Origin of the sequence: Amycolatopsis sp. cmx-4-61 (assembly GCF_046548775.1) — a bacterium.
GTDB lineage: Bacteria > Actinomycetota > Actinomycetes > Mycobacteriales > Pseudonocardiaceae > Amycolatopsis.
Genome location: NZ_JAEBEI010000003.1, coordinates 337,399 through 448,050 on the forward strand (window position 1 = coordinate 337,399; position 110,652 = coordinate 448,050).

General features: G+C 72.3%; 113 protein-coding genes (2 of these 113 cut by a window edge). 43 read left to right on the forward strand and 70 right to left on the reverse strand.

The features are described 5' to 3' along the window. Positions 1–425, forward strand: the final stretch of a protein-coding gene (locus ACLJOU_RS13975) for an FAD-dependent monooxygenase (protein ID WP_410567296.1). Its footprint begins 1,120 nt before the window's first position; only the last 425 of its 1,545 coding nucleotides appear in the window; its start codon lies beyond the left edge, outside the window; it ends in the stop codon at positions 423–425. Positions 426–497: 72 nt separating this feature from the next. Here the strand turns inward: ACLJOU_RS13975 and ACLJOU_RS13980 are convergent, their stop codons facing one another. Further along, on the reverse strand, positions 498–1,445 hold the full coding sequence (locus ACLJOU_RS13980) for a GlxA family transcriptional regulator (protein WP_410567297.1): 948 nt from the start codon (positions 1,443–1,445) through the stop codon (positions 498–500). A gap of 85 nt (positions 1,446–1,530) precedes the next feature. Between ACLJOU_RS13980 and ACLJOU_RS13985 the strand changes: the two genes are divergently transcribed. Then, on the forward strand, positions 1,531–1,773 hold the full coding sequence (locus ACLJOU_RS13985; protein ID WP_410567299.1) for a hypothetical protein: 243 nt from the start codon (positions 1,531–1,533) through the stop codon (positions 1,771–1,773). After that, on the forward strand, positions 1,770–2,321 hold the full coding sequence (locus ACLJOU_RS13990; protein ID WP_410567301.1) for a carbon-nitrogen hydrolase family protein: 552 nt from the start codon (positions 1,770–1,772) through the stop codon (positions 2,319–2,321). The genes ACLJOU_RS13985 and ACLJOU_RS13990 overlap by 4 nt, the downstream gene beginning before the upstream one ends. A gap of 63 nt (positions 2,322–2,384) precedes the next feature. Here the strand turns inward: ACLJOU_RS13990 and ACLJOU_RS13995 are convergent, their stop codons facing one another. The 7 genes from ACLJOU_RS13995 to ACLJOU_RS14025 all read right to left on the reverse strand — a co-directional run bounded on the left by ACLJOU_RS13995 (position 2,385) and on the right by ACLJOU_RS14025 (position 10,198). Beyond that, positions 2,385–3,050, reverse strand: a complete 666-nt coding sequence (locus tag ACLJOU_RS13995) for a response regulator (RefSeq protein ID WP_410567302.1) — start codon at positions 3,048–3,050, stop codon at positions 2,385–2,387. After that, positions 3,043–4,269, reverse strand: a complete 1,227-nt coding sequence (locus tag ACLJOU_RS14000) for a sensor histidine kinase (RefSeq protein ID WP_410567303.1) — start codon at positions 4,267–4,269, stop codon at positions 3,043–3,045. The genes ACLJOU_RS13995 and ACLJOU_RS14000 overlap by 8 nt, the downstream gene beginning before the upstream one ends. 82 nt (positions 4,270–4,351) lie before the next feature. Continuing rightward, entirely contained in the window at positions 4,352–5,665 is a 1,314-nt protein-coding gene (locus ACLJOU_RS14005; RefSeq protein WP_410567304.1) for a serine hydrolase domain-containing protein, read from the reverse strand. A gap of 234 nt (positions 5,666–5,899) precedes the next feature. Then, the gene (locus ACLJOU_RS14010; RefSeq protein WP_410567306.1) at positions 5,900–7,030 is read right to left on the reverse strand and encodes an alanine racemase; all 1,131 of its coding nucleotides are present in this window, start codon (positions 7,028–7,030) and stop codon (positions 5,900–5,902) included. Continuing rightward, positions 7,027–7,857 (reverse strand): dienelactone hydrolase family protein, encoded by an 831-nt coding sequence (locus ACLJOU_RS14015; RefSeq protein ID WP_410567308.1) that lies wholly within the window; start codon positions 7,855–7,857, stop codon positions 7,027–7,029. Before ACLJOU_RS14015 ends, ACLJOU_RS14010 begins: the two co-directional genes overlap by 4 nt. 8 nt (positions 7,858–7,865) lie before the next feature. Continuing rightward, a complete protein-coding gene (locus tag ACLJOU_RS14020) occupies positions 7,866–9,443 on the reverse strand; it encodes an N-acyl-D-amino-acid deacylase family protein (protein WP_410567310.1) in 1,578 nt (525 codons plus the stop codon). 2 nt (positions 9,444–9,445) lie between these two features. Then, positions 9,446–10,198 (reverse strand): hypothetical protein, encoded by a 753-nt coding sequence (locus tag ACLJOU_RS14025; protein WP_410567312.1) that lies wholly within the window; start codon positions 10,196–10,198, stop codon positions 9,446–9,448. A 101-nt stretch (positions 10,199–10,299) separates the two neighbouring features. On the opposite strand from ACLJOU_RS14025, the gene ACLJOU_RS14030 reads away from it, so the two are divergent. Then, a complete protein-coding gene (locus ACLJOU_RS14030) occupies positions 10,300–11,304 on the forward strand; it encodes a winged helix-turn-helix transcriptional regulator (protein WP_410567313.1) in 1,005 nt (334 codons plus the stop codon). A gap of 91 nt (positions 11,305–11,395) precedes the next feature. Here ACLJOU_RS14030 and ACLJOU_RS14035 read toward each other — a convergent pair whose 3' ends face one another. Next, positions 11,396–11,752, reverse strand: coding sequence for a hypothetical protein (locus ACLJOU_RS14035; protein ID WP_410567315.1), 357 nt, complete (start codon positions 11,750–11,752; stop codon positions 11,396–11,398). A gap of 116 nt (positions 11,753–11,868) precedes the next feature. Here ACLJOU_RS14035 and ACLJOU_RS14040 point away from each other — a divergent pair, with 116 nt between their 5' ends. Then, positions 11,869–12,435, forward strand: a complete 567-nt coding sequence (locus ACLJOU_RS14040) for a TetR family transcriptional regulator (protein WP_410567317.1) — start codon at positions 11,869–11,871, stop codon at positions 12,433–12,435. Between the two features lie 42 nt (positions 12,436–12,477). On the opposite strand, the gene ACLJOU_RS14045 is transcribed toward ACLJOU_RS14040, so the two are convergent. Continuing rightward, entirely contained in the window at positions 12,478–12,960 is a 483-nt protein-coding gene (locus tag ACLJOU_RS14045) for an SRPBCC family protein (RefSeq protein ID WP_410567319.1), read from the reverse strand. A gap of 133 nt (positions 12,961–13,093) precedes the next feature. Here ACLJOU_RS14045 and ACLJOU_RS14050 point away from each other — a divergent pair, with 133 nt between their 5' ends. Further along, positions 13,094–13,789, forward strand: a complete 696-nt coding sequence (locus ACLJOU_RS14050) for a TetR/AcrR family transcriptional regulator (protein WP_410567321.1) — start codon at positions 13,094–13,096, stop codon at positions 13,787–13,789. A gap of 195 nt (positions 13,790–13,984) precedes the next feature. Here ACLJOU_RS14050 and ACLJOU_RS14055 read toward each other — a convergent pair whose 3' ends face one another. Further along, a complete protein-coding gene (locus ACLJOU_RS14055) occupies positions 13,985–14,533 on the reverse strand; it encodes a copper resistance protein CopC (protein ID WP_410567323.1) in 549 nt (182 codons plus the stop codon). 385 nt (positions 14,534–14,918) lie between these two features. On the opposite strand from ACLJOU_RS14055, the gene ACLJOU_RS14060 reads away from it, so the two are divergent. The 5 genes from ACLJOU_RS14060 (at position 14,919) to ACLJOU_RS14080 (ending at position 18,656) form a co-directional block, all read left to right on the forward strand. Further along, positions 14,919–15,524 carry a hypothetical protein gene (locus ACLJOU_RS14060; protein ID WP_410567324.1) on the forward strand — a complete coding sequence of 202 codons (606 nt, stop codon included), beginning with the start codon at positions 14,919–14,921 and terminating at the stop codon, positions 15,522–15,524. Positions 15,525–15,527: 3 nt separating this feature from the next. Next, entirely contained in the window at positions 15,528–16,436 is a 909-nt protein-coding gene (locus ACLJOU_RS14065; protein WP_410567326.1) for a CopD family protein, read from the forward strand. A 26-nt stretch (positions 16,437–16,462) separates the two neighbouring features. Then, positions 16,463–17,440, forward strand: a complete 978-nt coding sequence (locus ACLJOU_RS14070) for a plastocyanin/azurin family copper-binding protein (protein WP_410567328.1) — start codon at positions 16,463–16,465, stop codon at positions 17,438–17,440. A 65-nt stretch (positions 17,441–17,505) separates the two neighbouring features. Further along, positions 17,506–18,018: a YceI family protein gene (locus tag ACLJOU_RS14075; protein WP_410567330.1), complete on the forward strand. Its 513-nt coding sequence runs from the start codon at positions 17,506–17,508 to the stop codon at positions 18,016–18,018. Then, a complete protein-coding gene (locus ACLJOU_RS14080; RefSeq protein WP_410567332.1) occupies positions 18,015–18,656 on the forward strand; it encodes a cupredoxin family copper-binding protein in 642 nt (213 codons plus the stop codon). Before ACLJOU_RS14075 ends, ACLJOU_RS14080 begins: the two co-directional genes overlap by 4 nt. A gap of 304 nt (positions 18,657–18,960) precedes the next feature. On the opposite strand, the gene ACLJOU_RS14085 is transcribed toward ACLJOU_RS14080, so the two are convergent. Next, positions 18,961–19,107, reverse strand: coding sequence for a nucleotide disphospho-sugar-binding domain-containing protein (locus ACLJOU_RS14085; protein ID WP_410567333.1), 147 nt, complete (start codon positions 19,105–19,107; stop codon positions 18,961–18,963). A 14-nt stretch (positions 19,108–19,121) separates the two neighbouring features. Here ACLJOU_RS14085 and ACLJOU_RS14090 point away from each other — a divergent pair, with 14 nt between their 5' ends. Both ACLJOU_RS14090 and ACLJOU_RS14095 read left to right on the forward strand, forming a co-directional pair. After that, on the forward strand, positions 19,122–19,643 hold the full coding sequence (locus tag ACLJOU_RS14090; RefSeq protein WP_410567335.1) for a hypothetical protein: 522 nt from the start codon (positions 19,122–19,124) through the stop codon (positions 19,641–19,643). Between the two features lie 133 nt (positions 19,644–19,776). Further along, positions 19,777–20,019, forward strand: coding sequence for a hypothetical protein (locus ACLJOU_RS14095; RefSeq protein ID WP_410567337.1), 243 nt, complete (start codon positions 19,777–19,779; stop codon positions 20,017–20,019). Positions 20,020–20,109: 90 nt separating this feature from the next. Here ACLJOU_RS14095 and ACLJOU_RS14100 read toward each other — a convergent pair whose 3' ends face one another. The 13 genes from ACLJOU_RS14100 to ACLJOU_RS14160 form a co-directional block, all read right to left on the reverse strand. Beyond that, a complete protein-coding gene (locus ACLJOU_RS14100; protein WP_410567339.1) occupies positions 20,110–21,378 on the reverse strand; it encodes a glycosyltransferase 87 family protein in 1,269 nt (422 codons plus the stop codon). Next, positions 21,362–22,669, reverse strand: a complete 1,308-nt coding sequence (locus ACLJOU_RS14105) for a glycosyltransferase (RefSeq protein WP_410567341.1) — start codon at positions 22,667–22,669, stop codon at positions 21,362–21,364. The genes ACLJOU_RS14100 and ACLJOU_RS14105 overlap by 17 nt, the downstream gene beginning before the upstream one ends. Then, on the reverse strand, positions 22,666–23,421 hold the full coding sequence (locus ACLJOU_RS14110) for a glycosyltransferase (RefSeq protein ID WP_410567342.1): 756 nt from the start codon (positions 23,419–23,421) through the stop codon (positions 22,666–22,668). The genes ACLJOU_RS14105 and ACLJOU_RS14110 overlap by 4 nt, the downstream gene beginning before the upstream one ends. Further along, positions 23,418–24,122: a transglutaminase-like domain-containing protein gene (locus tag ACLJOU_RS14115; RefSeq protein WP_410567344.1), complete on the reverse strand. Its 705-nt coding sequence runs from the start codon at positions 24,120–24,122 to the stop codon at positions 23,418–23,420. Before ACLJOU_RS14115 ends, ACLJOU_RS14110 begins: the two co-directional genes overlap by 4 nt. Before the next feature lie 13 nt (positions 24,123–24,135). Continuing rightward, complete coding sequence (locus ACLJOU_RS14120) at positions 24,136–25,275, reverse strand: acyl-CoA dehydrogenase family protein (RefSeq protein ID WP_410567346.1); 1,140 nt, start codon at positions 25,273–25,275, stop codon at positions 24,136–24,138. A gap of 4 nt (positions 25,276–25,279) precedes the next feature. Continuing rightward, entirely contained in the window at positions 25,280–26,680 is a 1,401-nt protein-coding gene (locus ACLJOU_RS14125; protein ID WP_410567348.1) for an AMP-binding protein, read from the reverse strand. A gap of 34 nt (positions 26,681–26,714) precedes the next feature. Next, positions 26,715–27,503: a hypothetical protein gene (locus tag ACLJOU_RS14130; RefSeq protein ID WP_410567350.1), complete on the reverse strand. Its 789-nt coding sequence runs from the start codon at positions 27,501–27,503 to the stop codon at positions 26,715–26,717. Continuing rightward, positions 27,500–28,888 (reverse strand): MFS transporter, encoded by a 1,389-nt coding sequence (locus ACLJOU_RS14135; protein WP_410567352.1) that lies wholly within the window; start codon positions 28,886–28,888, stop codon positions 27,500–27,502. The genes ACLJOU_RS14130 and ACLJOU_RS14135 overlap by 4 nt, the downstream gene beginning before the upstream one ends. Before the next feature lie 4 nt (positions 28,889–28,892). Continuing rightward, a complete protein-coding gene (locus ACLJOU_RS14140) occupies positions 28,893–29,579 on the reverse strand; it encodes an HAD family hydrolase (RefSeq protein ID WP_410567354.1) in 687 nt (228 codons plus the stop codon). Continuing rightward, complete coding sequence (locus tag ACLJOU_RS14145) at positions 29,576–30,514, reverse strand: pseudouridine-5'-phosphate glycosidase (RefSeq protein WP_410567356.1); 939 nt, start codon at positions 30,512–30,514, stop codon at positions 29,576–29,578. The genes ACLJOU_RS14140 and ACLJOU_RS14145 overlap by 4 nt, the downstream gene beginning before the upstream one ends. A gap of 68 nt (positions 30,515–30,582) precedes the next feature. After that, positions 30,583–30,957 (reverse strand): ectoine synthase, encoded by a 375-nt coding sequence (locus tag ACLJOU_RS14150; protein WP_410567357.1) that lies wholly within the window; start codon positions 30,955–30,957, stop codon positions 30,583–30,585. 43 nt (positions 30,958–31,000) lie between these two features. After that, positions 31,001–31,252: a phosphopantetheine-binding protein gene (locus ACLJOU_RS14155; RefSeq protein WP_410567359.1), complete on the reverse strand. Its 252-nt coding sequence runs from the start codon at positions 31,250–31,252 to the stop codon at positions 31,001–31,003. After that, positions 31,216–31,938: a hypothetical protein gene (locus tag ACLJOU_RS14160; protein ID WP_410567360.1), complete on the reverse strand. Its 723-nt coding sequence runs from the start codon at positions 31,936–31,938 to the stop codon at positions 31,216–31,218. Before ACLJOU_RS14160 ends, ACLJOU_RS14155 begins: the two co-directional genes overlap by 37 nt. A 190-nt stretch (positions 31,939–32,128) precedes the next feature. On the opposite strand from ACLJOU_RS14160, the gene ACLJOU_RS14165 reads away from it, so the two are divergent. Beyond that, the gene (locus ACLJOU_RS14165; protein WP_410567362.1) at positions 32,129–32,293 is read left to right on the forward strand and encodes a hypothetical protein; all 165 of its coding nucleotides are present in this window, start codon (positions 32,129–32,131) and stop codon (positions 32,291–32,293) included. Between the two features lie 305 nt (positions 32,294–32,598). Here the strand turns inward: ACLJOU_RS14165 and ACLJOU_RS14170 are convergent, their stop codons facing one another. Beyond that, positions 32,599–35,577, reverse strand: coding sequence for a BTAD domain-containing putative transcriptional regulator (locus tag ACLJOU_RS14170; RefSeq protein WP_410567364.1), 2,979 nt, complete (start codon positions 35,575–35,577; stop codon positions 32,599–32,601). 509 nt (positions 35,578–36,086) lie between these two features. Here ACLJOU_RS14170 and ACLJOU_RS14175 point away from each other — a divergent pair. After that, on the forward strand, positions 36,087–37,052 hold the full coding sequence (locus ACLJOU_RS14175) for a LysR family transcriptional regulator (RefSeq protein ID WP_410567366.1): 966 nt from the start codon (positions 36,087–36,089) through the stop codon (positions 37,050–37,052). A gap of 2 nt (positions 37,053–37,054) precedes the next feature. On the opposite strand, the gene ACLJOU_RS14180 is transcribed toward ACLJOU_RS14175, so the two are convergent. The 10 genes from ACLJOU_RS14180 to ACLJOU_RS14225 form a co-directional block, all read right to left on the reverse strand. After that, positions 37,055–37,909: a carbohydrate-binding protein gene (locus ACLJOU_RS14180; protein WP_410567368.1), complete on the reverse strand. Its 855-nt coding sequence runs from the start codon at positions 37,907–37,909 to the stop codon at positions 37,055–37,057. Positions 37,910–38,190: 281 nt separating this feature from the next. Then, the gene (locus ACLJOU_RS14185; RefSeq protein WP_410567370.1) at positions 38,191–39,765 is read right to left on the reverse strand and encodes a class I adenylate-forming enzyme family protein; all 1,575 of its coding nucleotides are present in this window, start codon (positions 39,763–39,765) and stop codon (positions 38,191–38,193) included. Next, positions 39,762–41,339, reverse strand: coding sequence for a CoA transferase (locus tag ACLJOU_RS14190; RefSeq protein ID WP_410567372.1), 1,578 nt, complete (start codon positions 41,337–41,339; stop codon positions 39,762–39,764). The genes ACLJOU_RS14185 and ACLJOU_RS14190 overlap by 4 nt, the downstream gene beginning before the upstream one ends. Continuing rightward, positions 41,324–42,109 (reverse strand): class I SAM-dependent methyltransferase, encoded by a 786-nt coding sequence (locus ACLJOU_RS14195; RefSeq protein ID WP_410567374.1) that lies wholly within the window; start codon positions 42,107–42,109, stop codon positions 41,324–41,326. The genes ACLJOU_RS14190 and ACLJOU_RS14195 overlap by 16 nt, the downstream gene beginning before the upstream one ends. Positions 42,110–42,118: 9 nt before the next feature. Then, positions 42,119–43,675: a class I adenylate-forming enzyme family protein gene (locus ACLJOU_RS14200; RefSeq protein WP_410567596.1), complete on the reverse strand. Its 1,557-nt coding sequence runs from the start codon at positions 43,673–43,675 to the stop codon at positions 42,119–42,121. Positions 43,676–43,686: 11 nt separating this feature from the next. Next, complete coding sequence (locus tag ACLJOU_RS14205) at positions 43,687–45,048, reverse strand: protoporphyrinogen/coproporphyrinogen oxidase (protein ID WP_410567376.1); 1,362 nt, start codon at positions 45,046–45,048, stop codon at positions 43,687–43,689. Next, positions 45,045–46,010 (reverse strand): UbiA family prenyltransferase, encoded by a 966-nt coding sequence (locus tag ACLJOU_RS14210; protein WP_410567378.1) that lies wholly within the window; start codon positions 46,008–46,010, stop codon positions 45,045–45,047. Before ACLJOU_RS14210 ends, ACLJOU_RS14205 begins: the two co-directional genes overlap by 4 nt. Next, positions 46,007–46,678, reverse strand: coding sequence for a class I SAM-dependent methyltransferase (locus tag ACLJOU_RS14215; protein ID WP_410567380.1), 672 nt, complete (start codon positions 46,676–46,678; stop codon positions 46,007–46,009). Before ACLJOU_RS14215 ends, ACLJOU_RS14210 begins: the two co-directional genes overlap by 4 nt. A 5-nt stretch (positions 46,679–46,683) precedes the next feature. Further along, on the reverse strand, positions 46,684–47,823 hold the full coding sequence (locus tag ACLJOU_RS14220) for a DegT/DnrJ/EryC1/StrS family aminotransferase (protein WP_410567382.1): 1,140 nt from the start codon (positions 47,821–47,823) through the stop codon (positions 46,684–46,686). Then, a complete protein-coding gene (locus ACLJOU_RS14225) occupies positions 47,820–48,968 on the reverse strand; it encodes a DegT/DnrJ/EryC1/StrS family aminotransferase (protein WP_410567384.1) in 1,149 nt (382 codons plus the stop codon). The genes ACLJOU_RS14220 and ACLJOU_RS14225 overlap by 4 nt, the downstream gene beginning before the upstream one ends. A gap of 444 nt (positions 48,969–49,412) precedes the next feature. Between ACLJOU_RS14225 and ACLJOU_RS14230 the strand changes: the two genes are divergently transcribed. Genes ACLJOU_RS14230 through ACLJOU_RS14255 form a run of 6 tightly spaced genes read left to right on the forward strand, consistent with a single transcriptional unit; the run spans position 49,413 to position 54,736 of the window. Beyond that, the gene (locus ACLJOU_RS14230) at positions 49,413–50,264 is read left to right on the forward strand and encodes a hypothetical protein (RefSeq protein ID WP_410567386.1); all 852 of its coding nucleotides are present in this window, start codon (positions 49,413–49,415) and stop codon (positions 50,262–50,264) included. Continuing rightward, positions 50,254–51,108 (forward strand): sugar phosphate isomerase/epimerase family protein, encoded by an 855-nt coding sequence (locus ACLJOU_RS14235; RefSeq protein ID WP_410567387.1) that lies wholly within the window; start codon positions 50,254–50,256, stop codon positions 51,106–51,108. The genes ACLJOU_RS14230 and ACLJOU_RS14235 overlap by 11 nt, the downstream gene beginning before the upstream one ends. Beyond that, positions 51,102–52,370: a M20/M25/M40 family metallo-hydrolase gene (locus tag ACLJOU_RS14240; RefSeq protein WP_410567389.1), complete on the forward strand. Its 1,269-nt coding sequence runs from the start codon at positions 51,102–51,104 to the stop codon at positions 52,368–52,370. The genes ACLJOU_RS14235 and ACLJOU_RS14240 overlap by 7 nt, the downstream gene beginning before the upstream one ends. Then, complete coding sequence (locus ACLJOU_RS14245) at positions 52,351–53,442, forward strand: Ldh family oxidoreductase (RefSeq protein ID WP_410567391.1); 1,092 nt, start codon at positions 52,351–52,353, stop codon at positions 53,440–53,442. Before ACLJOU_RS14240 ends, ACLJOU_RS14245 begins: the two co-directional genes overlap by 20 nt. After that, positions 53,439–54,335 carry a Gfo/Idh/MocA family protein gene (locus ACLJOU_RS14250; RefSeq protein ID WP_410567393.1) on the forward strand — a complete coding sequence of 299 codons (897 nt, stop codon included), beginning with the start codon at positions 53,439–53,441 and terminating at the stop codon, positions 54,333–54,335. Before ACLJOU_RS14245 ends, ACLJOU_RS14250 begins: the two co-directional genes overlap by 4 nt. After that, positions 54,332–54,736 (forward strand): DUF6917 domain-containing protein, encoded by a 405-nt coding sequence (locus ACLJOU_RS14255; RefSeq protein ID WP_410567395.1) that lies wholly within the window; start codon positions 54,332–54,334, stop codon positions 54,734–54,736. Before ACLJOU_RS14250 ends, ACLJOU_RS14255 begins: the two co-directional genes overlap by 4 nt. 66 nt (positions 54,737–54,802) lie before the next feature. Here ACLJOU_RS14255 and ACLJOU_RS14260 read toward each other — a convergent pair whose 3' ends face one another. The 4 genes from ACLJOU_RS14260 to ACLJOU_RS14275 form a co-directional block, all read right to left on the reverse strand. Beyond that, the gene (locus tag ACLJOU_RS14260) at positions 54,803–55,336 is read right to left on the reverse strand and encodes an EF-hand domain-containing protein (protein ID WP_410567396.1); all 534 of its coding nucleotides are present in this window, start codon (positions 55,334–55,336) and stop codon (positions 54,803–54,805) included. 61 nt (positions 55,337–55,397) lie between these two features. After that, a complete protein-coding gene (locus ACLJOU_RS14265; RefSeq protein ID WP_410567398.1) occupies positions 55,398–56,651 on the reverse strand; it encodes a nucleotide sugar dehydrogenase in 1,254 nt (417 codons plus the stop codon). Then, entirely contained in the window at positions 56,648–56,965 is a 318-nt protein-coding gene (locus ACLJOU_RS14270; RefSeq protein ID WP_410567400.1) for a hypothetical protein, read from the reverse strand. The genes ACLJOU_RS14265 and ACLJOU_RS14270 overlap by 4 nt, the downstream gene beginning before the upstream one ends. Before the next feature lie 1,215 nt (positions 56,966–58,180). Continuing rightward, a complete protein-coding gene (locus tag ACLJOU_RS14275; protein ID WP_410567402.1) occupies positions 58,181–59,266 on the reverse strand; it encodes a DUF5937 family protein in 1,086 nt (361 codons plus the stop codon). Positions 59,267–59,365: 99 nt separating this feature from the next. On the opposite strand from ACLJOU_RS14275, the gene ACLJOU_RS14280 reads away from it, so the two are divergent. After that, on the forward strand, positions 59,366–60,622 hold the full coding sequence (locus ACLJOU_RS14280; RefSeq protein WP_410567404.1) for an MFS transporter: 1,257 nt from the start codon (positions 59,366–59,368) through the stop codon (positions 60,620–60,622). On the opposite strand, the gene ACLJOU_RS14285 is transcribed toward ACLJOU_RS14280, so the two are convergent. Further along, the gene (locus ACLJOU_RS14285; RefSeq protein WP_410567405.1) at positions 60,615–61,478 is read right to left on the reverse strand and encodes an NAD(P)H-binding protein; all 864 of its coding nucleotides are present in this window, start codon (positions 61,476–61,478) and stop codon (positions 60,615–60,617) included. The two genes, ACLJOU_RS14280 and ACLJOU_RS14285, sit on opposite strands and share 8 nt — an antisense overlap. A gap of 111 nt (positions 61,479–61,589) precedes the next feature. Here ACLJOU_RS14285 and ACLJOU_RS14290 point away from each other — a divergent pair, with 111 nt between their 5' ends. Next, positions 61,590–62,534 (forward strand): AraC family transcriptional regulator, encoded by a 945-nt coding sequence (locus ACLJOU_RS14290; RefSeq protein ID WP_410567407.1) that lies wholly within the window; start codon positions 61,590–61,592, stop codon positions 62,532–62,534. Positions 62,535–62,555: 21 nt separating this feature from the next. Here the strand turns inward: ACLJOU_RS14290 and ACLJOU_RS14295 are convergent, their stop codons facing one another. Both ACLJOU_RS14295 and ACLJOU_RS14300 read right to left on the reverse strand, forming a co-directional pair. Continuing rightward, on the reverse strand, positions 62,556–63,497 hold the full coding sequence (locus ACLJOU_RS14295; RefSeq protein ID WP_410567409.1) for an RNA polymerase subunit sigma-70: 942 nt from the start codon (positions 63,495–63,497) through the stop codon (positions 62,556–62,558). A 5-nt stretch (positions 63,498–63,502) separates the two neighbouring features. Then, positions 63,503–64,063 carry a dihydrofolate reductase family protein gene (locus ACLJOU_RS14300; protein ID WP_410567411.1) on the reverse strand — a complete coding sequence of 187 codons (561 nt, stop codon included), beginning with the start codon at positions 64,061–64,063 and terminating at the stop codon, positions 63,503–63,505. Between the two features lie 81 nt (positions 64,064–64,144). Between ACLJOU_RS14300 and ACLJOU_RS14305 the strand changes: the two genes are divergently transcribed. The 3 genes from ACLJOU_RS14305 (at position 64,145) to ACLJOU_RS14315 (ending at position 66,347) form a co-directional block, all read left to right on the forward strand. Continuing rightward, on the forward strand, positions 64,145–65,089 hold the full coding sequence (locus ACLJOU_RS14305) for an LLM class F420-dependent oxidoreductase (protein ID WP_410567413.1): 945 nt from the start codon (positions 64,145–64,147) through the stop codon (positions 65,087–65,089). A 216-nt stretch (positions 65,090–65,305) separates the two neighbouring features. Beyond that, positions 65,306–65,854: an RNA polymerase sigma factor gene (locus ACLJOU_RS14310; RefSeq protein WP_410567415.1), complete on the forward strand. Its 549-nt coding sequence runs from the start codon at positions 65,306–65,308 to the stop codon at positions 65,852–65,854. Positions 65,855–65,879: 25 nt separating this feature from the next. Then, on the forward strand, positions 65,880–66,347 hold the full coding sequence (locus ACLJOU_RS14315; RefSeq protein WP_410567416.1) for a peroxiredoxin family protein: 468 nt from the start codon (positions 65,880–65,882) through the stop codon (positions 66,345–66,347). Between the two features lie 157 nt (positions 66,348–66,504). Here the strand turns inward: ACLJOU_RS14315 and ACLJOU_RS14320 are convergent, their stop codons facing one another. Beyond that, the gene (locus ACLJOU_RS14320) at positions 66,505–66,954 is read right to left on the reverse strand and encodes a hypothetical protein (protein ID WP_410567418.1); all 450 of its coding nucleotides are present in this window, start codon (positions 66,952–66,954) and stop codon (positions 66,505–66,507) included. A gap of 135 nt (positions 66,955–67,089) precedes the next feature. Here ACLJOU_RS14320 and ACLJOU_RS14325 point away from each other — a divergent pair, with 135 nt between their 5' ends. Beyond that, positions 67,090–68,259, forward strand: coding sequence for a sensor histidine kinase (locus tag ACLJOU_RS14325; protein WP_410567420.1), 1,170 nt, complete (start codon positions 67,090–67,092; stop codon positions 68,257–68,259). 21 nt (positions 68,260–68,280) lie between these two features. After that, a complete protein-coding gene (locus ACLJOU_RS14330) occupies positions 68,281–68,925 on the forward strand; it encodes a response regulator (RefSeq protein ID WP_410567422.1) in 645 nt (214 codons plus the stop codon). Here the strand turns inward: ACLJOU_RS14330 and ACLJOU_RS14335 are convergent. From ACLJOU_RS14335 to ACLJOU_RS14355, 5 genes are all read right to left on the reverse strand, one after another. Further along, positions 68,806–69,456, reverse strand: a complete 651-nt coding sequence (locus ACLJOU_RS14335; RefSeq protein WP_410567424.1) for an RDD family protein — start codon at positions 69,454–69,456, stop codon at positions 68,806–68,808. The two genes, ACLJOU_RS14330 and ACLJOU_RS14335, sit on opposite strands and share 120 nt — an antisense overlap. Positions 69,457–69,508: 52 nt before the next feature. Then, complete coding sequence (locus ACLJOU_RS14340) at positions 69,509–69,889, reverse strand: STAS domain-containing protein (RefSeq protein ID WP_410567426.1); 381 nt, start codon at positions 69,887–69,889, stop codon at positions 69,509–69,511. Positions 69,890–70,091: 202 nt separating this feature from the next. Beyond that, positions 70,092–71,060 (reverse strand): L-threonylcarbamoyladenylate synthase, encoded by a 969-nt coding sequence (locus ACLJOU_RS14345; protein ID WP_410567427.1) that lies wholly within the window; start codon positions 71,058–71,060, stop codon positions 70,092–70,094. A 205-nt stretch (positions 71,061–71,265) separates the two neighbouring features. Then, complete coding sequence (locus ACLJOU_RS14350; RefSeq protein WP_410567429.1) at positions 71,266–72,921, reverse strand: hypothetical protein; 1,656 nt, start codon at positions 72,919–72,921, stop codon at positions 71,266–71,268. 54 nt (positions 72,922–72,975) lie between these two features. Beyond that, positions 72,976–73,857: a hypothetical protein gene (locus ACLJOU_RS14355; RefSeq protein WP_410567431.1), complete on the reverse strand. Its 882-nt coding sequence runs from the start codon at positions 73,855–73,857 to the stop codon at positions 72,976–72,978. A 312-nt stretch (positions 73,858–74,169) separates the two neighbouring features. Between ACLJOU_RS14355 and ACLJOU_RS14360 the strand changes: the two genes are divergently transcribed. From ACLJOU_RS14360 to ACLJOU_RS14375, 4 genes are all read left to right on the forward strand, one after another. Further along, positions 74,170–75,165 (forward strand): ferritin-like domain-containing protein, encoded by a 996-nt coding sequence (locus ACLJOU_RS14360; protein WP_410567433.1) that lies wholly within the window; start codon positions 74,170–74,172, stop codon positions 75,163–75,165. Positions 75,166–75,198: 33 nt separating this feature from the next. Then, entirely contained in the window at positions 75,199–75,654 is a 456-nt protein-coding gene (locus ACLJOU_RS14365; RefSeq protein ID WP_410567434.1) for a DUF4383 domain-containing protein, read from the forward strand. Between the two features lie 133 nt (positions 75,655–75,787). Then, positions 75,788–77,392: a molybdopterin-dependent oxidoreductase gene (locus ACLJOU_RS14370; protein ID WP_410567436.1), complete on the forward strand. Its 1,605-nt coding sequence runs from the start codon at positions 75,788–75,790 to the stop codon at positions 77,390–77,392. A 176-nt stretch (positions 77,393–77,568) separates the two neighbouring features. Beyond that, a complete protein-coding gene (locus tag ACLJOU_RS14375) occupies positions 77,569–78,243 on the forward strand; it encodes a fasciclin domain-containing protein (protein ID WP_410567438.1) in 675 nt (224 codons plus the stop codon). Between the two features lie 314 nt (positions 78,244–78,557). Here the strand turns inward: ACLJOU_RS14375 and ACLJOU_RS14380 are convergent, their stop codons facing one another. The 3 genes from ACLJOU_RS14380 to ACLJOU_RS14390 form a co-directional block, all read right to left on the reverse strand. Further along, positions 78,558–79,598, reverse strand: a complete 1,041-nt coding sequence (locus ACLJOU_RS14380) for a YncE family protein (protein ID WP_410567440.1) — start codon at positions 79,596–79,598, stop codon at positions 78,558–78,560. A gap of 135 nt (positions 79,599–79,733) precedes the next feature. Beyond that, positions 79,734–80,951 carry an MFS transporter gene (locus tag ACLJOU_RS14385; RefSeq protein WP_410567442.1) on the reverse strand — a complete coding sequence of 406 codons (1,218 nt, stop codon included), beginning with the start codon at positions 80,949–80,951 and terminating at the stop codon, positions 79,734–79,736. Positions 80,952–81,094: 143 nt separating this feature from the next. Beyond that, positions 81,095–81,484 carry an ArsR/SmtB family transcription factor gene (locus ACLJOU_RS14390; protein ID WP_410567444.1) on the reverse strand — a complete coding sequence of 130 codons (390 nt, stop codon included), beginning with the start codon at positions 81,482–81,484 and terminating at the stop codon, positions 81,095–81,097. A gap of 106 nt (positions 81,485–81,590) precedes the next feature. Here ACLJOU_RS14390 and ACLJOU_RS14395 point away from each other — a divergent pair, with 106 nt between their 5' ends. Continuing rightward, on the forward strand, positions 81,591–82,604 hold the full coding sequence (locus tag ACLJOU_RS14395) for a cation diffusion facilitator family transporter (RefSeq protein ID WP_410567446.1): 1,014 nt from the start codon (positions 81,591–81,593) through the stop codon (positions 82,602–82,604). Between the two features lie 94 nt (positions 82,605–82,698). On the opposite strand, the gene ACLJOU_RS14400 is transcribed toward ACLJOU_RS14395, so the two are convergent. Beyond that, positions 82,699–84,042: an MFS transporter gene (locus ACLJOU_RS14400; RefSeq protein WP_410567448.1), complete on the reverse strand. Its 1,344-nt coding sequence runs from the start codon at positions 84,040–84,042 to the stop codon at positions 82,699–82,701. A gap of 48 nt (positions 84,043–84,090) precedes the next feature. Here ACLJOU_RS14400 and ACLJOU_RS14405 point away from each other — a divergent pair, with 48 nt between their 5' ends. Next, positions 84,091–84,441: an ArsR/SmtB family transcription factor gene (locus ACLJOU_RS14405; protein ID WP_410567450.1), complete on the forward strand. Its 351-nt coding sequence runs from the start codon at positions 84,091–84,093 to the stop codon at positions 84,439–84,441. A 273-nt stretch (positions 84,442–84,714) separates the two neighbouring features. On the opposite strand, the gene ACLJOU_RS14410 is transcribed toward ACLJOU_RS14405, so the two are convergent. After that, on the reverse strand, positions 84,715–85,344 hold the full coding sequence (locus tag ACLJOU_RS14410) for a class I SAM-dependent methyltransferase (RefSeq protein ID WP_410567452.1): 630 nt from the start codon (positions 85,342–85,344) through the stop codon (positions 84,715–84,717). An 89-nt stretch (positions 85,345–85,433) separates the two neighbouring features. On the opposite strand from ACLJOU_RS14410, the gene ACLJOU_RS14415 reads away from it, so the two are divergent. The 3 genes from ACLJOU_RS14415 to ACLJOU_RS14425 all read left to right on the forward strand — a co-directional run bounded on the left by ACLJOU_RS14415 (position 85,434) and on the right by ACLJOU_RS14425 (position 87,311). After that, the gene (locus ACLJOU_RS14415; protein WP_410567454.1) at positions 85,434–86,015 is read left to right on the forward strand and encodes a TetR family transcriptional regulator; all 582 of its coding nucleotides are present in this window, start codon (positions 85,434–85,436) and stop codon (positions 86,013–86,015) included. Between the two features lie 205 nt (positions 86,016–86,220). Then, positions 86,221–86,640 carry a hypothetical protein gene (locus ACLJOU_RS14420; RefSeq protein WP_410567456.1) on the forward strand — a complete coding sequence of 140 codons (420 nt, stop codon included), beginning with the start codon at positions 86,221–86,223 and terminating at the stop codon, positions 86,638–86,640. 62 nt (positions 86,641–86,702) lie between these two features. Further along, a complete protein-coding gene (locus ACLJOU_RS14425) occupies positions 86,703–87,311 on the forward strand; it encodes a DUF305 domain-containing protein (RefSeq protein WP_410567458.1) in 609 nt (202 codons plus the stop codon). A 125-nt stretch (positions 87,312–87,436) separates the two neighbouring features. Here ACLJOU_RS14425 and ACLJOU_RS14430 read toward each other — a convergent pair whose 3' ends face one another. The 5 genes from ACLJOU_RS14430 to ACLJOU_RS14450 all read right to left on the reverse strand — a co-directional run bounded on the left by ACLJOU_RS14430 (position 87,437) and on the right by ACLJOU_RS14450 (position 92,247). Then, positions 87,437–89,701 carry a heavy metal translocating P-type ATPase gene (locus tag ACLJOU_RS14430; protein WP_410567460.1) on the reverse strand — a complete coding sequence of 755 codons (2,265 nt, stop codon included), beginning with the start codon at positions 89,699–89,701 and terminating at the stop codon, positions 87,437–87,439. Between the two features lie 18 nt (positions 89,702–89,719). Beyond that, a complete protein-coding gene (locus ACLJOU_RS14435; RefSeq protein ID WP_410567462.1) occupies positions 89,720–90,646 on the reverse strand; it encodes a hypothetical protein in 927 nt (308 codons plus the stop codon). Between the two features lie 28 nt (positions 90,647–90,674). Beyond that, positions 90,675–90,881 (reverse strand): heavy-metal-associated domain-containing protein, encoded by a 207-nt coding sequence (locus ACLJOU_RS14440; protein WP_410567464.1) that lies wholly within the window; start codon positions 90,879–90,881, stop codon positions 90,675–90,677. A gap of 127 nt (positions 90,882–91,008) precedes the next feature. Then, positions 91,009–91,623 carry a DUF2218 domain-containing protein gene (locus ACLJOU_RS14445; RefSeq protein WP_410567466.1) on the reverse strand — a complete coding sequence of 205 codons (615 nt, stop codon included), beginning with the start codon at positions 91,621–91,623 and terminating at the stop codon, positions 91,009–91,011. 3 nt (positions 91,624–91,626) lie between these two features. Further along, positions 91,627–92,247 carry a class I SAM-dependent methyltransferase gene (locus ACLJOU_RS14450; protein ID WP_410567468.1) on the reverse strand — a complete coding sequence of 207 codons (621 nt, stop codon included), beginning with the start codon at positions 92,245–92,247 and terminating at the stop codon, positions 91,627–91,629. A 77-nt stretch (positions 92,248–92,324) separates the two neighbouring features. Here ACLJOU_RS14450 and ACLJOU_RS14455 point away from each other — a divergent pair, with 77 nt between their 5' ends. After that, positions 92,325–92,933, forward strand: a complete 609-nt coding sequence (locus ACLJOU_RS14455; protein ID WP_410567470.1) for a TetR/AcrR family transcriptional regulator — start codon at positions 92,325–92,327, stop codon at positions 92,931–92,933. A 902-nt stretch (positions 92,934–93,835) separates the two neighbouring features. Continuing rightward, on the forward strand, positions 93,836–94,762 hold the full coding sequence (locus tag ACLJOU_RS14460) for a DUF1996 domain-containing protein (protein WP_410567472.1): 927 nt from the start codon (positions 93,836–93,838) through the stop codon (positions 94,760–94,762). A 104-nt stretch (positions 94,763–94,866) separates the two neighbouring features. Here the strand turns inward: ACLJOU_RS14460 and ACLJOU_RS14465 are convergent, their stop codons facing one another. From ACLJOU_RS14465 to ACLJOU_RS14485, 5 genes are all read right to left on the reverse strand, one after another. Then, entirely contained in the window at positions 94,867–95,394 is a 528-nt protein-coding gene (locus ACLJOU_RS14465; RefSeq protein WP_410567598.1) for a DUF305 domain-containing protein, read from the reverse strand. 39 nt (positions 95,395–95,433) lie between these two features. After that, positions 95,434–96,774 (reverse strand): GH1 family beta-glucosidase, encoded by a 1,341-nt coding sequence (locus tag ACLJOU_RS14470; protein ID WP_410567473.1) that lies wholly within the window; start codon positions 96,772–96,774, stop codon positions 95,434–95,436. A 32-nt stretch (positions 96,775–96,806) separates the two neighbouring features. Continuing rightward, a complete protein-coding gene (locus ACLJOU_RS14475; RefSeq protein ID WP_410567475.1) occupies positions 96,807–97,646 on the reverse strand; it encodes a carbohydrate ABC transporter permease in 840 nt (279 codons plus the stop codon). Further along, positions 97,639–98,490, reverse strand: coding sequence for a carbohydrate ABC transporter permease (locus ACLJOU_RS14480; protein ID WP_410567477.1), 852 nt, complete (start codon positions 98,488–98,490; stop codon positions 97,639–97,641). The genes ACLJOU_RS14475 and ACLJOU_RS14480 overlap by 8 nt, the downstream gene beginning before the upstream one ends. Before the next feature lie 114 nt (positions 98,491–98,604). Continuing rightward, positions 98,605–99,918 (reverse strand): ABC transporter substrate-binding protein, encoded by a 1,314-nt coding sequence (locus ACLJOU_RS14485; RefSeq protein ID WP_410567479.1) that lies wholly within the window; start codon positions 99,916–99,918, stop codon positions 98,605–98,607. Positions 99,919–100,079: 161 nt separating this feature from the next. Between ACLJOU_RS14485 and ACLJOU_RS14490 the strand changes: the two genes are divergently transcribed. Next, complete coding sequence (locus ACLJOU_RS14490) at positions 100,080–101,249, forward strand: ROK family protein (RefSeq protein WP_410567481.1); 1,170 nt, start codon at positions 100,080–100,082, stop codon at positions 101,247–101,249. Between the two features lie 154 nt (positions 101,250–101,403). Here ACLJOU_RS14490 and ACLJOU_RS14495 read toward each other — a convergent pair whose 3' ends face one another. The 6 genes from ACLJOU_RS14495 to ACLJOU_RS14520 form a co-directional block, all read right to left on the reverse strand. Then, positions 101,404–101,901, reverse strand: coding sequence for a MerR family transcriptional regulator (locus ACLJOU_RS14495; RefSeq protein WP_410567483.1), 498 nt, complete (start codon positions 101,899–101,901; stop codon positions 101,404–101,406). 10 nt (positions 101,902–101,911) lie between these two features. Beyond that, complete coding sequence (locus ACLJOU_RS14500) at positions 101,912–102,772, reverse strand: SDR family NAD(P)-dependent oxidoreductase (RefSeq protein WP_410567484.1); 861 nt, start codon at positions 102,770–102,772, stop codon at positions 101,912–101,914. Between the two features lie 119 nt (positions 102,773–102,891). Next, the gene (locus ACLJOU_RS14505) at positions 102,892–103,734 is read right to left on the reverse strand and encodes a 3-hydroxyacyl-CoA dehydrogenase family protein (protein WP_410567486.1); all 843 of its coding nucleotides are present in this window, start codon (positions 103,732–103,734) and stop codon (positions 102,892–102,894) included. Next, complete coding sequence (locus tag ACLJOU_RS14510) at positions 103,731–104,768, reverse strand: HAD-IIIC family phosphatase (protein WP_410567488.1); 1,038 nt, start codon at positions 104,766–104,768, stop codon at positions 103,731–103,733. Before ACLJOU_RS14510 ends, ACLJOU_RS14505 begins: the two co-directional genes overlap by 4 nt. Beyond that, on the reverse strand, positions 104,765–105,868 hold the full coding sequence (locus ACLJOU_RS14515; protein WP_410567490.1) for an acyl-CoA dehydrogenase family protein: 1,104 nt from the start codon (positions 105,866–105,868) through the stop codon (positions 104,765–104,767). The genes ACLJOU_RS14510 and ACLJOU_RS14515 overlap by 4 nt, the downstream gene beginning before the upstream one ends. Beyond that, positions 105,865–106,149, reverse strand: a complete 285-nt coding sequence (locus tag ACLJOU_RS14520) for an acyl carrier protein (RefSeq protein ID WP_410567492.1) — start codon at positions 106,147–106,149, stop codon at positions 105,865–105,867. The genes ACLJOU_RS14515 and ACLJOU_RS14520 overlap by 4 nt, the downstream gene beginning before the upstream one ends. A gap of 337 nt (positions 106,150–106,486) precedes the next feature. Here ACLJOU_RS14520 and ACLJOU_RS14525 point away from each other — a divergent pair, with 337 nt between their 5' ends. The 3 genes in view from ACLJOU_RS14525 to ACLJOU_RS14535 are tightly spaced (at most 7 nt apart) and all read left to right on the forward strand, a layout consistent with a single transcriptional unit that may run on beyond the window. Continuing rightward, positions 106,487–107,173 (forward strand): 2OG-Fe dioxygenase family protein, encoded by a 687-nt coding sequence (locus ACLJOU_RS14525; protein ID WP_410567494.1) that lies wholly within the window; start codon positions 106,487–106,489, stop codon positions 107,171–107,173. Next, entirely contained in the window at positions 107,170–109,443 is a 2,274-nt protein-coding gene (locus tag ACLJOU_RS14530; RefSeq protein ID WP_410567495.1) for a non-ribosomal peptide synthetase, read from the forward strand. The genes ACLJOU_RS14525 and ACLJOU_RS14530 overlap by 4 nt, the downstream gene beginning before the upstream one ends. A gap of 7 nt (positions 109,444–109,450) precedes the next feature. Then, positions 109,451–110,652, forward strand: the start of a protein-coding gene (locus tag ACLJOU_RS14535; protein ID WP_410567497.1) for an amino acid adenylation domain-containing protein. It continues 5,587 nt past the right edge of the window; 1,202 of the gene's 6,789 nt are visible here — the first part of the coding sequence; it begins with the start codon at positions 109,451–109,453; its stop codon lies off the right edge, out of view.

The following is a 110,652-nucleotide window of genomic DNA, read 5'->3' on the forward strand; positions in this document are numbered from 1 at the left end:
TGAAGCCCGAAAGCCCGCACGACGACCTGCTGGCCACCATGTTCGGCACCCAGTACCCGGAAGGCGCTTTCGTCCCGGACGGCCGCGCCCCGGCGCCGGCCGGCCACTACGCCCCGGCCGGCCGGCCCGGCACGCGCCTGCCCCACGCCTGGCTCGACGCGCAGACGTCCACAGTGGACTTCGCCGGACCGGGGCTGACCCTGCTCACCGGCCCCGGCAACGACCGCTGGACGAGCGAAGCACGTCGCCTCGGACTGCGGCAGGTAACGGTGTCGCACCCGGGCTGGCTCGCCGAGGTGTGCCTGCCCGACGACGGCGCACTGCTCCTCCGCCCCGACGTCATCATCGCCTGGCACTCGGCGTCCGCGACGCCGCTCGCCGACGCACTGCCACGAGTACTCGGCACCGCGCCTGTCCCCGCGTAGCCGTCATCGTCGGTGCCGGCAGCACGATGCGGACCCGCGGGGTGGTAGCGCTCATCCGGTGTGACACTCCTGTCACCCGGCGACGCTGCGGAACCGAGCCACGTAAACCGTGGGTGTCACGCCGAGGTGGCGGACGAACGCCCGGCGCATCGTTTCGTCGCTGCCGAAACCGCAGGCGAGGGCGGTGGCGGTCACTGATCGTCCGTCCAGCAGCGACGTCTGCGCGGCCTCCAAGCGAGCCGCCTCGACGTACGCTCGCGGTGTCGTGCCGAGCTGCTCCCGGAACAGCCGGTTGAGTTGCCGGTTCGACACGTTGGCCGTTGCCGCCATCGACGTGGTCGTGTGGTCGGCGGTGATGTCGTCGACGACCGCGTCCAGCACGGCCTTCAGCGGTGAAGCCGTGGCGACGCGCGTCTCCACGCGGACCGAGAACTGCGACTGGCCGCCGGGCCGGCGCAGGAACACCACCAGGGACCGGGCGACCTCACGGGCCAGGTCTGCGCCGTGATCGTCCTCGACGAGAGCCAGTGCGAGATCGATGCCCGCGCTGACGCCCGCCGAGGTGAACACCGAGCCCGCGCGCACGAAGATGGCGTCGGGCTCCACCTGGACCGCCGGGTACCGCCGGCGCAGCCGGTCGACGTACTGCCAATGCGTGGTGGCGCGGCGGTCGTCGAGCAACCCGGCCTCCGCCAGCAGGAACGCGCCCGTGCAGACCGACGCCAGCCGGCGTACCCGAGGCCGCAGCCGCGCCAACGCCTCGACGACGTCGCCGGAGGCGGGAACACCGTCAGCTCCGGCGACCAGGACGGTGTCGTAGGCCTGGTCGAAGTCGAGCGGATCGGCCCACAGCCGCACCCCGCTCGAGGTCGTGACGGCACCCCCGCCCGGCGTGACGGTGCTGACCTCGTACCGGCCGTTCTCGCCTCCACCGGCGTCGGCCTCCCTGAACACATCGATCGGCCCCGCCACGTCGAGCAACGTCACCCCGTCGTACACCAGCACCGCGACTCGACGCACGATCAACCTGTTCCTGTCCGGTTTCGAGGGGAACCTGGCGCGTTCATCATCGCGGGCGCACCACGAACCCGCCATTGTCGACCGCATGTCCAAGCTCATGAAGGTCACCGTCTGCCAACTCGACAACCGTCCCGGCCACCGCGCCGAAGCCATCGCCGCGCTGGCGGAACATGCCCGGGCAGCGGGGACGGAACTGGTTCTCCTGCCCGAGATGCCGTTCTCGACCTGGCTCGGCACCGAGACCGAGCCGGATGCGGCGCGCTGGCTGCACAGCGTGGACGAGCACCGCCGTGTCCTCGTGGACTCGCGCTCGAGGACGCCGCGGTGATCGGCTCCAGGCCGACCGTCGAGGCGAACGGATCATGGCTCAACCAGGCGTTCGTCTGGCACAAGGCTTCCGGCGCCGCGGGCGTCCGCGCCAAGCACCACCTGCCCGACGAACCCGGCTACTGGGAGGCGACCTGGTACGACCGAGCGGAAGCGAGTGAGACGACGTGCAGGGTGGGTGCCGCTCGGGTCGCGGTGTCCATCTGCACCGAGATGTGGTTCCTGCACACCGCGAACGACTACGCCAAGCTCGGCGTCGACCTGCTGTGCGTTCCTCGCGTCACCCCCGAGGAAACGCTGGCGAAGTGGCTGGCCGGAGGTCAGGCGACGGCCGTCTGCTCCGGCGCGTACTGCCTGTCCTCCAACCAGTGGGTGCCCGAACAGGCCGGCATCGCCGCCGGCGGTCTCGGGTGGGTGATCGATCCGGACGGGAAGGTGATCGCCACCACGAGTCCGGACGAGCCGTTCGTGACCGTCGAGATCGACCTGGACGTCGCCCGGCAGGCCAAGCGGACGTACCCGCGTTACGTGACCGGTCTGAGGCGCTGACCGGTACCGCCCGGTGCGCCGCCGAACCAAGGCCACCCGCCGCCGCGGCGCCGGGTGGCTCCTTCAGCTCGACGCGTGACGGGCCAGCAACGCCGCCTGCGCCCGGCTTTGGCAGCCGGTCTTCGTGAGCATGCGGCTGACGTGCGTCTTCACCGTGTGCAGGCTGACCACGAGCCGATCGGCGATTTCCGCGTTGCTCAGGCCTTCGCCCACCAGGCGCAGCACGTCGCGTTCTCGCGGGGTGAGGTCGGCCAAGCGGGCCAGCTCCGCGTGGTCCGGTGGCCGGCGGGTGGTGAGGTGGCTCGCGATGATCCGCTGGGTGACCGCGGGGCTCAACGTGCTGTGCCCGGCGGCCGCGGCGCGCACCGCGGCGGTCAGTTCCTCGTAGGAGCTGTTCTTCAGCAGGAAGCCCGTTGCGCCGGCGGCGAGCGCCTGGTCGACGTACTCGTCGACGTCGAACGTGGTCAGCACGAGCGCTCGGGTGCGGCCGGGGCCCAGCAGGCCGCGCCGGCCCAGCTCGGCCAGGGCCCACAGCCCGTCCCGGCGGGGCATCCGGATGTCCAGCAGCACGACGTCGGGCCGGTGCCGGCTGGACGCCTCGACGGCTTCTTCGCCATCGCCGACCGTGCCGGTCACGGTGATCCCCTCCTGGCTGCCGAGGATCGCGGCCAGGCCGTCGCGGATGATCCGTTCGTCGTCCACGACGAGCACGGTGATCGGCTCAGGCACCGGCGGTGTCCCATGCGGCCGGTGACACGCCGCTCCGCGGCAGCGTGGCCGAAACCCGGAAGCCACCGTCGGCGGTGGGGCCGGCGTGCAGCTCGCCGTCCAGGACGTCCACCCGCTCGCGCATGCCGACCAGGCCGAGTCCGGTGCCCCAGCTCCGGGCGCCGGGCTCGGCCGGCCGCGCGTTGACGACCTCGCAGCGCAACCAGCCGGCTTCCTCGGCGATGGTGACGTGCACCGGCGCTCCCGGCGAGTGCCGGCGCGCGTTGGTGAGCGACTCCTGCACGATGCGGTAGACGGCGAGCTGGGTCGGGCGGGGAAGGGCGGCCACTTCGGCCTCGATCCGCGCGTCGACGGGCGTGCCGGCGGCTCGGCTGCGGTCCAGCAGGCCGGGCAGGTCACCGAGGCCGGGCACCGGGTTCAGCGGCGCCGGGTCGTCGGGGTCGCGCAGGATCCGCAACAGGTCGCGCAGTTCGCCGCCGGCCTGCCTGCCCGCGCCGGCGAGGCCGTCGACGGGGCCGCGGGCCCAGTCCGGCAGCTCGCCACGGCGCGCGCGCAGGATCTCCGCCTGCACCACGAGCAGCGTCAGCGAATGCGCGACGACGTCGTGCATTTCGCCGGCGATCCGCACCCGTTCCCGTTGCGCGGCCTGCTGTTCGCGCAACCGCTGCGCCCGCACCACGTCTTCGACGCGTTGTTCGGTGGCGGCGAGGTTCTCGCGGTGGTTGCGCGCGGCGAAGCCGGTGGCCCAGGCCAGCGGCATCGGGGCCAGGACGGCGAGCACGTCCGCGCCTCCGCGGAAGGGGCCGGCGGTGGTGGTCAGGTGGTTGACCCACACCCCGGCGGCGACCAGCGCGCTGCCGCCGAGCGCGGTCAGCGCCGAGCGCCGCCAGCTGTCGCACAGGCTGCCGACCCCGTAGAGCGCGACCGCGAGCGACAAGCAGACCAGCGGGGTCAGCTTCGCGCCCGCGGCCGCGCCTCCGGTGACCGCGGCCACCAGTGCGCCGGTGAGCAGCAGGAACGCGGCCAGCGGCCACCGGCGCCGCACCAGCAGGGCCACCGCCGCCACCACCTCGAAGGCGGCCAGCAACCACCAGGCCCGCGCCGAGCCGTCCGCGCTCGGCTGCAGCAGCAACGGAGGGCACAAGGTCAGGACGACGAGCCCGGCGTCGGCGGCTCGTGGGCGCCACCCGGTCCGCCGGTGGCTCGCTGCTTGCGTCATTCCGCCGACTGTAACGAGATCCGGTCCGGGCATCGTCATTCCTTCGAACGAGATCGGGCGCGCACTCCGGAGGAGCGGCCGGTCAGCGGGAGCCGGCCGGGACGGGCTTGCCCAGCATCGTGCAGACCGCGGCGTCGACGACCTTCTGGTCCGCGGCGCCGGTGGCCGGGGCGTGCAGCCCGAACAGCGTCGTGGTCACCACGCTGACCGAGCGCTCGCCGGTCGCGTCGGTGTAGTTCTGGCTGGAGTAGCCGGCCATCCCGCCGGTGTGCCCCCACACCGGCCCGCAGGGGCTGCGGTACTCCTCGATCCCGAGCCCGTACCGCGAGCTGTGCGGGTCACCGGGCGTCTCGATCACCGTCTTCTTCATCTCGGCCAGCTGGGCCGGGGGCAGCAGGGCACCGGAGGCCAGCGCGCGGAGGAACCGCTGCTCGTCGGCCGGGGTCGACACGACGGCCGCGGCGGCCCAGCTCCAGGCCGGGCTGACCGAGGTCACCAGCACGTGGTCACCCCGGGCCGGGCCGGCGAACGAGGTGCCTTCCGGAGCACCCGGCGGCAGCAGCGGCGCCAGGTGCTCGGCGTCCGGCTCGTAGGCGGCGGCCAGCTTCGCGCCGTCGCGGGATCGGCCGTCGGCGGCGAAGTAGGTGTCGTGCAGGCGAAGCGGCCCGATGATGCGCTGCTGCAGCAGGCTCGCCAAGCTCTGGCGGGTGGCCTTCTCCAGCACCAGGCCCAGCGCCACGTAGCCGGTGTTGCTGTAGCCGTACCGGGCCCCCGGCGCGGACGTCGGCGGGTACTGCGCCGAGACGGCCAGCAGCTCCCGCGGCGCCACCGCCGACGGGTCCGCCCCGATTTCGCGGGCCAGGACGGCGGGGTCGTTGATGTAGTCGAACAGGCCGCTGGTGTGGTTCAGCAGCATCCGCAGCGTGATGTCCCGCCCGCCGGGCACCAGGCCCGGCAGCCACTTCTCCACCGGGTCCTGCAGCGACAGCCGGTGCTCGGCGGCCAGCTGGAGCACCAGGACCCCGACCATGGTCTTGGTGTTGGACCCCATCCGGAACTGGTCGTCGGCGGAGAGCCGGTGGTCGGCGCGGGTCCACGCGGCCTGCTTCGCCAGCGAGATCGTCCGCCCGGCCCCGGTGTGCACCCGCACCACCACACCCGGCACGCCCGCGTCGAGATCCTGCTGCATCACCGCGGCCAGCTGCCCTGTCGCCGGGTCGGCGCCGGACTCCTGCGCGCTGGTGTCGGCGGCGTTGACGATCCGCGGCGCGGCGTCGCCGGGAGCCGCGCAGGCCGTCAGGGCGGCGGCCGCGGCGAGCGTGGCGGCCACGGCCACGGCCACGGCCACGCCCGCCCGTCGGCTGGGCAGGTGCGGTCCGGCGAATCGGTCACCCATGGTTGTCCTCCTGAGCTGGTTCCCGTTGCGCGGCAACGGTTTGTCCCCACTCATTCAGCCAGGGTCCGCGCGCGGAATCGTCACTCGTTGTCGCCCTGTTCGCGCGTCGTGAGTAGCTCTCCCGGCGGAGGGAATCCGGCGCGGGTCAGCCGAAGGAGTGACGCCGCCGGCGTGAGCACGTGGTCGGACAGCTTCCAGCCGGACCCGTCTTGCGCGGCGTCGTGCAGGAGCGATTCACCCGTCGCCGACGTGGTGCGACGGCCGGGCGTACGAGTACCCCGTGCCGGTTACCCGGCCGTCGCGGGTCAGGAGGAACGAATCCCAGCGGCCGAAGGCCGAGCAGGGGTGGGAAATCCCCAGCTCGGCCACGTCGGCCACCCGCAGTCCCGGCGCGCCGGTGACGACGGCGTGGTGGTCGTAGAGCGTCGTGACGCGGCCACCGGTCACGGCGGTGGCCGCGCCGGTCACGGACTGCGCGCCGAGCAGCACCGGCAGACCCGCGTCGTGCGGCAGTTCGCGTTTTCCGGCGCCGAGCACCACCACGCCGGGTTCCGGAGCCGAGATCACCTGGGCTCTCACCGTGATCGCCGGCTTCAGGCCGGTGAGGGGACTCACCGCCGCGTACGTTCCGTGGTCGTGGGTCACGTAGCACCCCGATCGCAGCGCCAGCACACCGTCCGGCACCAGCCCGGTCGTCTCGGCCACGACGATGTCGGGGAACGCCGATCCGCCCATCGACAGCACGGGCGCGGGCGTTTCGCACAGCTGGGCCAGCTCGGTGAAGGTCTCCGCGGTCCGGCGGCAGTGTTCGCGCACCGCCCGCGTGGTCGCGCCGTCGCGGGAGTTGGGGACGACACCTTCGTACCCGGCGACCCCGATGAGCCGCAAGCCGGGACTCGAGTGCACGAGACGGGCCAGCGAATGCGCGCTCCGCTTGTCGCGCACGCCCGTCCGGCCACCCCGGACACCGACCTCGGCCAGCACCGGCAGCGGCCGCGTCGACATCGCGAAGACCTCCTGCGCCAGCGCGACGCCTTCCGGCGAGTCCACGAAGCACGCGATGTCGAGGTCGCTCTCGAGCCAGTTCCGGAGTTGCCGCAGCGCGAGCACGTCGACGACTTCGTTGGCCACGAGCAGCGAGGTGTAGCCCCACGAAAGCACCGTCCGGGCCTGGCCGACGGTCGCGACGGTGAGCCGCTCGGCGCCCGCTTCGACCTGCAGCCGCACGATTTCCGGTGACATGGTCGTCTTGACGTGGGGGGTGAGCGCTGCGCCGTGCGAAGCCGCCCACGCAGCCATCAAAGCGGCATTGTGCTCGACTGCCCCGAGGTCGACGCGCAGGTGCGGGTACGGCGGGGCCGTCATACGCCGTGCTCCCGGAGCCAGTCGAGCGCGCGGGCCCAGGCGGCGGGCGCGTCGGCGGGGCTGTAGTCGTCGCGGTAGTCGGCGAAGAAGCCGTGGACGGCTTCCGGGTAGACGACGAACTCGACCTCGGGTTCCGGCGAGGGTCGCGCCGCCAGCGCCGATCGCATGGCTTCCACCGTCGCCGCCGGGATCACGGCGTCCCGGCCCGCGTACAACCCGAGTACCGGTGTCCGGAGCACGCCGGCCAGGTCGATGGGGTGACGGGGGAACAGTGTCCGGTCCGGCTGGAGGTTGCTCGCGGCGTCGTCGAGCACGCCGTACCACGACACCGCGGCGGCGACCCGCCGGTGCGCCGCGTACAGCCACGTCCACCGCCCGCCCCAGGAGAACCCGTTGACGCCGACGCGTCCGGCGTCGCCGCCGTTCGCGACCGCCCAGTCGTGCACCGCGTCGAGGTCGCTCATGACCTGCTCGTCGGGCACGTGCTGGAGCAGTTCGGTGACGAGGCGGCCGACGTCGTCGAAGTCGTCGGGGTCACCCTGGAGCGCCATGAGGTCCGCGGCGACGGCCAGGTAGCCCGCGTGCGCGAACCGCCGGGTCACGTCTTCGACGTACGGGTGCAGGCCGAACGCCTCGGACAGCACCAGCACGACCGGCAGCGTTCCGGCGCCTTCCGGGCGCGCGACGTAGGCGGGCACGTCGTGCCCCGGGCCGGGGATCGCCACGCGCGCGGTGGCCAGTCCGGCCGGGCTCGTGCGGATCACGGTCCGCTCCGCGGCCGCGGAAGCCGGCTGGGGGTAGCGTTCGAGGGATTTCGTGCGCGTCATTCTTCTCCTCACTCGATGGGCCGGAGGCGGTGTCCGGCCCGGGGGCCGACGGCCTTGCCGGCTTCGAAGGCGACCTGCCCGTTGACGACGACCAGCTCGATGCCGGCCGAGACGCGGGTCGGGTCGGTGAACGTGGCCCGGTCGGCGACGGCGGCCGGGTCGAAGAGCACGACGTCGGCCGCCGCGCCGGTGGCGATCACCCCGCGGCCGGCCAGCCCGAACGCCGAGGCGGTGCGGGACGTCATCTTCGCGATGGCTTCTTCCCACGACAGCAGGCCGGTGTCGCGGACGTAGCGGGCCAGTACCCGGGTGAAGGTGCCGTATCCGCGGGGGTGCGGTTTGCCGCCACCGCCCGGCGGCGCACCATCGGACCCGACGAGGGCGCGGGGGTGCAGCAAGGCGGCGGTGACGTCGTCGGAAGACATGGCGAAGACGCTCATCCAGGCGGTCAGCTCACTGGTCAGCAGCAGGTCGGCCAACACCCGGAACGGCGGTCGCCGCCGTGAGGCGGCCAGCTCGCCGAGGGTGCGGCCGTCGGCGCCGGGGTCTCCGGCACCGGCGACCAGCACGCGATCCCAGCCGGACCCGGCCACCCAGTTCTCCCAGGTGCCGTCGTCCTCGGCGATGGCGCGTTCCGCGCGGCGCAGGGCGTCGGGATCTCGCAACCGAGCCATCGTCGCGGCGTGGCCACCATCGTGGAACCACGGCGGCAGGCAAGCGGACAGGAGGGTGCTGTTGGCCTCGTACGGGTAGACGTCGTGGTGGACGGTGATTCCTTCGGCCCGGGCCTCGTCCATCAGCCGCAGGGCGGGTTTCACGGAGCCCCACGCGTGCTGGCCGGCCGCCTTGAGGTGGGACACCTGCAATCGGCACCCCGCCCGGCGGGCCACCTCGATCGCCTCGCCGACGCTCTCCAGCAGCCGTCCGCTTTCGTTGCGCAGGTGGCTCGCGTAAACCGCCCCAGGAGGCAGTTCGCCGGCGAGCGCGGCGAGTTCGTCGACGTCGCCGTACATGCCCGGCGGATAGATCAGACCCGAAGACAGCCCGGCCGCCCCCGCGGCGAGCGCGGCGGACAACTCGGCCTTCATCAGCGCCAGCTCGGGTTCGCGGGGCCGCCGGTCGGCCGTGCCGAGCACCGCGGCCCTGATCAGGTGGTGCCCGGCCAGCGGAACGGTGTTGGTGGGGTACCCGTGCGTGTCCAGGGTGCGGTACAGCTCGTCCACAGTGGACCATCCGGACGGCAGTGCGGGGAACAGGCGCCCGCGCAGGCGTTCGATCTCCGCCCGCCGTCCGGGTGGGCACGGAGCGGGGGCGAACCCGCAGTTGCCGACGACTTCGGTGGTGACGCCCTGGCTGAGCTTGCCGATGTCGGTCTCGGCCAGCAGCGGCGCGTTGTCGGCGTGGGAGTGGGCGTCGATGAACCCGGGGGCCAGCACGAGCCCGCCGGCGTCCACCACCCGGTCGGCGTCGCGCGGCCGGTCGGCCGCCGCGGCGATCTTCCCGTCGGCGAGCAGCACGTCCGCCGCGGCCCCCGGCGCGCCGGTGCCGTCGATGACCGTCGCGCCGCGGATGAGGATGGTGGCCACCGTCAGAACTTGCCGTTGTCGTTGCGCCACTGCTCGCGTGGCGGGATCCGTTCCAGCACGTCCCAGTGCTCGGCGATCAGGCCGTTTTCGACGCGGAAGAGGTCGTAGAAGGCGGTGTGCTCGCCCGCGAGGTGGCCCTCGGCCATGGTCAGGCCGAAGTCGCCTTCCCCGAGCACCCGGTGCAGGGTCGTGTACTCGAGGTCGGCGGCGGAGAACCACCACGGCCGCCCGGGTTCGGCCGCGGGGTGGTGCTCGACGTAGCCCGCGGCGACCCGCCGCTGCGGCGACTGGCCCAGCAGTGCCGTGCGGACGAACGCTTCCACCGCCTGCTTCGTCGCGCCGGTCCGAGCGGGGTCGCCGCGCTCGACCGCGCCGTCGAGCATCTCCGGCCCGGCGAGCGGCTGCAGGTTATCCCAGTGCTCGACGATGCGCCCCTCCTCCCACCGGTGCACCTCGAAGCCCACCACTTCGCCGAGCGGAGCCAGGAAGTATTCGAGGTGGGCGAAGCTGATGTCGCCGTCCTGGAACGTCCGGACCGGGCGGACGCGGCTGCTCCCCCGCGGCAGCGCGTCCAGGAACTCCAGCAGGGCGCCGAACCCGTCACCGAGCGCGAGGTTGTGCTGGATGTAGCGCCGTGAGTCGAAATAGGACAGGGGAAGCCGGTCCCCGGTCTCGATGCTCTTCTGGATCGCGGCGGTCCGCTCGCGGAGGGGTGGAGGGTCCTCGGCGCGGACCGGCTGCTCGTCGGTGGTCACCTGGTGATCATGCGCCGGATGGTCGTTCCGCCCGCTAGAATGATGGAAATCTCCATCCGGACGTCGTGGATTGACGGATTCGTACGAATGGGCGGGCGACAATGCAGTTGACGGAGCGTGACCTCGAGCTCGTCGACGCCGTCCAGATCAACCCCCGCGCCGGGTGGTCGGCGATCGCCCGGCCGCTGGGTATTTCGGCCGTGACCGCGGCGCGGCGCTGGGCCGCGCTCGTGGCCGAGGGCGCGGTGTGGACGGGCGCGGTGATGGGGCCGCTGCTCTTCCGCGGCGCCGTGCTCGAGTTCGCCTGCCGGCCCGCCGCGGTCGACTCGCTCGTCGATGCCCTCAACGCCATGCCGGACGTGCTCACGGTCGGCCGCACGGTGGGCGAGTTCGACGTGTACGCGCTCACCGCCGCGCCGACGACGCAGACGTTGATCAGTTCGTTGAGCACGCGCTTCGCCGGGCTTCCGGCGGAACGGTTGCGGGCTCGGGCCTACACGCGGGTGCACGGGGGGCCGCAATGGCGGCTGAACGTTCTGAACCCGGCCCAGTCGGCCCAGGTGCGCGACCCCGCCCGGCCCCGGCACGAGGCCGCCGGGTTCGCACCGGCCGACCGCGACCTCTTCTTCGCGCTGGCCCAGGACGCGCGGAGGTCCTATGCGGACCTCTCGCAGGAGCTTTCGGCGCCACCGCAGGTCGTCCGGCGCCGGCTGGAGAGGCTGCGGCGGGCCGGCTGGGTGAGCCTGCGAGCCGACCTGGCGCGGCCGCTGGCGGGCTGGCCGCTGGCCGCACTGCTGTGGCTGGAGGTGCCGCACGCGGACCGGCCGCGGCTGGCCCACGAGCTCGGCACGCGCGCCGCGGTCCGGTTCTGCGCGAGCACCGTCGCACCCGCCAACCTCGTGGCGATCGTCAACCTGCGCGCTCCGGAAGAACTGGACGAGGTGCTCACCGCGTTGGCGGCCGATCTGCCGTCGGTCGCCGTCCGCGAACACCGCCTCGTGCTGCGACTGCACAAGGTGAACGGCCACATCCTCGACCCGGAGGGCCGTTCGGTCCGGGTGGTGCCCGTCGATCCGTGGATCGCCGAGGATTCACTGCCTCAGTGAAGGGACAGCGCAGTTCCGGCTGGTCCGGCGACGTTCGGTCAAGTAGCCGAGCAGGACCGGCCCGAGCTGGGATTCGCCATGCCCTGCTCCGTCAGTTCGTCGTTGCGGGGAGGGCGGGCTTCCGGTTCGCGACCGCGATCCGGTGGGCGATTTCCGCGGGGTCGGGGGGCGTGGTCGGGTAGACCTCGGCATCGAAGAACCGGGCGAACGGCAAGGTGGCCAGCGTCTCCGCGACGTCCTCCTCGTCGACGGCGATGACTTCGACGAACGTCGCCCGCCGGGTCGGGGAAACGTGGTGGGCGCCGATCCGCCCCTCCGAGCGCAGCACTTCCAGCTGTTTCTGCTCGTCCTCTCGCAGCGCGGCGAATTCCGTGAAGTCCGTGTCGTCGCGCAGGGTGGCGAACACCATGAACGTGGTCGTGGCAACGGTGTTCCGGGTCGTTGACATGTGCTCTTGTCCTCTCGGAGACGGTGATGTCATCTGATGACATCATCGTACCATGTCGATGTCATCGGATGACATCACCGCGCGAATCCCCGGACGACCGCACTAAACTCGCCGGCATGGGACGATGGGAGCCGGGAGCCGGGAGCCGGCTGCGCGAGGCCGCACTGACTCTGTACCTCGAGCGCGGCTTCGAGCAGACCATGGTGGCCGACATCGCCGAGCGGGCCGGCGTCACCGCCCGCACCTTCTTCCGCTATTTCGCGGACAAGCGCGAGGTCCTCTTCGACGCCGCGGCGGAACTGGAGGAGAAGTCGCTGGCCGCACTGGAGGCAGCGCCCGCCACGGCGTCGACGCTCGAAGTCGTCACGGCCGCGCTCGACGCCGTGGCCGACACCATCGGGCACGACCGCGAGCTCGCCCGGAAGCGGCACGCGGTGATCATGGCCAACGCCGACCTCCGGGAGCGAGAACTGAGCAAGCTCGCCCAGATGTCGGCCACCCTCGCCGACGGCCTTCGACGGCGGGGTGTCGACGACGCCGAGGCCGCCCTCGCCACCGAAACGGGCGTCGCGGTGTACCGGGTCGCGTTCCAGCAATGGGTCGACGGCACCGACGACCTCGCCCTGCGCGATGCCATCGACCAGTCCTTCGCCCGGCTGCGGACCTTGACCGCACCCGGCTGAGCGGTGCTTCCCGTAGGCGCGGCGGGCAACAGGCCTTCGCGTTCAGCGCCGGGGACGCAGCGTGCTTCCGGGACGGAGTCGGCCGTGCGGGTCGAGTTCGTTCAGGACCGCCGGCAGCCCTTCGTCGAGCATCCTGCGGCGCACGCGGCCGAGCAGCTTCGCCATGATCAGCCCGTCCACCCCGCGGAAGCCGGTGTGTTCCCAGGTCAGGCGCGTACCGCCGTCGGGAAGAGCTTCGAGGGTGTTCGTCACCACGGTCGGTTCGTCGGTTTCCTTGTTGCGCCAGTCGTAGCGCAGCAGGCGGTGCTCCTCGACCGCGAGGACCTCGCACCGGACGATGCCGTCCCAGCCGGGAAACGGCTTGCCGAGGTATTCGAACCTGGTCCCCACCTCCGTCCCGAACCCCTCCGGCCGCCCACCTCGGCCGGTCGACGTCCACAAGGGAACCAGCGCCGGGTCGGTCAGTGCGGCCCAGACGACGTTCGGCGGCTGGGCGTAGTCACGCACGACTCGCATTCCACTCATCTTCGCTCCTCGACAGGAAGTCTACAGTGACAGAAAATCTACAGTAACAGTAACGCATGTGGCTCCCCGCGGGTAGACACTGAAAAAATCCAGTCACTGGAGACTTTCCGGGGCGGCCACCTATACTCGCGACATGGGTCCGAAGACGGTGGACTGGACCGGACAGTCCGAGGCGAGCAAGTCCGAAGGGTTGCGCGAGCGCAAGAAGCGGCAGCTGCGGCAGAAGCTGACGGACACCGCGACGGCCATGTTCCTCGAACGAGGTTTCGAGGCCGTCCGCGTGGCCGAAATCGCCGAGGCGTGCGAGGTGTCCGAGAAAACCGTCTTCAACCACTTCCCGACCAAGGAGTCGTTGATCCTCGACCACCCGGCCACACTGGTGGACGTGCTGCGCACCGGGCTCGCCGATCCCGCCGTCGCCCCGGTCGACGCGGTCCTGCGCATCCTCGCGGACGAGTTGAAGGCGATCACGTCCTGGCTGGCCGCCCACCACGATCCGGCCGAGGCCAGTGCCCAGCACGCCCGGTTCACCGCCATGATCCAGGACACCTCCTCGCTCCGCGCGCACCAGCGGGAGACGAGCGAGCACCTCGCGTCCGTGGCGGCCGCCGCACTGGCCGCCCGGGCGCGCCTGCCCGCCGAGGACCCCGAACCGCAGATCGCCGCGGTCGCCCTGCTCGGCCTGTGGCAGATCCAGTTCCGCAGCCTGCGCCGGCACCTCGACGGGAAGCGCAGTCCCCAGCAGGTCAAGCGAGCGGTCACCGCGGACGTCCAGCGAGCGGCCCGGCTGATCGCCAGCGGACTGGCCGCGTTTCCGCACGGCCGGTGAGCCGCCGGCCCGCACCCCGGTGAACGCGGTCGAATGGGTGGTGGCTCCGGTGGCCCGGCATCGCTGTCCGGGCTCGCTGTCCGGGCTCGCGCAGCACCGTCACGGCCGGGAGGCCGCGGGGCGCCGGTTTGCGGCCTGGGTCGCGTCGCCGTGCGTCTGCCGGCGCCGGGTGCTCGTCCGGCGCCGGGCCGCCACTCAGCTGCGCGACAGGCGCCGGGCCACCGCGAAACCGGTGCCCAGCAGGACTGCGCCCCCGGTGATCCACGGCCACAGCGGCATCGAGCCGCCGTCGGCCGGGCTTGCCGCCATCGCCGCCGTGTCCGGTGCCGCGGTCGCCGGGTCCGCCGTTCCCGGCCCGGGGACCGTGAGACGGAACGGGATCGCGCCCGAGACCGGGTGGCCGTCGGCGGAGGTCACCCGGTAGCGGATCGTGTAGCCCCCCGCCGGGCCGAGCGGGCGCAGCGGCGCAGCGACCCGTCCATCCACAATGGACACCGAGCCGGCTTCCCAGTGGGACGCGCCGTCGGGACCGAGCACCGCCAGCTCGGTGAACCGGGTCTCCACGGGTTCGTTGAACACGAGCGCAACTTCGGCCGGGGGTGTCGTCACCGCCGCGTCCCTGGCCGGCGAGCTCGACAGCAGGACGCTGTGCGCGTTCGCCGCGGGCGCACCGAACAGCACCGCGCAGCCCGCGGCCGCGAGCGCGACGGCGATCCGGACGGGGACGGGCAACCGGGAGGCCATGGCTTCTCACCTTCTCGGGAATTCGAGTGTTCCGGGAACCGTAACGAGCATCGGAGCCGCCGGGGCCGATAGCCGTGAAACGGCCGCGTTAAGCAATTCTCTCCGCCTTCCCGGACCCGTCAGCGCGAAACCGGGCAAAAAGGACGGTTACTCCGCCGGTTCGCCACTCCAGCCACCCGAACGGCGTAGCGAGAAGCGCTTCCGGCGTAACAGTTCACCGCGCTCTCCCGGTCGGCGGCGGCCCTCCTTTACCTGGCCTTCACGTGAGGATCACACCCGGAAACAAAACAGCTGGTTTTCTGCTCCCCGCATCCCCGTTCTTTTCCCCCCGCTGCGGCATTCTTTCCCTGCGGGCGGATCCGGCGTTCCTTGGAGGACGAAAACCGTGCGACGACCCGCATTGCGCCGTGACCACGTCATCGCCGCGAGCCTGGCCGGCGCCGTCGTGGTCGTCGTCGGCTACGCGTCCGGCATCGGCCTGCGGCCCGGCGGCGCCGCCGACGCGGCCACCCCGCCCGCGGTCGCCGACGGCGGGCACCCCGCCACCGCGGAAACGCCGGAGGCGCCACCCATCCCGTCCGCGCAGCCGCCGTCGGACGTCCCGGTGCTCCCGCTGCCCGCGGTCCCCGTCGGCAACCAGCCCGGCCAGTCGATCCAGCCGCCTCCGTCGATGCCCGGCGGCGGCGTCGTCGCCGTGCCACCCCAAGAGCCGGAACCGACGTCCCCGCCGGCGCCGACGACACCGACCACCCCCGCAACCCCGGCGCCCCCGCCGCCCGGCGCCGATCTGCCCGCCTGCGAACCCGGTGCGGCACAACAGGTCCTGGACACGGTCGGCGGGCTCCCGCTGCTGGGCACGGTGACCTCCGGTCTCGGCGTCACCGGCCCGAACGGGCTCGGCGCACTCGTCCTCGGCTACTGCCGCACGTCCGACGGCGGTGTCGAGCCCGCGATGGTGCCGGCTCCGGCCGCCGTCCCGAATGGACGGTGAGCGGTGGACTCCGTCAAGGCGTGGTACGTCTTCGCCCGCGCCGTCGACTACACCGGACTGACGCTGTTCGCCGGCGGGCTGCTGTTCCTGGCCGTGTTGTGGCCGACGGGCGCCGGCCACCGCGGGGCCCGGTCGGTGCTGGTGACGGGCTGGCTCCTCGGCCTGGCCGGCACGCTCGCCGGGCTGGGCCTGCAAGCCGCGTGGGCCGCGCAGCGCCCCGCCGCCGACTTCCTGTCCTGGGACCTCCTCTCGCAAGCCCTCGGCGGCCAGTTCGGGCGCATCTGGTTCGCCCGCGCCCTGCTGTGGCTGCTCGGCGGGGTCGTGCTGGCCTGGCTGCTGCAACGCGGCCGTGACGCCGCGACGGCGTTGCCCTGGCGGGCCGGGGCCGGCGCGGTCCTGCTCGGCCTGCTCCGCACGACCGGGCTCACCGGCCACGCGGTGGAGAGCACCCGGCCGTGGCTGACGCAGCTCGCGGACTTCGCCCATCTCGCGGGGGCTTCCGCGTGGATCGGCGGCCTGGCCGTGCTGCTGTTCGGCGTGCTGGCCCGCCGCGATCCCGGCGAACTCGCCTCGGTCATCCCGCGGTATTCGAAACTCGCCATGACGTCGGTCGCCGTGGTGGTCACCGCGGGTGTCGTGCTCGCCTGGCAGACCGTGGGTACCGTCGGCCGGGTCTTCGGCACCGCGTACGGCCGGACCCTGCTGGTCAAGCTCGCGGTCCTCGCCGTCGTGCTCCTCGCCGCGCAGGCCAGCCGCAGCTGGGTCGGCCGCCGCCTGGACTTCGCCGTCGTCCTGCGCGGCGACGCCGGCACCGTCCGCCCGTTCGTCTATTCCGTCGCCGCCGAGACCACGCTCGTCATCGTGGTCCTCCTCGCGGCGAGCTTCCTCGTCACGGCCAGTCCCGGCCGCTGATTGCGCACCCTGCGAAAGGAGTCCTGATGGACTGCCCCGAAACCGCCCCCGAGCAGCCGGAGGTGGTGCGGCGACGACGGAGCTGGCCGGTCGCCGTGGCGATCCTCGCCTTGGCGACCGCCTTGTTCAGCCTCGCCACCCTCCGCGGCGCGCAGACCGAACAGGCCGCCCCCGCGGCGGCCACGAACGTCGACCTCGCCGCGCTCGCCCGGCAAAGCCCCCTGGCCGTCCCGCTGTACCGGGGACTGGCCCAGGAACAGGCCGGAGGCGCCGCTCCCGCCGCGGCGCCGTCGACGAAGCCGGTCGACGCGATGGGCTACAAGTTCACCCCGGCGAACCTGACCATCTCGGTCGGCGACACGGTGACCTGGACCAACCACGACACCGCGCCGCACAACATCGTCGTCACCGACGGGCCGGAGAAGTTCACGTCCCCGACGCTGCAGACCGGGCAGACGTTCAGCCACACCTTCACGAAGGCCGGGACCTACTCCTACTACTGCGCCATCCACCCGGACATGAAGGCCACCATCACCGTCACGGGTGCGGCGCCGACCAGCGTCCCACCCACCTCCGCCCCGACCTCGGCCCCGACGTCCGCGCCGACGTCGCCGCCGACCCACTCGATGCCGATGCCGTCCACCCCGGCCGGCGGCTCCTGCGTGCCGAAGTCGGTCCTGCAGCCGATCATCGACCACATCAGGAGCGCACACCTGGAGACCTCACCGGGTCAGCAGGTGCAGGACATCCTCAACCTGGACCAGTACATCAAGACCCACACGGTGTGGCTGGAAACCGTGCTCGCGCCGGCGTTCGACGGGTCGGCGGACAAGGTCGTCACCGACACGCTGGCGCCGATCATCGCGCACATCAAGAGCGCGCACCTCGAGGAGTCGCTGGGCCAGCAGGTGACCGACCTGCTGAACCTCGACCAGTACATCAAGACGCACACGGTGTGGCTCGAAAACGTGCTCACGCCGTTGCTGAACCAGGCGAGCTGCTGACCCTCACGACCCCGGGTGGCCCGGCCGGAGTCCCCGGCCGGGCCACCACCCCACGGAGAGAGCCCATGCCCGACACCGAACTCCTGCCCGCCACCGTCCTCCGTACCCTGCGGCGTGACCGCTGCGTCGTCGAGCCGTCGATCCGCCTGCTGCGCGTGCCCGTGCTCCGCGGCCGCCTCGCCGCCACCGGCGGTCACCTCGACCTCGACGGCCGGCACCTCACGCTGACGCTCGACGCAGACCCGGTCCGGCTCGGGCCCAAGCCGCTGCGCCGGGCCCTCACCGGTGCCCGGGGCCTGCGCGCCGCCGACCACCCCGCCATCACCTTCACCAGCGCGAACCTCCACGTCGGCCCCGGCGACGCCGTCGACGTCACCGGCAAGGTCGAGGTCGCCGGCGCGCCCCGGCACCTGCACCTCACCGGCGACCTGCGGCGGGCCGGCGACGAGAGCATCGTGCTGTGGGTCAAGGGAACGCTGCCCGCCCCGCGCCGCAGGCCGCGCCGCCTCGGGATCGTCGCGCGGCTGCTGGCCGGCCGCCGGATCCACGTCGAGATCGCCGCGGAGTTCGTCCGATGAGGCGCGCCGCCGCCCTCGCGGCCACCGGGCTGGTCCTCGTGCTCCACACCGTTCTCGCCGCCGCCCCGGCCCAGGCGGCCACCACGCAGGTGATGATGTCGGGCTACGCGTTCTCCCCGGCCACGCTCACCGTCCACGTCGGCGACACCGTGACGTGGGTGCAGCACGACCAGGCCCCGCACGACGCGACGACCACCAGCGCGCCCGTTTCCTTCCACAGCCCGCAGCTGTCCGAAGGGCAGAGCTGGAGCTACATGTTCCGCACCCCCGGGACCTACGCCTACTACTGCTCGGTCCACCCGGACATGCGGGCCACGGTGACCGTCCTGCCCGCGGCCACCACCGCGCCACTCCCGCCGAAAGCCACCCCGGCCCCGGCGGTCCAGAACCCGCCGAAACAGCAACCCGCCACGGCCAAGCCGGCGCCGGTCACCTCGGCGGCCGCCGCGTCCACCTCGGCGGCCGCGGCCGTGCCGGCGAGCACCGGCTCCTCCGCGGCGCCACCACCGGTGGCACCACCGCAGCAGCTCGCGTCGGCCACCGCGCCCGCCCTCGATCCGATGCTGCTCGTCGCCGGGCTGGTAACCGGAATCGCCGTCCTGTGCCTGCTGCTGCTCGGCTCCCGCCGCGCGTCGTGACCGAGACCTGATGCGAAACCCGGAAAGCTCAGCGCGCAGTGGACGGCCTCTCACCGCTCGACACCATCGCCGGCCACCCAAGATCGGGCTGGGTGAAGCGCTTTCGGAGGGGATTCGTGGCTCCGCGCTGGGCATCGCCTCGGTTCAGCGCGCCGATCCGGCCGTATCGAGCAGCCACGACGCGGCCACCGCGGCCCCATCGGTCCGCATCGCGGCCGCGACCGCCCGGGCCCGGGCAGCGGTTTCCGGCGCCAAGGCCCGCTCGAGCGCGCTCGACAGCGACTCGACCGTCGGCGCCGGACCCTCACATGGCCACCCCGATGCCCAGCTCGGCCACCCGCCCGGCCCAGTACGGCTGGCCCACCGTCTGGACGACCACCACCTGCGGCGCGCCGGCCCGCGCGGCCACCGTCGTCGTGCCGGCCCCACCGTGCTGCACCACCGCGGCCATCCGCGCGAAAGGGCGTGCAGGTTGACCTCGCCGACCGCGCAGCAGTCCGCGCCATCGTCCATCAGCGACAGATCGGCCCAGCCCCGCCCGACGACCACCCGGCGCCCCTGGGCCCGGATCGCCTCGATGGCCACCTCGGCGACGTCGGCCGGGGCGCGCATGCTGCCGAACCCCACGTACACCGGCGGATCACCGGCATCGAGGAACGCCGTGACCCCGGCAGGCAGCGGGCGGTCGTCCGGCAGGATCCACGCACCGGTCTGCCCGGCGTCGAGGTCCGACGGCTCGGGCCACGGCGCCGGCACCGGATCCGCGGCCGGCCAGGGCCGGTCGGTCAGGACGTGGCGGCGGACGTCGTCGACGGCGGGCAGGCCCATCGCCGCCCGGTGGGCGTTGAGCGCGGCGCCGAACACCTCGTTGTGGTTGCGGGCGTCCAGCTCCCACCGCGCCTGGTGGTCGGTCGCCTCGGGCGGGAACGGCCGTCCCGCGAGCGGCACCGGCGAATGGTGCGGCGAGGCAGGATGACCGGGCAGTAGCTCGCGTACCGGTAGCGCGATCCCGGGCCCGCAGTTTCTACCGACGACCACCCGCGCGTCACGTGCGGCCGAGCCGGGTGTCCCGGCAAAATTGCCCACCCCCGCGGCGATTCCTCCGTGCTTCACTGCCCGCATGGTGAAGAAGCTGGCCACCGCCGTGGCTGTCCTGAGCGTCGCCGCCGCAACCCTCGCTGCCCCCGCGGACGCGGCGACGAGGTACTACCAGGAGACCGTCAGCGGCGGCACCAAGTCGGCGTGCGAGGCGGCCGGATCGCAGCTCGCGCAGCAGAAGATGGCCGAGGGGTACCTCGTCACGTGGATCGGCTGCACGTACTCGAACTTCTACTTCTACGGCGTCGTCCGCTGGTCCGACTGACGGCGTAGGCCGTCGCGATCGCCGTCGGCGACCCGATTCCGGCCGACCCCGGCGGTCCACGGAGACAGATCGACCGCCGGGGTAGGCATTTCAGGAGACCGGAACCTCCACCTCGCGCGCGGGAAGGGGCTCGGCGACAGCCGCCGGCGGGGCGGGGCTGAACTGCCGGCGTACCCACAGCGGGCCGAGCAGGAGCAGCAGCAACGCGGCGAGCGGCATCATCGAGGACGCCAGCTGTTGCCCGGCCGTCAGGGCCATCGGCGCCGGCGGGAACTCCGGCACGCCCACCCACCAGAACACCCGCAGGGTGAACGCCGCCGTCAGCACCGCCGTCACCGCCGCCAGGGCGGCCGAACGCCGCTCGTACGCACGCATCGCCAGCCACACCAGGAGCGGGATCACCGCCACCCAGTGGTGCTCCCAGCTCACCGGGGACACCAGGAGGCCGGTGAGCGCCGCGGCGCAGAAGCCCAGGAAGTCGCTGCCGCGGTGGTGGACGTAGCGAGCCACCGCCAGCCCCAGGACGGCGACCATCGCCAGGACCACCAGCCACCAGATGGCGAACGTCCCGTTGTGCAGCACCCTGGCCAGCACGGCCGCCAGGGACTGGTTGGGCGTGCCGAACACCGAGCCCGCCCGCGACGACTCGAACACCAGGCCACCCCAGTACTTCAGGGAGTCGGCCGGGGCGACGGCGAATCCGGCCGCGACCGCGGCCACGAACGCCAGCACCGCCGTCCGGGCCGCCTTCCACTGGCCGGTGACCAGCAGGTAGGCGACGAAGATCAAGGGCGTCACCTTCAGCGCCGCCGCCACGCCGATGCCGGCGCCGCGCCACCGGCCCGCGCCACGGCGGAAGTCCAGCAGCACCAGGAGGAAGACGAACGCGTTGATCTGGCCGAAGATCAGGTGGATGCGGGTCGGCAGCAGGCAGAACACGAGCGCGAGGCCGGCGACGGTCAGGACGGTGCGCCGCCCGGTGCCGCGGACGCCGGCGACGCCGAGGGTGATCCACACGACCGCGCCCAGCGCGACCAGCGTCGCGGTGTTCCACAGCAGACCGGCCACGCCGAACGGCAGGAAGGTCAACGGCGTGAAGAACAGCACCGCGGTCAACGGCGGGTACAGGTACGGCATGGGCCCGTACAACGGCGACATGACGACCACGTCGTAGAGGGACTGGCCGTCGCGCACCGCATGGCCGGTGGCGTCGTAGACCCAGAGGTCCGCCAGCCAGCGGACGCCCCAGTGCGGGTCACGGGTGTAGACGGCCTGGGCGACCAGCGCCAGGACGAACGCCGTGGCGGTGATCGCGGACCAGGTGAGCACCCGGGCGCGGGTTTCAGTGCGAGCAGACACGATCGTCGACCTCCCTCGTGGGTTCGGTGAGCGGGACCGGCGGGCAGGGGCCGAGCAGCAGGTCGTCGTGGGTGGCCAGCCGCACCCGCGCTCCCTCGATCCCGAGGCGCTCCAAGACGCCGAGCGCGTCGAACTCGTCGCAGCCGTTGAGCAGCACCCCGGCGCCGGCGACCTCGTCGGTCACGCGCAGCGCGCCCGACGGCACGCGCACACCTTCGGGCAGCCACAGCACGGCGGCGATGTCGAACCTCGCGCGGCGACGCCGGGCGTCGCGGCGGGCCGCGCCGATCTCGTGCTCCACCGCGGCGGCGACCAGCCGGGCGGTGCGGTCCCAGCGGAACCCGGCCGCCCAGGCGCGGCAGCGCCGGGCGACCTCCTCGGCGTGGGCGGGGTCGGCCAGCCGGGTGAGGTGCCGGGCGACGGCGGGAGCCAGCTCGGCGGCCGAGCGCACGACCTCGCCCTCGCGCACGAAGTCCCGCGCACCCGCGGGCCCAACACAAGGCACGCCGTGGGCGGCGGCTTCCAGGATTCCGTACGGGGACACCTCGCTGTCCGCCGCGCAGACGAGCAGCCACGCCCGACGCAACAGCGCGATCCGGCCGGCGTCGGGCAGGCGGCCGCGGAAGGCCACCACGTCCGTCACGCCCGCTTCGTGCGCGACGCGGCGCCACCGGGCCAGGTCCGGCCCGTCGCCCAGCACCTCCACGCGCAGCCGCGGTGTCCGCGGCAGGTCGCGCAGCAGCACGTCCAGGTGCGGCCCGAGCGCCGGCACGACCACCAGGGGGTCGGGAGCGCGCTCGCCGTCGCCCGTCGCGGCCGGGGCGCCGGGCGGCGCGACGAGCACCGGACCGCGCAGGCCCGGGCGCCCGCGCAGCTGGTGACGCGCCGACGGGGACGGCACGACGGTCGCACGGTGGTCAGCACCCCACCGCGCCGGGTGACGACCGACCCGCCGGGCCGTGGTCCCCGGCGAGCCCGCCTCCAGCCGCACGACCGGCGTGCGGCGGCCCAGGAGCGGCGCCACCGGCCAGCCGGTCGCGTCCACCACCGCGTCGAACCGGTGGGCCCGGCGCAGCAGCCAGGCCACCAAGGCCGACGGGCGCGCGAAACGCAGCCGCTCCACGCCACCGGCCACCTCGCGGCCGGGCGCCCCGGTCACCGCCCAGGTGACCCGCGTGCCGCCGTCGGCCCAGCGCCGGGTGACCTCGTGGACGTAGCGCTCCCGCTCCCCCGCCGCCGGGTGCGCCAGGTCGTGCTCGGACACGACCAGCACGCTTCGCCGGGTGCTCATCGCGCCTCCGCCCGGTACAGGCGCAGCAGGTCCGCGAACGCCGCGGGACCGTCGTGCAGGGGCCGGAAGGAGGACCGCTGGTCGTCGGCCCAGTCGACCGGCAGTTCGGCGATGCGCCCGCCCGCCAGCCGGATCTGCCGCAGCAGCTCCACGTCGAACGCGAACCCGTCGACGCGGCAGCGGGCGAGCGCCCGCTGCACCGCGGCCCGTTCGAAGAGCTTGAACCCGCACTGGGTGTCGTGCACCTCGGGGACCAGGCGGCGGGCCATCGCCCGGAACACCGCGCCGCCGACGCGGCGGCCCAGTGGCTGCGGGTGCACCAGCCGCGCACCCGGTGCGTGGCGGGAGGCGATGGCCGCCGCCGCGCCGGCCTCGAGTTCGGCCACCGCCCAGGTCAGCGTCCGGATCGGGGTGGACAGGTCGGCGTCGACGAACCCGGCGAACCGGGAGGTGCTGCTCTCCAGGCCACGGCGCACGGCCGCGCCCTTGCCGGGGCGGGCGCAGCCGATGACCACGACGTCGGGGTATCCGGCGACGGCCGTGGCGGTGCCGTCGGTGCTGCCGTTGTCCACCACGACGACCCGCGACCGCCACGGCCGCCCGGCCAGGAACGCGGTCAGCTCGGCCAGGGTCGCCGGCAGCCGGCTCGCCTCGTTGAACGCCGGCACCACGAGCTCGAGGTCGACCGCGGACCGCGGGTGCGGGTCGCGGGCGCCGCGTTGGCGGGGCACGGCGACCGGGTCCGCCGTCATGACGGATCCTCCTCGGCGTCCGCGACCAGCGAGCCGCGCGCGGTGGTGTGCCGGGAGGCGAACAGCTTCGGGTGGTTCGCCCGGATGCCGCCGACGACCGTGTCGTACGGGAAGTCGGCGAACTCGCCGTGCTCGCGCAGGAACTCCATGTGCCGCCGGCCGTCCTCGTCGTACGGGTGGTACATGCTGTCGGTGCGGCCGTCGAAGTCCAGCGGCTTGATCCGGTAGAGCTTGCACAGCATCTTGTTGAACACCGGCGTGGCCCGCACCCACCGGCCGTCCAGGAAGACGGTGGTGAGGCTGTGGTAGGTGAAGACGTTGCCGCCCATCAGTTCTTCCAGCTTCGGCGACGCCAGGTGGTTGCGCACGTCGCCGTAGTAGAGGCGGCTGGGGATGCCGACCGAGCGCACGGCCGCGGCGTACACGACGGACTTGTGCACGCAGAAGCCCGTGCCGCGCTCGATGGTGCGGCTCGCCTTGAGGCCGGCGCGGGACAGGTCGGCGCCGTAGACCTCGTAGTGGATGCCGTCGCGCACCGCGTAGTACAGGGCGCAGGCCCGCTGGATGTCCGTCATGCCCTCGCCGCCGCCGGGCAGCGCCCGGCGGACGAAGTCGCGGACGACGTCGCTGTCGTGGTCGAGGAACTCGGTGGCGCGCAGCAGGTCCGCGTGCGGATCGGCGTTGACCGTTGGCACTGACATCGTTGCACTCCCCTCAGAGACCGATCATGGAAGCGATGCGCTGCCGCTGGATGTCGGAGGTGCCGGAGTAGATCGTCCCGGCGACGGCGTTGCGCAGGTCTTTCTCCAGGCCGTACTCGGCGGTGTAGCCGTAGCCGCCGAAGAGCTGCACCGCCGACAGGGCGGTGCTGAGGTTGGCTTCGCTGGCGAGCAGCTTGCTGATCGCCAGGTCCACGGTGACGTTCTCACCCCGCTGGAGTTTCGCGGCGGTGTCGTAGATCCACTTGCGGGCGGTCTCCACGGCGATGCGCATCTCCACGACCCGGTTGGACACCGACTGGAACGAGCCGATCTTCTGTCCGAACTGGACACGGCTGCGGGCGTAGTCGACGCAGCGCTCCAGGCGGTGCTGCATCTCGCCGGTGTTGATGACGAAGGAGCAGAGGATCTCCCACTTCATCACGTGGTCGAGGACGAGGAACCCCGCCCCGGGCGAGCCGACGACGTTGGCCGCGGGCACCCGGCAGTCGTCGAAGAACAGCTCGCTCAGCGGTGAGGTGCGCAGGCCCATCTTGGCCACCGGCGGCCCCACGGTCAGGCCGGGTGTGTCGCGCTCGACGAGGAACGCGGTGAGCGCGGCCGGGCTGCCGCGCTTGCCGGTGCGGGCGTAGACGACGATCACGTCGGCCAGCGGCCCGTTGCTGGTGAACGCCTTGCTGCCGTTGAGGACGTAGTGGTCGCCGTCGCGGACCGCGGCGGTGCGCATGCTCATGACGTCCGAGCCGCCCTCGGGTTCGGTGATGGCGTGCGCCCCGATGATCGACCCGTCGCAGACCTTGGTGAGGAAGCGGTCTTTCAGCTCCGGCGAGCCGAAGCGCTGCAGTGGCACGCCGGTGCTGACCATGTGGGTCGACACCGAGAAGCTGAAGCCGCCGTCGCGGCAGGCGTGGCCCAGGCCCTCCAGCACGTACAGGGTGGTCAGCAGGTCCTGGCCGAGGCCGCCCCACTGCTCGCCGAAGGGCAGGCCGAGCAGGCCCGTCTCGCGCAGCACCTTCCAGGCGCCGTCGGCGAACTCGCCGGCGGCGTCGCGCTCGACGTGGCCCTCGCCGAGCACCGGGCCGAGCTCTTCGATGGCCGCGCGCAGGGCGCGCTGCTCTTCGTTCCACTCGATCATCGCGTCACACCCCTTCCGCGACCGCGACCCGCCGCTCGCGCAGCGCGGTGCGGTCGGTCTTGCCGGTGGAGGTCCGGGGCAGGGCGTCGTCACCGATTTCGAACGCGCCGGGGATGGCCGTCCGCGGCAACGCGGCCGCGCAGTGCGCCCGCAGGTGCAACCCGTTGAGCCCGGAGCCGGGCGCCCGGCGGACGACCGCGTGCAGCACGGTTCCGGCTTCCTCGTCCGGAAGCGGGAGCACCGCGGCCTCCAGCACGTCCGGATGCGTGAGCAGGACCTGTTCGACCTCCTGGACGTTGGTGCGCACACCCCGGACCTTCACCTGGTGGTCGGTGCGGCCGGTGAGGTGCACGAGGCCGGCCTCGTCGCGGTGGACCAGGTCGCCGGTGCGGAACCAGCCGTCGTGCCACCGGCCGCGGTCGAGGCCGGGATCGAGGTAGCCCTCGGCGCGGAACGGTGTGCGCACGACCAGCTCACCGCGGTCGGCTTCGCGGCCTTCCCCGTCGAGGATGCGGAACTCGACCCCGTCGATGGGCGCGCCGATCGGCGCCGGCGCGCGGCCCGGGTCGATGCGGTGCAGGAAGCTGTCGTTGGTTTCGGTGCAGCCGTAGACGTTCCACAGCCGCGCACGCGGGAACGCCGCCGCGACGTCGGCCAGCAGCGCGGGCGGCGCGACGTCCCCGGTCAGCAGCACCTCCCGCACGCTCGGGAAGACCTGTCCCGTGCCGGTGACCAGCCGGAAGAACAGCGGCACCGCCTGCACCACGGCGGGTGCCCGCTGGGCGGTCAGCTCCGCCAGGTGACCGCCGTCGGTGGCGCGGGCCGGGTCGACCAGGTCCGAGCAGGCGCCCGCGGCCAGCGCCGCCCACACGTCCAGCAGGCACAGGTCGAAGTTCAGCGGGGCGTAGTTGAGCACCCCGGTGCCGGGGCCGATGCCGAACGCCCCGGCCGCCCAGGCGAGGAAGCGGTCCACGCCCCGTTCGGCGAGCACGACGACCTTCGGGGTGCCGGTGGAGCCGGACGTGGTCAGCAGCAGGCCGGGTCCGGGCAGCGAAGCGGCGTCCGCGCCGGTGGTCCGCACGCCGTCCGGGGTGAGCACGTGCGAGCAGCCGGCCTGCTCGCACAGCCGCAGCAGCGCGTCGTGGCCGAGCGACGCCGAGGGCAGGAGCACCCGCCTGCCCGCGCGGAAGCACGCGATGAGCAGGGCGACGGTCTCGGGCGACTTGTGCGCGGGCACGCACACCGGCGCGTCCGGCGGAAGGTGCTGCAGCAGCGGCGCGGCCGTTCGGGCCAGCCGGTCCAGGGTGGCGTAGTCCACCACCGCCCCGGCCCAGGACAGCGCCGGGGCGTGCGGCCGGGCGTCCACCTGGCCGGCGAACGCGGTGACGAAGGATCTGGTGGGCATGGTGGTTCCCCTCGGGAGTTCGGGAGTGGTGGGGTTACCGGTGGGTGGTCAGGAGGCCGCCCCCGCCCGGCACGGTCGCGTCCAGTCCGGTGAGGTCGAGCAGCCGCCACAGGCACGCCTGGTTGGAGGTCACTACCGGCACGCCGAGCTTCCGCTCCAGCTCGTCGACGGCCTCCCAGGAGCGGAACCCGCTGCCGGGCAGCAGCACGCCGTCGGCGTGGGCCGGGAAGGCGTCGGCGGCCTGGCGGCACACCTCGGCGGGGTGGACGTCCCAGCGCCCGCCGCGGTCGAACAGCCGGTGCGCCTCGACGCCGTCCCAGCGCTCGCCCAGTCGGAAGGGCACCACCGCGGCGGGCGGGAACCCGGCGGCCGTGAGGTAGTCGCCGGTGGCGGCGAAGGTGGGCGTGGTGAACCACGGCGGCGCGAGCACCAGGGGCCGGCGCACGCCGAGCGTGGCCAGCGCGGCGCGGATCGCCTGCCCGGCGGTGTAGACGGGCGCGCCGCCGGTCAGCTCGGCCGCCGCGGTCGTGAAGCCGTCGTCGAACTGCAGGCCGCCGAAGAAGCTGGCCGAGCCGAAGCACAGGCAGATCGCCGAGACGCCGAGCTCGCCGAGTTGCTCGAGACCGCGCCGCACGTCCGGGGCGTTCACCATCCGTTCCCACGACTCGCTGGTGTATTCGGCGCCGGTGCGGGTGGGGCTTTCGAAGCGGGCCGCGTGGACGGTCACCCCGGGCGGCGCCATGGCCCACAGCTCCGCCTCGACCACCGGGTCGTTGTGCACCACCAGCACACCCAGCCGCACCGTCCAGGCCTGCCCCTTCACGACCGGCTCCCTTCGCGCCGGGGCAGCCCGAACCAGGCCAGGAGGGCGCCGCCGGCCGCCGCGGCGGCGGTGGTGACGAAGGCCCAGGCGAACGCGCCGGCGTCGGGATCGCGGCCGAGCACCAGCACCAGGACGGCCACGCCGAGCGCGCCCGCCATGTACTGCGAGGTGGTCATCAGGGCGCTTCCCGTGCCCTGGTTGCGGTCTTCGACGTCGGCCGTGCCCGCGATGAACATCGACACGTAGGTCACGCCGTGCGCGAAGCCGGTGACCAGCAGGCCGGGCAGCAGGTGGGTGACGTAGCCGTCGCCGTGCACCTGGACAGCGAGCAGGAGCAGGCCGGCGGCGTCGGCGACGAACGCCAGCGCGAGCGTCGCCCGCACCCCGATCGCGCCGACGATCCGGGCGGCCACGGAGTTGGCCACCGCGATCGCCACCGCCATCGGCAGAAACGCCAGGCCCGCGGCCAGCGGGCTGTAGCCGCGCAGCTGCTGCACCAGCAGGGTCACCACGAAGAACTGGTTGCCGACGCTGGCCATGTAGAGGGCGGTGGCGCCGCAGCCGGCCAAAAGCGAGCGGGTGCGCCGCAGCATCGGGTCGATCAGCGGGCGGGCGCTGCGGCGCTCCTGGAACGCGAACGCGGCCAGCAGCACCGCCGCCGCGCCGAACGCGGCCAGCGTGCCCGGATCGGTCCAGCCGCCCCGCGCCGCCAGCGTCAGTGCCAGCGCGACGGACAGCACGGTGCCGGTGCACAGGGCCGCGCTGGGCACGTTGAGCCCACCGCGCCCGGCGGTCGTGGTTTCCGCGCGTGGCAACAGTTTCGGCGCGGCGAAGGCGCACACCACCGCCAGCGGCAGGTTGATCAGGAAGACCCCCCGCCAGGACACGGTGGCCAGCAGGCCACCGAGGACGACCCCGGCGGCCAGGCCCGACGCGCCGACGGTGCCCCACACCCCGAGCGCGCGGTTGCGGGCGGGACCGGCGGCGAACGTGGTGTTGATCAGGGCGATGACCGCGGGCTGGAGCACCGCGGCCGCCACGCCCTGGGCGGCGCGGGCCACCAGCAGCAGCGGCGCGCTGGGCGCGAGGCCGCCCGCCAGCGAAGCCAGCCCGAACAGCAGCATGGCGGCGACGAACAGGGTGCGCGGGCCGAACCGGTCCGAGGCCCGGCCGCCGACGACGAGGAACCCGGCGAAGAACACCGCGTAGCCGCTGACCACCCACTGCAGGGAGCTTTCGCTCAGTGCCAGGTCCGCGCCGACGCTCGGCAGCGCGACGTAGACGATGGAGTAGTCGAGCGCGATGAGGAACTGGGCCACGGCGAGGACCGCGAGCGCCGCGTTCGCCGAGCGTCCGGGTGCCGTGACGGTTTCCCGGCTGGTCATGTGATCACCTCGAGACGGAATGGAACGGGAGGAGGGCTTCGCCGAGCCGGACCACGTCGGCGTGCACCGCGCTCGCCCCCGCGGTCAGCAGCTCGTCGGTGGTGGCGACGCCGGTGGCGACACCGAGGGCGGTCATGCCCGCCGCCCGGGCCATCACCACGTCGTCCACGGCGTCGCCGACGACGAGGCAGCCGGCCGGGGCGACGCCGAGCCGGTCGGCGGCCAGCAGGGCCAGGTCGGGGTGCGGTTTGCCCCGCTCGGCCATGCCGTGGCAGGCCAGGACGCCGAAGTGGTCGAGCAGCCCCGCGGCGGCCAGCAGCTCCACCGCGCTGCGGTGGACCTTGCTCGTGACCACGGCCAGCGGACGGCCGTGCTCCCGCAGGCGGTCGAGCACTTCGGGCACACCGGGAAACACCAGGTCGCGTGCGGACGGGATGACCAGTTCGGTGAACAGCTCCCGGGCGCGGGCGGCGGCCCGCTCCGCGCCGGGGTGGCCGTCGGGCAGGCCGAGCAGCAGCGCCAGCGACGCGGCCAGCGGACGGCCGACCGTGGCGCGCAGCTGCGCCTCGCTCGCCGTGCCGCCGTGCTCGGCCACCACCCGGCGCAGCACCGCGGTCATCCCGGCCGGGGTGTCGACCAGGGTGCCGTCGAGGTCGAACAGGACGGCGCCGCCCGTGCCCCCGGTGCTCACACCCCCTCCCGGAGGGCCGGCTCCTTGAGGGCCACGGCGACCTCGGCGGCCAGTGCGCTGGTCGACAGCAGCACCGACCGGTTGGCTTCGGCGGTGCGGCCCCGGGTCGCCCGGCCGACCGCGCCGAGGATGGCCGGGGTGACGTCCTGGCCGCGCACGCCCGCCGCCTCGGCCTCGGACTGCTTCTCGCGCACCAGCGTGTAGACCTCGTCCGCGGGCAGGGCGTCCTCGGCGTGGATCGGGTGGGTGACCAGGAAGCCGCCGGTGTTGCCGACCGCCCAGTGCAGGCGCACGGCCGCCACCAGCTCGGCCAGGTCGTCCACGCGGCGCGGGTTGCGCTCACCGCTGGAAACGCTGTAGTAGGCGGGGAAGTCGTCGCAGCGGTAGCCGACGACCGGCACGCCGAAGGTCTCGAGGTATTCCAGCGTGAGCGCGGGGTCGAGCAGGGACTTGGCGCCCGCGCACACCACGGCCACCTTGTGCCGGGTGAACTCGACCAGGTCCGCGGAGACGTCGAAGGTGCGCTGGGCGCCGAAGTGGACGCCGCCGATGCCGGCGACCGCGAACACCTCGATGCCGGTCCGGCCGGCCGCGACCAGCGACGCGGAGACCGTCGTGCCGCCGTGGCCGCCCCCGGCCAGCACGGGACCGAGGTCACGGGCGCCGACCTTGGGCACGGTCGGCGTGGTCGCGAACAGCTCCACCTGCTGCTCCGACATGCCCACCACGAACCGGCCGTCGACGATGCCGGTGCGGGCGGGCACGGCGCCGGCGGCGCGGATGGTCTTGTCCATGTCCAGCGCGGTCTGGAGATTCAGCGGGTGCGGCAGGCCCTGCACCACACCGGAGGACTCCAGGGCCACCACCGGCCGGCCTTCGGCCAGCGCGTCGGCGACCTCCTCGGAAACCGAGAACAGCGCGTCGGTTGCGGACATCGTGAACTCCTCTCGGGGTTTCCCGGTGGCGCGGAGAGCCCGGAGCTCCCCGCGCCACCGATCGCCGGTCAGTAGTGCGAGAACTCGTCGGCGTCGAAGTTGTGCCGTTCGTCGCCGCGCAGCGGCGGGTTGAAGACGCTGATCAGTTCCAGGTCGGCCTCCGGGGAGGCGATCAGGAAGTGCTGGTCGTGCTGGTCGAGCGCGTACAGCACACCGGGCTCGATCTCGTGGGCGGTGCCGGCGGCGTCGATCACCTGCCCGCGCCCGGAGATGCAGTAGCAGGCCTCGAGGTGGTTGCGGTACTGCAGCGGGGACTTCGATCCCGCCTTGACGACGGTGTGGGCGATCGTGAAGCCCATGTTGTCCTTGTCGACGAGGAGCCGGTAGCTGAGGCCGTTCCCCCATTCGACGCCGGTGACGCCGGCCTTTTCCCGCACGATCATGCTGGTGAGTCCTCCTGTCCGTTGTGTCACTGCCGGTGTGTGGTCAGACGAAGCTGTGCAGGTCGGTGACGAACGCCGTGATGGCCGCCACCGAGCTGAACTGGGCCGGGGAGATGTCCTGCTCCTCCACCGGGATCCCGTAGCGCTCGCCCACCCAGCCGATCAGGCGCAGCAGGCCGAGGCTGTCGACCACCCCGTTGTCCAGCAGGTCGAAGTCGGACGGCAGCTGGTCGGGGGTGAGGTCGGGGGCGAAGGTGGTCACGACGAACTGCTTGACGTCGTTCTCGATCGACACGCGTGGTCCTCCTCAGGTTGTCCGGGCTGCTGCTCCTCGGTCAGCAGCTCCACGAGCAGCACGTGGTCGGCACCGGTCCGGCCGGCGCGCTCGCCGGCGACGACCTGCCGCAGGTCCGCCGCCACCGGGCGGCTGCCGCGGCACGCCGTCCGCAGCAACGCCAGGTCGTCGACGAACAGCCGGTCCACCGGCTGGGTCACGGCCGGCGGCAGCTCATGCCCGCTGGCGTTCACCAGCAACGTCCCGCCGGGCAGGTGCGCGGGCCACGTACCGGGATCGGCGAAGGCCGTGACGACCACGAGGTTCGCCCCGAACACCGCCTCGCCCGCGGTGGCGGTCACGCACAGGCCGACGCCGGACCGGTCGAGCCGGTCGACCAGGTCGCGGTGCACGGGCACGCCGTCGAGCACGCGGACCGCGACGTGGGTGACGTCGGGTACGTGCCGGGTCAGCGCGTCCAGCTGCGCCCGCACCGCCCGCCCGGTACCCACGACCGACGCCGTGACGGCGCCGGGCGCGAGCAGGTAGCGGGCCGCCAGCGCGGTGAGCAGTGCGGCGCGGTCCTCGGGCGTGGCCGCCGCGCCCAGCGCACCGGTGACGGCGGCACCGCGCATGAGCCGCTCGGCCAGTGCGTCCAGCGGATCGGGAGCCGGCAGCCGCCCGAAGCCGGCGGGAAAACTGTTCACGTGCGCTCCCTTCCGTGGTCGCCGTGGCCGTTGCGAGGACCACGGTGAAGGGCGGCGCTGTCGATGCGCTTTCCGGTTTCTATCGATTCCCGGGCGGGCGGCTTGAGCCGGGCGAAGGCGGACCGAAGGGGCCGGCGGGTCTGCTGGGGGCACCGCACCACGGCGGCACGGAATGGGGAAGGAGAATCCGGTGCTGAAGTCCCTGCTCACCGCGATCGTGATCGGTGTGGCCGTCACGGCGGGCCCGGCGGCGGTCACCGCCGCGGCCGCCCCGGCCACGGCGGCCGACCAGTGCCCGCAGGACACTCACTGGAACAACGACCTGCAGCAGTGCGTGGACGACACGCACTGGTGAGGGGGATTGTTCAACGCGGCGGTCCGGCGAGGGGGACACGGCCGGGCCGCCGCGGCACACAAGCCGGATCACCGGTCCACCGCTCGAGCTGACGCCCGAAACGGTTCGGCGTCCACTCGGGAATCGGCCGCCGGCAGGCCACACTCGCAGACCGAGTCCGTTCCGCTCATGCAGGTCCGGCGCCCACCCGGCAACCGGCCGACGGGCAGCCGCCAACCGCAGGCCGGGGCCTTCCCGGCTCCGGCAGGTCCCGGCGCCCGGCTACCCGGCCACACCCGCCTCCGACGTCAAGCCCGCGACCGGCCTCAGGCCGGCTCCCGGGCTTCCGCGTTCGCGCCGCTTTCCGCCAGCAGGACCAGGACCTTGGCCTGCCACAGCGCCGACCCGAGGTCGGCGAACAGCTCGCGGGCCGCTTCCAGGTGCGCCACCCCGCCCGCGGCGTCACCACGGGTGAGCGCGATTTCGCCGAGCGAGTACCGCGACTTGGCTTCGATCAGCCGCTCCCCCACCCGCCGCGCCAGCTGGAGGGCGCTCACGAGCGTTGTTTCGGCGTTGTCCAGCCGGCCTTCCCGCTGGCGAAGCAGGCCGAGTCCGTACAAGGCATGGACTTCCCCGATCCGGTCGCCGTTGTCGCGGACGATCCGCAGGGCGCGGTGCAGTGCCTCCCGGGCGGCATCGAGCCGGCCGGTGGCCAGGTGCAGCTCGGCGAACCGGTGCACCACCTGCGCCTCCACCCGCAGGCACCCGGTCTCGCGGGTGATCACCAGCGCCTGGTCCAGCAGCCGGGCCGCCCCCTCGGGGTCGCCTTCGTCGACCCGGTGCCTGGCGATGCTGCGCAGGACGTGCGCCTCACCGATCCGGTCGCCGACGGCCCGCAACGTCGCCAGCGCGTCGGTGTACTTCGCCATCATCGAGACCGTGTTGCCGCGGAGCCCGTCGACGTGCGCGTGGTTCCGCAGCACCAGTGCCCGGCCGTGCTCGTCGCCCACCGCGCCGAACAGCTCCGACGCCGCCGTGAAGCACTCCTCGGCTTCGTCCAGCCGGGCCTGGAACATGTGCAGCGTCCCCAGCGAGTACTGCATCGCGGCGACGCCGACCCGGTTGTCCGCCCGCCGCGCCGCTTCGTAAGCGAGCTCGGCGCACTCCAGCCAGTCGTCGAAGTAGCCCTTGGCCTCGAACAACGTCACCGACGTCAGAGCCAGGTCCCAGCACAGCTCGTCGAACCCGGCCTTGGCCGCCTGGCGGATCGCCGCCACCAGCGCCCGCCGCTCGCCCTCCCACCAGTGCGCGGGCTCCCCGAGGTGGTCGTCGAGCTCCGCTGCGCCGGGCCGCCACCGCGGCGCGGTGCCGTGCAGGATCGTGTAGTCGCCGCCGTATTCGCGTCGGTGCGCCTCCTCGGCCAGCGCCAGCCAGCCGCCCAGCACCCGTTCCAGTGCGGCGGTCCGTTCCTGCTCGGTGGAGTCCTGCTGCAGCCGCTCGGCGGCGTACACCCGGATCAGGTCGTGCAGCCGGTAGCGCGGCGAGGCGTCCCCGTACTGGACGATGTCCACCAGCTGGGCGTCGACCAGGCTCTCCAGCACCTCCTCGGCTTCGGCCGCCGTGGTGTCCAGCAGCGCCGCGGCGGTCCACCCCGGGAAGTCGGGTGCGCGGACCAGCGAGCACAGCCGGAACAGCCGCCGGGCCTGCGCGTCCAGCACCCGGTGGGTGATCTCGAACGTCGACCGCAGTTCCAGCCCGTGGTGGGCGAGTTCGTCCAGCCGCCGCGCCTCGTCGTGCAGCCGCCGCACCAGGCCGCTCAGCCGCCAGTGCGGCCGGGACACCAGCCGTGCCCCCGCGATCCGCAGGGCCAGCGGCAGCCCGCCGCACAACCGCACCAGTTCGACCGCGGCGTCCGGTTCGGCCGCGCCCCGCGCGGGGCCGATGATCCGGTTCAGCAGCTCCAGCGACTTGGCCACGTCGAAGACGCCGACGTCGAGCTGGCGGACGCCGGGCAATCCGCTGAGCCGGACCCGGCTGGTCACGATCACCGCGCACGACGGACTGCCGGGCAGCAGCGGGCGGACCTGCGACTCGTCGGACACGCCGTCCAGCACGAGCAGCAGCCGCTTGCCGGACAGCTTGCTGCGGTAGAGCTCGACGCGTTCGTCGACGTCGTCGGGCACAGCCGAGCCGGCCACGCCCAGCGCACGGAGGAACCGCGCCAGCAGCTTGGCCGTGTGGTCGTTGCCGCCGCCCGACCCCATGTCGGCGTAGAGCTGCCCGTCCACGTAGCGGCTGCTCAGCTGGTGCGCGGCGCGAGCCGCCAGAGTCGACTTGCCGACCCCGCCTGTGCCGGAAATGGCCACGATCGGCATGCCCCAGCAGTCCTCGTCCGCCACGTCGAGCAGCCGCATGATCTCCTCGAGGTGCTCCTCGCGGCCGGTGAAGTCCGAGATGCTGGCCGGCAACTGCCGCGGCACGACACCCGGCACGGGCCGCTCGCCCCCGGCCGGCGCGTGCTGGACCGGCGGACCGGCCGGCAAGTGCGGCTCCGGCGCGCCGAGCGCCGCGTCCCGGCGCAGGATGGCCTGCTCCAGGTCCTGCAGCTCCTGGCCGGGCTCCAGCCCCAGCTCCTCGACCAGCAACGCGCGAGCGCGCCGCCCGGCCTCCAGCGCCTCGGCCTGCCGCCCGGCTCGGTACAGCGCGAGCATCAGGAACCCGTGCAGGCGCTCCCGCAGCGGGTGTTCGCCCACCAGCGCCTGCAGCTCGCCGATCACCTCGCGGTGCCGGCCGAGCGCGAGGTCGAGCCGGATCCGCGCCTCCACCGCCGCGAGCCGCTGTTCCTCCAGCACGGTGGCGCTGCGCCGCACCGGATCGCTCGGGATGTCCGCCAGCGCGGGTCCGCGCCACAGTTCCAGTGCCTCGCGCAGGAGTGCCGCCGCGTCGGCGGGCTTCCCGCGCTCGGCCTGTTCGCGAGAGTCCGCGACGAGCGAGGCGAACCGGAGGCTGTCCACTTCGTCGGCCCCCAGCCGCAGGACGTACCCGGGCGGGCGGGTCGTGATCGCGTCGGGCCGGCCGGCGTCACCGAACAGCTTCCGCAGGGCGGAGATGCAGATCTGGATCTGGCCCCGCGCCGTCGACGGTGGTGCCGTGCCCCACACGGCGTCGATCAGCTGCTCGACCGGCACGACCCGGTTGGCGTTGAGCCCGAGCACGGCCAGCACGACCCGCTGCCGCGGACCCCCCAGGTCGAGCGAGCGGCCGTCGAGGACCAGCTCCACCGGTCCCAGCAGCCTGAGCCCCATGCCGAAGCCCCCGTCCCTCGTCGGGGCATGCTCGATCGATGCGGCGCACCGGAAAGCGGTGCCGACATACCCCCATTTGCGACGCCGCCGAACGACGCCGAAGCGAGCCTCAGGTTACCGTACGGGCGACAGGGGGCACCCCATTCGACCACCGATTGGGATGTCACCCGGCGAATACACCCGAACAGTCCCGCACCGCGGTTTCGCTCGGTGATAAGCGGTTCACGACAACGGGCAAGTGGCCGTCGCACCGCGCTCGCCAAGCCCCCGAGGGGCGACCGTATTGATTACCGAACGAATTGAGGGATTGCGGGGATGCCTTGACCGAGCCGCTGATACGCCGGGGATCGTGGGCTTTCCTCGAGCACCGGCCCTTCGGCCAGTAGCCGCAGTTGTTTTCGGGTTTCTGCGGCGCCGGTGGTGCGGCGCCCGGCTGACCCGCACCCGCGTGCGGGCAGGCCCGACTCCAGTCGGATGTCCCGGCTGATCAAGCCGCCTACAGTGGGGGCGTGGAGCTGGAACTGCGCCACCTGCGCGCGCTCGTGGCCGTGGCCGAGGCGCGAAGTCTCAGCCGGGCGGCGCGGCTTCTCCACGTCTCGCAGCCCGCCCTCTCGGGGCTTCTGCGCCGGGTGGAACAGGCCGTCGGCGGGGCGCTGTTCGTCCGGTCCCCCAGCGGGTGCGTGCCCACCCGGCTCGGTGCCGACGTCGTGGCCGACGCGCGGGGCGTGCTGGCCGGGGTGTCCGCGCTGACCGAGCGGATCGGGGAACGGCGGGCGCCCGCCGGGCCGGTGCGCGTCGGCGGGTACTGCGGTTTCCTGCACCTCGCCGTGTCGCGCTGGCTGCGGGAACGGCCGTGGAGCCACGGTGTCGGCGTGCACGAGGACCCGGACGAGTCCGCCACCCTCGCCCAGCTGGCCGCCGGTGGACTGGACCTCGCGCTGGTCTACCTGCCGCCGCTGCCCGGTTCCGTGATCCCCGACGGCGTCGAAACGCTGGTGGTGCACCCCCGGGAGCCGGTTTTCGTCATCCTCTCCCCCGATCATCCCCTGGCCGGGACCCGCGTGGTGCCGTTCGCCGGCCTCGGCGAGCACCCGTGGGCCGACGACGCGCCGGGCACGACGCGGTGGTCGGCGTACCTGCAGCAGGTGTGCCGCCGCCGCGGCGTGGCCCTCGACCAGCCGCACCGGCCGCAGTGCCTGGCGACGCTGCTGGACCTCGTCGGCGCGGGCATGGCCGTCGCACCCGCGCTGGCGACGCGCCGGGACCGGCCCGGGACCATCGCCGTGCGGGCCATCGAGGGCGCGCCCCTGTGGCAGGAGCTGCGGCTGTGCTACCGGCCAGGCACCCCGGTGGCGGCGCACGCCGAGGAGATCCACGCGGCCGTCGTCGCGCGCTACGCCGGCCGGCAGGGCTGCAGTGCCGCGTTCGACGCCTGGTGGCACGCGGGCGGCCGCGAGCTGCTGCCGGCCGGCTGAACTCAGACGGTGACGCGCCAGGTGCTGTTCGGCGACGGCACGTCGAACCGCAGGGTCGAGCAGTCGTAGTCGGCCGGACGCGGGTTCGCCGTCGGCCGCAGCGGCGAATTCGACGGCGACGCGTCGACCCAGCGCCCGGCGATCCGCAGCTGCAGCGAGCTCGACTCGAACACCGCACCGCGCGCGTCCGAGCAGTAGTAGGCGTTGCCGGTGGCGGGATTGCGGGTCGAATAGAGCTCGAAGATGTCCCAGCCTTCGTTCAGCGAGCTCTGGTCGCTGCCGCTCTGGCTGAACAGCGTGTCCCACGCGCCGGTCTTCACGTTGCGGAGCGACGCCGTCCAGCTGTTGCCCGACGAACTGGTCCGCACCTCCTGGACGGTGTAGGCCGGGTGCCCGTTCACGGTGCTGGTGTAGGTGGCCAGGAAAGCGCTGTCGATCGGGACGACCTTCGCCGGCGACACCGAACGGCACCAGTCCCACGCCCAGACCTGCGCGGCTTCGCCGAGCCCGTACGCGGTCACGACTTCGATGCACGAATGCCCGGTGGGCTTCATCGTCGGGGCGTAGACGACGTCGGAAGTGTTCGAGATCCGCAGGCCCGGCGTGATGCTCTGGGTCACGACCACGCCGTCGGCGCCCGAGGAAAGTTGCGGTTCCGGGCCCCAGAAGGTGTGCCGCTGCGCCAGCGACTCCGGCTGACGCAACTGGCGGAACCGGTCGGCCATCGGCCCGGCCGCCGCTTGGGCGGCAGCGCCGGTCAGCCCGGGCACGGTACCGCCCGGCGCCGCGGACACCGGAGCGGCCACGGCGATCGTGGCCACGAAGGCACAGCAGAGAACGGCAAGCAGCTTCCGCATCGGCGCGTCTCCCTCATCACGGGGCGGCCGGGTGCCCGCCCACGGGGATCCGGATGCTAGAACGCGCTTTCCGTTGTGCGGCACCGACTTTCGACGGGTCGGCAGCATCGCGGCCGGTCGGCGGGGGCATGACTTCCGCCGCCGCGAGGTGTTATGACGCCGTTCGGACCACGCGGCCGTCTCCCGGTGCCCGCCGTCACGGATCGGCCGCAGCCGCGAGGAACACTGTCGGGACCGCGGCGGGTCGGCCCGCACCTGTTCGGGAGCTGCTGCTGTGCGTCCTATCGCCTCGGCCGGGCGCGACCGTCACGGGTGGCGAGCCGGATGAGCGTGCGCCGGCAGACCTTGCCGGTCGGGCCCAGTGGCAGGTGGGGAAGGACGATGAGGTGTTCCGGGAGCTTCACCGGTTCGAGGTCGTGGTGGATGCGGAGGTAGCCGGTCAGCTCGGCCAGGTCGGGTTGAGGCTGGTCCCGGTGCGGCACGATGCAAGCACACAATCGCTCGCCGAGGTCCGGGTCCGGGATGCCCACGCAGCTGACCTCGGCCAGGGCGGGGTGGCCGGAGAGGTACAGCTCGACTTCGGCCGGGCTGATCGTCCGGCCGCCGCGGAGGATGACCTGTCTGGCGCGACCGGTCACGTGCAGCGCGCCTTGCTCGTCGAGGAAGCCGTGGTCGCCGGTGCGAACCCAGCCGCCGGGGGTTCGGTAACGCGCGTTCAGCTCGTGATCGGCCACATAGGACAGTGGTGTCATCGGGCCGCGCGCGCGGATTTCGCCGGTCGCGCCGCGCGGGAGCGACCGGCCGGCTTCGTCGGCGATGGTGATCGTGGCGACGGCCGGGTCGGGCCGGCCGTCGACCGCGTTGTGGCAGTTCACGCCGTCGGTCGAGCCGTAGACGAGGATGACCCGGGTGCGGAAGCGGGCGCGGATCCGCCGTTCGGTCTGGGACGGCATGGGCGCCCCGCTGGACACCAGCGCGCGGAGCCCCCGCGGGCGGCGGCCGGGGTGGTGTTCGGCCAGGCGGCTCAGCATCGTGGGCACGCCGAACACGTGGGTCGGCCGGTGTTCGTCGATCGCGCGCAGCGCAGTACCGGGGTCGAACCGCCGCTGCACGACGAGCGTCGCGCCGAGGGCCGCCACGGTGACCGGGATCCCGCACGAGCCGAACGATGACGACAGCGGCACCAACACCAGGTTGCGCATCGGGGTGCCGTCTCCGTGGAGCGCGCGCACGTAGTTCGCACGCCCACCGAGGAACGCATCGTGGGAGTAGGCGACCATTTTCGGTTCGGTCTCCGAGCCGGAGGACACGAGGATGCGCGCCGGGTCGCCGGAAACCACCTCAGGCGTGGGACGAGCGGCCGCCGCCGAGGTGGCGAATGCCTCGGGGGCAAGGGTCGCCCGCAGAAAGGGCAGCGCCCGCAAGTCACCGCCGGTCCCCCGGTCGATGAGCAGACCGGTCGCCCTGGCCCGGCCAAGGAGGCTGAGCGCGTCCTTGCTACCCCGCCCGGCGGGGAACGGCAGGGACACCGCGCCGATGGCGGCCACCGCCAGCTCGGCCGCGACCGCGTGCCTGCTGTTGACCATCCGGATGCCGATGACGTCGCGCCGGCCGAGCCCGGCGGCGGCCAGACCGGCCGCAGTGGCCGACACGACGCGGTCGAGTTCGGCGTAGGTGACCGGACCGGCTTCGTCGATCACCGCCTGCCGATCCGGGTGCGCGTCCACGTGCCCGGTGAACGACCGGTAGATGTCCGTGCCGGGGCACAGCCCTTGCCGCACCCACGCTCGCCGCAGCTCCGCGGGTACGAGGTCCGGGATCGCGACGCCCGTCGTCGACGTCCACACCTCGCTCACCGGAACTCCCACGGTGGCCGGTTCAGGGCGACGGTGAAGCGGGGATCCGCGCTCAGGGCGCCGAGGTCGGTAGTCACGGCCACCGCGGGAACGCCGGTCGCGCGGAGCCGGGTCAGCAGCTCCTCCGTCGTGCACTGTCCAGCGTCGTCGTGGACAGCCGTGGCGGCGGACACGTAACCGTCCGCGGTCCGCACCGGACGGCGGTACTGTCCTCGCGTCCGGGGAACAGTGCTCGCCGCGGACAGCAGCGACGTGTCGGCGCGGCAACCGGCGCCGGTGCGTTCCCGGCGGCCGAGCCCGGCGAGCGCGCCGACCGCGCACACCAGTCCGCCCAGCACGTCGGTGATCGTCATCAGGGACGGTGCGGGCGGCTCGCCGGGCGGGCGCAGCGCCGTGGCGAGCCCGCTGTGCGCCTGCACGACGTAGTCCGTGCCCAGCGGTGGACGCCGGCCGAGGTGCGGGCCCCAGCCCGACGCCGCCGCGTACACCAGCCCGGGACGCACCGCCGCGAGATCCGGCGCGTCCAGGCCCCACGCCGCGGCCTTGCCCGGCGCCCAGTTGTGCAGGAAGACGTCCGCGCCGGCGACCAGTTCCTTCGCCGCGGCCCGCCCGGCCGGGTGCGTGAGGTCCAGTTCCACGGCGTCCTTGCCCGCGTTCAACGCCGCGAAGCGCGCGGACACGCCGTCGTTCAGCGGGGGTACCCCGCGCGCCGGGTCACCGCCCGGCGGCTCGATCCGCAGCACGTCCGCGCCGAGCAGCCTCAGCACGTACCCGGCCAGCGGCCCCTGGACGCGGCGCGCCGACTCGACCACTCGTATCCCCCGCAGCGGCGCGTCGAGGCCGGGGTCGGCCCCCGAGGCCGGGGCGCCGCCCGGCAACGGAGTGAGGGTCCACACCGGCACCGGTGGCATGGCCCCGATGGGCACGAGGCTCACCTCACACGCGGTCCCGACGCGGTGGATGCCGGTGAACGGGTGGGCGGACAACACGTCGTGCAGGGCAACGGGCAGCGGGCAGGTCGCGGTCGCGAACCGGTGCAGGAACGGCGGCCACCCCTGGCGCAGCGCCGGTTCCGCGGCCCCCATCGTCCGCCAGAACCGTTGCCAGTCCTCGGCCCGGAGGGTCTCGATCTCGAACCGGACACCGTCGCCGGACACGAACGGTGGCGGAACGCCGACGGCCCGGGAGGCCTCGTCCCGCCCGCACGCCAGGTACTGGCCCACCGACAGCAGCGCAGCCTGGGCGGCGGAGGTGCGCACGGCCGACACCGGTACCCCGCGGGCGCGCGCGAATTCCCCGGCGAGCACCCCGGCCGTGGCGAGCACCCCGGCCACCGCGGTCGAGTAGTCGACGGCCAGCGGCTCGGGGGCACCGCGGGCCCGGCCGTGGACGTGCATGATCCCGCAGGCCGCCTGCACGAGCACCTCGTCGGTGAGCGGCAGCTCGACCGGACCGGCCCAGTCGACGACCGGCTCGACCGCGCCGGCACTCGCGCCGAGCGCGGTGAGGTGGTCACCGGCGAGCCGGGCCGCCGGGTGAGCGGTGGAAAGGGCCGCGGTCACGCCGGCCGCCACCCGCGCACGGTGTAGAACAGGCACGAGCACGCGCGGAAGTCCTCGTGCGCCATGACGTCCCGCACGCGGGCGAGGTCGTCGTCGGAGAACCCGGCCGCGACGAACTTGTCCCGCAGGTGCCGGGTGTGGTGCACCAGCAGCTGCAGGCCGGCGGAATCGCGGTCCCACAGCGACACGTGCGGCCGCGCTTCGACCCGGTCCAGACCGGCCTCGGTCATGGCCGCGCCGACCGAACGTCCCCACGTGCCCAGCGCACCCGCCTCCCGCATCAGCGCGGCCTTGGCGCTCAGGAACCGTTCGTACACTTCGGTTTCCGGGCCGGCCAGCGCCGGCCCGTAGGCGATGTCGAACTCGTCGAGCTGCAGCCAGCCGCCCGGTTTCAACGCCCGCACCAGCTTGCCGAGCACGGCGATGCGCTCGGGGAGGTGCAGCAGGACGAGCCGGGCGTGGATCAGGTCGAACCGCTGCTCCGGCAGGTGATCCTGGACGACGTCATGCCGTTCGGCAGTGAGACCGGGGGCGGGGCGGATGTGCCGGGGGTTGATGTCGGTGGCCAGGACCCGGCCCGTGGGAGCGACCCGTTCGGCGAGCCAGTGCGCGATGCTGCCCCCGCCCGCGCCGACCTCGAGGCACTGCCAGCCCGGGCCCACACCGGTCGCGGCGAGCGATTCCGTGGTGGCGGGGTCGTAGGCCGCGGCCAGGCAGCGGTGCTGCTCGTCGCTATGGGTGTTGTCGTTGTCGAAAACGTAGCGCCGGTCGGCGAGGGTCATCGTGCTCCTTCAGGTCCAGCGGCCGGAACCCGCGGTCGCGGCGTTCCCGGTGAGCGCGGCGAGCAGCGCGGTGCGGCGGACCTTGCCGGTCCCAGTGCGAGGAACATCGTCCCGCGTCAGCACCACGGGAGCGGCCAGGCGCGGCAGGTCCGCGACCGCAGCCGACCAGGCCGCGTGGTCCAGCGTGCCGTCCGCCGTGACGACCACCGGCAGCGGCGGAGCGCCTGCCCGGCCGAGCACGACGCATTCGGCCACGACGCCGAGGCGATCCTCGACCACGTCTTCCACGGCGAGGCAGCTCATCCCAGGGACGGTGTCCACCTCCCGGTCCAGCAGGCGCACCGCCCCGGTTCGCGTCAGCGCACCGACGTCGCCGGTGTTCCACCACCCATCCGCGCACTTGCCCGCGAACCGGTCGGCCTCGCCGACGTAGCCCAGGCAGCGCGCCGGTGTGCGGACCTGCACGACACCCGGACGGCCGCGGGGAACCGGGTCGAGCGTGGCCGGGTCGACGACACGCAGCCGCGTCCGCCCGGGAACGGCGCGGCCGGCGTTCCGCCAAGCCGCCGATTTCCGCCCCAGGAACCGGAACGTGATCGGCCCGGTCTCGCTCTGCCCCCACCCCTGCATCCACAGTGGACGCCGACGAGCCGACGCGGCGAGGTAGCTGCGGACGGTCGGCGGGTGCACGGCGTCATAGGTGCTCGCGAACAGCCGGACGTCGCGGAAGGCGTTGTCCAGCCGCGTGGTCAGTGGCCGGAGGCGCACGTAGGCGGCCGGCAAAGCCTCGATCACCGTCGGCCGGTGGGCGCGCAGCACGGGGTCGGCCCGGTCCGGGTGCGTGTCGGTCAGCACCACGATCTTCTTCGGTGCGAGGCACAGCACGCTCGCCGTCCAGCAGAACGTTCGGCCGTGGGCGTACGAGCTGGCGTTCGTCACCGTGTCACCGCGGCGCACGCCGGCCACCGGCAGGCGGGTGGCCTCCACCCGGGCGAGAGCGCCGATGATCGTGCGGGTGGAGTGCACCACCAGTTTGGGGAGCCCGGTGGTGCCCGACGTGTGCATGATCACCAGCGGCTCGTCCGCGCGGGGCCGGACCGGCCGCGGCGGGACCGCGTGGCAGAATTCGCCGACGTGGGCCGCGCGCGGGTGCGCACGGTCGACGGTCACCGTCATCCGGCAAGCGTTGGTCAGGTCGGCTCCGGCCGAATCGGCCGTGGCCAGCACCTCGGCCGTCGTGACGAGGACGGCCGGTGAGAGCCGGCCGAGCAGGACGGCGAGGGACTCGGGGGCCAGGTGCCCGGACAGCTTCGCCGGCACGGCGCCGATCCGCACGGCCGCGCAGGCGAGCAGGTCATAGTCCCAGTGGTTGTCCTTGACGATCGCGACGCGGTCGCCGCGCTGGGCCCCGGCCGCGGTCAGCCAGCCCGCGGCGGTCCGCACCAGCTGGGCGAGTGCGGGCAGGTCGTGGGTTGTACCGGCGTCGGGCGCGATGTCGAACGGGCGGTCGAGGTGCACGACCGTCGGCACGCCGCGGTCGGCGCACTCGTCGAACAGCAGACCCATGTCGTAGGGCTTCACACCGGCTCCTTCGCGCGAACCGGTTCCCGGAGGTGGGCGAGCACGCGCGACGCGGCGCGGGCCGCGGAGCGCACCGCGCCCTCGCTGCTGGGACGCAGGAACTCCCAGTCGCCCGCGTAGTCCACCGGGTACGGGCCGCTGCGGGCGGCGAACCCCGCCCGCAGGCGCAACGCCTCCGGGGTGGCCTCCGGCAGTCCGTGGCGGAACCGGTGGGTGAACGTCGCCGTGACCGCGTCGGCCAAGCCGGGTACGTACCGCGTCGCCGGCTCGACGAGGGCGGCGGCGACGGTGTCGTCCGGGGCGTCCAGCAGCCTGGGGATCGCCGTGGGGTTGGTCATCAGGGTGAGCAGTCCGCGGCCCGCCGGCGCGCGGCCACGGTGTTTGACGTGGTCGAAGATGATCCCGGCCAGGACCGGTTCCTCGGCGGCGGGGGTCAGCAGTGTGTAGAGCGCCTTGCGGCTGTGGAGGGTCAGTGGGCGGTCGAGCAGGCAGCTGACCTTCAGCGTGGGGGTGAACGTGCACGCGTCCACGAACCGGCGTACGGGTTCGCGCTCGTCGGTGTGCAGCTGCGCGGCGGCGGGTGCGGGAATGCAGAGCAGGGCGACGCCGGCGGTGACCGGGCCGCGGTCGGTGGTGAGCACGGCGATCTCAGTCTCGGCAGCCACCTGCGTGACGGTGGTCCCGGTGCGCACGTCGAGGTGTCCGGCGAGCTGGCGGGCGAGGGTGTCCATGCCGTCGCGGTAGGTGCGCCACGTCGAAGGCGGGCCGACGTCGAGCATGAGGCCGACGAACGGCGCGGCGGCCGAGCGTTCCGGCTGCCAGCCGAAGAAGCTGCCGACCACGGGCTGGAACAGGTAGTCGTGGAGGTCGGGGTGGTACCGGCGGGCGAGCGCCGCGACGGTGGTGTCCCCCAGCGGGCTCGACTCGGGCACGTCGGGGTCGAACAGCCGCCGGTGGCGGGCCGCCCAGGCCAGGAAGCGGGCCAGGTCGACGCGGGCCCGGCCGCCTAGTCCGGCCCCGCTGACGAGCCCGCGGGGGTCGGACACCCCGCTGTGCGCGGCGCCGTCGCGCCACATCGCGATGGGGCCGCCGATCCGCGGCACGTCCGCCTCGGTCAGCCCGGTGCGGCGCAGCAGCTCCCACGTCGCGCGGTACCCGCTCGACGGGATCTGTTCCGCGCCCTCGTCCATCGTGTAGCCCGCGTGGCGGTGGCTCGCCATGCGGCCGCCGACGTGGGAGCGCGTCTCGAACACCCGCACCGCGAGGCCCGCCCGAGCCAGTTCGTGCGCCGCGGTGAGCCCGGCGATCCCGGCTCCGACCACGGCGACGTCGACGTCCGTCGCCCGTCCTCCGCTCATCGCGTGACCGCCAGGATGAGGTTCGCGGCCACGAGCAGCGCGGCGCCCACCCGGTGGGCGGTGAACCCGATCGCCCGGGCGCGCAGGATGTCGCCGCGTGGGCCGAACCCGGTGCCGAACTGGCGGATGCGCAGGACGGTGACCGGCAGCATGAGCAGGACGAACCACCACGGGGCCACGCCGGTCGCCGACGCCACCGCGCCGAGGAGGAACTCCCCCAGCGACACGGCCGCGACGAACCGCCGGTTGCCGCGAGGGGTCGTGAGCGCGGCCACCGTGGGCCGGCCGACCGCGCGGTCACCGGCGATGTCGTTGGTGTTCGAGTACACGCCGAACAGCAGTGGCCCGAGTCCGAAAAGCAATGCCTGGACGAGGACGAACCCGTCGAAGCGCCCGGTGATCAGGCCGTAGGGGGCGAGCACCATGACCCAGCCCAGTGCGGCGATGTACGCCTCCTGGAAACCGTGGTAGCTGATCTTCAGCCCGTACGAATACTGGATTCCGACCACGAAATTGGCCACGGTCAGCCAGATAGTCCACTGGGGAGCGTGCGGAGCGGTCATCACCGCGACAACGAAGACGGCGGCGCCCGCGATGGCCGTGAGCCAGCCGAAGCACACGACCTCGGGTTCGGTCAGTGCCCCGGTCACCAGGGGTTTCCGCCGGGCGCGGCGCAGTGTCGGGTTGGCGCGGTAGTTGGCGGTGTCGCTGCCGTCGCGGTAACCGGTGAGGTCGTCGAACGCCACCAGCGAGGCGGTCATGAGGACGGCGCCGAGCCCGAACAGGCCGAGCGTCACCAGCACCGCCAGGTCGAAGCCGCCGACCGGCAGCAGGACCGCGGACAGGACGACCAGCAGGCTCAGGTAGTAGTCGAACACGTCCAGCTTCGCGAGCCTCGCGTAGGTGAGGAGCTTGGCCTCTCGCGCGGTGGACGGCGTCGCCTGAAGAGTCGCGTCGGTCATCGGGCGTCCTGGTCACCGATCGCGATGAGCGCGGCGAACGAGCGGTCGCCGCCGTAGTCGACCATCTGCTCGTCGACGACCTCGGCCCCCGGCAGCAGCCGGACGTACTCCTCGAGCGAGCGCAGTCGCGACCACTTGCTCACCGGGACACTCGCGTGCTCGTACTCGATGAGCGTGAGGTGCCGAGTGGACTCCGCGATCACCCGGCAGGTGTCGATGAGCCGGCGCTCGTCGAGCACGTGCATGAGCACCCACACGCATACCGCGGCGTCGTACCGTTCGCGTGGTGGCCGCATGCGGTCGGCCCGGACGCAGGCGAACTCGACGGCGGGCAGGTGGCGGCAGGTGACGCGGGCCTGGTCCAGCATCGCCGGCGTCATGTCGATCGCGTGTACCCGCTCGGCATGCGCGGCGATGGTCGGCGTCAGCCGTCCGATGCCGCACCCGATCTCCAGGGCGTGCCGCGGACGCCGGCCGAGACGCTCCGCGACGAGCGTGAACTGGTGGGCCACGACAGCACGGGTCTGTTCGGTCACGCCGGCGTTCAGGCTGTCCGGCTGGGAGCACCGCATGACCCGGCGCAGGCCGGTTCGCCGCGCGCGCTCCCGCCACTCCTGGGCGATCTCGTCCTCGGTCACTTCCCGGGTGTCGCCTGCCGCACTCGTCATCGTGTTCACAGTCTCGAGTCCTTCCGGTCGGCGAACCGGCACACCGCGGCGGCGATGTGCTCGACCTCTGCGTCAGTCAGGTGGGGATAGACGGGGAGCGCGAGGATGGTCTCGCTGGCGGCCGTCGCGTTCGGCCACATCGTGCCCGGTGGGGCATATCCCGCGAATGCGGGTTGTGCCGGCAGCGGAGCCGGGTAGTACACGTGCGTGCCGATGCCGAGCGCGGCGAGGTGCGCCGCCAGCTCGTCCCGGCGGTCGGCCCGCAGGCAGTAGACGTAGTAGCAGCGTCCGTCACGGCCGGCCGGCGGTGGCGTGATGCCGCGGTCGGCCAGGGGCGTGAACTGCCGGGTGTAGTACTCGGCGATGTCGGCGCGGCGCGCGAGCCGGGCGGCGAGGCCGGGCAGCCGCCGCAGCTGGAAGGCGGCCTGCACCTCGTCGAACCGGCTGTTGTACCCGATGCGGTGGTGGACGAACCGTCGCTGCCCGTCCTGGCCGTGGTTGCGCAGCATCCGGACGGTCCGGGCCAGGTCCGGGTTCCTGGTGACCACCACTCCGCCCTCCCCCGGCATCCCGAACGACTTCACCTGGACGAAGGAGAAAACCCCGGCGTCACCCCAGGTTCCCGCGGGCCTGCCGCGCAGCGTGGCACCTTGGGCGACCGCGGAGTCTTCGACGAGGCGCAGTCCGTGGCGGGCCGCGATGTCCTCGAACGCGGGCATGTCGGCCATGACCGAGAACTGGTGGGCGGGCATGATCGCCTTGGTGCGCGGGGTGATCGCCGCCTCGGCGAGCTCGGGATCGAGCGTCATGGTGTCGGGCCCCACGTCGGCGAACACGGGGGTGGCGCCCGCGGTGACCACGGTCGCGGCGATCGGCGCACAGCCGAAGGCCGGGACCACGACTTCGTCGCCGGGGCCGACGTCCAGTGCGGCGAGCACGAGCGACAGGGCGGACGTGCCGCTTCCGCAGGCCACCACGTCGGCACCGGCGACCGTGTCGCGCAGCGCCTGCTCGAAGCGTGCCGTGTGGTCGCCGAGGATGAACCGCTGGGCGGGGGCGGTGCCGAGGTCGTGGACGATCCCGATCAGCGTGTCGCGGTCGGCCTCGAACAGGTCCGGCGGGAAGAACGGCAGCGTCGCGGTCATGACGCACTTCCCGTGTAGTGGCGCCGGATCTCCGCACACACGCGCTCGACCTCGGCGAGCGTGAGATCCGGGTGGAGCGGCAGCGCGATCGTGCCGCGGCAGGCTTCCTCAGCGTGCGGGAAGTCACCCGGCCGGTGGCCGAGATCGGCGAAGCACGGCTGCAGGTGCAGCGGAACCGGGTAGTAGACCTCCGTGCCGATCCCCGCGGCGGCCAAGGCGCTCGCGAGGCCGTCTCGGTCGTCGACCTCGGCCACGTAGACGTAGCAGACGTCGCGATCGTCCCCGCCGCCGGTGACCGGACCCGGCACCCGGCGCACGCCGGGGGTACCGGCCAGGCGCTCGGTGTAGGCGGCGGCGAGCTCCGCTCGCCGGGCGATGTCCTGCTCCAAAGCAGACAGTTTCGCCAGGAGCACGGCGGCCTGGATGTCATCCAGCTTGCTGTTCACCCCGGCCAGTTCGCTGCCGGTCCTGATGGCGGGAAAATCGCCGAGCGTGGCACCCGGGCGGCCGTGGTGCCGCAGGGCGGCGACCTTCGCGGCGATCCCGGCGTCATCGGTGAGCACCGCACCCGCGTCGCCGAGGGCGCCGAGTGTCTTGCTGGGGAAGAACGACAGCACGCCGCCCACACCGTGCAGCCCGGCGTGCCTGCCCCGCCGGCGCATGCCGATCGCCTCCGCGCTGTCCTCCAGCAGGGTGAACCCGTGCCGGGCCGCGAGCGCGGTGAACGCGGCGACGTCGGCCATCCGGTCGAAGAGGTGCACCGGCATGACCGCGCGCGTGCGAGGTGTGATCGCCCGCGCCGCCGCTTCGGGGCACATCTGGTAGGTGACCGGATCGATATCGGTGAACTGGGGCCGTCCGCCCGCGTGGACGACCGAGGTCGCGGTCGCCACGAACGTGAACGCCGGGACGAGCACCCCCGCGCCGTCGCCCAGCCCGCACGCGCGCAGCAACAGGATCAGCGCGTCGGTGCCGCTGTTGACGCCGACGACGTGGGCCGCGCCGGTGTACTCGGCCAATCGGTGCTCCAGCCGGGCCACTTGGGCACCATGGGAGAACTTCCCGCTGTCGGCGACCTCGTGCAGCCGTGCCTCGATTTCCGGCCACAGCCGCCGGAAACCGGCTGCCTGGCTGAAGAAGGGCACGGGTGCGGACCCGGCAGGAGGGTGATTTCCCTTGTGGGGAAGGGAGGTTACGGACATGGCTCCTCGTCGGTCGCGGATGAACGCCTCTCGAACGTAGCCCGCGCCCGGCGAGCGCGGCGAGGACTTCGGCCCGGAATCATCCGGACGAGGCGCGGCCATGACTCGATGGACCAAGCCGGCGACACAGCGCGAAGACGCCCGAGCGGTCCGGAGAAGCGAACTGTCGCAACGGATCGGACGTGGCGCTAGTGTCGGTTGTGTTCTCGTTGCCGCACACGGCGAACCCCACGTCACGACGAAAGGACGGCGATGCCGCACACCGTGGTCGTAGGGCTCGGGCGGTCGGGCGCCGGCCTGCACTTACCGGTGTTGCGGCGCCTGCGCGCGAAATTCCCGGAATTACTCGGATCTCAGCCGATCGTGGGGTTCGACCTCGGTGCCGGAATGGCTCTGCGTAACGGCGGCGTGGACATCACCGCGGATTCGCTCGACCGGCTCACGGCGTTCGTCCCGCCCGGCGACACCGTCGTGCACGTGTGCACGCCGCCCGCCACCCGGGTCGCCGTGCTCATATCCCTTGCTGCGCAAGGGTTCCGGCGGCTGGTGGTCGAGAAACCGGTCGCCGGCGACCTCGACGCGCTCGCGGCGATCGAGCGGCTCCGCACCGAGCACGGCCTCGACGTGGTCGTCGTGACGCACTGGCTCGCCTCCGCCCTCACCCGGCGGCTCGCGCGGCTGGCGCGGTCAGGCGAGCACGGTCCGCTCGCGTCGATCTCCGTGCGCCAGGACAAGCCGAGGTTCGCCCGGACGGGCGAACCGGCGCACGCCGACGCGTTCGACGTGGAGGTTCCGCACGCGCTGGCGGTCGCGCTCACCGTCGCCGGACCGGCCGAGCTGGTCGGTGCCGGGTGGACCGATCCGCACGCCGGACCGCTGGCCGGCGCCTGGCTGTCGGTGCAGCACCGCGGTGGCCCGCGCACGACCATCCACTCCGACCTCACCTCGCCGGTGCGCCGCCGCGAGATCACCCTGCGCCTGCGGGACACGACGGTGGTGGGCCACTACCCGGTTTCCGCCGACGACCACCACGCCCAGCTGCGGATCGGCGCCGGCCCGCGCGAGGTGTTCGAAGACGAAGCACTCGGCGCCTTCCTGGTCGCGGCCTACCGGTACTTCACCGGCGCGGCGGCCGCGCCGCCCGGTGAGTTCGCCGTGCACGCGGCCGTGGTGCGGTTGCTGGCCGCGGCCCGCGACGCCGCCCGTTCGCCGGGGATCGAGGCCGCCCGTGCGCGCTGAGACCTGGCCGGCCGGCGGACTGACCGGAATCGGTGACGAGGCGGCACCGGACCTCGACGGCCAGCTCGCCGCCGTGCGGGCCCTCGGCTGGAACGCAGTGGAACTGCGCACGGTCGACGGGCACGCCGTCGCGGCCCTCGACGGAGCGGGGCGCGACCGGCTGGTCCGGGCGGTACACGCGGCCGAGCTCACCGTCGTCTGCCTCGACTCCCGGATCGGCGGCTGGGCCGGTTCCGTGCTCGACCCGCTCGACCGGGACACCGCCGAACTCTCGGCGCTGGCCGGGCTGTGCGCCGATCTGGGCACTTCCTTCGTACGCATCATGTCGTACCCGAACGCCGGGCTGCCGGCGCACGGCTGGCGGCGGGCGGTCATCGACCGGATCCGCGTCCTCACCGACCTGGCGGCCGGGTATGGGATCACCCTTCTGCACGAGAACTGCGCAGGCTGGGCCGCGACCAGCGCCCAGCGCGGCCTCGAACTGCTCGACGCAGTCGGCAGCCCGGCGCTGCGGCTGCTGTTCGACGTCGGCAACGGGGTCGCCCACGGCTACGACGCGCCGTCACTGCTGGCCGAGCTGCTCCCGTTCGTGGCGCACGTCCACGTCAAGGACGCCGTGGACGGTCCGGCCGGCCCGGTTTACACGCTGCCGGGCGACGGCCGGGCCGGGGTGGCCGAATGCCTGCGGCTCCTCCGCTCGGGCGGGTACGCCGGCGCACTGTCCCTCGAGCCGCACCTGGCCACGCGCCCCCACGAGGACCGGTGGGCCGGTTCCACGGACGCGTCCTCGTTCGCTGCCGCCGGACGCCGGCTGACCGAGCTGGTCGAGGCGACGCCGTGCTGAGCCCCGCCGACCAGGACCTGCTCCTCGACCTGCTGCGCATCCCCACGGTCAACCCGCTCGAGGCGACGGACGAGGACACCGACCTACCGGCCGCGCAGCGGGTGTTCGCCGCCTCGGCCACCGCGGCCGGGTTCACCACCGTCCACCACACCGCGCCGGATCCGGCCGTCCTCGACCGGGACGACGTGCCCCTGACCGTGCGAGAACGCGCCGGAGAGCCCGGTTTCCTCGCGGCGCAGCCGAGCCTGGTGCTGCGCCACGGACCGGCCCACGCGCCGGCCGTGATGTTCAACGTGCACCTCGACACCGTCGCCGGGATCGAGCCCGCCGCCTTCGACGGCGTCCGGTTCACCGGCCGCGGGGCCATCGACGCCAAGGGCCCGGCGGTGGCGATGCTCGCCGGGGTGCGGGCCGCGCTGCCCGTGCTCGGCGACCGGGTCGCGGTGCTGGTGCAGGCCGTCGCCGGAGAAGAGGGCGGCGCCATGGGTGTCTACGGCACCCGGCCGCTCGTCGAGGCGGGACACGTCGGGCGGCTCAACGTGTTCTGCGAACCCACCGGCCTGCGCTATCTGACCAGGTCCACCGCGGCGATGACGGCCTGCGTGGCCGTCGACGGCACCGGCAGCATCGACGACGAACCCGGCGCCGGACACAACGCGACCGTGCTGCTCGGCTTCCTGGCCCAGCACTTCGCCACCGCGCTGGACGGCGCGGAACCGGGCGGGCGGGTGTGCGTCGCCGGACTGCACACCGGCACCGCCCACAACCGGGTGTACGGCACCGGCCGCCTGCTGCTCAACCTCTCCTATCCGACGGCCGCCGCGGGCCGGCGCCTGGAGGAACGGGCCGCCTGCGCGCTGCAGGCCGGGCTCACCGAGTTCCGTGAGCGCTTCCACGCGACCCGGGAACTGCACCGGACCGCGGAGGACGCCGCGAAGATCGTGTCGCTGCGGTGGCACAAGCGTGGCCTGCCCGCCTTGGACTGCCGCGACCGGTGGGCCACCGGGCTGCTCGACGCGGCGGGCGTCGCGGCCTGGCCGCCGTCCGAACCCGCCTTCACCTGCGACGCCATCTGGCTGCACGGCGTGCCCGGTACGGCCACCGTCGTCCTCGGGCCCGGTGAGCTCGCAGGCAACAACGCCCACGCCGCGGGCGAGTTCGCCGAACTGGCTCAGCTCGACGCCTTCGCCGCCACCGTCACCCGCGTGCTCACCGAGTTCGCGGCGCGCCACGAGGAGGACCATGTCCCTGACATTCCCTGACACGGGCATCCGCGTGCCGTACGCGGATCTGCTGTCGTTCACCACCCGCGTGTTCCACGACCGCGGCGTGCCCGCCGCGCGAGCGGAGACCGCTGCGGCGGCCCTGCTGTACGGCGACCTGCACGGGCTCGGGTCCCACGGCCTCGCCAACCTGCGCCGGCTCTACCTTCCCCTGTTCGACATCGGCCGGTGCGATCCGGCGGCCGAACCGGAAGTGGTTCGCGACACCGGCGCGGCCGCGGTGGTCGACGCCGGCACCGCACTCGGCCTGTGGGCGGCGACCGAAGCCGTGGAGCACGCGGCGGACAAGGCGCGTGACCACGGCGTCGGGCTCGTGTCGGTTCGCGGCGGCACGCACTTCGGCTGCGCCGGGCACCACGCGGCCGTCGCCGCCGCCCGCGGCATGATCGGGGTGGTCGCGAGCAACTGCGGTGGCCAGCGGATCGCGCGGCCCCCCGGAGGAGCGGTGGCGATGCTGGGCACCAATCCGCTGAGCGTCGCGGCCCCGGCCCGTCCCGGCCGGCCGTTCGTCCTGGACATGAGCACGACCGTCGTGCCGACCGGCCGTGTCCGGGCGGCCGCGCGAGCCGGGGAGGCGATCCCGGCCGGCTGGCTCGCCGACGAACGGGGCCGCCCGGTCACCGACCCGGCGGCGTTCGACCGCCGCGACGCCCACCTGCGGTGGCTGGGCGGTGACCCGGAGACCGGCGCCTACAAGGGTTTCGGACTCGCTCTGGCGGTGGAACTGCTCGCCGCGGCGCTGTCCGGCGCCGCTCTGGGACCGGTCCCTGCGGCGCTGGACGGCGACGGTGGACCCCACGGCGTCGACGACGACATCGGCTATCTGGTGCTCGTGGTCGCCCCGGAGACGCTGCGACCCGGTGGCGGGTTCGCCGGAACCGTCCACACGCTGTTCGGCACGCTGCTCGACTGCCCGCCCGCGGCGGACGCGGACGCGGTGCGCTACCCCGGGTGGCTGGAGGCCGAGCGGGCCGCCCGGCACCGGGAAGTGGGCGTGCCCCTCGCCCGGGACGTCCACGAAGACCTCATCGCGCTGGGACTACCGCGATGATCCGGGTCGGGCTCGTCGGTCTCGGCGTGATCGGGGCGTTCTACCGGGCGGCGATCACCGCCCGGCCTGACATGCATCTCGCCGCGGTGTGCGACCTGCGGCCGGAACTGCTCGACGATCCTGTCGCCTGCTACACCGACCACCGCCGGATGTTCGCCGAAGCCGGTCTGGACGCCGTCGTCGTCACCGTGCCGAACGACGCACACGCCGCCGTGTGCCGGGACGCGCTCGCCGCCGGTCTCGCGGTGTGCGTCGAGAAACCACTGGCGACCACGCTGAGCGACGCGGTCGACCTCGACCGGCTGGCACGTGCGGCCGGACGGCCGCTGTTCACCGCGTTCCACCGGCGGTACAACGACAATCTGCTTGCACTGCGAGCCGAATTCGATTCTCCGGTGCGGCACGTGATCGTGCGCTACCTCGAACGGATCGAGGACCACGTCGGGGTGGACGCGTGGTACCTCGACCCGGTGCGGTGCGGCGGTGGTTGCGTGGCCGACAACGGGCCGAACGCGTTCGACCTCGTCCGGCAGTTCCTCGGCGACGTCACGGTCACCGACGTCGAGATCGCGCGGGAGCGCGGGGTGGACCGGCAGGCCGTGATCGCCCTGCGCGCGGACTCCGGCGCGACCGCGCGGGTGGAGCTGGACTGGTCGTTCCCCGGCGAGGTGAAGGACGTGCGGGTGGCGTCGGCGGACGGCACCTTCCGCCACGCCGACCTGCTCACCGGCCACCCGGGGTTCAAGCAGTCGCTGAAGCACGAATACCGGGGTGTGGTCGCCGAGTTCGCCCGGCTACTGAGGACCGGCGTGGGCGTCGCGGGCGATGGCCTCGCGGCGCTCGAACTCGTGGAATCCTGCTACCGAGCGGAAAGCCGGGTGAGTCCGACGTGACCGACGAGAACGGCGCCAAGCGCACCGTACACGGTGCACTGGTGAAGGTGTTGCTGCATCGGCGCGAAGAGCGCGGCATGGCCCTCGAACCGCACGCGAGCCGGTGCGTGCGCGAAGGAGAGGTCCACGAACTCGTGACCACCGACCACACCGAAACCGCACCGGGTGCGAGGATCGACCGGGTGGGCTTTCTGGGGTTCGCCGAGTTGCACAACGCGGGCGTGATCGACCGCGGCGACGAAGTGTGGATCGGCGGCCGGCTCGTCGGCACCGTGCACGGGTTCGACGCCTGCCACTTCCCGAACCACTACAACATCCTCATCGCCGCCCCGGCGCCGGTCTCGGGTGGTGATCTCGCGCTGGCCCCGGAACTACCGGTCGTCTTCCGGCCGGGCAGCTGAGCGTTCCGGGCGCGCGAAGGTGCGGGGACGGCCCGAGACCGGGTCGCCCCCGCACTCCCCCGTTGGTCAGCCCAGCAAGGGGACGTCGAGCTTGCCGTAGTGGAAGTTCCGCACCGCGGCCAGCAGTTCGTCGACGGTCAGCTCACCGCTGTTGTCGGTGTCGATCTGGCGGAAGGCCTCCTGCGCGGCGGCCTGGTCCACCCCGACACCATGGAGGTACGCGACGAACTCCTCCCGGTTGATCATGCCGTCGTCGTTGCGGTCGCAGAGGCCGACGATCGCCTGCATGACCGGCCGCAGGACCCGGTTGAAGCTCGCTTCGCCTTCGGAGAACATGAGCTTCTCGTTGATCCGGATGAACTGGTCCTCGGTGACCGACCCGTTCGGCGGGACGCCCGCCTCCCGGGCGTGGAAGTCGAACAGGTTGCGGAAGGCGTCCCGGAGGGCGATGGCCTCCTTGGACTGGGGCTGGGCGCCGAACTCGCCTGCGACGCGCGCTGCCTCACGTTCGAAGTCGGAACGTTCCAGCGTGCCGTTGCCGTCGATGTCCCACTTGGCGAACCGCTGGCGGAGCCGGTCGGCGGTGATTGCGGTGGTCATACTCGAGAATTTCCTTCCTGGAATTGACACGACTACCCGGACCGGCGTGGACCGGGAAGAATCACAGATACCGGACGCGGCTGCCGGAAACCCGTCCCCGGGTGTCCAGCAGCAGCCGCGACGCGTTCGCGAGCTGGACGGGGTCGTAGGCCCGGTGGTCCTGCAGCAGGATCGTCAGGTCGGCGGCGGCCGCGGCACCGCGCAGGTCGGTTTCCCGACGCAGCGGCACGCCGTCCACGTCGAAGCCGGCTGTGTGCGGATCGTGGTAGGCGACGTCCGCCCCGCGGGCTAGCAACTGCGCCGCGACCGGCTGGGCGGGCGACTCGCGCACGTCCGGCACGTCCGCCTTGTAGGTCACCCCCAGGAGCAACACCGAGGCGCCGCGCAGATCGCCGAGCAGCGTTCCGGCCCGGTCCACCACGTGTGCGGGCAGATCCTCGTTGATTCGTGCGGCCGCCTCCACCAGGGTGAACGTGAAGCCGTCCTGGGCCGCACGGGTGGTCAGGTACACCGGGTCGACGGGAATGCAGTGCCCGCCCGCGCCCGGGCCGGGCGTGAACGACGCGAACCCGAACGGCTTGGTCCCCGCGCAGTGCACCACGTCCCACACGTCGATGCCGGTCGCGGCGCAGTACCGGGCGAACTCGTTGACCAGCGCGATGTTCACGAACCGGTAGGCGTTCTCGAGCAGCTTGGCGAGCTCGGCCTCTCGCGTCCCCCTGGCGACGACCACTGCGTCGACGAACCGGCCGTAGAACGTGGCGCAGTACTTGGCGCACAGAGGCGTGTGACCGCCGATCACCTTCGGGGTGTCCACGAGCCCGAACCGGGTGTTGCCCGGATCGATCCGTTCCGGCGCGAACGCGAGGTAGAAGTCCTCGCCGGCCCGCAGCCCGCTGCGCCGTTCGAGGATCGGCAGCACGACCTCCTCCGTCGTGCCGGGAAAACTGGTCGACTCGAGCACGACGAGCGTGCCCGGCTGCAACCGGTCGCCGAGGGTGGCGCACGCCGCGCGCAGCGGTCCGAGATCCGGCGCGCGATCGGAGGTCAGGCCGGTCGGCACGCAGATCACGACGGTGTCCGCGGCGCCGAGCTGCGCCGGGTCGGCGCTGGCGGTGAACCCGGAGTCCAGCATGGCGGCCACGTCGGCGTCGGACACTCCCGCCACGGGTGACCGGCCCGCCGCCAGCGTGGCGACGACGGTGCCGTCGATGTCGAATCCCCTGGTGCGCACCCCCGATCGGCAGGCCGCCTCGGCAAGCGGCAGGCCGGCGTAGCCCAGCCCGATCACCGCCAGGTCCGTGCCGGGCCTCACTCGCCGACCGAGAACGAGCCCGTACCCGGGGTGACGTGCGTGCCGTATCCCGGCTGCACCGAGATACTCGGCGTCGCGCAGAAGGGGTCGACGTAGGTGTTGACGACTTCGTCGGTCTCGTTGACGAGCACATGCGCGGCGGCCGGCAGCCGCTGGCACCCCGCCGGGTCTTCCCACTTGTCGAGCGCCTGGGTTTCCGTGGAGAACACGACGACCCGGCCGGCATCCGCAGGATCGGCCGACGCGCTCGGCCCCACGCAGAACACGAGCGCGAAGAACACGATTACCGCGCCCGATGTCAGCACTTTCTTCACCATTACCTCCCCGAATCTTGCAGCTTTCCAGTCGAATTTAGCAATACTGGTACGACACGTCAGGAGGTTCGACAGCAATCGCCCGGAAAGGGTGGAAGTCGCAGCGGAAGGGGCCGGAAACGAACACTCTGCGTCGTTTCGGAGGTCGTGCCACTCGCACATCGCGTACTTAGCGCGAACTATCGCGCGCAGACTGTAGTCACTTTCAAGCGCCGCGGTACGCTTGATCACGCTGGCCAGCAGGCCGGCGACGTGAGGCTTGCGCGGCGAACTCCACTGCAGTCGAGGTGGCAGTCGTGACGGTCCGTGCCGGCACAGTAGGCCGTCCGGATCATCCCGCGGAGGACAGGATGCTCCGGTCCGACCCGCCACCACCCGCACAACAAACCTGGATATCGCTGCGTCGACACCCGTAGGTGTATCGATCACCAATTTGTGTAAACTGCCCAGAGATGCTGCCGCCGCCAGCAGCGCATTCATGTCCGGTGGGAAATACCCTCTTATCGGGGACACCCAGCGCGATCGTCGCTCCGATTCCACCGCGACAGCCCACCGGGCACGATGCCAGCAGTTCGGGTGGAGGCATTGAGACCGCGACCTCGACGGCGACGCTTCCCCGCGACTGGAGTACTTCGCGTACACGGTGGCCGTCGGCCGAGCCCATCAGGAGGTGCGCGCGGTGGTCGTCGCCTCCGCCGCTCCGGGCTGCTCTGCGTGCCATCGGCGCGCTGGACAAGCGGGCACGGGCCGCCGAGTACCTCGGCCAGGAGTACCGCACCGCCGGAGAACGGGTGTTGGACAAGGCGTACGGGGTGTACGAAAAGGTGACGAAGGGCGGCGGATGCCAGCACCCGGCGGCGTGGTCGGCGGCCTGAAGCTCGGCATCGCCGTGGTGGGCGACACGATCACGCTCGTGTGCCCGCCGAAGCTGACGAAGGTGGTCGGCGACGCGGGTGTCAAGGTGCTGGAGCGCGCCCTCGATCACGCGGCGAGAGCCTCGCCATCGTCCTCACGAAGAGCGCTCTCCGCGCGATGGCCGGGCGGCTGCCGCAGAGCTGAGCGCCGGACTTCGCCCAGTACATCTATGCCGTTCACCAGGACAGCACCGTGGCGGGCGACAAGTACGACCTGCCACGCGATCACGGCAACGCCGGTGAGCGCGGTCCACCGAGACCGCGCCGGCGGGCAGCCTCGCCCCGAGGGTGGAACCTCGGCTCAACGCAGTACGGCCGCCAGGACGTCGGCCCCCAGCGCCGTCAGATCAGGCAGGTTGATGGTATAGCGAACGTAGCGCCCCTGCCGGCGAGCGGTGAGCAGGCCGGCCCGGCGCAGAACAGCCAGGTGGCGGGAAACCTCCGGGGGCGACGGGTCCCAGGCGTGGGCCAGCTCGCCGGTGGTGTGCGGGCCGCGGGCCAAGGTGCGGAGCAGCCGCAGCCGCACCGGATGAGCGAGCGCCTCCAGCCGAAGCGTGACCGTCTCCAGCGAAACCTGCGCCCGCGGACCCGCCTCGGCGACGGGGTACTGAACCACCGGCCGCCACCCGGCCGCGTGGATCACCACCAGGTGCGGGCGGCCGAAGACGCTGGGAACGAACGGGACCGCGGCACCGCCGGCGGCGGTCGCGTTGTCCTGCAGCTTGTCCACGACGATGCAGTCGCCCTCCGGCGCCAGCGTCACGGCGCCGGAGACCGACGCGAGCGCTGCTGCGAGGTTCTGGCGCTTCAGCAGGTCGTTCTTCAGCCGCAGGTCCGCAGCGAGTTGCCCGGCGACGCCTGCCCAGGCGGCGTCGAAGAAGGCCTCGGCGCACTGCTCGAGGGTGTCACGTACCCGCGCCCGCACGGCGGCCGGATCCGCGAGCAACTGTTCCGCGAAGGCCTCCTGGAGCGCCCCGCGGGCTTGCGCGAGATCCAGGGCCCGATCCCGCGCCTTCGTGTCGGCCAGCGGTGACGGTGCGCCGAAGCGGACCCGGTTGCTGCCGCACGTGGTGACGAGTGCCGCGGCCACATAGGTTTCGTCGTCGATCCGGTCCACATCGTCCAGTTCCTCGGCCAGCGTCGGCCGTGGACGGGCGGGCACCAGGAAGTCGGCCCGTGAGGAACGCCAGAGGAACTCCGCCTCCCGCAGGCGCTCGGCCAGTTCGGGCTGCAGACCGGCCCGGACATCCGCGGCCCAGCCGGCGAACTGCGGGTGGTGCCCGGGTTCGGCCAGCACGTGCAACATCGCGGTCAGCTCGGCCAGCGGTGACGCGGTGAACCGCACCCGCTCGGCCGGCAGGCCGCTGATGTCGATCCGCACGGTCATCCGCTCATTGTCACCGGTCCGTCCGCCGGTGACCGCGTCGGTTGACGATGTTCGTCAACCGGCGTGGCGAGCCCGGCGCCCGAACGCACGGTTGACGTCATGGCACTCCCCACCAAGATCGGCCCGCACGCCCTGGTCCGGGCCTCGGGCGGCCCCCGCTACGCCGTTGCGCTGGCCGTCGACGCGCTCGGTACCGGCATGCTCCGGCCTTTCCTGCTGCTCTACGGGGTGACCGTGCTGCGGCTCTCCGCACCGGTCACCGGCATCGCCATGACCGCCGGGGTCGTGGCGGCCCTGGCGTGCACGCCCGCTGTCGGCCACTGGCTCGACCGGGGCGCCCGCAGCACGGTCGTGGCGGCGTCGATGCTGGTGCGGGTGCTGGGCGTCGGCCTGCTGTTGATCACCCCGGCCGGGAACACCGGGGTGTTCGCGGCGGCGGCGCTGTTCCTCGGCATCGGCCATCAAGCCTGGCCGGCGGCCCACGCGGCCGTGGTGGCCACGGTGGCCCGCGGCCGGGAACGCGACGCCGCGCTCGCCGGCGGCCGGGCTCTGCGCAACGCCGCCCTGGGGGTCGGTGCGCTCGTCGCCACCGCGTGCCTGGCGGGTGGCACCACCGCGTTGCGGGTGCTGGCGGGTGTCACCGGGCTCGCCTATGCGGCCGCGGCGGCCTTGGCGTGGTCGGTCCGCCTCCGCGCGCATCCGGCGGCTTCCGTGGCCGGAGACGGCGGCCGGGGGCCGGCGCCTCGGATGCGCGCGCTGCTGGCCGCCAACGTGATCTACGTCTTCTGCCTCAACCTCTTCGAAGTCGCGATCCCGCTGGTGCTGGTGACCCGGCTGCACGCGTCCCCGGTGTGGTCGGCAGCCATCTTCGTGGTGAACACGGCGTTGGTGGTCACCCTGCAGGTGCCGGTCACCGTCCTGCTGTCGCCCTTTTCCCGTCGGATCGTGCTGGCGCTCGGCGGCGTGGTGCTCGCCGCGTCCTACCTCGGTTTCCTCATGGCCACCTCCCTGGGACCCGGCTGGGGTCCTCCCGCCGTCGCCGCCGTGTCGGTGGTCTGCACGCTCGGCGAAGTCATCTACGCCGGCAGCGCCACCGCGCTCGTCACCGCGCTCGCTCCACAACCCGTGCTGGGTCGGGCCCTCGCCCGTTTCCAGGTATCCACGGGCTTCGGCCTCGCCGTCTCCCCGGCGGTCATCACCGCGCTCGCCTCCCGCGGCTCGTCCGTCCTCTGGGACGGCCTCGCCGCCGCGACGCTCCTCTCCGCCGCCGCGGTGGCCGCCGAGACGGATCAAGGGGCGCCGCCCGGCGTGGCTGCGCCGTCAGCGGTTACGCGGACCGGTCGCGCCGTCAGGTGATCGATGCCGCGGGCGTCGGCGCGAAGGCCTCACGCGCGTAGTCCTCCAGCGAGCGCGGAGCACGGCCCGTGAGCCGTTGTACATCGGCGGTGACGCCGTCGAAGACATCGGCGCGCACGAAGGCGAACAGCTCCATCATGTGCTCGCTCCACGCGTCCGGGCGACCGGACCGGGCGAAGTGCGCCCGGTGCGTCTCGGGGTCGGCGTCGACGTGGCGGATGGTTCGCCCCGACGCGGCGGACAGTGTGTCGGCCACCTCCGCGAACGTCAGCGATCGAGGTCCGGTGAGGTCGTAGCCGCGGCGGTGGTGGCCGTCGGTGGTCAGCACCGCGACGGCAGCGTCCGCGACGTCGCGGGTGTCGACGAAAGCCGCACGATGGCTGCCGCTTCCCGCGTACAGCTCGTCGTCGTCGCGGATCGCCCTGGCGTACACCGCGTCGTCCTCGTCGAAGTTCTGCATCAGCCAGTTGGGACGCAGGATCGTCCAGTTCCGGCCGGACTCCCGCACCGCCTGTTCGACCCGGGCGCGAGGAGCGGTCGCCGGTGCCTTGTCGACCCCGAAGGCGGACATCAGGACCACGTGCTCCGCATGCGGGGCAGTGGCGATGAGCCGCGTGATCATCGAGGCCGCGTCCTCGAGTACGTCGAGTCCCTTCAGGAAAAGGGCGTCCGCGCCGGCGACCGAACCGGCCCAGGTGGACTCGTCGGCCCAGTCGAACGGCACCGGGGTGACGTTCGCGGCAGGCGCTCCCGGATGCCGGCTCGCCGCCCGCACCGCAACACCCGCCGCGGCGAGCGCGGCTGTCACACGCTTGCCCGCCTTACCGGTGGCCCCTTCGACCCATACCGTCTTCATCATCGTCTCCAGTTCAAGATCAGTGGATGAGGACACCACGCTATGGCGATTTGGAGAGACCGAAAATCTTCGAAACACGCCTTTCTTTGTCTCATCGTCTTACCGCTGCAGATGAGTAAACTGTCCGGCGTGGACGTGCTGGCGGACATCCTGACGGCGATGCGGGTGGGGCGGCCGGTCGCCGCCCTCACCGAAGTGCACGCGCCGTGGGGTCTGCGCTTCGACCAGGTCCTGGGCGCCGCCTTCCACGTCGTCCTGCAGGGCAGCTGCCAGCTGGTTCCGTTGCCCGGGACGGCCTTCGCGGAGGTTCAGCTGGGGCCCGGGGACGTGGTGCTGCTCGGCGGCGGTACTCCGCACGCGATCGTCTCCGCCCCGGACGCGCCCCGCACCCCGTTCGCCCCGGTCCGGGACAGGCCGGGCGGTTCGTTCGGGCGGTTCACGCTGCCCGGATCCGGAGCTCGGTCGACGATCGTGTGCGGCGCGTACAAGCTGATGCGCCACCGCCCGCACCCACTGTTGCGGGACCTGCCGGAAGTCCTCCACCTGCCGGCCGCGCCCGGGCGGAATCCGAACCTGCGGGCGATGGTGGACCTGCTCGGCGCCGAGCTGCACGAGGCGCCACCCGGGGCCGCCGCCGTGGCACCGGCCCTTGTGGACGCGCTGCTGGTCTACCTGATCCGCGCCTGGATGTCCGGCTCCGAGAACAGCACGACGAGCTGGTCGGCCGCGTTGAGCGACCCCGAGATCTCCCCCGTGCTGGCGGCCATGCACGCCGATCCCCGCCGAGCCTGGACGGTGCAGCAGCTCGCCGCCGTCGCCGGGCTTTCGCGGGCGGCGTTCGCCCGCCGGTTCACCTCCGTCGTGGGCGAACCTCCGCTGACGTACTTCACGCGCTGGCGGATGACCATCGCGGCCCAGCTGCTGCGCACCACCGACCACACGCTGGCCCGCGTCGCGGACGCCGTCGGCTACGGCTCTCCGTTCGCCTTCGCCAAGGCCTTCACGCGCGAATACGCCACCACGCCCGGCAGCTACCGGGCCGAGCCCGGCGGGTGAGCTTCCCCGACGGATGCCGCGTCACCGCAGCCGCCCGGGATCCTCGGGGAAGCCCGCCGCGGCGACCAGTTCCGGGTCGGTGAAGGCCGCGATGGAGACCAAGTGCGTGGTGTCGGTGGTCAGCACGGCCAGCCCGAACGGCCGGAACGGCGCGTCCGGCCGCTCGCGGTGGTAGGCAACGGCGGACGGCTGCTCGTTCGCGACCGTCGGAAACATCCGGTAGCGCCCGGGTGCGGTGAGCACGTACTCGGCCAGAAACGGCACGCACTGGCGCTTTCCGGACAACGACACCCCCGAGGGGATCACCTCGAGGGTCGCGTCGTCGCGCAGCAACCGGGTCAGGGCCGCGATGTCGGCGGCCTCGAACGCGGCGACATAGGAGTTCAGGATGTCGCGCGCCGCGGGGGAATCCGGCTCGGTGACCTGCTCCGCCGACGGCGCCAGCTCGTCGAGCCGGGATCGCGCACGCTGGAGAGCGCTCTTGACCGCCGGCACGCTCGTGCCGAGCACCTGGGCGATTTCGGCGGCCGGCATGGCCAGCACTTCGCGCAGCAGGAACGCCGCCCGCTGGCGCGGCGGCAGGTGCTGCGCACTGGCGACGAGGGCGAGCCGCAGCATCCCGCGCTGCTCGGCCACGTGCGCCGGGTCGCCGAGCCACGGGGTGAGCCACAGGGTCTCGGCCGCGGGCAAGGGGACGTCCGGGTCCTCGCCCGGGGTACCGAGCCCGGCCGGCAGGACCCGGCGCCCCCGCCCGTGCAGCGCCGTGAGGCACACATTGACCGCGATCCGGTACAACCACGTGCGGATCGCCGAGCGTGCCTCGAACGACGCACGGGCGCGCCACGCCCGCAGGTAGGTCTCCTGCACCAGGTCTTCGGCTTCGTGCGCCGAGCCCGTCATGCGGTAGCACAAGGCCAGCAGTTCCGGCCGGTGGCTCTCGAGGTCGTCCCACGACTGCGGCATGCCCGTCATCCTCGTCGCGGCCGGTAGTGCAGGGACACCAGACCCGGATCGGCGCCGGGCCCCGCGTCGAGCAGTTCCCACGTGCTCGCTGCGTCGCCGGGGTGGGAGAAGGTGTCGCCGTCGGGGACGATCACGGGCACGACGGTCACCACCAGCTCGTCGACCAGTCCGGCCGCGGTGAGCGTCCGCCCGAACCGGCCGTGCCCGTAGACGACCAGATCCCCGCCCGGCTCGCGCTTCAGCTGCGCGACGGTGCCGGCGATGTCGGTGCCGAGCACGGTGGTGTTGGTCCACCGCGGGTCCCGCAGCGTCCGGGAGAACACGTACTTCGGCATGGCGTTGAGGTGGGCGGCGTAGTCGCCGGGGGTGTCCGGCCACTGCCGGGAGAAGATGTCGTAGGTCCGCCGTCCCATCAGCATCGCCGAGCTTTGCCGCAGGGCCCCCAGCGACGCCGTCGCGCTGCCCGGGCCGAAGTAAGGCCCGGCCCAGGCCATCGGGTCGCTGATCACGCCGTTGAGCGACACCAGGGTGCTGAGCACCAGGCGCCGCGAAGAGGGCATCGTCATGGGAGGTTGGACCTTGCCGGGTCCGGCGAGGAATCGGTCCGGTCCCGATTCCTTCGGGGACCGCCGGTGGTCTGACCTGCCATGAAGCTCAGCTACTACCTGCCCACCGGCACGACCCACGAGTTCGCCGGCTACACCGACCCCGTCGCCGCGTTCGCCAAGCTCCTGGAGCTGGCCAAGGCCGCCGACGAGTCCGGGTTCGCCACCATCTGGGCGCCCGACCACTTCATCCCCTTCGGCCCGTCCGGGTCCTACGTGTTCGAGGCCTGGACGACGCTGGCCGCGCTGGCCCGTGAAGTCGGCACGGCCCGGCTCGGGCAGCTGGTCACCGGGAACGGCTACCGCAACCCCGCCCTGCTGGCCAAGATGGCCTCGAATCTCGACGTCGTCTCCGGCGGGCGGCTGACGTTCGGGATCGGCGCCGGCTGGTACGAAGAGGAGTACAAGGCATTCGGCTACGACTTCCCCGGCGCCGGTGAGCGCCTGCGGCGCCTGGAGGAGGCGTTGCAGATCATCCAGGCCCTGTGGACGGGAAACCCGGCCACCTTCGACGGCAGCTACTTCAGCACCGCCGGCGCGGTGAGCCTGCCGACCGGGGTCCAGCTGCCGCATCCGCCGGTGATGATCGCCGGCGGCGGGGAAAAGGTGACGCTGCGGCTGGTCGCGATGTACGGCGACCTGTGCAACGTGCAGGAGTCCCCCGACGAGGTACACCGCAAGTACCAGGTCCTCGCCCGGCACTGCGAGACCGTCGGCCGTGACTTCGCGCAGATCACCAAGACCTCGACGAGCTACTGCATCATCGCCGACACCGACGAAGAAGCCCGTGCCGCGGTACCGCCGTGGGCGCCGCTGGTGTTCCCCGGCGAGCTCGCCGACTACGGCCTGATCGGCACCATCGACACGATCCGCGAACGGCTGGCGGCCTACCGCGACGCGGGCGTGGACGAGCTGATCGTCGGGTTCCGGAACGCGCTGGATGCCGACACCCTGCGCACGTTCGCGAACGAGTTCATCATCACCTGACCCACGATTCGATGGCATCCCGCCAGGGCCCGGCGGCAGCTTCGCACGATCGTCGACATCAGCCTGCGAGCGCGGACCGTGCCTTCCCGGAGCAGACCGGTCTCCCCGCCGGCGGGCCCGGCCGCGGCCGAGCGGGATCGTCGGCCGGAGGATTGAATCCTTTCCCGGTGCCGGGCCCTCTTATGGGTGTTGGTCACGTCGAAAGGAACAAGTGCGATGGGATGGGTGAGCGAGCAGCTCGTCGAAGCCGCGCAAGGGGGTGACCGGGAGTCGATCACCGCACTCGTGCAGGGGGCTCATCCGCACGTGCGGCGCTTCGCCGACCACCTCTGCGCGTCGCCGCAGGACGCCGAGGACGCGGCGCAGGAGGCCTTGATCGTCCTCTACCGCAAAATCGGGTCACTGCGTGCTACGGCGGCACTGGCTTCCTGGATGTTCCGGATCGTCCGGCACGAATGCCTGCGGCGGGCCCGGCGCGTCCTGAACGGCGCCGACGGGGGCGACGGCGCCGACGGGGGCGCCCCCGCTCTCGCGGCGTCGGCCGAGGAGGAAGTCCTCCAGCGGCTGGAAGCCGAGCGCGTGGCCGAAGCCATCCGGGCGTTGCCGGACGTCCAGCGCCGCGTGCTCATCCTGCGTGACGTCCTGGGTCATCCGGGGCGGACGGTCGCCGACGGCCTCGGCCTGAGCACCGCGGCGATGAAGTCCCACCTCCACCGGGCCCGGACGGCGGTCCGGCTCCGGCTCCACCACTCCCCCGGCGCCTGACCCGCCGGCCACGAAAGGAAACCCCGTGCTCGAAGCCGGATCCCCCGCACCGCAGCTGACACTGGAAGACACCGAAGGAAGGACCGTCCGCCTCGCCGACCACCGCGGTGAGCACGCGGTGCTGCTCTACTTCATGCGGTCGACGTCCTGCCCGGTCTGCCACCGGCACGTCCGTGACCTGGTCGAGAACGCCGACGCGCTGGCGGCCGACAACGTCCGGGTCTTCATCGCCGTCCCGGAAGACCGCCCGACGGCGGCCGCTTGGCGGGCGAAGCACCGGATCCCGTTCCCGGTCCTCACCGGCCGTCGCGCCACACCCCACGAGCTGGTCGGCCTGAGCCGGAAGATCTTCGGCTCGATGCAGCAGTCCGGCAGCATCCTCGTCGACGCCGAGGGCGTCGTCCGCCACGCCCACGGCGCCACTGTGCCCACCAGCAGCTACGACAAGAAGGGAATCGCCGCCGCCATCGCCGGGTTGCGCGCTCCGGCGTGACCCCTCTCGGCGGCCACCGGGCGGCTCGCCGCCGGCCTTGGCCAGCTGCCGCCGCCCGGCAGGTCACGAAGGCGACCACGCCTGCCCCCACACCGAACGCCGACGTCGAACCGGGCTACCCGATGACGGTCGACGACGGCCGGATCGCGCGGCGCCGTCACGCCTGCCGGTTGACGACCCGCAGGATGAGCCACTGGTCGAACCAGGCGCCGGCGGTGGTCACGACGAGCATCACGAGGCCGAGGATCAGGTGCGTGTAGCTGTGCAGCGGCGCGGCGCTGTCGGTCAGCTTCGACAGTCCGAACTGCAGGCCCAGCCGCAGCGCGAACAACACGGCGACGAGGGCGAGGGCCTGCTTGCTGCGCCAGATCGCGCGCAGGTACTTGCGGCGCCGCGACAGCAGCGTGAACCACAGCGTCAGGTGCACCGCGAGGAGCACGAGCGGCAGGTAGACCACCCAGCTGTACCGGTCGCTGAACTGGAGGCTCAGGTCGTTGCTGGCGACCAGCAGCCCGACGAGCACGAAGTACCAGCCCGGCAGCCCCTCGATCTTCTCCGGCCGGGTTCCGGCCACCGCCGTGTCCTCTCGCATCAGGAATCGGTCCATGCTCGTCAGCCTCGCGGAACCGACGGCGAAAGCGATCAACCGGCGGTACGAGGTTGCCGCCGTCGTCTCATACCCAGGTACGAACTCCGGTCCCGGGCGCGACGCCGGGCCACCCGGTGCGGCACCATCGGGCAGGTGACCGACCGGATCCCGTGGACCGGCCGCCGCGGCCCGCTGGTGGCCGAGGCGGCCGTGCTCGGCGTCCTGGTCGTCCTCGACCTGGTCTTCGCGGCCCGCGCGGTGCCGGGCCAGGGTGAGCTCACCACCGTCGCGATCGAGTTCGCGCCGGGGGCCGGCCCGGTCGTCGCGGTGCTCGCCGTGCTCCGCCGCCGCTTCCCCGACCACGTCGCCGGGCTGGCCACCGCCGTCTCCGGGCTTTCCCTGCTGGGCTCGGCGATCGCGGCGGCGCTGGCCGTCGCGGGCACGCGGCTCCCGCCGCAACCCGGGGCCGCCGAAACCCTCGCGATCGCCCTCCTGGTCGGCGCCTCCTGCCACCGGCTCTCCCCACGCGCGGCCACTGTGCAGGTCGTGCTCGGCGGCTGCGCGGCGACGCTCGCCCCGATCCTGCGCTACGGCACCGGCTCCCCCGCCGCGCTCTACGCCGCCGGTGCCGCGGTCGTCTGGGGCGGCGCGCTGGCCGGCGGCCTGGTGCTGCGCGACGCCGACGTCCGCCACCGCGTCGACGTCCTCGAACTCCGCTCCGCCGAACGGCTCAAGCTGGCCCGCGAGCTGCACGACCTCGTCGCGCACCAGATCACCGGCATCGTCGTGCGCGTGCAGGCCGCGCACCGCGTCGCCGAGCGCACCGGCGGCGACACGGCGACGTTCGCCGAGCTGGAGACCGCGGGCGCCACGGCGCTGTCGGCGATGCGCCGGCTGGTCGGCGCGCTGCGGACCGGCGACGAAGACCTCTTCGTGCCGCCCGCCGACCTCGCCACCGCCGTGGACCGCGCGGTGCCCGACGACGACCGCATCCACCTCGACGTCAGTCCGGACCTCGGCGAGCTCGCCGTCGCGCCGGAGGTCGTGACCACCGCGCACCGGCTGCTCACCGAGTCGCTCACCAACGTCCGGCGGCACGCACCCGACGCCGCCGAGGTGCGGGTGCTCGTCCACCACGAACCGCCGGGAAAGGTCCGCGTCGAGGTGATCAACGACGGCGCCGCGCGGCCCGCGCGCCGTGGCGGCTACGGCCTGCTCGGGATGGCGGAGCGGGTCGCGGCGGTGGGCGGTACGGTGCACGCGGGACCGGAGGACGGCCGGCGCTGGCGCGTGGTCGCACGGCTGCCGCTGCGGCCGGACTGACCGCGGCGGAGAGGAGAGCGGGTGCCGACGCGAGTGCTCATCGCCGACGACCAGGCGATGGTCCGCGCGGGGTTCCGGCTGATCCTCGAAGGCGAGCCGGACATCGAAGTCGTCGGCGAGGCCGCCGACGGCGACCAGGCGGTGCGGCTGGCCCGCGAGCTGCGCCCCGACGTCACGTTGATGGACATCCGGATGCCCGGCGTCGACGGGCTGCGCGCGACCGAGCTGCTGGCCGGCCCGGACGTCCCGGACCCGCTGCACGTGGTGATGGTGACGACGTTCGGGCTCGACGAGAACGTGCACGCGGCCCTGCGCGCCGGGGCCTGCGGGTTCCTGCTCAAGGACGCCGGGCCGAACCTGCTCGTGGAAGCGGTGCACGCGGCCGCCCACGGCGAGGCGCTCGTCTCCCCCGCGATCACCACGCGGCTGCTCGCGCACTTCACGCGCGGAACGTCCCGGCCCGCGCCCGAAACCCCGCTCACGCCCCGGGAGCTGGACGTCGTGCAAGCCGTGGCGCGCGGCGCGACCAATGACGAGATCTGCCGCTCACTGGTGGTTTCGCTGCCCACGGTCAAAACGCACATCGGCGCCGTCAAACGCAAGCTGGGGGCCCGCAACCGGACCGAAATCGCCATCTGGGCGTGGGAAAGCGGCCTCGTCCGCTGACGCTTCGGTCCGGCGCTGCGGAACGCGCTCGACGACCGTGCGCGCCACGACGTCGCCGAACCGCTGCCGGCGGCGCGTCACGAGCATGACCACGGTGCCCGCGAGGCCCCAGGCGAACCCGTCGACCACCATCAGCAGCTCGCGGACGAGGAACGCGCCGAGCGTCGGGTGGCCGCCCTCGAGGGTCCGGACCCGCAGGCGCAGCCAGCGCATCGCCGGCGTCTGCCCGCCGTGCCGGTAGGGCCACCACACGGTAACGAACACGAGCCCCACGAAGTCCAGCGCCAGCATCGCGTAGACGACGACCTTCAGGAACGTCAGCAGGTCCGGGCCGTGCGGCCGGAACAGCCAGACCACGGCCACGGCGAGCAGCAGCATCGGAACGAAGACGAGCAGCTCGTCGAGCAGGAACTGCACCAGGCGGCGGCCGACGACACCGATTCCCGGACGGGTCATCCGCCCATGATCCCATCCCCGCGGGCCGGCGCGCGCTGAGCGGCGATTCAGTCCGGCCGCGACCGCCGCGAACATCCACACCCGACTTTCAGCCAGCCGGCCGGCTCGCCGCGCGCACGGAAGGTGATCAGCGACCGGCCGAGGTAGGAGGGCTCTCCGGACAGGCCTCGGCCGCGGGTCCTTCCAGCGCGAAGATGGACTCCAGGCCCAGGCTCGTCAGCTTCCGGCGGGCCGGCTCGGAGGCCACGAAACGCAGCGATGTTCCCCGTGCGGCGCAGCGGTGGGCCAGGGTGACGAACGGGACGACCGCTTCGATCGTCAGGTAGGTCACCGCGGTCAGGTCCAGGACCAGGGCGGTGGCGGGATCGGCCATGTACGCCGGGGCGACGATCTCCTCGGCGACGTGCGTGTCGGTGAGGTCCCCGGCGCCGCGCAGGATCAGCACGTCGGTCGCCGGTCGCGCGCGGGAAGAGGGGGGATCCTCCGGGGGATCCGCAACAGTGCTCACGTGCCCGTCCTGTTCCGCCGAGCATCCTCGATGCCTCTCCCACCGAGAAGCACAGGGTCGCGAGCTGCGCAGCCGTCCTACTGGGGTATCTCGTCGGGGATTCGTCGTGCATTACCGCCCGGACGGGTGGATCCCGAGGCGCACCACCGGTCCGCCGCCGCGGTGACCGCCCGCTCGCGGGCGGACCGCGGTCGTCCCCGGGTCAACGGGGTCCGGCAGCGCGGCGAAGCCGGTTGGCGATCGCCACGCCCAGCCCCTGCTCCACCGGCAGCGACGCGACGATGAGGTCACAGCCCAGCTGGTCGAGCTCCCGCAGGAACCCGTACAGCCCGCGCGCGTAGTCGGCCATCGACTCCGGAACCGTCACCACGGCGTGCGCCTTCACCGGAACGTCGGCGCAGGCGGGCGGGAGGAAGACACCCACTCGGTGTCCCCGTTCCTGCGCGGCCTGGGCTTCGGTGGCGATCTCCAGCGGATCGACCAGGACGACGCGCGCGCGGGGCGCGTAGTGCGACGGATGCTGGCCGGGCACCCGGATGTGGTTCGGCGAGCCGGCGGCGACCGGACGCCCGAGCACCGCTTCCAGGTCTTCGGGCGTCACCCCGCCGGGCCGCAGGATGCTGGGGGTCCCGCCGGTGGCATCGACGATGGTCGACTCGACGCCCACGTCGCAGGGGCCACCGTCGAGCACGAAGTCCACGGCGTCGCCGAGTTCGGCGCGGACGTGGTCCGCCGTGGTGGGGCTCACCGAGCCGAAGCGGTTGGCGGACGGCGCCGCGACACCGCCGCCGAAGGCCGACAGCAGCTCGAGGGCGACAGGGTGGGCGGGCACCCGCACGGCCACCGTCTCCAGTCCGCCGGTCGCTTCCAGCGGCACCCGGCGACCGCGTCGCAGGACGAGCGTGAGCGGCCCCGGCCAGAAGTGCCCGGCCAGCGCGAGCGCCGTGTCGGGGACGTCGGCGACCCAGTCCCCCAGCTGCTCCGCGGCGGCGAGGTGGACGATCAACGGGTGGGTCGGCGGACGGCCCTTGACCTGGAACACGCGCGCCACGGCGGCGGGGTCCTCGGCGTTGGCGCCCAGCCCGTACACCGTTTCGGTCGGGACGGCGACCAGGCCCCCGGCGCGGAGGATGCCTGCTGCCCTGCCGATGTCACTGGTCCTTGCCATCATCCTCGCCACTCTCCGACCGTTCTGCTGCGCGCGCCGCGAGCTCGAGCGGCCGCTGATTCCCACGACGACGTATCAGCGTAGGACCGGCAGGTTGACCGGTGCTCACGTGGCCGCACCCCGAGGCGGCTCGGGCGCCTCCTGGAGCACGAGAAAGCGGGGACACCGGAAATCCGGTGCCCCCGCTCCTGTGCCCAGCCGCAGACCGTCAGACGGTGTGCGGGGTGTGCGCGACGGTGTTCCAGCTCGACGCGGTCACGTCGGCGTTGCCGCCGTCGCCGCCCGAGCCGGAGTTTCCGCCGGTGGTGGTGCTGGTGTTCCCCGCGTCACCGGTCGTCCCGGTGGCGCCGGTGTCACCCGAGTTGCCCGAGGTCACCGTGGTGTGCGACGTCGTGCCGTGCTCGCCACCGTGGTGGCGGCCCTGCTGCTCGTGGCCGCGGGTCGAGGCGACGGCGGTGTTGCCGCCCGTCGAGCCCGAGTTGCCCGAGTTGCCGGACGTACCGGTCACCGCGTTGTTCCGGCTGGTGGCGTTCCCGGCGTTGCCGGAGTCGCCACCGTTGCCGCCCGTTGCGGTGCCGATGACCGTGCCCACGACGCCGGTTCCCCGGCGGTGTCCACCGTTGTTCGTGGCGGTGTGCTGGCCGGTCGAGACGACGGTGGCGGCACCACCGTGGCCCGCCCAGCCGGAGTTCCCGCCGCTGGTGGTGCTGGTGTTCCCCGCGTCACCGGTCGTCCCGGTGGCGCCGGTGTCACCCGAGGTGCCTGAGGTCACCGTGGTGGCCGACGTCGTGCCGTTCTCGTGGTTCCGGCCGTGGTGGTTCCAGCCGCAGTCGTTGTGGCCGCGGCTGTTGCGCTCGCCGCCGATGGTCCACACGATCGCGGTGTTGCCGCCGGTGGAACCGGAGTCGCCCGAGTTACCGGAGTTCCCGGTCACCGCGGAGTTGCCGCTGGTGGCGTTCCCGGCGTCGCCGGATTCGCCACCGTTGCCGCCCTTCGCGGTGCCGGTGACCCGGCCCAGGACACCCGTGCTGCCGCCACCCTGGTGGTGCCGGCTCCAGCTGTCCCCACCGGTGTTCTCGCCGGACGCGGTCGTGGTGGCGTCGCCGCCGTGGCCCGCGTTGCCGGAGTTCCCGCCGGTGGTGGTGCTGGTGTTGGTCGCGTCACCGGTCGAGCCGGTGGCGCCGGTGTTCCCGGAGTTGCCCGAGGTCACCGTGGTGTCGCACCGGGCCAGCAGGCAGAGCCCGTAGGCGCTGTTGCCGCCGGTCGAGCCCGAGTTCCCGGAGTCACCCGAGTTGCCCGAGACCGCGGAGTTGCCGCTGGTGGCGTTCCCGGCGTCGCCGGAGTTACCACCGTTGCCGCCTTTTGCGGTCCCGAGCACGGAGCCGAGGATCCCGCTGCGCGACGAACGCACGCCGGCCTTGTTCTCGCCCGACGCCGCGGTGGCGCCGGAGCCGCCGTGCCCGGCGTTCCCGGAGTGGCCACCGGTGGTGGTGCTGGTGTTCGAGGCGTTCCCGGTGGAGCCGGTCGCGCCCGTGGTGCCGGAGTTGCCCGAGGACACCGACGTGCTGCACCTGGCGAGCACGCAGACGCCGTAGGCGCTGTTGTGCCCGGTGGAGCCGGAGTCACCCGAGTTGCCGGAGTTCCCGCTGACCGCGGTGTTGCCGCTGACAGCGTTCCCGCCGGAACCGGAGTCCCCGCCGTTGCCGCCGGCAGTGGCGCCGGAGACGACGGAGTGCAGGGTGTTGCCGAGCCCGCCCAGCGGGCCCGAGTCGCCGGTGTCCGCACTGGCCACCGCGCTGCCCAGCAGGACGAACCCGCCGGAGATGAACGCGGCGGTCAGGCCGCGTCGCACGTACTTGTGCATGGTTTCCCTTTCCTTGCCTTCTGTCCGATGTGGAGGTGGGGTGGAAAGGGAAAGTCAGCTCGGATGGTCGTTGCCGTAGAAGACCAGCCAGTACAGCGACGCACGGCCGCTCGGCGGTGCCCGCCAGGCCCGGCCGGTACCGACCTCACGCGCGCCCGGCGCCGTCACGGCGAATTCACCGCCGCGTTGGCCTCCCGGGCTCGCCGACATCGAACCGCTCACGCCCGTGGAATCCGAGGGCAGCTGACCACCGCCGGACCCGCGCATCGGATCGGCGGTGACGCCGGACTTCGCCGGTTCCGGCCTGCCCCCGTGCCGGAGGCCGGCCGGTTCAGCGTCCGCGACCGGCAGTTGCCCGTGACCGGCCGCCGGAACGGCTCGATCAGGCGGCACGACCACGGCCGCGACCACGGCCGTGGTGTCCTCGCGCGGACGCAGGCCGGCCGGCTGTCCGGCCACGGCCGGCACCCGATCGGCTCCGACCGCACGCACCAGCGGTTCCGTCACCGGAGCCGCGGCACGCAGCACCGGATCCAACGCGGGCAAGACCGGCTTCGTGACCGGTCGCAAGGCCGACAGCACCGGCTCGGCCGCTCGCAGCACCGGGCGCGTCAGCGGAGCGACCACCGGTTCGAGTACATCCGTCACCGGCTGCACCACCTGCGCCGTTTGCGCCGACACCGCATGCACCGACTCCGAAACCGGTGTCAGCACCGCCTCGACCGGCTTGAGCACACCGTCGACCCGCTCGGTGACCACTTTGAGCGAATCGTGTGCGGCCGGCTCCGTGCCCGGCGGCGAACCCTCGGAGGCGTCCGCGGCCTGCGACACGAGCAGCGCCAGCACCGTGAACCCGAACAACGCGCCGGCCACGACCAGCACCCGAAGCACCATCGAGTGCCGCACCGATGCGGTGTCCGTCTGGGAAGTATCCATCCATCTCACCCCCTTTCGAGTGTGGACTTCACCGTCAGTCGTACTTCGGGTCTGGAAGTGTCACTGGATTGGGCGAAATCAAATCTTTTTTCTTCTCCGCGAACGGGTTTGTTGCCTCTCCGTAGCGGGTATCTGAGGCGGTTTTGCTTGCCCCACGGGGACGGCGGCGAGCCGATCTGTTCGCCGTCCCACCCATCCGTTGCCCGGACAGCTTCGAAAGCGGGGTGTTCACGAAGGATCCGTCCCAGCGCCGGGAAGCTTCGGTGGTGGGTGACGCCCGCCGTACGCGTGCGGGCGGGGAGGAGTTCGTCCGTGTTTGGCAAACACTATGCCGCTTCGATGATCACCCGGAGCGCGGAAAACGATCAGGATCGCCGCCGCTTCCTCAAAGCCGCCGGGATGACCGGCCTCGGGGTCGTCGGCGTGGGAGCCCTCGGCGGTCTCACCGCCGGGCCGGCCGCCGCGGCCACCGCCCGGCCCGCAGCCGCCACAGCTGCCGAGGTCAGTGACGGGGCGGTGCTCAACTTCGCCCTCAACCTCGAGTACCTGGAAGCCGAGTTCTACCTGCACGCCGTCACCGGCCGCGGGCTGGCCGACGCGATGACCACCGGCACCGGCACCCGCGGCGGGGTCACCGGGGGCCGCGCGGTCCGCTTCGAGAGCCGCACGGTCCGCCAGTACGCCCAAGAGATCGCCGCCGACGAAAAGGACCACGTCCAGTTCCTGCGCTCCGCCCTCGGCTCGGCCGCGGTCGCCCGGCCGGCGATCGACCTCCGGTCCAGCTTCACCGCCGCCGCCCAAGCCGCCGGTCTCGTCAAGCCCGGCCACAGCTTCGACGCCTTCGCCTGCGAGGAGAACTTCCTGCTCGCCGCCTTCCTCTTCGAAGACGTCGGCGTCACCGCCTACAAGGGCGCCGCCCCGCTGATCTCCAACAAGACCTACCTGGAAGCCGCCGCCGGGATCCTCGCGGTGGAGGCCTACCACGCCGGCAACATCCGTTCCCAGCTCTACGAACGCCGAGGCGGCATCCAGGGCCTCGGCCTGCTCGGCCGCGACCTGCGCGAAGCCTCCGTCAAACTGTCCAACGCCCGCGACAGCCTCGACGGGCCGTCCGACGACGACCAAGGCGTGATCGACAGCCGCGGCAACGCCAACATCGTCCCCACCGACGGCAACGGCATCGCCTACAGCCGCAGCCCCGGCCAGGTCCTCAACATCGTCTACCTGACCAACAAGGCCGCCACCTCCGGCGGCTTCTTCCCCAAGGGCGTCAACGGCGAAGTCAACACCAGCGCCGGCAACAGCTGATCAGCACCTGAACGGCGAAAGGCAGGCAAGAACATGTCGACATCCTCAGCGACCCGGACGAATCGCTCCACGGCACAACTCGTCACGACGGCGGTGGCCGCGGTCTTCCTCCTGGTCGGAATCCTCGGCTTCATCCCCGGCCTGACCACCCACTACGACCAGCTCAGCTTCGCCGGCCACGACTCGATGGCGATGCTGCTCGGGCTGTTCATGGTGTCGGTCCTGCACAACATCGTCCACCTCCTGTTCGGCATCGCCGGGTTCGCGCTCGCCCGCACCCACCGCGGCGCCCGCGGCTTCCTCATCGGCGGCGGCGGCGTCTACCTGGTGCTCTGGCTCTACGGTCTGGTCATCGACCAGATGAGTGCCGCCAACTTCGTCCCGGTCAACACCGCCGACAACTGGCTGCACTTCGGCCTCGGCGTCGGGATGATCGCGCTCGGCCTGATCACCGGTCGTCTGCCCGCGCCGCAGGCCACGCGCGGATAAGGGCTCGGCCGGCTTGGCGTCCGCACGCACCGCGTGCGGACGCCAAGCCGCGTCCGCGCCACCCACCCGGGTGGTTTTCCTTTGACACACTTCCAGAACCAATACGAACAGGGCCCGGCCTCGAATCCCGGGTATGGCTGCCACCGGCGTTTCCTCCCCATCGACCTCGACTCCCCCGCGGCCACGACTGCGGATCCTGTCCGCGGCCGCAGCCGGGGTGCTCGCGTTGGCGGCCGCGTTGGCTGCCGGGCACCTCGTTGCCGGCCTGATCAACATCAACGCGTCCCCGTACCTGGCGGTCGGCAACGGCGCGATCGACCTGACCCCGGTCGAAGTGAAGGACTTCGCGGTCCGCACCTTCGGCACCTACGACAAGCTGGTGCTGCTATCGGGCATGGCCGTGGTGATGGTGCTCGCCGCCGCGGTCGCCGGCCTCCTGTCGCTGCGGTCCCGGTGGCCGGGCATCGCCGTGATCACGTTGTTCGGGCTGATCGGGCTCGTCGCCGTCCACTCACGTCCCGACTTGACCGCGGCGGCGTTGTCCGCACCGCTGGTCAGCCTCATCGTCGGCGTGGCGGTGTTCGCGGTCCTGCACCGCCTTGCGCCACGCGTGCGCCGTGACCATGACACCGGCACTGGCACCGGCACCGGCACCGGCACCAAGACCGGCACGCCGCGACGGGCGTTCCTGATCGGTGGTGCCGGAGTCGCCGTCGGCGCCGGTGTGCTCGGTGCCGGCGGCCAGCTGCTCAGCGGCACCCGCGATGCCTCCGCTTCCCGCGAAGCAGTCGGCAAGCTGGTACCGGCCCGGACCGCGGCGGCGATCCCGGCCGACGCCGACTTCGCCAAACTGGGCACGCCGACGTTCCTCACCCCGAACTCCCGGTTCTACCGGGTCGACACGGCGTTGTCGGTACCGCAGGTGCGCACCGAGGACTGGAGCCTGCGCATCCACGGCATGGTGGACCGCGAACGCCGCTACAGCTATCGCGACATCCGGAATCGCCCGTTGGTCGAACGCACCATCACCATGACGTGCGTGTCCAACGAGGTCGGTGGCGACTACGTGTCCACCTCGAACTTCGTCGGCATCGACCTGGCCGACCTGCTCGAGGAAGCCGGCGTCCGGGCCGGGGCGGAACAGCTGTACTCCACCAGTGTCGACGGCTGGACCTCCGGCACCCCGGTGGCCGCGGCGATGGACCGTCGCCGCGGCGCGATGCTGGCGATCGGCATGAACGGCGAACCGCTGCCGCTGGAACACGGGTTCCCCGCACGGCTGGTCACCCCGGGCCTGTTCGGCTACGTCTCGGCGACCAAGTGGGTCGTCGACCTCGAAGTCACCACCTGGGCGGCCAAGCAGGCCTACTGGCTCAAGCGCGGCTGGGGCCGGGAGGCGCCGATCAAGACGGAGTCGCGCATCGACACCCCGAAGGGGTTCGCGACCGTCCCCGCGGGCACCGTCCGCGTGGCCGGGACCGCGTGGGCCCAGCACACCGGAATCGCCAAGGTCGAGGTCCGCGCCGATCGGGGCCCCTGGCAGGAAGCCACTCTCTCCCAGGAAGTGAACGTCAACACGTGGCGCATGTGGTGGACCGAATTCAAGCTCGGCAAGGGGGTGCACCAGATCGAATGCCGCGCCACCGACCGGTCCGGCTACACCCAGACCGCCGACCGCGCCGGCACCGTCCCCGACGGCGCCACCGGCTGGCACAGCGCCACCATCACCGCCAACTGAAACCCTTTCCCTACATCCCGCCGGGGAAAGCCCTGTGCGACCGAAATCCCGAACATTGCGCGGTCAAGGTCACTCGATGGCTGTATCACCCATCCGCTTCCCGACCCGCTCCGAATGACTCGTGACAGACACTTCCGCCCCGGAATGTGCAAGCCGCTTTAGTTGGAGTGATTTTTGTGAATAAGCTTCGTGTCGCCGGAATCGGCGTCGCCGCCGTTGCCGCCCTTTCGCTGACCGCGTGCAGCGGCAGCGACACCGCTTCGTCGGGCAGTTCCAGCAGCTCGATGGCGCCGTCGTCGTCGATGCCCGCGCCGTCGTCCAGCATGGCTTCCGGTACCGCCAACGGCGTGACGACCAACGCCGACGTGTTCGGCCCCGCCTGTGCGCAGCTGCCGCAGGGCTCCGCCCCCGGCTCGCTGGACTCGATGGGCCCGCAGCCGGTCGCCTCGGCCGCGTCGACGAACCCGCTGCTGACCAAGCTGGTGGCGGCCGTCAAGGCCACCAACCTGGTCGACACGCTCAACAGCCAGGAAGCCATCACGGTGTTCGCGCCGGCCGACCCGGCGTTCGCCGCGCTGGGCGACGCCAAGTTCAACGAACTGGCCGGCAAGCCCGCCGAGCTGGCGCCGATCCTGCAGTACCACGTCGTCGGCAAGCGCTACGACGCCAAGAGCCTCGCCGCGGCCGGTTCGGTCGACACGCTCAACACCGCCGGCGGCCCGGTGAAGATCGAGGGCTCCGGCGACAACATGACGATCAACGGCGCGAAGATCCTGTGCGGCAACATCCCCACGAAGAACGCCACGGTCTTCGTCATCGACAAGGTGCTGACGCCGGGCACCAACAAGTAGCCCGACCTCCGGGACACACCCTCCCTTCGCGGGAGGCCCGGAAATGCGGCCGCCGCCACTCCGAAACAGGGAGCTGCGGCGGCCGTGCCACATCCACCGACAGTTCCCGAGGGAACGTCGGTGGCGCCGACCGGCGGCGGACTGCAGGAAATCCGCCGCTGGGGACGCCGAAAGCGGCGGCGTTCCGCCGGCCGCCGTCACCGCCGGATCACTCCCGGGCTGCGGCGGCGGCCGGCCTTGGCGGCGTAGATCAGCCGTGCAACTGGTCGACGAAGGTGGCCGCATTCAGCAACAGCGCCGCACCCGGCTCGACGCTACTGGAGGGGCTCTTGCTCCAGGAGTGCCGGACGGCCGTCCGTCCCGGCCGGCACCGGGTAAAAGCTGTGGTGCGTGACCGGGTCGACCGCAACCACGTGCGCGCTGTCGGCCAGCTGCCCGGATCCGGTCACGCTCAACCGGCGGTCGTGCAGGTCCAGCACGGTGACCGGGCCGCTCTCCGCCGCGACGTAGAGCCGGTGCGCGCCCTGGTCGTAGGCCAGCACGTCCGGCTCGTCGCCGACCCGGTCGGTTCCGTTCACCTGCCCGGAGCTCAGATCCACGGTCAGCAGGGTCGCGTTGCCGTCGCACGCCACGAACGCCAACCGGTCGGACGGGTCCAGAGCGAGGCCGTGGTCGTGGTCGCAGCCCGGCAACGGCACCCGCCGCTCCACGGCGAGGCTCGCCGGGCCGATCACGGCAAGGTCGTTGCGGCCCTGGACGTCCACCAGCATCCGATCGCTCGCCGGGTCGTAGCCGACGTTGCCGACCTCGCCACCGAGCGCCACGGTGCCGCGCACGGCTCCGGTGGCGGCGTCGATCACCGTTTCGGACCCGCCGGACTCGTTGGTCGTCCAGATCGCGCCGCGGCGGGGGTCGTAGGCCAGCCCGTCGGGATATTCGCCGGTCGGCGCCCGGCTGAGGACCGCTCCGGTCTCCTCGTCCAGCGCCACCAGCTGGTTCGCGCCGGTCGCGGTGGCGAACACCCGGTGCAGCGCGGGCACCACCAACACCCCGTGCACCTGCGCCACGTCCGGGATCACGCGCACCACGCGATGGGCGCGCACGTCGACCTCGATGACCTCACCCGCGCCGAGGTGCGCCACGAAGAGCAGGCCGCGCTCGGCGTCAAGGCTCGCGTAGTCGAACCGCGAGGCATTCCCCGGCAGCGCCACCTCGCCGACCGGCCGCAACGGCAGCTTGCCCGCCGACGGCCGGCCGACGTCGTCGCGTGTGATCACCACGAGCGCTACGGCCAACGCCACGACAATGGCGCCCGCCGCCACCAACAGCCGGCGCGACCGCGTGGACAGGCTCATCGACCCCGCCTTCCTGCCGGCTCGAAGCAACCGAGGTTACAGCGCGCAGGTGGCGTACGGATGTGCTGCTCGGAGGTGGGGGTCGAGCACTTCCTCGCCGTGACGAAATTCCTTTTTGACGGTGTCTACGAGTGTCTACGAGTGCTGCCACCGCGCCGGAGTCCTCGGCCGCGAACCAGCCTCACCGCGCTGCATCGCCATGAACACGGTGGCGGCCACCAGCAGGTACCCGGCCGTCGCGATCGCCACCACGAGGAGCGGGCCGAGGCGCGCGCTCAGCGTTCCCGCCACCGCGCTGCCCGCCGGGAATCCGAGCGCGGAGATCGCCGCCCGGGCGCCCATGACACTGCCGCGAACGGCGTCCGGTGTCCGGCGCTGCACCAGAGTGCGTTCGACCGCGAAGTACGGTCCCCAGCACGCGCCCGCCACCGCGACCAGCACGACCGCCGGCATGAGTGCACCGGTGACGGTCAACACCGCGAAGGGCACCGCCCCGGCCATGACGATGACCGGGATGCGCCACTTCGGCCGCAGCCGCGTCACGAGCGGCACACCGACCACCACGCCGGCCAGGCCGCCGGCGCCGGCCGCGCCCACCAGCAGCCCGTAGCCGACCGGGCCGGTGTGCAGGACCTCTCGGCTCAGCACCGGGTACAGGACCTCGCTCATCCCGCCGAGGAAGAGGAACCCGCACGTCGCCACCGAAGTCCAGAGCACGACCGGCAGCCGCAGGATGGCTCCGAAACCGGGCCGCGTGCCGTCGGCGGGCACCGGCTCGAGGGTCGGTAGCGTGAAGCACAGCGCGCTCATCACGAAGAAGCTCACCGCATCGACGACGAGCGCGACCGGCGCCGTGGCCACCGCGACGAGCGCTCCGGCCAGCGGCGGGCCGAGCACCGCGGCGGCTTCCCAGTTGGTCGCCAGCGCCGTGTTCGCTGCGTCCAGTTCCGGCTCCGGAACCAGCCGGGGCACGACAGCGCTCTCGGCGACCTCCGTCAGCGTCGAACTCACGGCAGCACAGGCGGAAAGGACACAGAGGACCGCGACGTCGAGTCCGCCGAGCGACCACAGCACCGGGACGAGTCCGATGAGGACACCGCGGACAGCGTTGTCCCACCCGAGCAGCAGTCGCGGCGGCACCTGGTCCAGCAGGCGACCGGCGAGCGGCCCGGCCACGACCCGGGGCAGCCCCTGGCACAGCACGACCAGTCCCAGTTCCGCGGGACCCGCCATGTCCAGCACCAGCCAGGAGAGCGCAACCACGGTCACGACGTCGCCGGTGCGCGAGATCAGCATGCCGAGCCAGAACCGGCGAAACGACGAATTCTCCCCCACCACAACGAAAACACGCACGACGAACTCCCCCGCAGTTGCCACACTTGCGCTGGGAGAAACCGTAGCAACCCGAACCCGGTCGATTAAAGCCCCGATTTCCGTGCATCATCGGAGCGTTTGACCGAAGCGCAGCAGGCTGACACTCGACTGCTGATCGCCGTCTATGGGGTGGCTTTCCGCGAGCGCGGCCGGTGCGCTTGGGCGTGGTCGCCGGCTTGTCCTTCCGCGATGCCGCGGTCGACGTGGTCGGCGTGGTGCAGTGCCTGCGCGAGCAGGCCCCGGACGTGGTCGTCCGCGGCCGAGTAGTAGACGAAGGTGCCTTCGCGGCGGCCCTTGACCAACCCGGCCAGCCTCAGCTTGGCCAGGTGCTGGCTGACCGCCGTCGGTGCCGCGCCGGCCAGCTCCGCCAGGCACGCCACCGACGACTCGCCCTGCAGCAAGGCCCACAGCACCTTGATCCGCGTCGGGTCCGCCAGCAGCCGGAACGACTCGGCGGCGAGGTGGACCTGCTCTTCGGTGGGCATGTCGAAGTCCGGCAGCGCGTCGTGCATCCCGCCAGCCTACCTGCTCATCCCACTGCCTACGTACCTGCATGTGTACGCATATATGCTGCTAACGTAGACAGTGAAGAACGTCGAAGGAAGCTGGAGTCAAGCCATGGCGGAGCAGGCCCACGACCACGGTGGCCACGGACACGCGCACGGCCACGGCCACGAGGAATCCGGTCGGCTGAGCCCGCTGTGGCACCGGCTGCGGCACCTGATCACGCCCCACAGTCACGACAGCGCAGACCGCGTCGACACCGCCCTGGAGACGAGCAAGCGCGGCATCAGGGCGCTCACCTGGTCATTCGCGGTGCTGTTCGGCACGGCGGTGGTCCAGCTGGCCCTGGTGCTGGTCACCGGGTCCGTCGCGTTGCTGGGCGACACGATCCACAACTTCGCCGACGCGCTCACCGCGCTCCCGCTCGGGATCGCGTTCCTGCTCGGCCGCCGGGCGGCCACCCGCCGCTACACCTACGGCCTCGGCCGCGCCGAGGACCTCGCCGGCGTGGTGGTCGTGCTGCTCATCGCGGGCTCCGCGGCGCTCGCCGGCTACGAAGCGGTGCTGCGGCTGATCAACCCGCAGCCGGTCCAGCACCTGTGGGTGGTCGCGGCGGCCGGCGTGGTCGGCTTCGCCGGCAACGAACTGGTCGCGCGGTACCGGATCACGGTGGGCCGCCAGATCGGGTCGGCCGCGCTGGTGGCGGACGGCCTGCACGCTCGCACCGACGGGTTCACTTCGCTCGCCGTCGTCCTCGGCGCCATCGGCGTCGGGCTCGGTTTTCCGGCCGCCGACCCGATCATCGGCCTGGTCATCACGGTCGCGATCCTGTTCGTCCTGCGCGACGCGGCCAAGGAGGTGTTCCGGCGCCTGATGGACGCCGTCGACCCGGACACCGTCGACCTCGCCGAGCAGACCGCCCGGGCGATCCCCGGCGTCCGCGACGTGACGGATCTGCGGATGCGCTGGATCGGGCACGCCCTGCGCGCGGAACTGGCGGTCCAGGTCGATGCGGACCTCACCGTCAAGGAAGCCCACCAGCTCACCGACGAGGTCGAAGACCGGCTGCTGGACGCGGTGCCGCGGCTCACCGCCGCGGCGATCCACACCGAACCCGCCGCCGGGTGAGAGACGCGGCGGTCCGCACCCGACGGCTCTTCGAAGGGCGCGGGACGTGTGCGCCGAGCCGATCGCACGTCAGCGCGTGCCCGAATTGGGGCCATCACCGCGAGACGGGCCACCGGCGGTGGTGGCGGTCGATGACGAACTCGTGGCTGTGCCGGTACACGCCGTCCCCGACCGCGGTGGCGTCTTCGAGGTGGTCGTCCTCGCCGAGGTCGTCGTGGGTGTGCTCGAGCTGGCCGGCGTCGCGCCGAGGCCAGGCCAGCACCGCGGTGACGAGCCCGGCAACCGCGAGACCGGCCAGCAGCAGCCAGGTGGCGGTGAACCCGGCGGCGGTGGCGACCCACCCGGCGAGCGGGTAGGCCAGCAGCCAGCACGCGTGCGACAACGAGAACTGGGCGGCGAACACCGCGGGCCGGTCGCTCGCGGTACTCGAGCGCCGCAGCACCCGCCCGACCGGCGTCAGCACCAGCCCGGTGCCCGTCCCGACAACCACCCAGACGATCAGCGCGGCCGCCCAGCGCCAAGCCCCGGACGACGCCGTGGACAGCGCAACGGCACCGGCGATTCCGGCGAGCAGCACCACTGCGCCGCTCAGCATCACCCGGCGTTCGGGCACCCGGTCGAGCACCCACGGCAGCAGCAGCGCGACCAGCATCGTCCCGACGCCGTTGCCCGCCAGCAGCACAGCGACGTCGGCCTGCGAGCGGCCCAGCTCGTCCTGGACGTAGTTCACGGTGTTGACCATGACGACCGACCCGACCGCCGCGACCACGAGGTTCACGCCGAGTACCCCGCGAAGCCGCGGTGTCGCGGCGTAGATCCGGACCCCGGCCAGCGTGCGAGCCCAGACGCCACCGCGGTGACTGCGGACCGCGTCCGGGATGCGCGTGGTCACCACCAGCACTGCCGAGGCGACGAAGCCGACCGAGGTGCCGGTGAACAGCCAATGGAAACTCACCACCGTGAGCACGACCGCGGCGAGCATCGGGCTGAGCAGGCTTTCCATCGTCGAGGCCAGCTGCGACGCCGACAGGGCGCGGGTGTAGTCGCGTTCGTCGGGCAGGATGTCGGGCAACACGGCCTGGAACGTCGGGGTGAACGCCGCCGACGCCGACTGCAGCACCACGATCAGCACGTAGATCTGCCACACCTGGGTCACGAACGGCAGGACCGGCACCACGAGCGCCCGCGTCACGTCCAGGCAGACGAGGAACACCCGGCGCGGGACGCGGTCGGCGTAGGCGGCCGCGATCGGCGCGACCGTGACGTAGGTGATCATCTTGATCGCCAGGGCCGTGCCCAGCACCGCACCGGCCTCGGCGCCGGCCAGCTCGTAGGCCAGCAGCCCGAGCGCCACGGTCGTCAAGCCGGTCCCGAACAGCGCCACCAGCTGGGCGGCGAACAGGTGCCGGTAGTCCCGGTGTGCGAACAACGAGGACATGGCGGAAGACTCCCGGGTGAAGACGGTTCGCCTCCATGATAGGTGCACATGTACGCACATGACGAGTCTGGTGACCAATGGTCCCAGCTTCCGCCCGCCGCGCAGGTCGAAGTGGCCACGAACTCGCTGCGCATGCTGGCCGACCCCGGCCGGATGCGGATGCTGTGGCTGCTCAGCGGCGAGGAGTACGACGTCGCCTCACTGGCCGAGGCGATCGGCATCGCACGCCCCGCCGTCTCGCAGCACCTCGCGAAGCTGCGCCTGGCCGGCCTCGTCAGCCAGCGCCGCAACGGGCGCCGGGTGCTCTACCGTGCCCGCGGCGGGCACGTCCGCCGGCTGCTCGTGGAGGCGATGAACGCCGCCGACCACCACCTGCACGACATCCCCGACCACGACTAGGTCTCTCGCCTGACGTACGCGGTTCGGCGACCGGACGCGCCCAAATCGAACACCCGCCGCGTCTTCCGCCCGCAACCGGAGTTGCACCAGCGCGGTCCGCCGTGCGGCGCAGTCGAACAACGTCATGCCGCTCGGCGGGACCGGCGAGTGGCCGCGCTTCGCGCGTTCTCTGAAGGGCGGTACGGGAACCGCCCCGCGCTGCCGGCGTTCGTCACCGCGACCGTGCTGACGGTGCCGGCGACCCCCTCAGCCTGCCTCATACCGTTTCGAGCCTCATTTCGCCGCGACGACGTACGCCAGGAACCCCAGGCGCCCCTGGCCGGTCACGGCGAACCCGGCACCCTCAGCCAGGCCGCCCAGCCGCGCGTGCGGGTCGTCGAGCATCCGCGGCCCACTCACCGCACCGACCAGGTGCCGCACGAGCCGGGACCGCGGCGGCCGGAAATCCGCCAGCAAGAGCCGGCCGCCGGACCGCAGCACCCGGTGCATCTCGGTGAGCGCGGCGGGCTGATCGGCGTCCGGCAGGTGGTGCAGCACCATGCTCGTCAGCACGACGTCGAACTCGCCGTCGCCGACCGGAAGCGCTTGCGCGGTCCCGACCTCGAAGCGGCACGACGCCGAGCCCACCGTCCGGCGGCAGTAGTCGATCATCGGCTCCGAGGCGTCGACGCCGAGCGCGGAAGCGCCGGCCTCGGCCGCCAAGCCGGTGAGGTAGCCGCTGCCGCAGCCGACGTCCAGCACCCTCTCCCCCGGCTGCACCCCGGCCAGCCGGACCAGTTCGCGGTACCGGCGTTCGCGGCCGGCCAACGCGATCCGGCTCGCCGCCTCGTACAGCCGTGGCCGGGTGATCAGCGCCCCGTCCGCCCGATCGCCGCCGTGCATCAACACGCGTCCCAGGTTCATGCCACACCTCACTACTTAGTTGTGACTAAGTTATGCCCACAACTTAGCCGCGACTAAGCAGCGCTGGCAAGGGGCACTACGATGAGGAGGTGACCGGCCGCACCCGCCTGACCGCCGAACAACGCCGCGAGACGATCTTGACGGCCGCGACCGCCGTGTTCGCCGAATGCGGCTACCAGCGCGCGAAAGCCTCCGAGATCGCCGCCCGGGTCGGCGTCAGCGAACCGGTGGTGTTCCAGAACTTCGGCTCGAAGGCAGGCTTGTTCGCGGCCGTGATCGAGCGCGCCTCCGGCACGGCCGAGGAACTCCTGAACTCGTTCGACGGTCAACCGGTCGCGGAAGTCCTGCGCGCACTGCTGTCCCCCGAGCACCTCGACGCGCTCCACGCGCCGGGATCGCTCGGCGTGCTGTTCTCCGAAGGCACAGCGTCGGACGCCGACCCGCGCGTCCGGGAAGCCGCGGCAGCCGGTGTCCAGCGTTTGGCCCGCGGCTTCACGGGCATGCTGCACCGCGCGCGGGAGGCCGGCGAGCTGGACGATGGTCTCGACGCGGAAGCCTTCGCGTGGTCGCTGATGTCCTTCGTGGCCTCCCGCTCGTTCCGCCGCGCGGTCGCCGCCGATCCCGCCCTCGAGCGCCGCCTGGTCGAGCAGCTCCTGCGGACCCTCGACTGAGCGGGAGCCCCGCCGGCGCAGCCCGAAAAGAAGGACGAAAGCCACCACGGTGGGCACGGCCGCGACGCGTCGGAAGGCCGACAACTCGGGCAGCGGGTTCTGCCGTTGTACCGTGCTGACAGAAGGCGATTTGCGTCCCGAGCGACCCGCCCGGGAGCGCTGACGGTACCGATGTGACCAGAACTCCGATTGCTACCGTGGAGCGGTGACGGCGACCCGGCTCGGCAAGGTGCAGCAGGTCATCCTGCTGTGCGCCCTCGCCGTGTGCGTCATCGCGATGCACCACGTCAGCGCTTCCCACGGCATGGGTGACGCCGCAGCAACGCCCAGCGCGCACGTCGTCCCCGGCTTCGAGCCGGAAATGGCCGGCTCCGCCCCGGACGGCCAAACCGGTGACCACCATCCGGGCCTGCCGAACGGCCTGCACGACATGCTCCACCTCTGCCTGGCCGTGCTGTGCGCGGCCGGGGCTCTCCTGCTTGCTCTTGTCGCGTTCCTGGGGATTTCGTGGCTGAACACGACCTTCCCCCGGTTCATCGGCCTTCGTGGCCCGCCGCGCCGCGGACGGCCACCTGACCGAGGCGGCCGCAGAATCCTGACGTCTCTCTGCGTCTTGCGCACGTGATCGACCCGACCCCCTCAACGGTCCGTCGAATTCACGCCGTGCAACACACAGAAGGATTTGTCATGCGCAAAACCGTCATCATCGGCGGCATCGCCCTCGCCTCCGCCCTGCTTCTCGCATCCTGCAGCAGCAACGACTCCATGTCCGGGATGGACCACAGCTCGTCGGCACCGGCGCCGTCTTCCTCCTCGCAGGCGGCCGGCGACCACAACGCCGACGACGTGACCTTCGCCCAGCAGATGGTGCCGCACCACAGCCAGGCACTGGACATGGCGAAACTGGTTCCGTCGCGCAGCACCAACCCGAAGGTGGTCGACCTCGCGAGCCGCATCGCGAAGGCGCAGGACCCCGAGATCCAGCAGATGCAGGGCTGGCTGACCAGCTGGGGTGCGGGCATGTCGAGCATGCCCGGCATGACCCACGAGTCGATGCCGGGGATGAGCGGATCGATGCCCGGAGACGACATAAAGAAGCTCGAAGCCGCCAAAGGCGCGGAGTTCGACAAGATGTGGCTGGACATGATGATCAAGCACCACCAGGGCGCGGTCGACATGGCCGAGACCGAGCTCTCCAAGGGCAGCAACGCCGACGCGAAGGCGCTGGCCCAGAAGATCGTCGACGCTCAGCAGGCGGAGATCACCGAGATGCAGGGGTTGCTCAGCCAGAGCTGATCACGGCTCGCCGGGGCGGTGTGCTGCCGCCCCGGCGAGCCCCGACGGTCGTGACCACCGCCGTCGGCTCGTTCCCCTGGTGCTCGGGCCCTGGTCAGCCGACGACCTCGTAGCCGGCGGTGGCCTCAGGATCGGCTCGGTCCCGCCGTCGAAGGGGACGTGAATCCACGCAGCCGCAGGCTGTTGCCCACCACGAACACCGAGCTGAACGCCATCGCCGCGCCCGCGATCATCGGGTTCAGCAGGCCGGCCGCCGCCAAGGGCAGTGCCGCCAGGTTGTAGGCGAACGCCCAGAACAGGTTGCCCTTGATCGTCCGCAGCGTCCGCCGCGACAGCCGGATCGCGTCGGCCACCGCACGCAGGTCACCACCTACCAGAGTGATGTCGCTCGCCTCGATCGCGACGTCCGTGCCGGTGCCCATGGCCAGCCCGAGGTCGGCCTGCGCCAACGCCGGAGCGTCGTTCACGCCGTCGCCGACCATGGCCACGACCTTGCCCTCGTCCTGCAGCCGCTTGACGACGTCGAGCTTGTCCGCGGGCAGGACTTCGGCGATCACCTCGTCGATGCCGACCTCGACCGCCACCGCACGGGCAACGGCCGCGTTGTCGCCGGTCAGCAGCACCGGGGTCAGGCCGAGCGAGCGCAGCTGAGCGATCGCCTCGGCCGACGTCGGCTTGACGGTGTCGGCGACCACCAGCACGCCCCGGGCGGCGCCGTCCCACGCCACCGCGACCGCGGTGTGCCCGCGTTCCTCCGCCGCGGCCTTCGCCTCGGCCAGGCCCTCGGGCAGGGGCTGGCTCCAGTCCTCCAGCAACGCCGTGCGGCCGACCAGGACCGCGTGGCCGTCGACGATCCCCTGCACGCCAAGGCCTTCCACGTTCGTGAAGTCCTCGACGGCGGGCAGTCCGACCCGGTCCCGGGCGCCCCGGGCGATGGCCGCCGCGATCGGATGCTCCGATGCGTTCTCCAGCGCACCGGCCAGCCGCAGCAGCTCGGTCTCGTCCACTCCCTCGGCGACGTGCACGCCGACCAGGGTCATCCGGCCGGCGGTGACCGTGCCGGTCTTGTCCAGCACCACGGTGTCCACCCGGCGCGTGGATTCCAGGACCTCCGGGCCCTTGATCAGCACGCCGAGCTGGGCGCCGCGGCCGGTGCCGACGAGCAGCGCCGTCGGCGTGGCCAGGCCGAGCGCGCACGGGCAGGCGATGATCAGCACCGCGACCGCCGCGGTGAACGCCGCCGCGGTGCCGACGCCGCTGCCGAGCCAGAAGCCCAGGGTGGCCACGGCCAACCCGATCACGATCGGCACGAACACCCCGGACACGCGGTCGGCCAGCCGCTGCACGTCGGCCTTGCCGCTCTGGGCGTCCTCGACCAGCTTCGCCATCTGCGCCAGCTGCGTGTCGGCGCCGACGCGGGTGGCCCGCACGACCAGCCGTCCGCCGGCGTTGACCGTCGCGCCGGTGACGGCGTCGCCTTCACCGACTTCGACGGGCACCGACTCCCCGGTCAGCATCGAGGCGTCGACGGCGGACTTGCCCTCTTCGACCACGCCGTCGGTGGCGATCTTCTCGCCCGGCCGCACGACGAACCGGTCCCCCACCGCCAGCTCCGACGTCGGGATCCGGACCTCGGCGCCGCCCCGCAGCACCGCGACTTCCTTCGCGCCCAGCTCCAGCAGGGCCCGCAGCGCGGCTCCGGCGCGGCGCTTCGAGCGCGCCTCGAAGTACCGGCCGGCCAGGATGAACGTGGTCACGCCCGCGGCGACCTCGAGGTAGATGTTGCCCGCACCGTCCGAGGGCGCGATCGTCAGCTCGAACGGGTGCACCATGCCCGGCGTTCCGGCGGTGCCGAACAACAGCGCCCACACCGACCACGCGAACGCGGCCAGCACGCCCATCGACACCAGGGTGTCCATGGTCGCTGCGCCGTGCCGCAGGTTCGTCCACGCCGCCCGATGGAAGGGCCACGCGCCCCAGGTGACGACCGGGGCCGCGAGCGTCAGCGAGATCCACTGCCAGTACGTGAACTGCAGCGCCGGGACCATGGCCAGGAGGATCACCGGGACCGCGAGGCTCGCGCTGGTGATCAGGCGCTGCCGCAACGGCCTGGTGGGATCGTCCTCGGTTCCGGGCTGCTCCGGCTTTTCAAGCTGAGGCAGCGTCGCGCTGTACCCGGCGGCCTCGACCGTCGCCACCAGGGTGGCCGGATCTACTCCCTCGGGTGCGTGCACGCGAGCCTTTTCCGTCGCGTAGTTGACCGAAGCGGTGATGCCGTCGAGCTTGTTGAGCTTGCGTTCGATGCGGTTGGCGCAGGACGCGCAGGTCATGCCACCGATCGCGAGTTCGATCTCGGTCACCGGGCCGGACGCGGCCGTGGTGCTGGTCATGATCGTCTCCGTTCGCGGTCAGTGGCCGTGGCCGTCGGCGGGCGCCGGCACGGGAGCCGAAGCCGGGATCCCGGCAGTCGTGAGGGTGAATTCGGCGGTCCGGACGACGTCGCCGTGCTTGAAGTCCAGGAACAGCCGGTAGATCCCGGCGCTGGGGACTTCGGCGGCGAACTTCACCTGCGGTCCGGCGGGCGTCTTGCCGTCGCCGGGTTCGCCGTCGGGGTGGACGTGCAGGTAGGCGAGGTCGCCTTCGCGCAGCGCGACCAGGTGGCCGTAGGCGCCCAGGTAGGGCTGCAGGTCGGTGACCGGAACACCGCCGCGGCTCACGCTCAGGGTCAGGGGCGAGGCCTTCCCCGCGGCCAGGTCGCCGTCGAGCCGGACGGTGTAGCCGTCGACCTGCGCGGTACGGCTGGGCGGATAGATCGCCGGCTGGTAGTTCCCCGCGACCGACAGGTCGACGCCGAGGGTCATCGGCTTCCCACCGGTGGGCGCGAAGTCGGCGAACGCCCGGTAGGAGCCCGCGGCGGGCAGCGTCAGCGGAACGCTCCACGTCCCGTCCGGCGCCAGTTCGGGGTGGACGTGCCGGAAGCCGGCGGTGTCCCGGCGGACCACGATGAGGTGCAGCTTCTTCTCGTGCTCGACGTCGTAGGCGGTGACGGGCTTGCCGTCCGGGCCGGTGATGGTGAACGAGAACCGGCCGGGTTCCGGCGCCGGGTCGGCGACGGTGAAGGTGTAGCCGTCCTTGCTGGCGGCGAGCCCGCCCGGCAGGGCGTCCGCGGCTGTCATCCCCGCGTGGTCCGGCATGGTGCCTTCGTGGGTCCCGCCGTGGCCGGTGTCGCCGGTCGCGGCCGAGACCGGGCCTGCCGTCTTTCCGGCGACGAATCCGCCGGCCGCGAGCAGGGCGAGCGCTCCGCCGAACACGGCCAGCCGTGCTGTGGTGTTCATGGCAACTTCCCTCGTTTGCGTCGCCGGTCTAGCCGGCGAGGGTGTAACCGGCCTCCTCGACGGCGGCGCGGACCCGCGCTTCGTCGACCGGCTCGGCACTGGTGACGGTGACGGCCCCGGTGGGCAGGTCGACCGCGACGTCGGTGACGCCGTCGATCGCGCCGACCTCCTCGCTGACCGAGGCGACGCAGTGCGAGCAGGTCATGCCGGTGACGGTGTAGGTGTGCTGGCTCATGATGTTTCTCCTCGGTGATGCGTGGTCGGGCTTCGACGAGGCGCGCGACGGCCTTCCTCGTCGAGGCTGTATCCGTCTGCGGCTTCAAGGTACCCCTAGGGGGTACCGGTATCAAGTGACCTGAGTCTCAGTGCCGTTGATCGTCGGCGGCTCGGCGCGGGCAGTGAGCGGCGTGACCGATGCGGTGTCCACGAAAGCGCTTGCGGGCGAACAGGGCCACGAGGACGATCTTCAGGACCACCAGGGCGAGGAGGATGTCGGCGACCACGCTGGTCCAGCGCCAAGCCGCCAGCGCCGCACCACCGAACGCAATGTGCGCGGCAATGGCCGGTATCGCGGCCGCGACGAGCGCGATCGTCGTCCCGCGCGACCGGTGAACCACCTGGCCGTCGCGGCTGGGCGCCGAGAGGCCTTGCCAGCTCACCTTCAGGCCGTCGCGCCGGCCGAACCTTTCCAGGTCCGCGCCCAGGATGCCCTGCAGCCGGGCGAGCCGATCCGGGTCCTCGGCCTCGACCCGCACCGTCAAAGTGTCCGATGTGGAGCGCAGCACGCAGTCCCCCCAGCCGAAGGTGATCTTGCCGTAGCCCTCGGCGGATTCGACGGCCACCACTTCGGGGCGCGCCTGACCGCTCCCGCCGTGCCAGCGCCCGGCCTTCTCGCCCATGGCTTCGGCGTGACGGCACAACTGCACGAGGAACCGCCCGGCTCGCGGCGTGGCGATGTGTGCTTCGGCGACCGGCACGGCTCAGATCCTCGTCAGGGCGGCGAACCAGGCGCGGATGCCGTCCGGGTCCGAGGTGATCTCGATGGTGGCAGGCTCGACCGAGTCGACCCGCCACCCGTCGGCGAACGTGCTGGTGATTTCCGCCTGCGTCACGCGGTGCACCCAGGGCCAGTCGCCGCCCGGCTGGTGGTCGCTGAAGCAGAGCACGAAGTACCGGCCACCCGGGGCCACGACGGCCCGCAAGCCCTGGACGTAGGCGGCGCGATCGCCGGTGTCGAAGCTGTGGAACAGGCCGCAGTCGAGGACGGTGTCGAACGACTCGCCCAGCTCGGCCAGCCGCCGGGCGTCATGGTGCAGGAAACGGGCGGCACGCCCGCGCTCGCGCGCCTTCTCCTCGGCTCGACGTAGTGCCGCGGACGCGAGGTCGACACCGGTGGCGTCGAGGCCGAGCCCGGCGCACATCAGCACGTGTTCCCCGGTACCGCACCCGACGTCGAGGACCCGGCCCCGGATCGCGCCCGCGTCGGCCAGCGCGCGGAACACCCCTTGCGGCCGGCCGATGTCCCACGGCGGCGGGCTCCGGTACAGGTCGTCAGGTCCGCCAGGGCGGTGGGCACGGGAGTAGTGCGGCGATGCGGTCATGGGGGAAGTTTTATCGAGACACTTTGTCGCTGTCAATGCTCACTGTCTCGACCGCGCCGATGTGTATGCTCCAAGACGTGCCGAAACTGTGGACCGACACGATCGAGGCGCACCGGGAAGCGGTGCGCGAAGCCGCACTGGACGCGACCGCGGCCCTGGTGGCCGAGCACGGGCTGACCGGCGTGAAGATGTCCCAGATCGCCACGAAAGCCGGGATCGGCCGGGCGACGCTGTACAAGTACTTCCCCGACGTCGAAGCGATCCTGTCCGCCTGGCACGAACGCCAGATCCGCAGCCACCTGAGGCAGCTCGCCGAGATCCGGGACCAGGGCGGCAACGCCGGCGAGCGCCTCGAGAAGGTGCTCAACGCCTACGCGGCAATCCAGCTCCAGCGGGCCCAGCACCACCGACAGGAACCCCACGGCGCCGAACTGGCGGCGCTCCTGCACCCGGGCGAGCACGTCGCCCAGGCGCAGCACCACCTCCACGCGCTGTTCCGCGACCTCCTGTCAGAAGCCGCGGAAGCCGGTGACATCCGGGACGACGTGTCCCCCGCCGAACTCGCGAACTACTGCCTCCACGCGTTGACCGCCGCGGGCAGCGTTCCGTCCCACGCCGCGGCCCACCGGCTGGTGTCCGTCACCCTGGACGGCCTGCGGCGCCACGAAACCACGGGTCGACAGTAAGCGGCTTGAGCGTCGCGACCGTCGAAAGGCGTCACCGTGAACCAAGACAGTTCGGTTGCCAGCACGTCCGTGACGCACTGTGTTGGTGGGAAAATTGCCGTCAAGCGTCTTGACGTCACCCCGAGCGGGACGGTTTACTGTCAGTTGTCTGATGGAACCGGTTCCGCGGCCGCCACCTGGAACACTCCAGCATTTCGGGTTGGTTGATGCGCCACTGCGTCAAACGTCACCTGTCGGTTCACTAACGCGGCGTGACGAAGTTCCAGTGGTGAATCTGCTACCTCACCCGAATGCCGAGCGAGCCGTGCGCTCGCCTCGGCATCGTGACGCGCGCAGGGCGCGACACGATGGATCACGACTGACCAGGTGGGCTCGATGAGATCAAAGACGTTCTCCCGACCACGACGCACCACAGCACCATCGACCGCAGCCGCGGGGCGCATCCGCCGTCCGCTCCGGCCCAGTGGTGTCTCGTGTCCGCGGCATCGAGTCATTGCCGCACCCCCATTTCGCGCCACGGTTGACCGTGTTCGCCGGCGCGGGCGGTAATCCAACTCCTCGGCGGTAGGCCGCGGTTTCGCGAGCGCCATCAAACGGCGCCTAGCAGCCGACGCAATCCGCGCTAGCGCTGCGACGACAACAACTTCTGCGGCCACGTATGCCCGAAGCGCGCGCTCAGCGGTGTCGGCGCGACCGTGCATTCCCTCGGTAACTGTGACGTCTCCGCTATTACTTCAGATTTTCGCAGCACCTGTTCAACCTTCCGAAAGCAAAGTAAGGAGATGCATATGCGAAACAGGCCAAACCGGGCCATTGGATGGCGACGTCGGCAGTCCCGGCTCCGAACCCGGGCCGTTCTCAGCGCTGCCCTCGCACTTGCCCTGGCCGGAAGTACAGCCTTCGTGGCCAGCGCGAGCGAAGCCAACGAACCGGGCTCCGCTGCCGCCGGCGCTTCGGGCAACTCCATCGCGGCGGATGCCGGCTGGGTGGATGTGGACCAGGCCCGGTACCAGCGCGAACTGACCGACTACCAGCGCATCGTGCCGCCACCGGTGCCGGCCGGGACGACGAGGGTCCCCGAGTTCCACACCGACTGCACGATCGCGAACGAAGCCAAGGACGACGCTATCGTCTTCCCCCGCCTGTCCGGCGCCTCCCACATGCACACGTTCTTCGGGCCGAGGAACGACGCGTTCATGACCACGGAAACGCTTCTGGCCGCCGGATCGACGACGTGCAACTCCCCAGGTGACAACGCCGCGTACTGGGTACCACAGCTGCAGAGGAACGGGCTGGCCGTTCCGTTCAAGAGCATGCGCGTCTACTACGGTTCCCGGCTCCCCGACCCGTCGGCCGTCCGGCCGTTCCCGCCCGGGCTGGTGATGGTGCAGGGTGATGCCAAGCTGCAGGTACCCACCCAGAAGGGCCAGGGAAACCAGTTCTGGTGCGCAGGCAGCGCCGAGGTCGGGCGGAGCGCCGACGGGAACTGGCCCGTCTGTGCCCCCGGCGGGAACCTGATCTACCAGCTCACGTTCAAAGATTGCTGGGACGGCAAGCACATCGACTCACCCGACCACAAGTCCCACATGGGTGACCCGGTCGCCGGCAAGTGCCAGGGGAACTACCCGGTCGCGATACCGAACCTGTCGTACATGGTCAACTACGACATCCTGGGCGGCGACGGCCTCGCGCTGTCCTCGGGAATGGCGTCGTCGATGCACGGTGACTTCATGAACGGCTGGGACCACGTCAAACTGGCCGCACTGGTCAAGACCTGCCTGAACCAGAACGCCAAGTGCGGGACCACGCCGAGCTTCACCGGCGGCTGAGACCGACGGCAAGCCGCCGCCGTGCCGTGTCGACCCGATCGACACGGCACGGCGGCCTTCGTCTCGGACTTCACGCGACACCGGCATGACACCCACCGGTGCCGCTATCCGACCAGCGCGGAGAGCCGGCCCTGTTCTTGCAGGACTCGCGAAGCCAGACTCACAGTCTGCGGCTCTTTGCCGGACGACTTCTCGCCGAGCGCCAGACGTTCTTTTTGCTCCAGGTGATCGCGCAGGCACTTCTTGAAGTAGCCGTCGAAGTCCGCCTCGCGCAAAGTGCCGGCGTGCGTGATCTGGTCCGAGGAGACCATCCCGGGCATCTCCATCCCCTTGTGGGGGTTCTCCGCCGGGAGGCCGGCCTGATCGTGGAGCCGCCGCAGATCCAGCAACTCCGCCTTCGTCGAGGCGTCGGCCTTTCGACCGAGCTCACGGACCGCTGCGGTTCCGGTGCGACTGTCGACAAGGCCGAGCATCGGAACAAGCTGCTCGTCCATGGCGATGTTGATCTCGATCCAAGCGCGGTCCGTAGTGGTGAACGACGACGCCGCAGCAGGGGTGGAGGTATGGGCGGATGGATTTTCGGAGTGAGTGTGCATCCCGGTGGCGCAACCGCTCACGAATACCATGCCCATGATGCTCAATCCACCAAGAATGCGCATGTCTCGTCGCCCTCAAGAGCGGTTTCGGTGCTCGGCGATCAGGTCGGCGTAGAAGCGGCCGCTGGCCTTGACGGTCCGCAGCTGCGTGCCGTAGTCGACCCGGACGAGGCCGAACCGCTTGTTGAGGCCGTTGTCCCACTCGAAGTTGTCCAGCAGGGACCAGGCGAAGTAGCCCTTGACCGGGGCGCCCGCCTCGGCGGCCGACGCGACCGCCGTGAGGTGCTCCTCGAAGTAGGCGATGCGGTCGTCGTCCTGGACGGAGCCGTCCTCGGCGACCTTGTCGTCGAACGCGGCCCCGTTTTCGGTGATGTAGATGGCTTCCGCGCCGTAGTCGTCGTGCAGCCGGTGGATCAGGTCGGCCAGCCCCGGACCGTGGATTTCCCAGCCCATGGCGGTGGTACCCGCGCCCTCCGCCGGCACCTGCCTGGCGAAGGGCGCGGGGCCGGTGGGATCGTCCTCGACGATCTGGCGGAAGTAGTAGTTGAGGCCGTGGTAGTCCGTGTGTGCCGCGATGACGTCGAGGTCGTTGCCGAGCACGGGCGGCTCGACACCGTAGACCTCGAGCATGTCGGCCGGGTAGCCGCGCCCGTTGGCCGGGTCGAGCCACCACCGGTTGACGTGCCCGTCCATCCGCCTCGCCGCGGCGACGTCCTCGTCGCGGTCCGAGGCGGCTTCGATCCCCGACAGGTTGCAGACGAGCCCGATGCTCGCGGGGCGAGCGGCGTGCGCCCGGACTGCTTCCACACCGAGCCCGTGGGCCAGTAGCAGGTGGTGCGAGGCGGCGACAGCCTGCTTCAGGTCCTTGACCCCGGGCGCGAAGCGGCCTTCGAGGTAGCCGAGCCAGGCGGCACAGAGCGGTTCGTTGATGGTGCTCCAGTCCCGCACCCGGTCGCCGAGCCGGGCGGCGACGACCGCGGCGTACTCCGCGTAGGCGTAGGCGGTGTCCCGCTCGGGCCACCCGCCCGTGGCCTGCAGCGCCGAAGGCAGGTCCCAGTGGTACAGGGTGACGAACGGGCGGATCCCGGCTTCGCACAGGGCGTCGACGAAGCGGTCGTAGTGGTCGAGACCCCGGGGGTTCACCTCGCCGCGGCCGGTGGGGATCACCCGGGGCCAGGCGACGGAGAAGCGGTAAGCGTCGAGACCCAGCTGCTTCATGATCGCCAGGTCTTCGGGCCAGCGCCGGTAGTGGTCGCACACGACGTCACCGGTGTCGCCGTTGTCGATGGCACCGGGCACCCGGCAGAAGTCGTCCCAGATGGACGGCAGGCGCCCGTCGACGTCGACGGCGCCTTCGACCTGGTACGCGGCGGTGGCCGCACCCCAGAGGAACTCCGCGGGCAGGGAAAGCTTCAAGGCAGGACCTCATTCAGGGAGTGCGTGGGTGGCTACTTGACGGCGCCGGCGGTGAGCCCGGAGACCAGGTAGCGCTGGAAGAGGAGGAATCCGGCGACGATCGGGACCGAGACGATCAGGCTCGCGGCCATGACCTGGTTCCAGTACACCTGCACCTGGGTCGAGTACTCCTGCAGGCCGACGGCGAGTGTCCTGGTGTCCGAGTCCGTCATGACGGACGCGAACAGCACCTCGCCCCAGGCCGTCATGAAGGAGTAGATCGACACGGCGACGATGCCGGGGACCGCGGCGGGGATGACCACGCGGATCAGCGCGCCCACCGGCCCGTTGCCGTCGACCATCGCGGCTTCGTCGAGCTCCTTCGGGATGGAGTCGAAGTAGCCCGCGAGCATCCAGATCGCGAAGGGCAGGGAGAAGGTCAAATAGGTCAGGGTCAGGCCGAGGCGGGAACCGTACAGGACGATGCCGGTGGTGTTGCCGATGCTGACGAAGATCAGGAACAGCGGCAGCAGGAACAGGATGCCGGGGAACATCTGGGTCGACAGGACGGTCATGGCGAAGAAGTTCCGGCCGCGGAACTTGTACCGGTTGATGGCGTAGGCCGCGAAGATCGCGATCAGCACCGAGCAGACGGTGGCCGCGCCGGAGATGACCAGGCTGTTCAGGAAGTACTTGGCCAGCGGGATGGTCTGCCAGATGTCGAGGAACGGCTGGATCGTCAACGTCGTCGGGATCCACTGCCACGCTCCCTGGACGTCGCCGAGGGGCTTCAGCGACGTGGACACCATCACGTACAGCGGCAGCAGGGTGAACAGCGCGAGGAAGCCGAGGACGATGCGGCGGGCCCAGGGGACCCAACGGGGCTCAGACACTGGCCGTCCTCCTCCGGCGGGCGGTCAACGCGAGGTACGCGGCGCTGACCAGCATCAGGAACAGCAGCAACAGCACCGACATGGCGGAGCCGAGGCCGAAGTTCCAGGTCACGAACGAACTCTGGTAGATGTGGATGGAGATCAGCGACGCCTCGCGCGGGGCCGACTTGCCGAACAGGACGTACGGGGTGTTGAAGTCGTTGAACGTCCACAGGAACAGCACGAGCAGCAGCACCTGGTTGACCGGCCGCAGCATGGGCTGAGTGATCGCCCGGAACTGGGTCCACCAGCCGGCACCGTCGATCGAGGCCGCTTCGTAGAGCTCCCCCGGGATGTTCTGCAGCCCCGCCATGACGATGAGGAACGCGAACGGCCAGTTCCGCCACACCGACACGGTCACCAGCGACCAGAAGCTGTTGTCCCCGATCAGCCAGAACGAGTGGGTGCCGAACAGGCTGTTCACCAGGCCGGTGTCGCGTTGGAACATGAACGACCAGGTGATGACGGCGGCGTACATCGGCAGCGCGTACGGAACGAGGAACAACGTCCGCAGCAGGCCCCGCCCGCGGAAGCTGCGCTGCATCAGGACCGCGGCGGACGTGCCGAAGAGCCAGCAGAGCCCCACCGACAGCACCGTGTACTCGACGGTGATCCCGAACGAGTGCGCCAGCGCCTTGCCCGTGGCGGTGTCGAAGTCGAGGACGAACTTGTAGTTGTCGAGCCCGGCGCCGGGGGCCGCCGACCAGTTCCGGATGTAGTACTGGCTCAGCTTGACGAAGCTCATCACGACGCCGACGACCATCGGGATGACGTGGATGAGCAGTTCGAGCAGCAGAGCGGGCAACAGCAGGAGGTACGGGAGGGCCGGCCGACGGCGGTTGCGCCGCGGGCTTCCGGGCCGGGGGGCTCCGGCCGCCTTCGCGGCCGGAGCCCCCCGCACAGCGGTCGTCATCCGGGGTCAGCTCCCGGCCGCGATCTGCTGGTCGGCTTGGGCGAGCTGGTCCTTGATCTTGCCGGCCTCGACCGTCCGGCCCGCCGCGACGTCGGCGAACATCGTCTTCATGGCGGTGCCGATCAGGGTCTCGAACTGCGACTCCTGGGGGACCTGCGGCATGGGTTCGGCGGTGGTGCTCAGGACGGTCTGGAACACCTTGACGTCCTCGGTCTGGAAGGCCGGGTCACTGTAGGCGTCCTGGACGGTGGGCAGGGAGCCGTAGGTCTTGTTCAGCTGGGCCTGCTCGGGTGCCGACACCATGAACTTCACGAAGTCCAGGGCGGCCTGGGAATTCTTGGTGGACTTGAAGACCGCCATGTTGATGCCTGCGACGAAGCTGGTGACCTTCCGGCCGTTCGCGGGCGGGGTGGCCGGCAGCGGGATCGGCGCGACGCCGATGTTGGCCAGGTCCGCCCCGATGTTCTTGAACGAGCCGGCGGACGCCTGGTTCATGAACATCGCGGCTTTGCCGTCGGCCAGGTCCTTGAGGGACTTGGCGGTGTCGGCGTACTCCGCGTTCGACGGGTTGACGATCTTGTCCTTCTGCATGAGGTCGACGTACTGCTGGACGGCCGCGACCGCCGGATCCGACGCCAGCTGCGGCTTGCCGTCCGGGGAGAAGAAGTTCGCCCCGTGCTGAGCGCCGAGGATCGCGGCGTGGTGGCTGTTTTCGGTCACCTGGCCCGCCTGCAGCGACAGCCCCCACTGCCCCTTCTGCGGATCGGTGAGCTTCTTGCCGTCCGCGACGAGCTCTTCCCACGTCGCCGGGGGCGCGGTGATACCGGCGTCCTTGAACAGCTTCTTGTTGTAGTAGAGGCCGTAGGCCTGGCCGTAGAGCGGAACGCCCACCGGGGGCTGGCCGCTCGCACCGGTCGCGGCCAGCGACGGTCCGAGGAACCGCGACTTGCCACCCACCTTGTCGAGGGCAGCGTCGTCGAACGGCAGGAAAGCGCCGGTCGCCTGGAGCGACGCCGACCACGTGTTGCCGATGTTGAGGACGTCGGGCCCCTGGCCGGAGGTCGTGGCGGCCAGGATCCGGTTGAGCAGATCCGACCACGGGACGACCTCGAGCTTGACCTTGACGCCGGTGGCCTTCTCGAACTTGTCGAGCTCGGGCTGCAGGACCGCTTTGTCGTTGTCGAGGCTCGTGCCCTGGTTGGAGGCCCAGTAGGTGAGTTCCTTGGGGCCGTCGGCCGATGTGGAGTCGCCGCCACAGGCGGCGGTGGTGGCGGCGGCCAGCGCCAGGACGAGCGCTGACGCGGTGGTTCTCATTCGCATCTGAAGTCCTCGGGGTGCGTGGACGAGCCACGAAGGGTCTCTGTGACTCAGGACACAGCTTAATTCGCGCCTTGATTTAACTCGTGTGACCAACAAGAGTCAAGGGCGTGAACCCGCTTTGTTCACGCCGTGAAGAGGTGGTTACCGGGAGAATCCAAGCCATGACGCAGCGCCAACCGAGCACCGCGGGCGCGCTCGGTCGAGACAACCGCTCGCTGCTGCTGCGCTCGCTGTACTTCGGTGCTCCGGCCAGCCGGCACGCTCTGGAAGCGGCCACCGGACTGAGCGCGGCCTCGGTCGGCAAAGTGGTGCGCGAACTGGTCGATGAAGGCGTCGTGACCGAGGCCGGCTCGCTCGACTCCGACGGTGGCCGGCCGCGAAAGCTGCTGCGCATCGCCCCCGGCTACGGCTTCGTGGTCGGAGTGGACGTCGGCGAAACGCGGATCCGGATCGGACTGTTCGACCTGGCCATGACCGAGCTCGCCGAAGCCGACCGTCTCATCGACCCCCGCCGACGCGGTCCGGAAACGGTCGCTTCGCGAATTCTGGCGGGCTTGACCACTGTGCTGGCGAAGAGCGCCGTTCCCGCCGACGCGGTCATCGGAGTCGGTGTGGGCGTGCCCGGCGGTGCTCGGCGGACGCCCGAGATGACGGACGGCTCGCCGAGCCTCGGCTGGGACCCGGTTCTCCTCGGGGAGCTGCTGGGCAGGGGAACGGACCTGCCGCTGCACTTCGACAGCCGCGCCAGCACCACGGGAAGGGCCGAGCTGTGGTTCGGCAGCGGCCGGGAAACGCCCGGCACGGTGGTCGCGTTGCTGGGCTCGGACGTGGGAGCCAGCATCATTTCCGGCGGCCCCGCCGCCCACGGCACCCCGGCGGGCGAGTTCGGGCACACCGTCCTCGTCGCCGGCGGGCGTCCTTGCCGGTGTGGCAGCAGAGGCTGCCTCGAGGCCTACGTCGGCGCCGAGGCGATCCTCGACCGTTTCCGCGAAGCGGGCGGGATCATCGCGGATGACACCGACCTGGAATCGGCCCTCGCCGCCATCGTCCACGACGACCAGGGAACCGGAGTCCTGGCGGAGACCCTCCGCTACCTCGGCGCGAGCATCGGCGGGCTGATCAACCTGCTCAACCCCGCCCGCGTCATCCTCGGTGGCTGGGCCGGCTTGCTCCTCGGCGAGCGCGATCTCGACGCCATCCGCGACGCGGCCCGCCTCCATTCGCTGAAGCACTCGTTCGCCACGACGACGATCGACCTGTGCCGCCTCGGCCCGGACGCCGCAACACGCGGTGCCGCCACCCTCCCCCTCGAGCACTTCCTGAACGGCTGAGGCACCGCCTCCACGCCGCGTGCTCGAGAACGACGCGATCGTCGGTGTTGGCGAGGCCCCGAGCTCGGTCGGACCTGCGGTATCGCGATGCGGGATCCCGGCCCGATCTGCTCGGGCTAGGTGATGGCACCGAGCCCAAGGTTGCGCGACTTGCTCAGGGAGCCTCGGCTCGCACCGGGCCGGAGGTTGTCTCCGGTCCGGTCGAGCCGCCGTACGTGGCGATCTTGTACTCGGTCGCGGCGAGGGACAGCGTCAGCTCGCGGATGCGCCGCCGGATGGTGTCGCGGTGCTCGAGGAGCATGTCGAGCCGCTCGGGCACGGTGTCCTCCCCGGCGTCCACGAGCTCGATGTAGTGCTGCAGGTCGCGCATCGGCATCCCGGACAGCCGCATCCGGGTCAGGAACACCAGGCGCCGCACCGCTTCTCCGTCGTAGACGCGGTATCCGCTGCGGTCGCGGCCGACCTCGACGAGCCCGGCGCGTTCGTAGTAGCGGAGCGTGTGCGGCGAGATGTCGAGCATGTCGGCGACCTCGGCGATCGTCATCGGCTCGGTCATCCCGCCCACGTCGGTGAGCCGGTGGATGGCGTCGACCGACACGTCGTCTTCGCCCAGCATCGCCAGCGCCCTGGTCAGCAGTTCGTCCGTGGCCATACCGGCCAGCCTAGATCGGCCGCGAAGAGGGCGGGACGTCGGCGAAATCGGCGCTGCGGGCGGTCTCCGCCCACCGCTCGACGCCGTCGAGGTCGCGCCGGTAGGCACGGGTGAGCCGCTCGACCGCCTCGCTGCCCAGCGGCAGGCGCAGCGGCACGTCGTCGCCGTGCACGAGGGACACGATGATGTCCGCGGCCCGCACCGGATCGCCTTCCTGGCGGCCGTCGGCACCGGCCATGTCCGCGCGCACCGTGGCGAGCACGTCGCGGTAGGTCTCGGACGGCTCCGCGAACTCCAGCACGTCGGCCTCGTTGAACCCGGTGCGGAACCGGCTGGGCTCCACGAGCACCACCCGGATCCCGAACCCGGCGACCTCGCCCGCCAGGGACTCCGACCAGCCTTCGAGGGCGAACTTCGACGCCGAATACGCGGCCACGCCCGGGAACGACTGCCGCCCGCCCTGGCTGCTCATCTGCACGATCGTCCCGGTCCCGCGCTCGCGCATGGCGGGCAGCGCCGCGCGGACCAGGGCGGCCGGGCCGAACAGGTGCAGCTCCATCAGCTCACGCAGCTGCTCGTCGCCGACCTCCTCGATCGCGCCGACCACGGCCCGGCCGGCGTTGTTGACGAGCACGTCGAGCTGCCCGAAGCGGTCGATCGCCGTCTGCACCAGGGCCGGGGCCCCGCCGGTGTCGCGGACGTCGAACCGGACGGCTCGGAAGGTGCCGGGGTACTGGGTTTCCAGGTCGGCCACGCGTTCCGGCCGGCGCACCGCGGCCACCACATTGTCGCCCGCCGCGAGGGCCGATTCCGCCAGGGCACGCCCGAGGCCGCGGGTCGCGCCGGTGATGATCCAGGTCTGTGTCGTCATGGCCGCGACGCTAAGGCTTCGAGCGCGCTCGAACGCAAGCGCGGAGATCGCCATCCGAACGGCCGCGAGACCACGGCCGGGCGAGCACCTTGCCCGATCGCGTGATCCCGTTCCGAAGGTCAGTACGCGTGGAAGCCCCGGCCGCTCTTGCGGCCCAGCCTTCCGCTCCCGACCAGCTCGGTCAGCAGCGGGGACGGCGTGTACACCGGGTTCCCCGTGCAGTCCCGCAGGACCCGCAGGGAGTCGAGGACGACGTCGAGGCCGATGAGGTCGGCCGTGCGCAGCGGCCCCATCGGGTGGCCGAGGCAGTCCTCGAAGACGCGGTCGACGGTCGTGGCGTCGGCCAGGCCGTCGTGGACCGCGGCGATCGCCTCGTTGACCGTGGCCATGAGCACGCGGTTGACGACGAAGCCGGGCCCGTCCGCGACCACGATCGCGTGCTTCCCGATGCCGGACAGCAGCTCCGTGGTGAGGGCGAGGGTTTCGGCGCTGGTCGCCGTCCCGCGAACCACTTCGACGGCTTCCTTGAGCGGGACCGGGTTCATGAAGTGCGTACCGACGACCCGGTCCGCGCGGGCGGTGGCCGCGGCCAGCCTGCCGATCGGCACGGCGGACGTGCAGGACGCCAGGACGGTCGCGGGCGGGCAGAGCCGGTCGAGGGTGCCGAACAGCTCGTCCTTCACCGGCAGCCGTTCCGGGGCGCATTCGACGACGAACTCGCTGCCGCCGAGGTCGTCGAGCCGCCCGGTCCAGCGGATCCGGGCCGGGACGGCCGACAGCGGGCCGGCGGGTGGCCGGCGGCCGAGCAGGGCGGCCTGCTTCAGCCCGGCCAGGACGCGCTCCGGGGCGCTCGCCAGCGCCCGCGGGTCGGGATCGGCGACGACCACGTCGTGCCCCGCCGCGGCGAAGCACTGGGCGACCCCGGTGCCCATCACCCCGGCCCCGGCCACTCCGATCTTCACCGGTTCCTCCCGTCGACGATGCGGACGTGGGCGGGGCGCGGCGGTGGCGGCCGCCGCGGGTCGTAGGCCAGCGTCAGCTCCGCGCCGTCGGCCCCGGCCGGTTCGAAGCCGGCGAACCGCAGCGTCACCAGCATGATCCGGTTCGCGGAGGTGCGGACGAAGCGGGCGACGGGCCGCCGCCCGCGCGCGAGGACGTCCCGCACCAGGTGGCCCAGGAACAGCGCGCCGACACCGCGGTTGAGCACGCGGCACGACGTCAGGAGCAGTTCCAGCACGACGTCCGGGCCGGCGAGGCGCAGGACGGCGAGCCCGACGGTGCCGTGCCCGCCGAACCGGTCGGTCACGTCCACCACGAGCACCTCGTGCCGCTCCGACGACGTCAGCTCGCGCAGGCGGGCGGCGTCGAGGGTGCGGCCGGTGGTGTTGAGCTGGTGGGTCCGCACGGTGAGCTCGTGCGCGCGGGCGAAGTCGTCTTCGGTGGCGGCCCGGACGGTCATCGTCAGCTCGAGCGAGGTGAGGAACTCGGCCGGGGAGCCGGGGAACACGCGTTCCGCGGCGGCGCGGTCCCGCTCGGCGAGGTACCGGCGGCGGCGAAGGCGTGCCTCGTCGGTCACCTCCTCCGGCCGGAACTCGGCCAGCGCCGCCAGCCCGCCGGCCCGCTCGGCGGCGTAACAGCGCACCATCGGCAGCGCGGCGGTCACCTCGGCCCGCTCGACCGGGTCGTTGTCGATGAAGGCGACGGTGTCCAAGCCGATGTTCAGGTCGGCGGCGATGCCGCGGATCGCCGCGGACTTCGCGCCCCAGCCGACGGCGACCGCGCAGAACATTTCGTCCAGCGCGTGTTCGGCCAGGTGCGCGGTGGCGCGGGCGCGGTCGCCCCGGCCGGCCACGGCGTGCAGGATGCCCCGCCGGTCCAGCGCGTGCAGTGCGTCGACCGCGGCGGGGAACGGCCGGGGCCGGTCGCCCTCCAGCACGACGCCGTCCCACAGCGTGTCGTCCAGGTCCCAGACCAGGCACTTGACCAGCCGGCTCACGGCCGCCACCGCAGCGCGTGCTCGCCGAGCCGCTGCTCGGCGACCTCGTCGGCGCCCTCGATGATCCGCATGACCTTGGCGTCGCGGAAGAACCGGCCCACCAGGCTGTCCTCGGCGCAGCCCGCCGCGCCGAGGACCTGCCCGGCGTGACCGGCGACGGCCGACGCCGCACGGGCGGCGACGTACTTGGCCAGGACGGTCGCGGCGACGGCGTCCGGCTCGCCGCGCTCGCGCAGGACGGCGGCGCGGGCGCACACCTCGCGTGCGGCGCTCGCGTCCGCGAGGCACCGGCCCAGCAGCGCGAGCACCGCCTGGTGCGAGGCGAGCCGCACGCCGCCCTGCACCCGGCCGGCGGCGTGCCCCGCGGCGGCCCGCAGGCACGCCTCGGCCATTCCGACGCAGCCCCAGGCGACGGTGAACCGCCCGTGGTCCAGTGCCGTGCCCACGACGTGGGACAGGCCGAACCCCGGCGGAGCGACGAGGTTCTCCGGCGGCACGAGCACGCCGTCGAACCGGACGTGGGCCAGCCGCGCGGCGCGCATGCCGAGCTGCCCGCGGACCGGCTCCACCGCGATGCCCGGCCGCCCGGCTTCGACCAGCACGGTCAGCGGACGGCCCGCGTGCTTGGCCAGCACCAGGAACACGTCGGCGAACTGCCCGGACGTCACCCACAGCTTCCGCCCGCGCACGCGGAAGTTCCCGGCTTCCGGCACCACGGACGTCGTCACGGCCGCCAGGTCGCTTCCGGCGCCGGGTTCGGTGGCCGCGAACGCGGCCAGCACGTCCCCGCGGGCCAGCGCGGGCAGCCAGTGCGACCGCTGCCCGGCGGTCCCCCAGCGCAGGAGGGCCGCGGCGACCATGCCCTGCACGGTGACCAGCGCCCGCAGCCCGCTGCACACGCCGCCGAGCTCGGCGCACAGCTCGCCGAGCGCCGCCGGTGTGCACCCGGCGCCGCCGGCGGCCGGAGGCAGGTCGGGCGCGAGCAAACCGGCGTGCGCCATGGTTTTCACGACACTTTCGGGGACCGCGCCGTCGCGGTCCCACGCGGCGGCGTCCCCGCGCACCGAAGCGGCGAACGCCGCGCTGTCCACAGTGGTCACGAGACGCCGGCCGACCGTTTCCGGCGGACGAACTCGGTCACCCGGTTGAGCGTCCGGAAATTGTCCAGGTCCAGGTCGGCCAGCCCGACCTCGATGCCGAACCGGCGTTCGACGTGCGCCACCAGTTCCAGCGCCAGCAGCGAGTTCACCAGCCCGAGCGCGAAGTAGTCCTCGTCGGGACCCGGGGTGTCGCCGGTCGTCGCGGTCGCGAAGAAGCCTTTCAGGTCCGCCAGGATTTCTTCGGCGGAAAGCTCCGCCTTCGCCGGTTGCCGACTCCCCACGCGTCCTCCCTCGGCTGTTCCCCCCGTCCGAAGCTAACACGGCCGGGCGATACGGCGACGGCGCCGAACGGCGTAATCACCCTCCGCACCATTTTTATGTCTACTGTGGACGATCGTTTTTGCCGATGTCGCAATTGGTTTCACGACGTAGTCGCCGATCCCTCGATCGGCGGCTTGCCGCTCGTCGGAAGCCGCTGGAAGTATGCGAAGTCCCCCGGTGGACGACGCCGGGCATTCCGTTCTTCCGGTGCACGGCCGCGGTGATTCTGGGGTGAAGGACGCGGTTGCGTGCCCAGCGGTGCGCCGCAAGTGCCCGCACGTCGAGGAAAGGGTCCCGATGGAGTTCGACGAACGCGGATTCGCGCTGCTCGACCTGCCGGCCCCGGCTCCGGCGCTGCGCGAAAGTTTCCACCACCTGGAGTTCGACAAGTACGCCGGGCACAGCCGCTACCGCCGCTTCGGCCAGTACCGGATGACGCCCGCGGCGGCCGGGTTCACCGTGGAGCGGCTGCCGCCACGCCCCTACGTCGCCCCACGCGAGTTCAACCGGCTCGTCGGCGGCATCGCCCGCGACTACGCCCCGCTCACGGCGGACTTCACCGGCTACCTGCACTGGATCGCGGAGCGGATTCCCCTGGACACCGGCGTGGCGTGGCAGGCCGACGTCCACCAGATCCGGGTGCTGGCCACCGCGGGGAACCCGGGTGTCGTCGTCCCGGAGGGACCCCACCAGGACGGGCACGAGCTCGTTTTCATCGGCGTGTTCGACCGGCACCGGGTCACCGGCGGCGAGCTCCGGCTGACCACGCTGGACGACCGGGCGGGGAAGCCGTTCTTCGCCGCCGTCGTCCCGGCCGGACGCGGGATCGTGCTGCGGGACCGCGAGCTGTGCCACGACGTCACGGCGATCGAACCGGCGGGGGAACACGGCTGGCGTGACACGCTCGTCATCCCGTTCACGCGGTGGCCGGAACGGCGTGGTGACGCGGAACCCGGCGTGCGGGAAGCCGCGGGACGACCGTGACCGCCGCCGACGGGCCGATGCTGGCCGCGGGCACGGTCACCGCGTTGCGAGCCCTCGCCGGACGGCACGGCACGACACTGCCGGCCACCCTCGCTGCCGGTGTCCACGCCGTACTGGCCTGGTGCGCGGGCGACGACGTCCGTACGGCCGTGCTCCATGGTGGGACGGCCGCGGTGCGGTGCTGCCCGGTCGACGACGAGCGGCCGTTCACGGCCTTGCTGGACCAAGTGCCCGCCGGAGCGGAGAGCGCCGGCGCACCGCACGCCGTGGTCGTCCTGGACGGCGAATGTCCCCCGGCAGACCCGGTGATCGAGTTCCGGCACCGGGGTGGCGGCCTCGACGTGCTCGTGCACCGACGCGGGAAGTCTGGCGTGGACGAGAGAACCGGGGACCACGTCGTCGCGTTGCTCACCGCGGTCGCGTCGGATCCGGACAGTCCACTATGGACGCATTGGCCGGACGCCGGGGAGCCGTCGGACCGGAACGACACCGCCCGGCCCTGTCCCGCCGAGCGCACCGTGGCCGACCTGTTCGCCGACCGCGTCCGCCGTCACCCCGGCGCGCCCGCGCTGCGGTGGCTCGGCAAGACCCTGACCTACGGGGGCCTCGACGCGGCAGCCGAACGGATCGCCGGGCAGCTGGCCGCGGCCGGAGTGCGGCACGGCGACCGGGTGTGCCTGGTCGCCAAGCCCGGAACCGGCGCCACGGAAGCCCTGCTCGCGATGGCGCGCCTCGGCGTCTGCTCGGTCAGCCTGGAACCCGGCGTCCCGCCGGACCGCCTGCGCGTGATCCTGGCCGGCTGCCGGCCGCGGCTGGTCCTGACCACCGACCCGGAGCTGCGCCCCGACACGGGCGGCGTGCCGCGGTACGACCTCCGCACGCTGCACACGGCGGGAACGGCCACCGGTGCCGCACCCGCCGTCCGGCGGGCGCCCCGGCCGGAGGACCCGCTGTGCTGCGTCTACACCTCCGGCTCCACCGGACGGCCCAAGGGCGTGGTGCTCACCCACCGCGGCCTGGTCAACCTCGTGTCCTGGCACGAGCTGACCTTCGGTCCCGTCGAAGGCAGGCGCTGTGCGCAGCTCGCCAGCCTCGCCTTCGACGCCTCCGTCTGGGAGCTGTGGTCGACGCTGTGCCTGGGCGGCTGCCTCTGCGTCGCCGATCCCAGCCTGCGCGGCGACCTCCGCTCGCTGAGCCGGTGGATCACGCGGGAGGCACTGGACACGTGCTTCCTGCCGACCGTGACCGGCAGGCGCCTGCTCGACAGCGGCGCGCTGTCCGGCGCGCAGCACCTCCGCTGCCTGCTGGTCGGCGGGGACAAGCTGGCCGCGTTCCCCGGCGACCTGCCGTTCACCCCGGTGAACGTCTACGGTCCCACCGAGACCTCGGTCTTCGCGACCTGGTGGCGGCACGACGGCTCGGCCCCGCCGCCGATCGGACGGCCGCTGTCCAACACCCGCGCCCACGTCCTGGACCGGCACCTCCGCCCGGTGCCGGCGGGCCGCGTCGGCGAGCTGTACCTGGCCGGCGCGGGCCTCGCGCTGGGCTACCTCGGCGCGCCGGGCATGACGGCGTCGCGGTTCGTCGCCGATCCCTTCGGGCCGCCGGGCACCCGGATGTACCGCACCGGGGACCGGGTGAGCCGGTCCGCGACCGGCGTCCTGCACTTCCACGGCCGCGCCGACCGCCAGGTGAAGGTCCGGGGCACGCGGGTGGAGCTCGACGAGATCGAGCTGGTGCTCGCCGAGCACGCCCAGGTCGCCGAAGCCGCCGTCGTGTGCGACGGCGGCACCGCCGGGGATCCGGCCATCGCGGCCTACTGCGTCACCGTGACGGGCGAGGACCTCGACGTCGCGGCGCTGCGCGCGTGGCTGCGCGACCGGCTGCCCGCGGCGATGGTGCCGTCCCGGATCACGCGGCTGCCGTCGATGCCCAGGACACCCGGCGGGAAGACCGACCGCCTGGCGCTGCCCGCCGTCCCCGACGTGCCGCCCGCCCCCGGGGAGCAGCCGCGCACGGCGGCCGAGGAGTCCGTGCAGGCGCAGTGGGCGGCGGTGCTCGGCGGCCGCGTCGTCGGCATCCACGAGAACTACTTCGACGTCGGCGGTTCCTCGATCAACCTGATGGAACTGCGCTGGCGCCTGGAAAACCTGTGCGGCGTCCCGGTCCCCCTCGCGCGGCTGTTCCGGTACCCCACCATCGTCGCGATGGCCGAGCTGCTGGAGCACTCCCCGGCCGGCGCCCCCGGCCACGACGACATCGAGCTGTGAGGAATCCATGAGCGTGCACCCCGGCCCCGTGGCGATCGTGGGCATCGCCTGCCGGTTCCCCGGCGCGGACACCCCGGCGCGGTTCCGGGACCACCTCGGCGCCGGCCGCGACGCCATCCGGGCGCCGGGCGAAGAGCGCGTGCGGTGGACCGGCGCCGCCACCGGCGTCGACTACCTGCCGATGGGCTACCTGGACCGGATCGACCTGTTCGACCACGAGTTCTTCGGCCTGTCCCGGCGGGAGGCCGAGATCATGGACCCCCACCAGCGGATGCTGCTGCAGCTGGCGTACGAGGCGTTCGAGGACGCCGGCCTCGCACCCGGCACCCTGCGCGGATCGGAGACCGGCGTCTTCCTGGGGACGCACAACACGGCCTACCAGACGCTGTACCGCGGCTTCGACCCCCAGCAGATCCTCGGTTCGCTGCCCGCCGCCGCGGCCGCGCGGCTGGCGTACGTCTTCGACCTGCACGGCCCCGCCCTGGTGGTGGACACCGCGTGCAGCAGCGGCCTGGCCGCGGTGGCCACGGCCGTGCAGCACCTTCGCGGCGGTGCGGTGGACGCGGCCGTGGCCGGTGGCGTCAGCGTCCAGCCGGTGCTGTCGCCGCGCAGCGGGCACGTGCCGCTGCGCGGCGTCGAGTCGCCCGACGGCACCTGCCGCCCGTTCGACGCCCGCGCCAACGGCACCGCCGGCGGCGAAGGCGGCGGGATCGTGGTCCTGAAACGGCTGGCCGACGCGGTGGCGGACCGGGACACCGTGTACGCGGTGATCACCGGGGTCGCCGTCAACCACAACGGCCACCGCGCGCTCAGCATGGCCGCGCCGAGCCCGCAGGCGCAGGCGGCGGCCATCACCACGGCGTGCCGCGACGCGGGCACCGAGCCGGCCGCGCTCGGGTACGTCGAGTGCCACGGCTCGGCCACGCCCCTGGGCGACGCGGTGGAGATCGAAGGACTGCGGCTGGCGTTGTCCGGCTCCGCCCCGGGCCGCCCGCCGTGCGCCATCGGCTCGGTGAAGGGCAACGTCGGGCACCTCGACGCCGCCGCCGGGCTCGCCGGGCTGCTCCGGGCCGTGCTGAGCGTGCGGGAAGCGATGCACTACCCCACGGCGGGGTTCACCACCCCGAACCCGCAGCTGGACTTCGGCGGCCTGGTCACCGTTCCGGCGCGGGCCACCGAATGGTCCACTTCGGACGGTTTGCCGCGCCG

Bases quoted from the DNA above. Each gene is read 5' to 3' on its own strand.
- ACLJOU_RS13985 (WP_410567299.1), top strand. From the start codon at position 1,531: ATGTCCAAGCTCATGAAGGTCACCGTCTGCCAACTCGACAACCGTCCC.
- ACLJOU_RS14000 (WP_410567303.1), bottom strand. From the start codon at position 4,269: ATGACGCAAGCAGCGAGCCACCGGCGGACCGGGTGGCGCCCACGAGCC.
- ACLJOU_RS14005 (WP_410567304.1), bottom strand. From the start codon at position 5,665: ATGGGTGACCGATTCGCCGGACCGCACCTGCCCAGCCGACGGGCGGGC.
- ACLJOU_RS14010 (WP_410567306.1), bottom strand. From the start codon at position 7,030: ATGACGGCCCCGCCGTACCCGCACCTGCGCGTCGACCTCGGGGCAGTC.
- ACLJOU_RS14015 (WP_410567308.1), bottom strand. From the start codon at position 7,857: ATGACGCGCACGAAATCCCTCGAACGCTACCCCCAGCCGGCTTCCGCG.
- ACLJOU_RS14030 (WP_410567313.1), top strand. From the start codon at position 10,300: ATGCAGTTGACGGAGCGTGACCTCGAGCTCGTCGACGCCGTCCAGATC.
- ACLJOU_RS14035 (WP_410567315.1), bottom strand. From the start codon at position 11,752: ATGTCAACGACCCGGAACACCGTTGCCACGACCACGTTCATGGTGTTC.
- ACLJOU_RS14040 (WP_410567317.1), top strand. From the start codon at position 11,869: ATGGGACGATGGGAGCCGGGAGCCGGGAGCCGGCTGCGCGAGGCCGCA.
- ACLJOU_RS14045 (WP_410567319.1), bottom strand. From the start codon at position 12,960: ATGAGTGGAATGCGAGTCGTGCGTGACTACGCCCAGCCGCCGAACGTC.
- ACLJOU_RS14050 (WP_410567321.1), top strand. From the start codon at position 13,094: ATGGGTCCGAAGACGGTGGACTGGACCGGACAGTCCGAGGCGAGCAAG.
- ACLJOU_RS14055 (WP_410567323.1), bottom strand. From the start codon at position 14,533: ATGGCCTCCCGGTTGCCCGTCCCCGTCCGGATCGCCGTCGCGCTCGCG.
- ACLJOU_RS14070 (WP_410567328.1), top strand. From the start codon at position 16,463: ATGGACTGCCCCGAAACCGCCCCCGAGCAGCCGGAGGTGGTGCGGCGA.
- ACLJOU_RS14075 (WP_410567330.1), top strand. From the start codon at position 17,506: ATGCCCGACACCGAACTCCTGCCCGCCACCGTCCTCCGTACCCTGCGG.
- ACLJOU_RS14080 (WP_410567332.1), top strand. From the start codon at position 18,015: ATGAGGCGCGCCGCCGCCCTCGCGGCCACCGGGCTGGTCCTCGTGCTC.
- ACLJOU_RS14085 (WP_410567333.1), bottom strand. From the start codon at position 19,107: ATGGCCGCGGTGGTGCAGCACGGTGGGGCCGGCACGACGACGGTGGCC.
- ACLJOU_RS14095 (WP_410567337.1), top strand. From the start codon at position 19,777: ATGGTGAAGAAGCTGGCCACCGCCGTGGCTGTCCTGAGCGTCGCCGCC.
- ACLJOU_RS14105 (WP_410567341.1), bottom strand. From the start codon at position 22,669: ATGAGCACCCGGCGAAGCGTGCTGGTCGTGTCCGAGCACGACCTGGCG.
- ACLJOU_RS14110 (WP_410567342.1), bottom strand. From the start codon at position 23,421: ATGACGGCGGACCCGGTCGCCGTGCCCCGCCAACGCGGCGCCCGCGAC.
- ACLJOU_RS14115 (WP_410567344.1), bottom strand. From the start codon at position 24,122: ATGTCAGTGCCAACGGTCAACGCCGATCCGCACGCGGACCTGCTGCGC.
- ACLJOU_RS14120 (WP_410567346.1), bottom strand. From the start codon at position 25,275: ATGATCGAGTGGAACGAAGAGCAGCGCGCCCTGCGCGCGGCCATCGAA.
- ACLJOU_RS14125 (WP_410567348.1), bottom strand. From the start codon at position 26,680: ATGCCCACCAGATCCTTCGTCACCGCGTTCGCCGGCCAGGTGGACGCC.
- ACLJOU_RS14135 (WP_410567352.1), bottom strand. From the start codon at position 28,888: ATGACCAGCCGGGAAACCGTCACGGCACCCGGACGCTCGGCGAACGCG.
- ACLJOU_RS14145 (WP_410567356.1), bottom strand. From the start codon at position 30,514: ATGTCCGCAACCGACGCGCTGTTCTCGGTTTCCGAGGAGGTCGCCGAC.
- ACLJOU_RS14150 (WP_410567357.1), bottom strand. From the start codon at position 30,957: ATGATCGTGCGGGAAAAGGCCGGCGTCACCGGCGTCGAATGGGGGAAC.
- ACLJOU_RS14170 (WP_410567364.1), bottom strand. From the start codon at position 35,577: ATGGGGCTCAGGCTGCTGGGACCGGTGGAGCTGGTCCTCGACGGCCGC.
- ACLJOU_RS14180 (WP_410567368.1), bottom strand. From the start codon at position 37,909: ATGCGGAAGCTGCTTGCCGTTCTCTGCTGTGCCTTCGTGGCCACGATC.
- ACLJOU_RS14195 (WP_410567374.1), bottom strand. From the start codon at position 42,109: ATGACCCTCGCCGACCGGCGCTACGTTTTCGACAACGACAACACCCAT.
- ACLJOU_RS14200 (WP_410567596.1), bottom strand. From the start codon at position 43,675: ATGGGTCTGCTGTTCGACGAGTGCGCCGACCGCGGCGTGCCGACGGTC.
- ACLJOU_RS14205 (WP_410567376.1), bottom strand. From the start codon at position 45,048: ATGAGCGGAGGACGGGCGACGGACGTCGACGTCGCCGTGGTCGGAGCC.
- ACLJOU_RS14210 (WP_410567378.1), bottom strand. From the start codon at position 46,010: ATGACCGACGCGACTCTTCAGGCGACGCCGTCCACCGCGCGAGAGGCC.
- ACLJOU_RS14215 (WP_410567380.1), bottom strand. From the start codon at position 46,678: ATGACGAGTGCGGCAGGCGACACCCGGGAAGTGACCGAGGACGAGATC.
- ACLJOU_RS14220 (WP_410567382.1), bottom strand. From the start codon at position 47,823: ATGACCGCGACGCTGCCGTTCTTCCCGCCGGACCTGTTCGAGGCCGAC.
- ACLJOU_RS14230 (WP_410567386.1), top strand. From the start codon at position 49,413: ATGGCTCTGCGTAACGGCGGCGTGGACATCACCGCGGATTCGCTCGAC.
- ACLJOU_RS14245 (WP_410567391.1), top strand. From the start codon at position 52,351: ATGTCCCTGACATTCCCTGACACGGGCATCCGCGTGCCGTACGCGGAT.
- ACLJOU_RS14250 (WP_410567393.1), top strand. From the start codon at position 53,439: ATGATCCGGGTCGGGCTCGTCGGTCTCGGCGTGATCGGGGCGTTCTAC.
- ACLJOU_RS14260 (WP_410567396.1), bottom strand. From the start codon at position 55,336: ATGACCACCGCAATCACCGCCGACCGGCTCCGCCAGCGGTTCGCCAAG.
- ACLJOU_RS14275 (WP_410567402.1), bottom strand. From the start codon at position 59,266: ATGACCGTGCGGATCGACATCAGCGGCCTGCCGGCCGAGCGGGTGCGG.
- ACLJOU_RS14280 (WP_410567404.1), top strand. From the start codon at position 59,366: ATGGCACTCCCCACCAAGATCGGCCCGCACGCCCTGGTCCGGGCCTCG.
- ACLJOU_RS14285 (WP_410567405.1), bottom strand. From the start codon at position 61,478: ATGAAGACGGTATGGGTCGAAGGGGCCACCGGTAAGGCGGGCAAGCGT.
- ACLJOU_RS14290 (WP_410567407.1), top strand. From the start codon at position 61,590: ATGAGTAAACTGTCCGGCGTGGACGTGCTGGCGGACATCCTGACGGCG.
- ACLJOU_RS14295 (WP_410567409.1), bottom strand. From the start codon at position 63,497: ATGCCGCAGTCGTGGGACGACCTCGAGAGCCACCGGCCGGAACTGCTG.
- ACLJOU_RS14300 (WP_410567411.1), bottom strand. From the start codon at position 64,063: ATGACGATGCCCTCTTCGCGGCGCCTGGTGCTCAGCACCCTGGTGTCG.
- ACLJOU_RS14305 (WP_410567413.1), top strand. From the start codon at position 64,145: ATGAAGCTCAGCTACTACCTGCCCACCGGCACGACCCACGAGTTCGCC.
- ACLJOU_RS14310 (WP_410567415.1), top strand. From the start codon at position 65,306: ATGGGATGGGTGAGCGAGCAGCTCGTCGAAGCCGCGCAAGGGGGTGAC.
- ACLJOU_RS14320 (WP_410567418.1), bottom strand. From the start codon at position 66,954: ATGGACCGATTCCTGATGCGAGAGGACACGGCGGTGGCCGGAACCCGG.
- ACLJOU_RS14335 (WP_410567424.1), bottom strand. From the start codon at position 69,456: ATGTTCGCGGCGGTCGCGGCCGGACTGAATCGCCGCTCAGCGCGCGCC.
- ACLJOU_RS14345 (WP_410567427.1), bottom strand. From the start codon at position 71,060: ATGATGGCAAGGACCAGTGACATCGGCAGGGCAGCAGGCATCCTCCGC.
- ACLJOU_RS14350 (WP_410567429.1), bottom strand. From the start codon at position 72,921: ATGCACAAGTACGTGCGACGCGGCCTGACCGCCGCGTTCATCTCCGGC.
- ACLJOU_RS14355 (WP_410567431.1), bottom strand. From the start codon at position 73,857: ATGGATACTTCCCAGACGGACACCGCATCGGTGCGGCACTCGATGGTG.
- ACLJOU_RS14365 (WP_410567434.1), top strand. From the start codon at position 75,199: ATGTCGACATCCTCAGCGACCCGGACGAATCGCTCCACGGCACAACTC.
- ACLJOU_RS14370 (WP_410567436.1), top strand. From the start codon at position 75,788: ATGGCTGCCACCGGCGTTTCCTCCCCATCGACCTCGACTCCCCCGCGG.
- ACLJOU_RS14380 (WP_410567440.1), bottom strand. From the start codon at position 79,598: ATGAGCCTGTCCACGCGGTCGCGCCGGCTGTTGGTGGCGGCGGGCGCC.
- ACLJOU_RS14390 (WP_410567444.1), bottom strand. From the start codon at position 81,484: ATGCACGACGCGCTGCCGGACTTCGACATGCCCACCGAAGAGCAGGTC.
- ACLJOU_RS14395 (WP_410567446.1), top strand. From the start codon at position 81,591: ATGGCGGAGCAGGCCCACGACCACGGTGGCCACGGACACGCGCACGGC.
- ACLJOU_RS14400 (WP_410567448.1), bottom strand. From the start codon at position 84,042: ATGTCCTCGTTGTTCGCACACCGGGACTACCGGCACCTGTTCGCCGCC.
- ACLJOU_RS14405 (WP_410567450.1), top strand. From the start codon at position 84,091: ATGTACGCACATGACGAGTCTGGTGACCAATGGTCCCAGCTTCCGCCC.
- ACLJOU_RS14410 (WP_410567452.1), bottom strand. From the start codon at position 85,344: ATGAACCTGGGACGCGTGTTGATGCACGGCGGCGATCGGGCGGACGGG.
- ACLJOU_RS14425 (WP_410567458.1), top strand. From the start codon at position 86,703: ATGCGCAAAACCGTCATCATCGGCGGCATCGCCCTCGCCTCCGCCCTG.
- ACLJOU_RS14430 (WP_410567460.1), bottom strand. From the start codon at position 89,701: ATGACCAGCACCACGGCCGCGTCCGGCCCGGTGACCGAGATCGAACTC.
- ACLJOU_RS14435 (WP_410567462.1), bottom strand. From the start codon at position 90,646: ATGAACACCACAGCACGGCTGGCCGTGTTCGGCGGAGCGCTCGCCCTG.
- ACLJOU_RS14440 (WP_410567464.1), bottom strand. From the start codon at position 90,881: ATGAGCCAGCACACCTACACCGTCACCGGCATGACCTGCTCGCACTGC.
- ACLJOU_RS14450 (WP_410567468.1), bottom strand. From the start codon at position 92,247: ATGACCGCATCGCCGCACTACTCCCGTGCCCACCGCCCTGGCGGACCT.
- ACLJOU_RS14465 (WP_410567598.1), bottom strand. From the start codon at position 95,394: ATGGGCATGGTATTCGTGAGCGGTTGCGCCACCGGGATGCACACTCAC.
- ACLJOU_RS14485 (WP_410567479.1), bottom strand. From the start codon at position 99,918: ATGCGAATGAGAACCACCGCGTCAGCGCTCGTCCTGGCGCTGGCCGCC.
- ACLJOU_RS14490 (WP_410567481.1), top strand. From the start codon at position 100,080: ATGACGCAGCGCCAACCGAGCACCGCGGGCGCGCTCGGTCGAGACAAC.
- ACLJOU_RS14495 (WP_410567483.1), bottom strand. From the start codon at position 101,901: ATGGCCACGGACGAACTGCTGACCAGGGCGCTGGCGATGCTGGGCGAA.
- ACLJOU_RS14500 (WP_410567484.1), bottom strand. From the start codon at position 102,772: ATGACGACACAGACCTGGATCATCACCGGCGCGACCCGCGGCCTCGGG.
- ACLJOU_RS14525 (WP_410567494.1), top strand. From the start codon at position 106,487: ATGGAGTTCGACGAACGCGGATTCGCGCTGCTCGACCTGCCGGCCCCG.